Source organism: Ensifer sp. VA4 (assembly GCF_055710065.1).
This window is the reverse complement of record NZ_JBVQPO010000013.1, coordinates 1-110,140: the sequence shown is the minus strand read 5'-3', so window position 1 is coordinate 110,140 and position 110,140 is coordinate 1. Positions and strand designations below refer to the sequence as shown.

Annotated in this window: 115 protein-coding genes and 1 riboswitch (1 of these 116 cut by a window edge); of the genes, 73 read left to right on the top strand and 42 right to left on the bottom strand. The window is 63.5% G+C overall.

From position 1 onward, the window contains the following. Positions 1-149, top strand: a riboswitch (cobalamin riboswitch) (it extends 67 nt beyond the left edge of the window). A gap of 105 nt (positions 150-254) precedes the next feature. From AC0C6X_RS22810 to AC0C6X_RS22780, 7 genes are all read left to right on the top strand, one after another. Continuing rightward, positions 255-668, top strand: coding sequence for a DUF1636 family protein (locus AC0C6X_RS22810; protein ID WP_173516889.1), 414 nt, complete (start codon positions 255-257; stop codon positions 666-668). Between the two features lie 22 nt (positions 669-690). Continuing rightward, the gene (locus tag AC0C6X_RS22805; protein ID WP_472955294.1) at positions 691-1,494 is read left to right on the top strand and encodes an ABC transporter ATP-binding protein; all 804 of its coding nucleotides are present in this window, start codon (positions 691-693) and stop codon (positions 1,492-1,494) included. Then, complete coding sequence (locus AC0C6X_RS22800) at positions 1,491-2,444, top strand: ABC transporter substrate-binding protein (protein WP_173516887.1); 954 nt, start codon at positions 1,491-1,493, stop codon at positions 2,442-2,444. The genes AC0C6X_RS22805 and AC0C6X_RS22800 overlap by 4 nt, the downstream gene beginning before the upstream one ends. Positions 2,445-2,447: 3 nt before the next feature. Beyond that, complete coding sequence (locus tag AC0C6X_RS22795; protein ID WP_173516886.1) at positions 2,448-3,515, top strand: FecCD family ABC transporter permease; 1,068 nt, start codon at positions 2,448-2,450, stop codon at positions 3,513-3,515. 109 nt (positions 3,516-3,624) lie between these two features. After that, entirely contained in the window at positions 3,625-4,185 is a 561-nt protein-coding gene (locus tag AC0C6X_RS22790) for a DUF924 family protein (RefSeq protein WP_173516885.1), read from the top strand. Positions 4,186-4,311: 126 nt separating this feature from the next. Further along, positions 4,312-7,122 (top strand): mechanosensitive ion channel domain-containing protein, encoded by a 2,811-nt coding sequence (locus AC0C6X_RS22785; protein ID WP_472955291.1) that lies wholly within the window; start codon positions 4,312-4,314, stop codon positions 7,120-7,122. 273 nt (positions 7,123-7,395) lie between these two features. After that, on the top strand, positions 7,396-7,674 hold the full coding sequence (locus tag AC0C6X_RS22780) for a hypothetical protein (RefSeq protein ID WP_247960157.1): 279 nt from the start codon (positions 7,396-7,398) through the stop codon (positions 7,672-7,674). Between the two features lie 110 nt (positions 7,675-7,784). On the opposite strand, the gene AC0C6X_RS22775 is transcribed toward AC0C6X_RS22780, so the two are convergent. Continuing rightward, positions 7,785-8,537, bottom strand: a complete 753-nt coding sequence (locus AC0C6X_RS22775) for a hypothetical protein (protein ID WP_472955288.1) — start codon at positions 8,535-8,537, stop codon at positions 7,785-7,787. Positions 8,538-9,196: 659 nt separating this feature from the next. Here AC0C6X_RS22775 and AC0C6X_RS22770 point away from each other — a divergent pair. Together AC0C6X_RS22770 and AC0C6X_RS22765 are read left to right on the top strand one after the other, a co-directional pair. Continuing rightward, positions 9,197-9,697, top strand: coding sequence for a hypothetical protein (locus AC0C6X_RS22770; RefSeq protein WP_173516882.1), 501 nt, complete (start codon positions 9,197-9,199; stop codon positions 9,695-9,697). A 290-nt stretch (positions 9,698-9,987) separates the two neighbouring features. Further along, the gene (locus AC0C6X_RS22765) at positions 9,988-10,749 is read left to right on the top strand and encodes an MBL fold metallo-hydrolase (protein ID WP_472955285.1); all 762 of its coding nucleotides are present in this window, start codon (positions 9,988-9,990) and stop codon (positions 10,747-10,749) included. 34 nt (positions 10,750-10,783) lie between these two features. Here the strand turns inward: AC0C6X_RS22765 and AC0C6X_RS22760 are convergent, their stop codons facing one another. Together AC0C6X_RS22760 and AC0C6X_RS22755 are read right to left on the bottom strand one after the other, a co-directional pair. Beyond that, complete coding sequence (locus tag AC0C6X_RS22760; protein ID WP_472955283.1) at positions 10,784-12,193, bottom strand: DUF5939 domain-containing protein; 1,410 nt, start codon at positions 12,191-12,193, stop codon at positions 10,784-10,786. Positions 12,194-12,381: 188 nt separating this feature from the next. Beyond that, positions 12,382-12,795 (bottom strand): nuclear transport factor 2 family protein, encoded by a 414-nt coding sequence (locus tag AC0C6X_RS22755; protein WP_173516879.1) that lies wholly within the window; start codon positions 12,793-12,795, stop codon positions 12,382-12,384. 193 nt (positions 12,796-12,988) lie between these two features. Here AC0C6X_RS22755 and AC0C6X_RS22750 point away from each other — a divergent pair, with 193 nt between their 5' ends. From AC0C6X_RS22750 to AC0C6X_RS22730, 5 genes are all read left to right on the top strand, one after another. Further along, positions 12,989-13,363: a GFA family protein gene (locus AC0C6X_RS22750; RefSeq protein ID WP_472955280.1), complete on the top strand. Its 375-nt coding sequence runs from the start codon at positions 12,989-12,991 to the stop codon at positions 13,361-13,363. Between the two features lie 248 nt (positions 13,364-13,611). Beyond that, positions 13,612-14,685 carry a cyclic nucleotide-gated ion channel gene (locus AC0C6X_RS22745; RefSeq protein ID WP_472955278.1) on the top strand — a complete coding sequence of 358 codons (1,074 nt, stop codon included), beginning with the start codon at positions 13,612-13,614 and terminating at the stop codon, positions 14,683-14,685. A gap of 185 nt (positions 14,686-14,870) precedes the next feature. Next, a complete protein-coding gene (locus AC0C6X_RS22740) occupies positions 14,871-15,716 on the top strand; it encodes a response regulator (protein WP_247960151.1) in 846 nt (281 codons plus the stop codon). Positions 15,717-15,997: 281 nt separating this feature from the next. Further along, complete coding sequence (locus tag AC0C6X_RS22735) at positions 15,998-17,290, top strand: diguanylate cyclase (protein ID WP_247960150.1); 1,293 nt, start codon at positions 15,998-16,000, stop codon at positions 17,288-17,290. Positions 17,291-17,408: 118 nt separating this feature from the next. Beyond that, positions 17,409-17,891: a VOC family protein gene (locus tag AC0C6X_RS22730; RefSeq protein ID WP_472955275.1), complete on the top strand. Its 483-nt coding sequence runs from the start codon at positions 17,409-17,411 to the stop codon at positions 17,889-17,891. Between the two features lie 54 nt (positions 17,892-17,945). Here the strand turns inward: AC0C6X_RS22730 and AC0C6X_RS22725 are convergent, their stop codons facing one another. Beyond that, on the bottom strand, positions 17,946-18,545 hold the full coding sequence (locus tag AC0C6X_RS22725; RefSeq protein WP_472955273.1) for a YdeI/OmpD-associated family protein: 600 nt from the start codon (positions 18,543-18,545) through the stop codon (positions 17,946-17,948). Positions 18,546-18,944: 399 nt separating this feature from the next. Then, the gene (locus tag AC0C6X_RS22720) at positions 18,945-19,949 is read right to left on the bottom strand and encodes a GlxA family transcriptional regulator (RefSeq protein ID WP_173516872.1); all 1,005 of its coding nucleotides are present in this window, start codon (positions 19,947-19,949) and stop codon (positions 18,945-18,947) included. Positions 19,950-20,481: 532 nt separating this feature from the next. Between AC0C6X_RS22720 and AC0C6X_RS22715 the strand changes: the two genes are divergently transcribed. Continuing rightward, the gene (locus AC0C6X_RS22715) at positions 20,482-20,802 is read left to right on the top strand and encodes a hypothetical protein (RefSeq protein ID WP_247960148.1); all 321 of its coding nucleotides are present in this window, start codon (positions 20,482-20,484) and stop codon (positions 20,800-20,802) included. Between the two features lie 9 nt (positions 20,803-20,811). Continuing rightward, on the top strand, positions 20,812-21,222 hold the full coding sequence (locus tag AC0C6X_RS22710) for an imm11 family protein (RefSeq protein ID WP_472955271.1): 411 nt from the start codon (positions 20,812-20,814) through the stop codon (positions 21,220-21,222). 132 nt (positions 21,223-21,354) lie between these two features. Here AC0C6X_RS22710 and AC0C6X_RS22705 read toward each other — a convergent pair whose 3' ends face one another. Further along, a complete protein-coding gene (locus AC0C6X_RS22705) occupies positions 21,355-21,558 on the bottom strand; it encodes a hypothetical protein (RefSeq protein WP_173516870.1) in 204 nt (67 codons plus the stop codon). 99 nt (positions 21,559-21,657) lie between these two features. Beyond that, positions 21,658-21,936, bottom strand: a complete 279-nt coding sequence (locus tag AC0C6X_RS22700) for a hypothetical protein (protein ID WP_472955268.1) — start codon at positions 21,934-21,936, stop codon at positions 21,658-21,660. A 112-nt stretch (positions 21,937-22,048) separates the two neighbouring features. Between AC0C6X_RS22700 and AC0C6X_RS22695 the strand changes: the two genes are divergently transcribed. From AC0C6X_RS22695 to AC0C6X_RS22680, 4 genes are all read left to right on the top strand, one after another. Next, the gene (locus AC0C6X_RS22695; protein WP_173516868.1) at positions 22,049-22,939 is read left to right on the top strand and encodes a LysR substrate-binding domain-containing protein; all 891 of its coding nucleotides are present in this window, start codon (positions 22,049-22,051) and stop codon (positions 22,937-22,939) included. Positions 22,940-23,011: 72 nt separating this feature from the next. Then, the gene (locus AC0C6X_RS22690; RefSeq protein ID WP_173516867.1) at positions 23,012-23,227 is read left to right on the top strand and encodes a hypothetical protein; all 216 of its coding nucleotides are present in this window, start codon (positions 23,012-23,014) and stop codon (positions 23,225-23,227) included. A gap of 73 nt (positions 23,228-23,300) precedes the next feature. Continuing rightward, on the top strand, positions 23,301-23,762 hold the full coding sequence (locus AC0C6X_RS22685) for a VIT1/CCC1 transporter family protein (RefSeq protein ID WP_472955266.1): 462 nt from the start codon (positions 23,301-23,303) through the stop codon (positions 23,760-23,762). Positions 23,763-23,996: 234 nt separating this feature from the next. Further along, positions 23,997-24,233: a hypothetical protein gene (locus tag AC0C6X_RS22680; RefSeq protein WP_472955471.1), complete on the top strand. Its 237-nt coding sequence runs from the start codon at positions 23,997-23,999 to the stop codon at positions 24,231-24,233. A 189-nt stretch (positions 24,234-24,422) separates the two neighbouring features. On the opposite strand, the gene AC0C6X_RS22675 is transcribed toward AC0C6X_RS22680, so the two are convergent. Continuing rightward, complete coding sequence (locus AC0C6X_RS22675; protein WP_472955264.1) at positions 24,423-25,079, bottom strand: GntR family transcriptional regulator; 657 nt, start codon at positions 25,077-25,079, stop codon at positions 24,423-24,425. Positions 25,080-25,346: 267 nt separating this feature from the next. Here AC0C6X_RS22675 and AC0C6X_RS22670 point away from each other — a divergent pair, with 267 nt between their 5' ends. The 8 genes from AC0C6X_RS22670 (at position 25,347) to AC0C6X_RS22635 (ending at position 31,771) form a co-directional block, all read left to right on the top strand. Next, on the top strand, positions 25,347-26,771 hold the full coding sequence (locus tag AC0C6X_RS22670) for a M20 family metallopeptidase (protein ID WP_247960143.1): 1,425 nt from the start codon (positions 25,347-25,349) through the stop codon (positions 26,769-26,771). 29 nt (positions 26,772-26,800) lie between these two features. Further along, positions 26,801-27,520 carry an ABC transporter permease gene (locus tag AC0C6X_RS22665; RefSeq protein ID WP_472955262.1) on the top strand — a complete coding sequence of 240 codons (720 nt, stop codon included), beginning with the start codon at positions 26,801-26,803 and terminating at the stop codon, positions 27,518-27,520. Further along, the gene (locus AC0C6X_RS22660) at positions 27,520-28,242 is read left to right on the top strand and encodes an ABC transporter permease (RefSeq protein WP_173516862.1); all 723 of its coding nucleotides are present in this window, start codon (positions 27,520-27,522) and stop codon (positions 28,240-28,242) included. Before AC0C6X_RS22665 ends, AC0C6X_RS22660 begins: the two co-directional genes overlap by 1 nt. A 2-nt stretch (positions 28,243-28,244) precedes the next feature. Further along, positions 28,245-29,021, top strand: a complete 777-nt coding sequence (locus AC0C6X_RS22655) for an ABC transporter ATP-binding protein (protein WP_247960260.1) — start codon at positions 28,245-28,247, stop codon at positions 29,019-29,021. Between the two features lie 70 nt (positions 29,022-29,091). Continuing rightward, positions 29,092-29,949 carry a transporter substrate-binding domain-containing protein gene (locus tag AC0C6X_RS22650; RefSeq protein WP_173516861.1) on the top strand — a complete coding sequence of 286 codons (858 nt, stop codon included), beginning with the start codon at positions 29,092-29,094 and terminating at the stop codon, positions 29,947-29,949. A 110-nt stretch (positions 29,950-30,059) separates the two neighbouring features. Then, positions 30,060-30,398, top strand: coding sequence for an ArsR/SmtB family transcription factor (locus AC0C6X_RS22645; RefSeq protein WP_173516860.1), 339 nt, complete (start codon positions 30,060-30,062; stop codon positions 30,396-30,398). Positions 30,399-30,459: 61 nt separating this feature from the next. Next, positions 30,460-30,927, top strand: a complete 468-nt coding sequence (locus AC0C6X_RS22640) for an SRPBCC family protein (RefSeq protein ID WP_173516859.1) — start codon at positions 30,460-30,462, stop codon at positions 30,925-30,927. 373 nt (positions 30,928-31,300) lie between these two features. Beyond that, the gene (locus tag AC0C6X_RS22635; RefSeq protein ID WP_247960140.1) at positions 31,301-31,771 is read left to right on the top strand and encodes a BA14K family protein; all 471 of its coding nucleotides are present in this window, start codon (positions 31,301-31,303) and stop codon (positions 31,769-31,771) included. Between the two features lie 318 nt (positions 31,772-32,089). Here AC0C6X_RS22635 and AC0C6X_RS22630 read toward each other — a convergent pair whose 3' ends face one another. The 14 genes from AC0C6X_RS22630 to AC0C6X_RS22565 all read right to left on the bottom strand — a co-directional run bounded on the left by AC0C6X_RS22630 (position 32,090) and on the right by AC0C6X_RS22565 (position 42,550). Beyond that, positions 32,090-32,401, bottom strand: coding sequence for a hypothetical protein (locus tag AC0C6X_RS22630; protein WP_173516858.1), 312 nt, complete (start codon positions 32,399-32,401; stop codon positions 32,090-32,092). 379 nt (positions 32,402-32,780) lie between these two features. Then, a complete protein-coding gene (locus AC0C6X_RS22625) occupies positions 32,781-34,853 on the bottom strand; it encodes an ASKHA domain-containing protein (RefSeq protein ID WP_472955260.1) in 2,073 nt (690 codons plus the stop codon). 162 nt (positions 34,854-35,015) lie between these two features. Beyond that, on the bottom strand, positions 35,016-35,354 hold the full coding sequence (locus tag AC0C6X_RS22620; protein ID WP_247960138.1) for a hypothetical protein: 339 nt from the start codon (positions 35,352-35,354) through the stop codon (positions 35,016-35,018). Positions 35,355-35,401: 47 nt separating this feature from the next. After that, positions 35,402-35,710, bottom strand: a complete 309-nt coding sequence (locus AC0C6X_RS22615) for a hypothetical protein (protein ID WP_247960137.1) — start codon at positions 35,708-35,710, stop codon at positions 35,402-35,404. Positions 35,711-35,751: 41 nt separating this feature from the next. After that, positions 35,752-36,717 carry a methyltetrahydrofolate cobalamin methyltransferase gene (locus tag AC0C6X_RS22610; RefSeq protein ID WP_173516854.1) on the bottom strand — a complete coding sequence of 322 codons (966 nt, stop codon included), beginning with the start codon at positions 36,715-36,717 and terminating at the stop codon, positions 35,752-35,754. A gap of 99 nt (positions 36,718-36,816) precedes the next feature. Continuing rightward, positions 36,817-37,908, bottom strand: coding sequence for a methylenetetrahydrofolate reductase (locus tag AC0C6X_RS22605; RefSeq protein ID WP_173516853.1), 1,092 nt, complete (start codon positions 37,906-37,908; stop codon positions 36,817-36,819). Then, the gene (locus AC0C6X_RS22600; protein WP_247960136.1) at positions 37,905-38,507 is read right to left on the bottom strand and encodes a methylenetetrahydrofolate reductase C-terminal domain-containing protein; all 603 of its coding nucleotides are present in this window, start codon (positions 38,505-38,507) and stop codon (positions 37,905-37,907) included. The genes AC0C6X_RS22605 and AC0C6X_RS22600 overlap by 4 nt, the downstream gene beginning before the upstream one ends. After that, positions 38,500-38,802, bottom strand: coding sequence for a virulence factor (locus AC0C6X_RS22595; RefSeq protein ID WP_173516851.1), 303 nt, complete (start codon positions 38,800-38,802; stop codon positions 38,500-38,502). Before AC0C6X_RS22595 ends, AC0C6X_RS22600 begins: the two co-directional genes overlap by 8 nt. A gap of 341 nt (positions 38,803-39,143) precedes the next feature. After that, positions 39,144-39,947 (bottom strand): formyl transferase, encoded by an 804-nt coding sequence (locus AC0C6X_RS22590; RefSeq protein ID WP_472955258.1) that lies wholly within the window; start codon positions 39,945-39,947, stop codon positions 39,144-39,146. A gap of 149 nt (positions 39,948-40,096) precedes the next feature. After that, the gene (locus tag AC0C6X_RS22585; RefSeq protein WP_173516849.1) at positions 40,097-40,276 is read right to left on the bottom strand and encodes a hypothetical protein; all 180 of its coding nucleotides are present in this window, start codon (positions 40,274-40,276) and stop codon (positions 40,097-40,099) included. Between the two features lie 434 nt (positions 40,277-40,710). After that, positions 40,711-41,484 carry a pyrroline-5-carboxylate reductase gene (locus tag AC0C6X_RS22580; protein WP_173516848.1) on the bottom strand — a complete coding sequence of 258 codons (774 nt, stop codon included), beginning with the start codon at positions 41,482-41,484 and terminating at the stop codon, positions 40,711-40,713. A 290-nt stretch (positions 41,485-41,774) separates the two neighbouring features. Beyond that, positions 41,775-42,032, bottom strand: a complete 258-nt coding sequence (locus tag AC0C6X_RS22575; RefSeq protein WP_247960133.1) for a DUF1488 family protein — start codon at positions 42,030-42,032, stop codon at positions 41,775-41,777. 47 nt (positions 42,033-42,079) lie between these two features. Continuing rightward, positions 42,080-42,202: a hypothetical protein gene (locus AC0C6X_RS22570; protein ID WP_034788190.1), complete on the bottom strand. Its 123-nt coding sequence runs from the start codon at positions 42,200-42,202 to the stop codon at positions 42,080-42,082. A 42-nt stretch (positions 42,203-42,244) separates the two neighbouring features. After that, on the bottom strand, positions 42,245-42,550 hold the full coding sequence (locus AC0C6X_RS22565) for a hypothetical protein (protein ID WP_247960132.1): 306 nt from the start codon (positions 42,548-42,550) through the stop codon (positions 42,245-42,247). A gap of 417 nt (positions 42,551-42,967) precedes the next feature. On the opposite strand from AC0C6X_RS22565, the gene AC0C6X_RS22560 reads away from it, so the two are divergent. From AC0C6X_RS22560 to AC0C6X_RS22550, 3 genes are read left to right on the top strand one after another with little or no spacing between them, the layout of a single operon-like run. After that, the gene (locus AC0C6X_RS22560; protein ID WP_173516845.1) at positions 42,968-43,141 is read left to right on the top strand and encodes a hypothetical protein; all 174 of its coding nucleotides are present in this window, start codon (positions 42,968-42,970) and stop codon (positions 43,139-43,141) included. 43 nt (positions 43,142-43,184) lie between these two features. After that, positions 43,185-43,343 carry a hypothetical protein gene (locus AC0C6X_RS22555; RefSeq protein WP_247960131.1) on the top strand — a complete coding sequence of 53 codons (159 nt, stop codon included), beginning with the start codon at positions 43,185-43,187 and terminating at the stop codon, positions 43,341-43,343. 3 nt (positions 43,344-43,346) lie between these two features. Then, positions 43,347-43,568, top strand: a complete 222-nt coding sequence (locus tag AC0C6X_RS22550) for a hypothetical protein (protein WP_472955253.1) — start codon at positions 43,347-43,349, stop codon at positions 43,566-43,568. 116 nt (positions 43,569-43,684) lie between these two features. On the opposite strand, the gene AC0C6X_RS22545 is transcribed toward AC0C6X_RS22550, so the two are convergent. The 4 genes from AC0C6X_RS22545 to AC0C6X_RS22530 form a co-directional block, all read right to left on the bottom strand. Continuing rightward, positions 43,685-43,960 (bottom strand): metal/formaldehyde-sensitive transcriptional repressor, encoded by a 276-nt coding sequence (locus AC0C6X_RS22545; RefSeq protein WP_247960130.1) that lies wholly within the window; start codon positions 43,958-43,960, stop codon positions 43,685-43,687. A gap of 27 nt (positions 43,961-43,987) precedes the next feature. Continuing rightward, positions 43,988-44,980, bottom strand: coding sequence for a CDF family Co(II)/Ni(II) efflux transporter DmeF (dmeF, locus tag AC0C6X_RS22540; protein WP_173516841.1), 993 nt, complete (start codon positions 44,978-44,980; stop codon positions 43,988-43,990). Between the two features lie 233 nt (positions 44,981-45,213). Beyond that, positions 45,214-45,807 carry a hypothetical protein gene (locus AC0C6X_RS22535; RefSeq protein WP_472955251.1) on the bottom strand — a complete coding sequence of 198 codons (594 nt, stop codon included), beginning with the start codon at positions 45,805-45,807 and terminating at the stop codon, positions 45,214-45,216. Between the two features lie 215 nt (positions 45,808-46,022). Next, complete coding sequence (locus AC0C6X_RS22530; RefSeq protein ID WP_472955250.1) at positions 46,023-46,643, bottom strand: DUF1638 domain-containing protein; 621 nt, start codon at positions 46,641-46,643, stop codon at positions 46,023-46,025. Positions 46,644-46,725: 82 nt separating this feature from the next. On the opposite strand from AC0C6X_RS22530, the gene AC0C6X_RS22525 reads away from it, so the two are divergent. Beyond that, entirely contained in the window at positions 46,726-46,839 is a 114-nt protein-coding gene (locus AC0C6X_RS22525; RefSeq protein ID WP_246304415.1) for an entericidin domain-containing protein, read from the top strand. A 109-nt stretch (positions 46,840-46,948) separates the two neighbouring features. On the opposite strand, the gene AC0C6X_RS22520 is transcribed toward AC0C6X_RS22525, so the two are convergent. Next, the gene (locus AC0C6X_RS22520; protein WP_173516837.1) at positions 46,949-47,647 is read right to left on the bottom strand and encodes a corrinoid protein; all 699 of its coding nucleotides are present in this window, start codon (positions 47,645-47,647) and stop codon (positions 46,949-46,951) included. Positions 47,648-47,982: 335 nt separating this feature from the next. Between AC0C6X_RS22520 and AC0C6X_RS22515 the strand changes: the two genes are divergently transcribed. From AC0C6X_RS22515 to AC0C6X_RS22485, 7 genes are all read left to right on the top strand, one after another. Next, positions 47,983-49,557, top strand: a complete 1,575-nt coding sequence (locus AC0C6X_RS22515) for a trimethylamine methyltransferase family protein (protein ID WP_173516836.1) — start codon at positions 47,983-47,985, stop codon at positions 49,555-49,557. A gap of 107 nt (positions 49,558-49,664) precedes the next feature. Further along, positions 49,665-50,369 carry a ferredoxin gene (locus tag AC0C6X_RS22510; RefSeq protein WP_472955247.1) on the top strand — a complete coding sequence of 235 codons (705 nt, stop codon included), beginning with the start codon at positions 49,665-49,667 and terminating at the stop codon, positions 50,367-50,369. 284 nt (positions 50,370-50,653) lie between these two features. Next, positions 50,654-51,205 carry a hypothetical protein gene (locus tag AC0C6X_RS22505; RefSeq protein ID WP_472955244.1) on the top strand — a complete coding sequence of 184 codons (552 nt, stop codon included), beginning with the start codon at positions 50,654-50,656 and terminating at the stop codon, positions 51,203-51,205. 207 nt (positions 51,206-51,412) lie between these two features. Continuing rightward, positions 51,413-51,682, top strand: coding sequence for a hypothetical protein (locus AC0C6X_RS22500; RefSeq protein ID WP_472955242.1), 270 nt, complete (start codon positions 51,413-51,415; stop codon positions 51,680-51,682). A 137-nt stretch (positions 51,683-51,819) separates the two neighbouring features. Then, entirely contained in the window at positions 51,820-52,569 is a 750-nt protein-coding gene (locus tag AC0C6X_RS22495; RefSeq protein WP_472955240.1) for a phosphodiester glycosidase family protein, read from the top strand. Positions 52,570-52,703: 134 nt separating this feature from the next. Continuing rightward, positions 52,704-53,231: an RNA polymerase sigma factor gene (locus tag AC0C6X_RS22490; RefSeq protein ID WP_472955239.1), complete on the top strand. Its 528-nt coding sequence runs from the start codon at positions 52,704-52,706 to the stop codon at positions 53,229-53,231. A gap of 2 nt (positions 53,232-53,233) precedes the next feature. Continuing rightward, positions 53,234-55,255, top strand: coding sequence for a vWA domain-containing protein (locus AC0C6X_RS22485; RefSeq protein ID WP_472955237.1), 2,022 nt, complete (start codon positions 53,234-53,236; stop codon positions 55,253-55,255). A gap of 325 nt (positions 55,256-55,580) precedes the next feature. On the opposite strand, the gene AC0C6X_RS22480 is transcribed toward AC0C6X_RS22485, so the two are convergent. Next, entirely contained in the window at positions 55,581-55,928 is a 348-nt protein-coding gene (locus AC0C6X_RS22480) for a hypothetical protein (protein ID WP_173516830.1), read from the bottom strand. 189 nt (positions 55,929-56,117) lie between these two features. Here AC0C6X_RS22480 and AC0C6X_RS22475 point away from each other — a divergent pair, with 189 nt between their 5' ends. The 3 genes from AC0C6X_RS22475 (at position 56,118) to AC0C6X_RS22465 (ending at position 60,139) form a co-directional block, all read left to right on the top strand. Next, complete coding sequence (locus AC0C6X_RS22475) at positions 56,118-56,753, top strand: helix-turn-helix transcriptional regulator (protein ID WP_472955236.1); 636 nt, start codon at positions 56,118-56,120, stop codon at positions 56,751-56,753. 104 nt (positions 56,754-56,857) lie between these two features. Further along, positions 56,858-58,006: an aminotransferase class I/II-fold pyridoxal phosphate-dependent enzyme gene (locus tag AC0C6X_RS22470; RefSeq protein ID WP_472955235.1), complete on the top strand. Its 1,149-nt coding sequence runs from the start codon at positions 56,858-56,860 to the stop codon at positions 58,004-58,006. A gap of 162 nt (positions 58,007-58,168) precedes the next feature. After that, positions 58,169-60,139: an acyltransferase family protein gene (locus AC0C6X_RS22465; RefSeq protein WP_472955233.1), complete on the top strand. Its 1,971-nt coding sequence runs from the start codon at positions 58,169-58,171 to the stop codon at positions 60,137-60,139. Between the two features lie 303 nt (positions 60,140-60,442). Here the strand turns inward: AC0C6X_RS22465 and bmt are convergent, their stop codons facing one another. Then, the gene (gene bmt, locus AC0C6X_RS22460; protein ID WP_472955231.1) at positions 60,443-61,459 is read right to left on the bottom strand and encodes a betaine--homocysteine S-methyltransferase; all 1,017 of its coding nucleotides are present in this window, start codon (positions 61,457-61,459) and stop codon (positions 60,443-60,445) included. Positions 61,460-61,524: 65 nt separating this feature from the next. Further along, a complete protein-coding gene (locus tag AC0C6X_RS22455; RefSeq protein WP_173516825.1) occupies positions 61,525-62,931 on the bottom strand; it encodes an O-antigen ligase family protein in 1,407 nt (468 codons plus the stop codon). 332 nt (positions 62,932-63,263) lie between these two features. Between AC0C6X_RS22455 and AC0C6X_RS22450 the strand changes: the two genes are divergently transcribed. Continuing rightward, on the top strand, positions 63,264-64,127 hold the full coding sequence (locus tag AC0C6X_RS22450; protein ID WP_173516824.1) for a D-alanyl-D-alanine carboxypeptidase family protein: 864 nt from the start codon (positions 63,264-63,266) through the stop codon (positions 64,125-64,127). A gap of 344 nt (positions 64,128-64,471) precedes the next feature. On the opposite strand, the gene AC0C6X_RS22445 is transcribed toward AC0C6X_RS22450, so the two are convergent. From AC0C6X_RS22445 to AC0C6X_RS22425, 5 genes are all read right to left on the bottom strand, one after another. After that, positions 64,472-65,518 (bottom strand): quaternary amine ABC transporter ATP-binding protein, encoded by a 1,047-nt coding sequence (locus tag AC0C6X_RS22445; RefSeq protein ID WP_173516823.1) that lies wholly within the window; start codon positions 65,516-65,518, stop codon positions 64,472-64,474. Beyond that, positions 65,511-66,422, bottom strand: coding sequence for an ABC transporter permease (locus AC0C6X_RS22440; RefSeq protein WP_173516822.1), 912 nt, complete (start codon positions 66,420-66,422; stop codon positions 65,511-65,513). Before AC0C6X_RS22440 ends, AC0C6X_RS22445 begins: the two co-directional genes overlap by 8 nt. A gap of 294 nt (positions 66,423-66,716) precedes the next feature. Continuing rightward, positions 66,717-67,715: an ABC transporter substrate-binding protein gene (locus AC0C6X_RS22435; protein WP_173516821.1), complete on the bottom strand. Its 999-nt coding sequence runs from the start codon at positions 67,713-67,715 to the stop codon at positions 66,717-66,719. Positions 67,716-68,054: 339 nt separating this feature from the next. Beyond that, complete coding sequence (locus AC0C6X_RS22430; protein WP_472955226.1) at positions 68,055-68,420, bottom strand: hypothetical protein; 366 nt, start codon at positions 68,418-68,420, stop codon at positions 68,055-68,057. 81 nt (positions 68,421-68,501) lie between these two features. Further along, complete coding sequence (locus tag AC0C6X_RS22425) at positions 68,502-68,645, bottom strand: hypothetical protein (protein ID WP_173516819.1); 144 nt, start codon at positions 68,643-68,645, stop codon at positions 68,502-68,504. 250 nt (positions 68,646-68,895) lie between these two features. Here AC0C6X_RS22425 and AC0C6X_RS22420 point away from each other — a divergent pair, with 250 nt between their 5' ends. From AC0C6X_RS22420 to AC0C6X_RS22390, 7 genes are all read left to right on the top strand, one after another. Then, on the top strand, positions 68,896-70,353 hold the full coding sequence (locus tag AC0C6X_RS22420) for a cobyric acid synthase (protein ID WP_472955224.1): 1,458 nt from the start codon (positions 68,896-68,898) through the stop codon (positions 70,351-70,353). Positions 70,354-70,509: 156 nt separating this feature from the next. After that, positions 70,510-71,142 carry a class I SAM-dependent methyltransferase gene (locus AC0C6X_RS22415; protein ID WP_472955222.1) on the top strand — a complete coding sequence of 211 codons (633 nt, stop codon included), beginning with the start codon at positions 70,510-70,512 and terminating at the stop codon, positions 71,140-71,142. Positions 71,143-71,823: 681 nt separating this feature from the next. Continuing rightward, complete coding sequence (gene cobU, locus AC0C6X_RS22410; protein ID WP_173516816.1) at positions 71,824-72,348, top strand: bifunctional adenosylcobinamide kinase/adenosylcobinamide-phosphate guanylyltransferase; 525 nt, start codon at positions 71,824-71,826, stop codon at positions 72,346-72,348. Between the two features lie 3 nt (positions 72,349-72,351). Next, positions 72,352-73,416 (top strand): cobalamin biosynthesis protein CobW, encoded by a 1,065-nt coding sequence (gene cobW, locus AC0C6X_RS22405; protein ID WP_173516815.1) that lies wholly within the window; start codon positions 72,352-72,354, stop codon positions 73,414-73,416. A 103-nt stretch (positions 73,417-73,519) separates the two neighbouring features. Further along, positions 73,520-78,007, top strand: a complete 4,488-nt coding sequence (gene cobN / locus AC0C6X_RS22400) for a cobaltochelatase subunit CobN (RefSeq protein WP_472955220.1) — start codon at positions 73,520-73,522, stop codon at positions 78,005-78,007. 159 nt (positions 78,008-78,166) lie between these two features. Next, positions 78,167-78,811, top strand: coding sequence for a cob(I)yrinic acid a,c-diamide adenosyltransferase (gene cobO / locus AC0C6X_RS22395; protein ID WP_247960114.1), 645 nt, complete (start codon positions 78,167-78,169; stop codon positions 78,809-78,811). A 77-nt stretch (positions 78,812-78,888) separates the two neighbouring features. Then, a complete protein-coding gene (locus AC0C6X_RS22390; protein WP_472955218.1) occupies positions 78,889-79,338 on the top strand; it encodes an EamA family transporter in 450 nt (149 codons plus the stop codon). 511 nt (positions 79,339-79,849) lie between these two features. Here the strand turns inward: AC0C6X_RS22390 and AC0C6X_RS22385 are convergent. Further along, the gene (locus AC0C6X_RS22385) at positions 79,850-80,635 is read right to left on the bottom strand and encodes a TSUP family transporter (protein ID WP_247960112.1); all 786 of its coding nucleotides are present in this window, start codon (positions 80,633-80,635) and stop codon (positions 79,850-79,852) included. Between the two features lie 520 nt (positions 80,636-81,155). Between AC0C6X_RS22385 and AC0C6X_RS22380 the strand changes: the two genes are divergently transcribed. The 6 genes from AC0C6X_RS22380 (at position 81,156) to AC0C6X_RS22355 (ending at position 86,441) form a co-directional block, all read left to right on the top strand. Then, positions 81,156-81,620, top strand: a complete 465-nt coding sequence (locus AC0C6X_RS22380) for a cobalamin biosynthesis protein (RefSeq protein WP_246304296.1) — start codon at positions 81,156-81,158, stop codon at positions 81,618-81,620. Positions 81,621-81,750: 130 nt separating this feature from the next. Next, the gene (gene cobA, locus AC0C6X_RS22375; RefSeq protein ID WP_472955469.1) at positions 81,751-82,590 is read left to right on the top strand and encodes a uroporphyrinogen-III C-methyltransferase; all 840 of its coding nucleotides are present in this window, start codon (positions 81,751-81,753) and stop codon (positions 82,588-82,590) included. Then, on the top strand, positions 82,587-83,888 hold the full coding sequence (locus AC0C6X_RS22370) for a cobyrinate a,c-diamide synthase (protein ID WP_173516809.1): 1,302 nt from the start codon (positions 82,587-82,589) through the stop codon (positions 83,886-83,888). The genes cobA and AC0C6X_RS22370 overlap by 4 nt, the downstream gene beginning before the upstream one ends. 8 nt (positions 83,889-83,896) lie before the next feature. Beyond that, positions 83,897-84,916 (top strand): threonine-phosphate decarboxylase CobD, encoded by a 1,020-nt coding sequence (gene cobD / locus AC0C6X_RS22365; RefSeq protein WP_173516808.1) that lies wholly within the window; start codon positions 83,897-83,899, stop codon positions 84,914-84,916. Further along, the gene (cbiB, locus tag AC0C6X_RS22360; protein WP_173516807.1) at positions 84,917-85,888 is read left to right on the top strand and encodes an adenosylcobinamide-phosphate synthase CbiB; all 972 of its coding nucleotides are present in this window, start codon (positions 84,917-84,919) and stop codon (positions 85,886-85,888) included. 163 nt (positions 85,889-86,051) lie between these two features. Continuing rightward, positions 86,052-86,441, top strand: coding sequence for a L,D-transpeptidase (locus AC0C6X_RS22355; RefSeq protein WP_376741654.1), 390 nt, complete (start codon positions 86,052-86,054; stop codon positions 86,439-86,441). Between the two features lie 248 nt (positions 86,442-86,689). Here AC0C6X_RS22355 and AC0C6X_RS22350 read toward each other — a convergent pair whose 3' ends face one another. Next, positions 86,690-87,427 (bottom strand): helix-turn-helix domain-containing protein, encoded by a 738-nt coding sequence (locus tag AC0C6X_RS22350; RefSeq protein WP_173516805.1) that lies wholly within the window; start codon positions 87,425-87,427, stop codon positions 86,690-86,692. Positions 87,428-87,645: 218 nt separating this feature from the next. Between AC0C6X_RS22350 and hemN the strand changes: the two genes are divergently transcribed. The 8 genes from hemN to AC0C6X_RS22310 all read left to right on the top strand — a co-directional run bounded on the left by hemN (position 87,646) and on the right by AC0C6X_RS22310 (position 95,843). Then, on the top strand, positions 87,646-88,995 hold the full coding sequence (gene hemN / locus AC0C6X_RS22345; RefSeq protein WP_472955213.1) for an oxygen-independent coproporphyrinogen III oxidase: 1,350 nt from the start codon (positions 87,646-87,648) through the stop codon (positions 88,993-88,995). A gap of 115 nt (positions 88,996-89,110) precedes the next feature. Beyond that, a complete protein-coding gene (locus AC0C6X_RS22340; protein ID WP_089044188.1) occupies positions 89,111-89,395 on the top strand; it encodes an acyl carrier protein in 285 nt (94 codons plus the stop codon). A 130-nt stretch (positions 89,396-89,525) separates the two neighbouring features. Beyond that, positions 89,526-90,011: a 3-hydroxyacyl-ACP dehydratase FabZ family protein gene (locus tag AC0C6X_RS22335; protein ID WP_173516803.1), complete on the top strand. Its 486-nt coding sequence runs from the start codon at positions 89,526-89,528 to the stop codon at positions 90,009-90,011. Position 90,012: 1 nt separating this feature from the next. Next, positions 90,013-91,215, top strand: coding sequence for a beta-ketoacyl-ACP synthase (locus tag AC0C6X_RS22330; protein ID WP_472955211.1), 1,203 nt, complete (start codon positions 90,013-90,015; stop codon positions 91,213-91,215). 12 nt (positions 91,216-91,227) lie between these two features. Further along, on the top strand, positions 91,228-92,511 hold the full coding sequence (locus AC0C6X_RS22325) for a beta-ketoacyl-ACP synthase (protein ID WP_173516801.1): 1,284 nt from the start codon (positions 91,228-91,230) through the stop codon (positions 92,509-92,511). 281 nt (positions 92,512-92,792) lie between these two features. After that, on the top strand, positions 92,793-93,821 hold the full coding sequence (locus tag AC0C6X_RS22320; protein ID WP_247960106.1) for a zinc-binding dehydrogenase: 1,029 nt from the start codon (positions 92,793-92,795) through the stop codon (positions 93,819-93,821). An 11-nt stretch (positions 93,822-93,832) separates the two neighbouring features. Continuing rightward, entirely contained in the window at positions 93,833-94,762 is a 930-nt protein-coding gene (locus AC0C6X_RS22315) for a lipid A biosynthesis lauroyl acyltransferase (protein ID WP_173516799.1), read from the top strand. 370 nt (positions 94,763-95,132) lie between these two features. Continuing rightward, positions 95,133-95,843, top strand: coding sequence for a PAS domain-containing protein (locus AC0C6X_RS22310; RefSeq protein WP_173516798.1), 711 nt, complete (start codon positions 95,133-95,135; stop codon positions 95,841-95,843). Between the two features lie 213 nt (positions 95,844-96,056). Here the strand turns inward: AC0C6X_RS22310 and AC0C6X_RS22305 are convergent, their stop codons facing one another. Then, complete coding sequence (locus tag AC0C6X_RS22305; protein ID WP_247960105.1) at positions 96,057-96,491, bottom strand: hemerythrin domain-containing protein; 435 nt, start codon at positions 96,489-96,491, stop codon at positions 96,057-96,059. A gap of 254 nt (positions 96,492-96,745) precedes the next feature. On the opposite strand from AC0C6X_RS22305, the gene ccoN reads away from it, so the two are divergent. The 4 genes from ccoN to ccoP are packed head-to-tail and all read left to right on the top strand — an operon-like array spanning position 96,746 to position 100,150. Continuing rightward, positions 96,746-98,374: a cytochrome-c oxidase, cbb3-type subunit I gene (gene ccoN / locus AC0C6X_RS22300; protein WP_247960104.1), complete on the top strand. Its 1,629-nt coding sequence runs from the start codon at positions 96,746-96,748 to the stop codon at positions 98,372-98,374. 13 nt (positions 98,375-98,387) lie between these two features. Further along, positions 98,388-99,119, top strand: coding sequence for a cytochrome-c oxidase, cbb3-type subunit II (ccoO, locus tag AC0C6X_RS22295; protein WP_173516795.1), 732 nt, complete (start codon positions 98,388-98,390; stop codon positions 99,117-99,119). An 11-nt stretch (positions 99,120-99,130) separates the two neighbouring features. Continuing rightward, positions 99,131-99,283 carry a cbb3-type cytochrome c oxidase subunit 3 gene (locus tag AC0C6X_RS22290; protein ID WP_173516794.1) on the top strand — a complete coding sequence of 51 codons (153 nt, stop codon included), beginning with the start codon at positions 99,131-99,133 and terminating at the stop codon, positions 99,281-99,283. 3 nt (positions 99,284-99,286) lie between these two features. Then, positions 99,287-100,150, top strand: a complete 864-nt coding sequence (gene ccoP / locus AC0C6X_RS22285; RefSeq protein ID WP_247960103.1) for a cytochrome-c oxidase, cbb3-type subunit III — start codon at positions 99,287-99,289, stop codon at positions 100,148-100,150. A gap of 265 nt (positions 100,151-100,415) precedes the next feature. Here ccoP and AC0C6X_RS22280 read toward each other — a convergent pair whose 3' ends face one another. The 4 genes from AC0C6X_RS22280 to AC0C6X_RS22265 all read right to left on the bottom strand — a co-directional run bounded on the left by AC0C6X_RS22280 (position 100,416) and on the right by AC0C6X_RS22265 (position 103,502). Beyond that, positions 100,416-100,769 (bottom strand): VOC family protein, encoded by a 354-nt coding sequence (locus AC0C6X_RS22280; protein ID WP_247960102.1) that lies wholly within the window; start codon positions 100,767-100,769, stop codon positions 100,416-100,418. Positions 100,770-100,772: 3 nt separating this feature from the next. Beyond that, positions 100,773-101,183, bottom strand: a complete 411-nt coding sequence (locus tag AC0C6X_RS22275; protein ID WP_247960101.1) for an SRPBCC family protein — start codon at positions 101,181-101,183, stop codon at positions 100,773-100,775. Positions 101,184-101,247: 64 nt separating this feature from the next. Then, complete coding sequence (locus AC0C6X_RS22270; RefSeq protein ID WP_472955206.1) at positions 101,248-102,048, bottom strand: helix-turn-helix domain-containing protein; 801 nt, start codon at positions 102,046-102,048, stop codon at positions 101,248-101,250. Beyond that, on the bottom strand, positions 102,024-103,502 hold the full coding sequence (locus AC0C6X_RS22265; protein WP_472955203.1) for an alanine/glycine:cation symporter family protein: 1,479 nt from the start codon (positions 103,500-103,502) through the stop codon (positions 102,024-102,026). The genes AC0C6X_RS22270 and AC0C6X_RS22265 overlap by 25 nt, the downstream gene beginning before the upstream one ends. Positions 103,503-103,749: 247 nt before the next feature. On the opposite strand from AC0C6X_RS22265, the gene ccoG reads away from it, so the two are divergent. The 5 genes from ccoG (at position 103,750) to gndA (ending at position 109,871) form a co-directional block, all read left to right on the top strand. Further along, complete coding sequence (gene ccoG / locus AC0C6X_RS22260) at positions 103,750-105,324, top strand: cytochrome c oxidase accessory protein CcoG (protein ID WP_472955200.1); 1,575 nt, start codon at positions 103,750-103,752, stop codon at positions 105,322-105,324. Next, a complete protein-coding gene (locus AC0C6X_RS22255) occupies positions 105,321-105,818 on the top strand; it encodes a FixH family protein (RefSeq protein WP_173516787.1) in 498 nt (165 codons plus the stop codon). Before ccoG ends, AC0C6X_RS22255 begins: the two co-directional genes overlap by 4 nt. After that, entirely contained in the window at positions 105,815-108,106 is a 2,292-nt protein-coding gene (locus tag AC0C6X_RS22250; protein WP_472955199.1) for a cation-translocating P-type ATPase, read from the top strand. Before AC0C6X_RS22255 ends, AC0C6X_RS22250 begins: the two co-directional genes overlap by 4 nt. Continuing rightward, positions 108,103-108,261, top strand: coding sequence for a cbb3-type cytochrome oxidase assembly protein CcoS (ccoS, locus tag AC0C6X_RS22245; protein ID WP_034788403.1), 159 nt, complete (start codon positions 108,103-108,105; stop codon positions 108,259-108,261). The genes AC0C6X_RS22250 and ccoS overlap by 4 nt, the downstream gene beginning before the upstream one ends. A gap of 179 nt (positions 108,262-108,440) precedes the next feature. Further along, positions 108,441-109,871, top strand: coding sequence for an NADP-dependent phosphogluconate dehydrogenase (gndA, locus tag AC0C6X_RS22240; protein ID WP_472955196.1), 1,431 nt, complete (start codon positions 108,441-108,443; stop codon positions 109,869-109,871). Positions 109,872-110,140 lie beyond the last annotated feature (269 nt).

The following is a 110,140-nucleotide window of genomic DNA, read 5'->3' as shown; positions in this document are numbered from 1 at the left end:
CGGACGACCCTGACGGGACCGAAACCGTGGCTGCCCCCGCAACTGTGAGCGGAAAGCGCATTCACACCATGTCACTGGCGACAAGCCGGGAAGACGTGGATGCGCCGCGACCCGCGAGCCAGGAGACCTGCCATCGAACCGATCAACCACAACGGACGGGGTGTTCCGATGGAAAAGAACTGGCTTCCAAGCGACGGTCATCCGTCGTCCTGCCGTTTCGCCATCTCTTGCCGTCAGTCCCACGGAGAGAGAACATGGCCGAGACGAATTCCCGACAGCACAAGATAACGGTCTCTACCGACTGCCGCTTTACCGGTGGCCCGTGCATGCCCGGCGCCGAGCTCATAAAGCGTCTCAACCGCAGCATCGCCGCGCTCGGCGAGCCGCTCGATCGCGATTTCTCGATCGCCGGCACGGTCTGCATGGCGGCCTGCACGCGACCCTGCACCATCGCCTTCCAGGCGACGGGCAAGGCGACACACCTCTTTGGCGGCATTTCGCCCGAGGAGGATATCGACGACCTCGTCCGCTTTGCCGCCACCCATTCCGATCGCGGCGACGGCATGGTGCATGCCGCCACCCATGGCGAGTGCGGCGACGGCAAGACGCTTGCCCGCATCCCGGCGGCGATGCTCGTCTCCGAAGACGTTGCGGGCCACTTCCAATGACGGTGCGGGGAGGGATGAGACCATGACCTGCACCGCAACAGGAGCAACGCTTCGCGTCGAAGGGCTTTGCTGGGGGCCGCGCCCGGGGCTGAAGCTGGTCGACAGCATGGACTTCGCGGTCGAGGCCGGCAGCCGGCTTGCGATCCTCGGGCCGAACGGGGCGGGCAAGACCTCGCTCTTGCGCTGCCTTTACCGGGCGGTGCAGCCGAATGCGGGCCGCATCGAGGTCGACGGCGTCGATCTCTGGTCGATCTCGGCGCGTGAAGCGGCAAAGACGATCGCCGTCGTGCTGCAGGAAATGCCCGGCGATTTTCCCTTCAGTGTGCGCGACGTGGTGATGATGGGGCGTATCCCGCGGCGGGAAGGGCTGAACGGCTGGACGGACAAGGACCGCGAGCGCGTGCAGCACGCGCTCTCCCATCTCGATCTCGCCCATCTTGCCGGCCGCCAGTTCTCGACGCTCTCGGGCGGTGAAAAGCAGCGGGTGCTGATCGCCCGGGCGCTTGCCCAGGAGCCGCGCATCATCATCCTGGACGAGCCGACCAATCACCTCGACATCCGCCACCAGCTTGAAATCCTCGAGCTGCTGCAGACGCTGAAGCTGACGATCGTGTCGACGCTGCACGACATCAATCTCGCGGCCGACTTCGCAACCGACGTGGCGATCGTGACGGCGGGGCGCCTGACCGCCTTTGGAACACCCGAGGACGTGCTGAGCCCGCGGGCGCTTTCCTCCGCCTTCGGCGTCACCGCCACCGCCCACGGCGCCGCCGCCGGCAGCGCGCGTTTTTCCTTTTCACTTCCTCGACAGGGATCGATTTCATGAAGATCAACATTGCCTCCTCTGCCCTCCTGTTTCTCATCGCCACGGCTGCGCCCGCGCTCGCCTATCCGGTCACGGTCAAGAGCTGCAACCGCGAGGTGACCTTCGATGCCGCGCCGAAACGGGCGATCGCCAATGACGTCAATCTGGTCGAGATGATGCTGGCGCTGAAACTGCAGGACCGCATGGTCGGCTACACCGGCGTTTCCGGCTGGAAGACGCTGGATGAAAAGCTGCGTGAGGGCGTGAAGGAACTGCCGGAGCTCTCGGAGAAATATCCGACCAAGGAGGTGCTCCTCAATGCCGACGCCGATTTCTTCTTCGCCGGCTGGAACTACGGCATGAAGGTCGGCGGCGAGGTGACGCCCGAGACGTTGGCGCCCTTCAAGATCGGCGTCTACGAACTCACCGAGTCCTGCATCCATGTCATGGCCAGGGAAAAGCCCTCGATGGACGACATGTTCGTCGATATCCTCAATCTCGGCCGCATCTTCGGCGTCGAGGATCGCGCCGAAGCGCTGGTTGCGGGTTATCGCAGCCAGCTCGCGGAGATCACCAAGGCCAATGCCGGCCGCGGCAAGCCGACCCGTGTCTTCGTCTATGATTCCGGCGAGGAAAAGCCGTTCACCTCGGGCCGCTTCGGCATTCCGACGGCGATGATCGAGGCCGCCGGCGGCGCCAACATCATGGACGATGTCGACAAGAGCTGGGTGGAAGTCTCCTGGGAGCCGGTGATCGACCGCAATCCGGAGGTCGTGGTCATCGTCAACTACGGCGAGGTGAAGGCCGAGGACAAGATCGCCTTCATGAAGAACAATCCGGCCTTTGACAATATCGATGCGGTCCGGAACGACCGCTTCGTGGTGCTCGATTATGTCGAGGCGACGCCGGGGCCGCGCAACGTCGACGCCATCGCCCGGCTCGCCAAGGCCTTTCACGGCGAGGGCCTGTAACCGATGCTGGCCGAGGATACGTCGCCTGCTCCCGCCGCCGTTTCGCGGGTCGCTCCCGTTCGGGCGATCCGCGGCGGGGTCGGGCTGTTCGCGGCGCTGCTGCTGCTGGTCCTCACCGTGACCGCGGGCGTGTCGCTCGGCTCGGCGCCGATCCCTGTCACCACCGTCTGGTCGATCGTCGCAAGCAAGCTCGCGCCCGGCAGCATCGAGGCCTTCTGGTCGGCAGGCCGCGAAAGCATCGTCTGGGACGTGCGCCTGCCGCGGGTCATGCTGGCGGGGCTGGTCGGCGCCGGCCTGGCGCTGACCGGCGCCGTGCTGCAATCGGTCACGCGCAATCCGCTCGCCGATCCGCATCTGCTCGGCGTCTCCTCGGGCGGCGCGCTCGGCGCGATCGTGGCGCTGCTCCACACCGGAATGATCCTCGGTCTTCTCACCGTGCCGCTCTTCGCCTTTGGCGGCGCGCTTCTGGCAACCGTGCTGGTCGCCTTCGTTTCCCGCGCGCTCGGCGCCAGTGCCGATCGCCTGGTGCTCGCCGGGGTCGCCGTCGCCTTCGTGCTGACGTCGATCGGCAACCTCATGATCTTCCTCGGCGACCCGCGGGCGACCCACACCGTGATCTTCTGGATGCTCGGCGGCCTTGGTCTGGCGCAATGGCCGCACCTCATCTATCCGGCACTGGTGCTCGTCGTCTCGCTTGGCTGGCTGGTCGTCCGGTCGCGCGAGATCAACGCGCTTGCCATGGGCGACGAGACGGCGACGACGCTCGGCATTCCCGTGCGCCGCTTCCGCCTGACGCTCTTCGTCGTCACCGCGCTCCTGACCGGGGTGATGGTGGCCTTTTCCGGCGCAATCGGCTTCGTCGGGCTGATGGTGCCGCATTTCGTGCGGCTCCTTGCCGGCAGCGACAATGTCCGGGTCATCCCGCTCTCGGCCTTCTTCGGCGCCTTGACGCTGATCATGGCCGACCTCGCGGCCCGCGTCATCATGGCGCCGGAGGACATGCCGATCGGCGTCGTCACCGGCATTGTCGGCGGCATCGCCTTTGTTGCCATCCTCACGCGGCGCGCGTAAGGCGTGCATCGACATCGGACGTGGGTGCATGGACATGGGCCGGTTCGCGCCTATGTCTTAGCACATGCATGGCTGGCAGGAGCGGCAGCAGCGCGGCACGAGGGAGCAAATGACGAAGGAAGTTGAAATCTGCACGCCGGACGACGTTTTGAACTTCTGGTTCGGCGAGCTCACCTATGACGACTGGTTCACGGTGAGCGGGGAGCTGGACGAGGCCTGCACTCGCCGGTTCCAGGCGTCGCATCTGGCGCTCGCCCGCGGGGTCGGCGAGATCTGGCGGGCGACACCGGAGAACCGGCTGGCGGCGATCATCCTGCTCGACCAGATGCCGCGCAACATGTATCGCGGCACGCCGCTGGCCTTTGCGACCGATTGCCTGGCGCTGCACGAGGCGAAGCTCGCCGTGGGCATCGGCGCCGACATGGCGATCAAGCGGGAGGCGCGGGCCTTCGTCTATCTGCCGTTCGAGCATTCGGAAAATCTGACCGACCAGACCATGTCGGTGAAGCTTTTCACCGAACTCGGCGACCCGGACTATCTCGATTATGCCATCCGGCACCGCGAGGTGATCGAACAATTCGGCCGCTTCCCGCACCGCAACGCCTTCCTGGCCCGTGTCTCGACGGACGCCGAGCTTGCCTATCTGGCACAGCCCGGCGCCGGTTTCTGACGAAAAATCCGGCGTTGGTGCGTAATTGGCGGCGGCTTTTGCATCTTTCCGCCGTCTTTCGTATTCACATCGCATTGTGATGACCACCGACGCGATTCCGCATCACGGTCTCAACCTGCAAGGATCATGAAATTGCGTTCTGTCGGAAAATTGCCTGCCATTCTCCTCTGCCTGCTGGCGCTTGCCGCCACCGGTCCGGTCATGGCGCAAAAGCCGACGCAGCCGGCACAGGCGACGGCTCAGAACGCAGCACAGCCGGCGCAGAAGACGGCACCCGCTCAGTCGGGCCAGACGGCAACGCAACCGGCCGGCAAGACGGCGCCCGCGCAGGAAGGTGCGCAACCCGCTGACGATGGCGCGACACCGGGCACTGCCACCGAGCCCGCCACGGCCGCCCAGCCGGCGCAGACGGCAACGCCGCCGGCCGAGCAGACGGTACCGGCCGATGCCACGCCACCGGCTCAAACCCAGGCGATCGAGCAGCTCGCCAAGGCCGGCGAGGAGCTCAAGCGGCTGACCGACCTCGTCGACAAGGCGAAAGACGACGATACCGCGCTTGCCGAGCTGAAGGTCCAGGTCGATGCGCTCTCGAAACAGATCATCGGCGTATCGGTCTCGACCCGTCCGCGCCTCGAGGAGATCAAGGCGCGGCTCACCGAACTCGGCGACCCGCCGGGCGAGGGACAGCCGCCGGAGGCGGACATCGTGTCCGCCGAGCGCAAGCGGCTCGTTGCCGAGCGCGGCGCCATCAACGCGCTGACCGGCGAGGCCGAGGGCCTCTCGGTACAGTCGACCAAGCTTTCCAACGCGATTACGGCGACGCGCCGCGCGCTGTTTTCGAACACGCTGCTGAAGAACACCGAAGTCTCCGGCGCGATGTTCAACGACGCCCTGTCGGCGACGGCCGACGAGACCCGCGTGCTGACCCGCAGCGTCACGAGCTGGCTGAGCTTTGCCTGGAACTACAAGCGCGTGCAGCTTCTCTCGGCGCTGTTCCTGTCGCTGCTGGCGGCGCTGGTTTTCCTCGCCGGCAGCCGCAGGCTCTTCCGCCCCTGGATCCAGCACGATATCACCGACGAGGAGCCGAGCTATTTCCGGCGACTGTCGGTGGCCTTCTGGTCGACCATGATACCGACGCTGGCTTCCGCCGCCTTCGCCGTGTCGAGCTTCTTCTTCCTGCACTCGTTCAACGTGCTGCGCTCCGACATCGCGCCGATCGTCGCCATCACGCTCGGCGTCAGCGTGGTGGTGTTCTTCATCACCCGCCTTGCCCAGGCGGTGCTTTCGCCGCGCGATGCGCGCTGGCGGCTGGTCCGGGTTTCCGACCGCGGCGCCCGGATGTTGATGGTCGCGATCTTCGCCATGGCGCTGGTCAACGGCCTCGACTACCTCTTCGGCGGCGTCAGCGAAGCGCTCGGTTCGCCGGTCGTCTTGACCGTGGTCAAGAGCTTCGTCGCCTCCATCGTCATCGGCCTGATCATCATCGCTTCGGCCTGGATTCGGCCGACGCTTCGCAAGGACGACGACTTCGACGCGCATGGCCGGTCCTGGCCGCGCTTGGTTTCGATCGGGCTTGTGCTGATCGGTCTCTCGCTGATCGTCGCTGCGGCCTCCGGCTATGTCGGCCTCGCGCGCTTCATCGCCACGCAGATCATCATCACCGGCGCGATCCTGGTGACGATGTATATCGGCATCCTCACCGGCCGGGCCGTGGCGAAGCAGGGCGCATTCGGCGAGACGGCTGCGGGACGCTATCTCGAGCGGCGCTACAATCTCGAGCAGGTGGCGCTCGATCAGATCGGCCTTGTCGCGGGCTTGAGCATCTATGCGCTCGTCGTCCTGTTCTTCATTCCGCTGATCCTCCTGCAATGGGGCTTCCAGATCGCCGATATCGAGGCCTGGGCCTATCGCGCGGTCACCGACATCAAGATCGGCTCGATCACCATTTCGCTGGTCGGCATCCTCGCGGGCGTCCTGTTCTTCGCGCTCGGCTATGCCGTTACCCGCTTCGTGCAGCGCTGGATCGACGGCAACATCATGGCGCGCAGCCGCGTCGATGCGGGCGTGCGCAACTCCATCCGCACCGGCATCGGCTATACCGGCGTCGGCCTTGCCGGCCTGATCGGCCTGTCGGCGGCGGGCATCGATCTCTCCAACCTCGCGCTCGTCGCCGGTGCCCTCTCGCTCGGCGTCGGTTTCGGCCTGCAGAACATCGTCTCGAACTTCGTCTCGGGCCTGATCCTCTTGGTCGAGCGGCCGTTCAAGGTGGGCGACTGGATCGTCAGCGGCACGACGGAAGGTTTCGTCAAGCGCATCTCCGTGCGCGCCACCGAGATCGAGACGTTTCAGCACCAATCGATCATGATGCCGAACTCGCTGCTGATCAACGCGTCGGTCGGCAACTGGACCCACCGGAACAAGCTCGGCCGCTCCGAAATCGCTGTTACCGTGAGCTATGCCAGCGATCCGCGCCGGATCATGGAGCTGCTTTCCGAGATCGCCGCCGCCCATCCGATGGTGCTGAAGAACCCGTCGCCGAGCGTCGGCTTCACCGCCTTCGGCGACGAGCGCATGACCTTCGAGCTCAGGATCTACGTCGCCGACGTGTTGACCGGCGGCGGCGTGCGCAACGACCTGCGCATCTCGATCTACGAGCGCTTCCGCGACGAAGGCATCGGCGAGCCGTTCCCCGTGAAGATCGAGGACGTGCCGGTCGAGGACCAGACCGGCATCGAAAGCGACGAGCCGGAGAAGGTGGGCGAGCCGAAGGGTGCCACGTCGGCCGAGGCAAGAGCGTCGGCCGAGGCAAGGGCGCCGGCCAGGACGACCGCTTCCGGCAGGAAGACCGCTTCCGCAGCGCCGCTCGACGAGGAAGAGGAGGTGGAAGAAGCGCGCAAGCGCCGAACCGCCAGCCGCCGCGCGAATCCAAACCGCTGATAAACGGCCCATTCAGCGCCTATTCAGCCGGCCTGCCATAAAAAGCAGGCAATTCTTCTGGTGAGCGCCTGCAGCGCCGCGCGTCTGACCGGACGCGTAAAAGGTCGCTGTAGCACTTTGATTTGCTGCATAATTCCAATTCTTAAATCGATTTCGATTTAAGAAATTATGCAGTAGGCTGGCACCGGCTGAAGAGGGTGGCCGGCGCAGCGTCGCGAAACCGACGGGGCGGCCGGCTCGGCGAGAGGGCGGCGCGTCGGGCGCCGATGGGCGATGAAGAAATTTGTGATTGCCTTGCTTTCCGGCATGCTCGTGGCCGGCGCGCTGGCTGCTGAGGCGGCATCGGCCGCGACCGTCACGAACAAGGATGGCGAGACCGCCGTCCTGGTCGTCGTCGAGGGCGAAAGCCGCATGGAAGTGGCGATCGCATCCGGAGCGACGGAAATGATCTGCCCGAGCGGCTGTTTCGTGACGGCGCCGAGCGGCGACCGCATCGGCCTGCAGGGCGACGAGAATGTCGAGATCGTCAACGGCAACGTCGTCGTGAAGTAATCCTCCATTCTACGGCAACGGCGCAAGGACCTCGCGCCGTTGCCGGGCAGATTCCAAGCTTCGAGCGTGCGGCTCTGTGGTACGAACTGTCGGCGTTCAGCCGCAGCGCGTCACCGCTGCAGCCCCAAGATTTTTCGAACTCGGGTCACGAAGCCCGATGCGCCGGTCGGTCTACCCGTTTGATCACGGCTCCTCAGAGCGAGGTGAACGGAGGCGGCCGCGAAGACAGCCAGTGGGACGCTTGGATAGAACGTCAGCAGGCGAAGCAATGTGTCGACGGTTCGCAGCAGCTTTAAAAGGCCGATCCCTCCAATTCCAAAAAACAGCGGCCAGAAATGAAACATAAAGCCGATGAGCCCGATCGCCGTGAGAAGGATCAATAACGAAACCCAAAAGCTGTAGGCGGCGGCATAAGGCACGGTCATCGGCCCAGCAGACTCGTGCACGAAGCCGAGCGCAACGAGAGCGATGACGGCTGCCAAAAGCGAAACGGGTGGCGATTCCATGTATAGGCCAGTAGCAAAGGAGACACCCCAGTGACTGCCGAACACCATGCCAAAGGGAAGGTCGGCCAGAACCAGCAGTGCGATGCAGACTCCAACCTTGCGGGGCATCCCGACTGACCTCGCCCGCGCCGTCGCAATTGCTGCGATCGCGGCCGCAAAGATTAAGTAGGCGACTGGTTTCAGGTAGATGGCGAGGACGATCGCGAGAGCAGGGCCGGCAGGCGTGCCCGCAGCGCCTGAGACATTAACGAGCCCGTGGACCAGATAGGGGAAGGCTAAAAAGAAACCAATGAATAATCCAAGGCACAGCCCCCATGCTCGTACATAGCGCTGGCCGCTTGCAGTGTTTCCCATCAAAATTATTACTCCCCTTGTTTGCTCTGCGCCGGCAGAATTGGCAGAGGAATGTAAAGATGCGGCTCAAACTATGGTTGCAATTTTATCCAACTTAATTTCGTCACTACAGAAGCTCCTTGCCAGGTGCTCTTGCCGTTGTACGCTGTAGTTCAGGGCTTGCTTTCGCCGTGCCAATCGCAATGATCGTCACGGCTGCGTGTCTCCTAAATCGATCCGATTTAGGGACGAAGACATGCAGCAAATCAAAGTGCTACAGCGCCCTTTGCGCGTCTCATAAGACGCGCGGCGCTGTAGGGCCTCGCGCCGTTGCCGGGCAGCGTCCGGGCTTCGAGCGCGCGGCCTAATTCCATGATGATTGCATCCGCAGCTACGGAACCAGTCGCTGCAATGGCGGTTTGAAGATGGTCGATGATCCATTACCGGGGTCGTGGGCACGGGCCCCGAGTCTTCCTGTGAGCTGGGCCCAATTTGAGAAGCACACTCTTTCCCTAGGCCCCACGTGACGGCGGGGCCATTTCTTTGCGGCTCTCCTTCAAAACTCCTCGCGGTTGGTTGCCTTATCGTCGGATCGGCTCATACTGTAATTACCTCCGGGCGGTGATACGGGCCCCGGTGGCTGGAAGACTGATCGCTTTCGCCCCAATCCAGGAGGTCGCGCGATGTTTTCCACGGCCAATCCAAAGGCGCTTCTCCCTCACGAAATGAACCAGATCGAGCAGATCTTCACCGACATTCTGCGCGCGCGCGGTCTACCACGCGATTGCGAGACAGCACGCTCGATCGCAAGACAGCTGATCAGTGGCTACCAGAGGGGCATCCGCGACAGCGTCGCCCTGAAATACATGATCGGTTTCGACAAGAGCTCGGTGTCAGGCACAGACGCCGATATACCCGACCAGGGCGGCCAAGAGGTTTCAGCGCAGGAGATTGCCAGTGGAATGAACTCTCCGATCGGCCCCGACGACCTCGATATGCTTCAGCGCGTTATCGACCGTGTGTGCACATGTTGCAGCATTCCGCGTCGTGGAAAGCGGGCCGATCGCCTGGCTCGGCATCTGACGGATCAATTCCGCAGAGGAATGTCCGATGAGGGCGCGCTGTTCGAGGCCGCCATGCGGCTGGAGTTGCACGCTTTGGATCAACACCGCTCGGACGCCTGAATGCGGAGCGCCCATTCGGGGCGGTTCGTGCCTGATTTACACACTCTGAAGCGGCGGGACTCGCTTGCGCGACATTGGCGACCGTGGGGGGAGCCTCTACTGGAGGCAGAGGCTCCTGGGGCTGTGCGCGACTACAATGGATGAGGCATCTGCAGTCGCTCTTCGCATGCTACACTCGAGCGATTGGAGCACAACTCATCCATTTTGGGTAAGGATCGGCCCCATCGGATCGGGGCCGATGCGGGACCGTCACCCAGGCTGGGTACGAGGTCGAGGAAGGAAGGACCGCCATGAAACTCCAGCTTATCCGCAACGCGACGCTCAAGCTCGACTATGGCGGCCACACCGTGCTCGTCGATCCGTTCCTTGGACCGAAGCACAGCCTGCCGTCCTTTGCCGGGCGCTCCCCCAATCCGACGGTCGAGCTTCCGATCGATATCGACACCATCCTCGCCGGAGTGGAACTCGTCATCATCTCGCATCTGCATGAGGATCACTTGGACGATACCGCCAAGGAGCGGGTACCGAAGAGCGTGCCGATCTTCTGCCAGCCGGGCGACGAGGAGACGATACGCGCAGCCGGCTTTAGCGACGTCACGCCGCTCTCCGGCAAAGCCAGTTGGCAGGGCCTGACGCTGACCCGACGCGATGGCAGCCATGGGCTTGGTCCTGTCGTCCAGGACATGGGGCCCGTCATCGGTTTCAGCCTCGAGGCAAAGGGCGAACCGACGCTCTACTGGGCGGGCGATACGGTCTTCTATCCGCCCGTCGAGACGACGATCCGCGAAACCAGGCCGGACATCATCGTCACCCATTCCTGCGCCGCGCGCTGGAACGGCGATCTCATCGTCATGGATGCCGAGCAGACGATCAAGGTCTGCGAGATGGCCAAGATCGGCATCGTCATCGCCGCGCACATGGAGGCGCTCGATCACGCGACGCTCAGCCGCAGCGAGCTCAGGGCAGCCGCCGATGCCCATGGCATACCCTTGACGAAACTGGTGATCCCTGATGACGGCGAGGTGCTGACGCTGATCCCGCCGGTGGTGTGAAGCGCGGCGCGATCTTTCAGTTCGTGCGTAGGCTTCACGGAATCGAAAATATGCTGATCTCGTTGGTGATGCCGCGCAGCGCTACATTGTGCGCCTGCGGATTGAGGCCGCGGTCACTGAGGAGGTTGGAGGCGCGCGGGTCGTCGAGCACGGAACTGGTGGCGAAGATCTCGCGCGAGGTGGCAAGGTGCTGGACGCGCGAGGCGATGTTGACCGTCTGGCCGAAATAGTCCTGGCGCTCGTTGAGGCTGACGGCGATGCACGGTCCCTCGTGAATGCCGATCTTCAAGAGCAGATCCTCGGAGCCGCGATCCTCGTTCAACTTGCGCATCGCCTCGCGCATGCGCATGGCCGCCGCAACTGCCCGGTCCGGCGTCGGGAAGGTCGCCATGACCGCATCGCCGATCGTCTTGACCACGGCGCCGGCTTCGGCGGCAACGATCTCGTTGACGACGCTGAAATGGGTCTTCACCAGATCGAAGGCCGCGAGATCGCCGACCCGTTCGTAGAGTTCGGTGGAGCCGCGCAGATCGGAAAAGAGAAAGGTGAGGCTGGTGATCTTCAGCCTTTGATCAACATCGATCGTGTCGGTGCGGTAGATATCGCGGAAGGTCTGGTTGGAAAGCAGCCGTTTGGCCGTCAGGAACGGGCGGCGGCGGCCGAGAATGTCGTGCAGCGCGTCATTGGCGATGCAGACCGAGGGCAGGGTGCGGACATCCGTATGGTTTTCCACCTGGATGCGCAGCGGTCCCGGCTGCATGGTCAGCGCCTCGTCGTGGCGATGGCCGCGATCGAAGACGAGCGACAGGGTGCGCCGCTCCTTGGTCGGCTCGCCCTTGACGTCGATGAACTGTGCGGCATGCGTTACCGGTTCGAAGACGATGATGAACTCCGCCGGCAGTTGCAGCGAGATGACGGCCTTTTCGCCGGGCGGCAGTTCCAGCGCCTCCAGCACGAAATCATCGATCCTGGCCTCGTAGTCCTCTTCCGGCAGCTCGATACCGGAGCCCCAGTAGATTTGGCGGAAATACTCGAAGGGCGACAGCTCGTGCGGGCTGTGGGCTTCGATGTGGCGCACCCGCGGGTTCACGGTGAAGGTGACCTCGACCATTTCGTCGAGCGTCGGCTCATAGCCGGCGGCGCAGAGCGAGCAGGTATAGGTGTCGCTCTGCACCGTCTTCAGCGAGGTGTTGGCGTCGAGCACGCCGCCACAACCGGGGCAGAGCACGTTCCAGGAGAGTTCGAAGAGCCCGAGGCGGGACGCGTGCAGGAAAGCCGCGATCGTCTTTTCCTCGTTCAGCCCGTGCTCTGCGGCAAACGCCAGCGCATTGACGCGGCAAAGCTTGCGGTCCGGCGCTTCCCGGACAAAGCGCTCCAACACGTCGGCGATCTCAGGCTGCACGGTTTGGCGCAGCATGTCGAAGAGAGGCTGAGCTTCACTCATGGTGCCATCTTATACTGAAAAGAGACGGCGCGGCAGCCGGTTTGTCGCGGTAGGGGCGAGTGCCGGAGATGGCGCGCAGTCCGCCGACTGCATGTCTCCTCAAATCGACCCCGACTTGAGGGGACATGCAGCAAATCAAAGTGCTGCAGCGACCCTTGCGCGTCGAGGTCGCTTCAAGGAGACGTGCTCTACGCCGCCTTCCGGTCGCGGCCGAAGGGATCGCCGCGCAGCGATTCCGTGTGCAACGCGGCCACCCATCCGCCGTTCTCGCGGATCCAGGTCGTGGCGTCGGCGGCCTTCAATGTCAGGGGTTGCCCGTCGACCTCCATCTCTTCGGTCACCGTGTAGGCGATGACGGCCACGTCCTCCCGCGGAAAGATGACGCTGACGTCGTCGAGCCGGAACGATCTGAGGCTCCAGGAGCCCTCCGCCTGCTCGGCCATCCGGCGGTAGTCGTCGCGGGTGAGCACGGACGCACCTTGTGCCCCGACGACGATCGACCGTTCCGGCAGCATTGCCACGGACGCCTCGGTATCCTTGTCCATAATGGTTCGCCAGAATTCCTGTTCGAGGTCGATGATCTCCTGTCTTTCGGCATGCATGGTTCGTGTCCTCCATCCGGAATACCCGCAGAAGACGTGGAAAGGCGAAAAGTTCCCTGCCGACGCTAGTCCTGCGCGATGAAGCACGGCATCGCGCATTCTGACCGCGTTAAAGTTCGCCGTTGCGGGAACCCAACGCCCGCGTGTATCGTTTCCCGGCCTGACATCAACCATTGCGCGACAGGATAAAGTCATGACGATGCTCTCGGGAAAGTGCCTTTGCGGCCAGGTGCAGGTTTCGGTGCGCGGTGAGCCGACGCGGGTCGGTATCTGCCACTGCACCGACTGCCGGCAGGAAAGCGGCTCGGCCTTCACCTTCTATGGTATCTGGCCTGCCGATCGCTTCGAACACACCGGCGAGACCTCGGCGTTCCAGGGGCGCCGCTTCTGTCCCCGTTGCGGTTCGCGGGTCTTCTCGGTCGACGACCAGGAGGCGGAAGTCAAGCTTGGCATCCTGTCCGAAGCGCCGACACCGCTTGTGCCGAGCTACGAGCTCTGGATCAAGCGCCGCGAGCCGTGGCTGAAGCCGGTGGACGGGGCAGCGCAGTTCGAAGAAGACCGCATATGAGGGCAAGTGCCTGCCAATATTCGCCGCAGAAATCGGCGCGGGGCTTGTCTGCGTGATCTGCCGGAAATGGAACTGCATCTCGTCGACGGCGGACACGGCATCTCGACCAAGCGGCCGAACGGATACGCGTGTTCCTATTTTTCACTTCCCTTAAATGAGCATCGATTCAAGAGTAGGATTGTGCTTTAGATCAAGGCGTTGCTGGGTGCCGCGCTGCGTGTGAAGTCGGCGGGCCGCTGGGGGAGTGTATGTCGGCACGGCCTTTGTTGAGGATATCGGATGCTGCCAATGGCCTTTTGGCGGCGGCGGGTCTCATCGTGGTTGCCGCGCTGACGGCGCCAAACTTCGGCGCCGGAGTGCGGCTTGCCCTGGAGGGGGTGCTTGTCGGCATCTGGGGCGTCTATGCGCTGCAACTCACCGACACGCTGGTCGCGCTTCGGACGAAGGCGGGTCCTGCGCCGATGTCCGAAATCACGATCGACCTCCTGGCCGTCGTCGTTCCGCTTGCCGGCTTCCTCCTCGCCGACCCGCAGGATCAGAGCCTTTTTTGCGGCATCTGGCTGTTGAAGCCGCTGCGTCATTCCACCTTCTTCCGGCTGCTGGGCCGGGTCGTGTCACGGGCTGCGCCCAATCTCATCGGCGTCACCTCGCTCTTCGGCATCGTCCTCTTCGGCGCATCGCTGATCGCCTATCTCATCGAGCGCGATGTCCAGCCGGACAAGTTCGGCAGCATTCCCCAGGCCATGTGGTGGGCGGTGGTGACGCTTTCCACCACCGGCTATGGCGACGAGATCCCGCAGACGCTCGCGGGCCGGGTGCTGGCGGGGCTGGTGATGATGAGCGGCATCGGTATCTTTGCGCTCTGGGCCGGCATCCTCGCCACCGGCTTCTTCGAGGAGGTGCGCCGCCAGGATTTCGTGCGCAATTGGCAACTGGTGGCCGCGGTGCCGCTGTTCCAGAAGCTCGGCTCGGCCGCCTTCGTCGAGATCGTGCGGTCGCTGCGCCCGCGGGTGGTGCCGGCCGGCGCCGTCATCTGCCGCAAGGGCGAGGTCGGCGACCAGATGTTCTTCATCGTCGAGGGGCGCGTGAGCATCGCGACCCCATCGCCGACACCGGTCGAGCTCGGCCCCGGCAGCTTCTTCGGCGAGATGGCGCTGATTTCGGGCGAGCCGCGATCGGCGACCGTCAGTGCCGCGACCGAGGTCTCGCTGCTGTCGCTTTATTCGGAGGATTTCCAGATGCTGTCGAGCAGCAATCCGGAGATCGCCGAAATCATCCGCAAGACGGCGGAGGCGCGGCGCGGCCAGGCCCCCAAGGGCTGATCGCAGCGTTGCGTCGGAAGTGACGGCGAGTCCCGCGCCGGCACGTGCCTCGTCATTTCGCCGGCTGCCATTAACACCAGGGAAAGCCTTTCTCCTCTAGCATGGCGGCTGCAAGTTGCAGTGACTTTGCGGGCATGAGGAACGCTTGGGCGCTGTAGGGGGACACTCTTTCACATAGGCGTTCAATGTCGTTTTTTGGCATTTCCGGAATGTACTATTCCGGCGAATCCCTTGGCGAGCACCGCATCGTGCTGGCCGAGGACTCCAACCTCTTCTCGTCGATGGTGTCGAAGCGGCTGAAGGAGCTGTTCGACATCGATGTCATCGTCTGCCGTGACTATGACGACCTGCAGTTTGCCGTCGAAAACGCGACATTTCCGGCGTCGCTCGCCATCTCCAATATCAATCTCCCGGGGGCGGAGAACGGCGAGGCGCTCAACTACCTGATCGACATGAGCGTGCCGACCATCGTCTTCACCGGCTCCTTCCAGGAATCGACGCGCGAGAAGATCCTCGCCAAGGAGATCGTCGATTACGTCATCAAGGACAGCGTCTTTGCCGTCGACATGCTGGCGGAGTCCGTCTGCCGCTTCCTCACCAACCACAAGCATCACGTGCTGATCGTCGACGACAGCCCGACGGCGCGGGCGCTCTTGACGACGCAGCTCAAGCGCTACAACTTCCGCACCAGCTCGGCCGACAGCGGCGCGGCGGCGCTCGAACTTCTGAAGAACAACCCCGATATCGGCCTCGTCATCACCGACTACAACATGCCCGATATCGACGGCTTCGAGCTGACGCGGCGCATCCGCGGCTCCTATGGGCCGCATCAGTTGCGCATCATCGGCGTATCCTCGTCTACCAACCGGCTGCTGTCGGCGCGCTTCCTGAAGGCGGGCGGCAACGACTTCGTCGTTCGTCCCTTCGTCAACGAGGAGTTCTATTGCCGCGTCAACCAGAATCTGGACACGCTGACGAAAATCCGCACGCTCAGTGAAAAGGTACGGGTTCCGGCGCAGGTATCGGCCTGATACGAGAAATAATCCCCAAAATATTATGGCAAGGGGCGCGAACTCCCGCGCTCAGGTTGCCGCATTAACGAAATTGCAATCCGTTCGGTCTTCAATCCGCCGCAACAGGAGCGGGGAGCCCGGTCACGCCAGATCACGCCGGCCAAAGGGCCGGTGCGGTCAGTGACGGGGTTTGTTCACATATTCGGAGCCAGCGTCACCCCTCGAGGGAAGCACGCCTGCGGCTCGAGAGGGGTTGCAGGGACGTGAGATTGCGCCGCACGCCGGGCCGGGTGAACTCTGTGCAAAAGCACAGCGACAAGCGCATGCTGCTCGTCGAAGATTCCCGGATGTTCGCGACGGCGCTGAAATACGGGCTCGAATCCGTCCACGGCATCCGCGTCACCCATTGCAACTCGCTCGCGACGCTCAAGAAAACACTGGAGCAGGCGCCGGAAAGCTTCTCGCTCGCGGTGCTCGATCTCAACCTGCCGGATGCGCCCAATTGCGAGGCGCTCGAATTCGTCCTCGAAAATCAGGTGCCGGCCGTCGTCTTTACCGCGGCCTTCAACGACCATACGCGCGAAGAGATCCTGTCTCGCGGCGTGCTCGATTGCGTCATCAAGCACCAGCCGGAATCGATCAACCTGTTGATCGGCGCCGTCGACCGGGCGCTCACCAACGGCAAGACGACGGTGCTGCTTGCCGATTCCGATGCCGCCTCGCGCAGCGAACTTGCGGGCATCCTGAGAAGGCAGCGGATCGCCGTCTGCGAGGTGGCATCCGCGGCCGATGCGCTGCAGGTGCTCGACAGCGGCGAGGCGGTCGATCTCCTCGTCACCGATCTCGATCTCGCCGACATGTCCGGTGCGGCACTGCTTGCCGAAGTGGAGCGCCGGCAGGGCGACGGCGCGCTGCCGGTGATCGGCCTTTCCGACAGCGGCGATCGAAGGGCGGGTGCTCGTTTCCTGGAGGCGGGCGGCACCGACTTCATCCAGAAGCCGTTCCTCGAAGCGGAATTCAACGGCCGCATCGCGCAGGCCGCCGGCGTGCAGAAGCGCCTGCAGACCCTGCAGCGGCAGGCGGCGAGCGACTACCTCACCGACCTCTACAACCGCCGCCACTTCTTCCTCGCCGGTCCGCGCCTGGTGGAACAGTGCCTGAGGCGCGGCGAGCCGACCGCGATCGCCGTGCTCGACATCGACCATTTCAAGCGGCTCAACGACACCTACGGCCACGAGATCGGCGACATCGTGCTGAAGCACGTGGCCAAGCGGCTTTCGGCGCTGGTGGGCGAGGAACACCTGCTCGCCCGTCTCGGCGGCGAGGAGTTCGGCATCCTCTTCAACGGCTGCGACGTGCGGCGCGCCTTCGCCTTTTGCGATGCGCTGAGGCTGGAACTGGCGAAATCGCGGATCGTTGCCGATGACGAGGAACTGACGATCACCGTCTCGATCGGGCTGGCCACCATCGAGACGGCGGAAGCCTTTGAAAACTACCTGCACGCCGCCGATCAGTTTCTCTACATGGCGAAACATGCGGGCCGAAACCGGGTGATCTCCGAACTCGCGCTGCTCGACGCGCTGGCGTCCTGAAGCCTGTCGCGGGCCGACCGTCACGAAAAATTCACCGCCCAATCTGTCGGCTTGGAACGAAGTCGAACGTCCTTCGGTTATCCGCCCATGATCAAGCGGGACGAAGAGGAGCCGACGGATGAAGAATGTTGTTTCAAATCTCTGGTTCGAGAAGGAGGCGCGCGAGGCGGTCGAATTCTACGTTTCGCTCGTTCCCAATTCGGCGATCACCCGCATCGCCACATTGCCGGCCGAGAGCCCGAGCGGACCGCCCGACAGCGTCAAGATCATCGAGTTCACGCTCGGCAAGCAGGAATTCCTGGCGCTCGAAGCCGGGCCGCTCGATCCGTTCAATCACTCCTTCTCGATCATGATCCAGTGCGACACCCAGGAGGAGATCGACCGGCTGTGGAGCGCGATCCTCGATAACGGTGGAGAACCCGAGCAATGCGGCTGGATCCAGGACCGCTGGGGCCTGTGCTGGCAGATTGCCCCGCGTGTGATGGGTGACATGATCGCCCATTCCGACCGTGTGCGCGCCAAGCGTGCGGCGGAGGCCATGCTCGGCATGATCAAGCCCGACATCGCCGAACTGGAACGGGCCTTTCACGGGCAGGTTTAGGAACCGGGAGTGGCTGTCCCGACCGTCATGACGGCGCGCGATGGCGGGGCCGCCTCACTTCCGTCCCTGCGGATAGATCGTCTCGCCGCGCTTCAGCATCTCGACGAAGGTCTCGATCTTCTTCCTTCGCCCTGCCTCCGTCTTCATGTTGTGGGTGCGGAAGGCAAGCGCGAAGCGGTTCTGCTCGCTGAGCCTGGCGAGCATCGCCTTTGCCAATGGCTCGGCGTCGATCGCCGCCTGCAGGTCGTCGGGGATCTTCAGGTCCTTGCCGCTGGCATAGGCGCGGTCCCAGCGTCCATCCGCCTTGGCGGCGTCCACCTGTTTCAGGCCGTGCTCGGTCATGCGGCCTTCCTTGACCAGCCGCGCGACATTATCGACGTTGATCTTGCTCCAGACGCTTTTCCTGCCGCGCGGCGAATAGCGCTGCAGGAAGCTCTTGTCGTCCAGCCCCTTGCGCACGCCGTCGATCCAGCCCCAGCAAAGCACCACGTCGATCGCCTCCTTGGGGGTGATCGAGGGTAGGCCGGAGCTTACCTTGTGGATCTTGATCCAGACTTCGTTTTCGCTTTGATGATGGGCGCCGAGCCAGTCGTAGAAGCTGTCGAAGTCCTTGAACTCGTGGACCTTGGCGGGATTGATGTGGACGGGGGGCATCCGACGGCGTTGCTCCTGATGGTGGCGGTGGGGCGGCAACGGAGCCATGATCCTCCCGCCCGTGCGTGATTCGCAGATGCCGCAAACATTCATAGCTCAGCGGTGCGCGTGCAAGTCTTGCCACGTACAGCGGCCTGGTTGAGGCGCGGCGCCAAACGGCGTGAAACGACAAAACAAGCGCTGAGCGCAAGAGCATAACGGGACCAGCGCATGCCGACCTCACCATTCGTCATCCTCGGGCTTGACCCGAGGATCCATACCGAGTGGCGCTGGAGCATGGATGCTCGGGTCAAGCCCGAGCATGACGGAAGGAGGAGGCGTTGTCGGCCAACGCTGCCTATGCGCGGGCCGGAGCAAAAAGGGCGGAAAACCCCGCCCGTCCGTGTCTCTATCGGGCTGTTACCGCGCCATCTGCAGCGTCAGCTTGCGGTCGGCGCGCTCCTGTTGGGGCGAGCGGTTGTAGAGTTCGCGATAACACTTGGAGAAGTGCGAGGCGGAGACGAAGCCGCAGGCGACGGCCACTTCGACCACCGGCATCGACGACTGGATGAGCAAGTGCCGGGCACGGTCGAGGCGGATCTCCAGGTAGTAGCGGGCGGGCGACCGGCCCATCTCCTGGCGGAAAAGCCGCTCGATCTGGCGGCGCGAAAGATCTGCGCCCTCGGCGATTTCCAGAAGCGACAGCGGCTCGGCGAGGTTTGCTTCCATCAGCTCGATGATCGACAGAACCTTGGCGTTCTGGACGCCGAGGCGGGCGCGCAGCGGCAGGCGCTGGCGGTCATGCGGGCCGCGCACGCGGTCGGTCAGCGCCTGCTCGCAGACGCGGTTGACGAGGTTCTCGCCGAAGTCCTGGTCGATCAGGTTCAGCATCATGTCGAGCGAGGCGGTGCCGCCGGCACAGGTGTAGATGTTGCTGTCGATCTCGTAGAGGTCGGCATAGACCTCCGCCTGCGGGAAGCTCTCGGAAAAGCCCGGCAGGTTTTCCCAGTGGATGGCGCAGCGCTTGCCGGTCAACAGGCCGGCGGAGGCCAGCACATGGGCGCCGGTACAGAGGCTGCCGACGGCAACGCCGCGGTTATAGACCTCGCGCAGCCAGGCGTTCACCGACTTGTTGTTGAAGTCCTCGACATAGATGCCGGAACAGACCAGCACCATCGACGGGCGATTTTCGCCGCCCAGGAACTTGCGTTCATCGGCGAGCGACGAATTGACCTCGAGCGCGATGCCGCTCGAGGAGAAGACCTTTTCGCCGTCGGTCGAAGCGAGGCGCCAGGTATAGGCCTCGTAGCCGAGCATGCGGTTGGCGATGCGGAGCGTTTCGATCGCCGCCGAAAAGGGCAGCATGGAAAAGTTCGGCACCAGGAAGAAGACGAGAGAACGCTTTTTGGTCAGTGGCTTGTTCATGAGGCTTCCCATGCTTGGCGATGCGGGTATATTCGTCGCTTGGAAGATACTCTTCGGCTTGTCTATTTGCGACATTGACATGGAAAGCCGCGACCGCAAAGTGATTTCGCATTGCGACATCGGGCGGCAAAGGGCGGTTCAGTGGATCTTTCAGGCTTCTGTAAGGAAAGCGACAGTTTCTCCAGCGTCGCTGACGTTATCTGACAAGAACTGCCACAGATACGCAATAATCACAAAGTGAGCGCAAAAGTTGTGTTTGCCGATTGCGACGTTTTCGATGCGAGAACGAGGTGTCGGTATGAGGCAAGTCGCGCGCCGCTGCTCATGCTTTGGACTTGCTGCAATGACAACCCGGACCCGCGCCAGCGGATCAGCCAAAAACGCTCTCAGCCTGTCCTTGGGGCTCCGGCGGGCGGATCGAAAGCAAATCGCCGACTTGGGATTCTCAGCTCTTCAATCAAACCGGGTCCTGCGTGGGCGAGACAGGCACTGCTTGTATTAGCAAATGTTGAATGGTAGTGATTGCTGTCGCATGCAATCAACGGTCGGTGGCGCTGCCTTAGAGCACTTCACGGCGCGGTGCCGCACCTCGTCCGGAGGGTTGCTCCTGACGTCTCTGAAACATTCGGGCGGGGGCATTGCCGGTATGGCGCAATCGAAAAACGCCCGGGTCTGGGCCAGCCGCGCTTTCATGGACTCAACACGGATCAAGGGGTTTACCGCCGATCCGCTGCCGACGGGGATGAGCCTCGGCCAGATGGCCAAATTGAACGAAACGGGCGAACGGATGTCCGCCGAGCATTTTCCGAAAGAGATCTTCGCCAAATATCCGGACAAGAAGGAAAAGAAGTAGGCGGATCTCGTGCTTGCCGCAGGCGCGGTGGTGGTTTCGGCGGCCTGCGCCGATATCCTGCGACAATTCGATCTCGGCCATTCCTCGCTCTATCCGATCAAGCTTTTCCAGCATGACCGCGGAACGCCGGTGGAGGGCGAGTATTTCTGCCTCAATATCGGCGAGCGTAAGGATGCGTTCCTTCCTGAATTGTCGCGGGGGGTCACGACCCTCGGCTCCGGGAAACTGCTCGTCCGATCCTATCTGCCTGATGATGACGTTGCCGTCAGTCCTGCCGCACTCGAGGGCCCCGACCTGTGGGTGAGTCCGCCCTTGATCGAAATTTTTTTTCTGAGCGACCGCCTGACGCAGGCCCTGCGGGCAGCAAAAATGGGCAGGGTCTTTGGTTTCCGCGCCTGCCGCATTGTCGAAGTGGACTAAACCACCCGAGGGGCAACTCTCGCTGGGGTGAAAGGTGGGAGCACAAAGAAGAAGGGCACCGCCTTCTTGGCGATGCCCTTCATGGGTATCAAGGATTTCGTCTCGCCCTTCGAGGGCAGCTGACGCCATCCTTCATTGTTCCGTCTTATGCACCGCATCATCAACCGACGGGAAGCCGATGTCCTTCAGCGTGTCATAGGACAGGTTTTCGAGCGCCCGTTCCTGGCGGTGACGCTTCCACGCCGCCCAGGCGCGGACGCGTAGGTTGAAGAGACCCGGAAGGGACGAGTGGGAGGATGCCCGTTCCGAGGCCGATGAAAAATGAGTGTTGGACATTTCATGGCTCCTTCTGAGTTTCTCAGCAGGTCGCGACCATGACGCTATCTATGGCGCAACCTGATCTATCATTCCAACGAATATGTTTGATGCTTTTCATCAAACATGGTGATTGATCGAAGGGTCTGCAAACATCACGTCGTCGCGTACTCTCCTCGGCAGTTTGGCCAGTTCGCGCTCGGTTTCCACCCGATTCCTGGCAATTTGCTTCCGGCGCCGGCGGCTCGCGATACCTTCGAGCATGGCGATCACGTGATTGAGGGCGGCAAGCACCATGTCCGTGCTACGTCGCTCTTGATATTCTGCCACCATCCGCGAGCCGGCGGTGTTACGCAGGGAACGGTTGGGCGTGACGATAACAAGCTGGGCGGCGGACATGGGTTTCTCCTTCCTTCGTCGTCCTTGAGCTTGACTATCGGCCATTGGTGATGTTCAATCAAACGAAATGAAGTGAACTAATCTTTCAGTTTTTCTGATCGAGGATGCCGCCATGAACATGATGATGCGCCACGCGCTTCCGCTTCTTGAAATGGACGTGCTGAAGACCTTCGTCGCCATTGCCGAGACCGGCAATTTCACCACCGCCGCCGAGACCGTCTACCGCACGCCGTCTGCTGTCTCGATGCAGATCAAGAAGCTCGAGGAGATGCTGAGCTGCACGCTCTTCCTGCGTGACGCCCGCTCGGTGACGCTGACGCCGAAGGGGGAAACGCTGCTCGGCTATGCCCGTCGGCTGCTGTCGCTCAACAATGAAACGGTGTCGCGCTTCCTGCTGCCGGACATGAACGGCGTCGTGCGCGTTGGTGCGCCCGAAGATGTCGGCGAGCGCATCCTGCCGGAAGTGCTGAAGCGTTTCGCAGAGTCCTATCCCAACGTGACGATCGATGTGTCGATCGGCATGAGCAACGCCATGCGCAAGAAGGTCGACGAGCATCGGCTCGACATCGCGATCTTCAACAGCCTGACCGAGGGAACGCCGAAAAACGGTGAAATCCTGATGCAGGAGAAGCTGGTCTGGGCCGGCGCCAAGTGCGGCAACGCCCATCTCAAGGATCCGCTGCCGGTCTCGATGTGGGAGGATGGCTGCGTCTGGCGCGCCGATGCGGTGGAGAAACTGTCGCGCGCGGGCCGCAAGTTCCGCATAGCCTTTCTCAGTGCCTACACGACCGGCCAGCGCGCCGCCGTCCTCGCCGGCCTCGCCATCGCGCCGCTGCCGCGTTACCTCGTCCAGGGCGAAATGGTGCAGCTCGGCGAGCGCGACGGCCTGCCGGATCTCGGCCACTACAATATCGGCCTGCAGGTGATCAATGATGCGCCGGCGCCGGTGCTGGCGGTGGCAGACCATGTGCGTGACGCTTTCGCCGAACTGCAGATGCAATAGCGAGGCCGCATGCGGATTGTGGTCTCCCGAGCGCTGCCGGCAGCCCTTCCGCCTCCTGGGAGACGTTGATCCTTGAGCGACCAGCCGCGCCCCGTTCTCGATCCGATCGATCGCCTCTCGGAGATCATCTTCGGGCTGCTGATGGCGCTTTCCTTCACGGGAACGATGAGCACGGTCACGGGCGGCGAGGGCGGGGTCAATGCGGTGCTCGCCGCCGCTCTCGGCTGCAACATCGCCTACAGCGCCGCGCGTCTTATCGGACGCGCAAAGGTCGCTGTAGTGCTTTGAAGTGCTGCATGTTTTTGTCCTTTAATCGGCTACGATTAAAGGAAACATGCAGTAGGGCATCGTCGATGGCGTCATGTATGTGCTGACGACGGCGGTCGAGCGTGTGCGGCGCCGTGGCTTTCTCGATGCTCTCCGGCGCGAGCCGGTTGACCGTGCCCGCGAGATGTTCCTGGAAAGCCTGCCCGACGACGTGCGCCGCGTCGCCTCGCCGAAGGAGACCGAGGCACTGCTTATCCGGGTGAGGGCGCTTTCTTCCGACCCCAGGCACCGGGCGGTCACCGGGCATGACGTCAAGGCGGCTTTCGCTATCTTCCTGCTCGTCGTCACCTCGACGCTGCCGCCCAGCATCCCATTCCTTTTGATCGACGATGTCGCCTTGGCGATGCGCATCTCCAACGGGGTCGCGCTCGTCATGCTGTTCGCCGTCGGCGCGCGGCTCGGGCAATATATGGGCCGCAGCCCCTGGCCGATGGCCTTTGCGATGACGGCGATCGGCGCCGTTCTGGTGGCGGTGACCATCCTGTTTGGCGGTTAGCTTTCGCGGCAGGGCCGCGCGCGAGGCGATCGCAAGAGGCGTTCCAATTCATGGAGTCCTCGCCGCCGGTCCATGGCGAAAGGGGCTTGTTCCCGATCTGCTTCCGGAGCCCGCATATCGAAAGCGGGCGCGATGCTCCAATCCATCGTCACCCATTGACGTTGGCATTTTTCTTCACAATAGGGTCAAGCCGACGAATTTGGCGAGCGCCAGCCACACAGCAACAGGAGTGTAATCGTGAGCGAACCGACCGTAGCCGATGCAACAAACCGCATTTATGAATCGCTGCAGGCGGACAATGCCGACATCGACTTGCATATTGCGACTCTCAAGGCAGCGTTGATGCGGGCGGGTTTGAAGGAAGCCGTATTCGACCCGGCCAGGCTCGTGCAGAACAACCGTTCTGGCAGGAAGCTGATGCAGGCATATTTTCGCCAGCGCGGCGTGACGGTGAAATTCGCGGCTTCGTGAAATCTTCCCATGACGCCAAAGGCGGCCCAGTATGACGGCTGACCTGATTGCCCTCGTTGAGGCCTGACAGCGAGCTTGGCTTCGCACTCGAACTGAAGTGCCGCATCCGCCGTCGCCTGCGACGGACTAGATGTGGTTGGGCTAGCCCGCCGGTGCGCCTGACCGGCGAAGCGCCGAAAAGCTAGAGGCTCAGGCTTTGATCGGCGCCTGGCGGATGTGGATTTCGATCAGCCGCTTCAGTTCGGGGAGGTCCCTCGCTTCCAGCGCGTCGACCATCAGATGGTGCTCGCGCGCCGATTGCTCGATGCGTGCCCGTGTGCGCCATTGCGAGACCGGGGCTGACACCGTTCGCTGGCGGATTTCGGCGACGACCTCGACGAGTTCGGAATTGCCGGCAAGCATGAGAAGGGCGCGGTGGAAGGCGAGGTTGGCGTCGTAGTGCTCCATGATGGAGCCGCGGAACGACATTTCGTCGAAATGACGCGCGAGCCCGCGCAGTTCGCTGATGGCTGCCGGCGTGACATTGGCGATCATCCGGTCCGCAACGCCCGTCTCCAGGATCACGCGGATATCGCTGATCTCCCGCGTGCGCTGGTCGTCGAGCTCATAGACCTGATAGCCGCGGTTCGGATTGTGCTGCACCAGTCGGCGCTGCGACAGGCGGTCGAGCGCCCGGCGCACCTCCGGCCGCGTGCAATCGTAGCGGCGCTCCAGGTCGATCTGCTTGAGCCAGGTGCCGGCCGGCAAGGTCCCGGTCAGGATGTCGTGCAGCAACAGGTCGGTGACGTCCTTCTTCTCCTCGGGTTTCTCCTCGGGCGCCAGCATTTCCGTCAGATCGTCGCTCATTTCTGCCTTGCACTCTCTTTCCGTCTGTCGCCGCCGCCCGTTGCCGAAGCGTCTCGCACCGCGCGTTGCCGCGGCGGAATTGGCTCCATTTTTGGAGAAACTATGATGCTGTCCTGAACAATTCAATGCGGGAGAACGGTGTTCCACGCCAGCCTTTCGCCCTTGTGCACATCGGTCGAATTGTTTCAGGAGCCTCTTGTGTATCCAAAAATGTTATCGTAAATTGGCGCCAATTCTGGTTACTATTGTTGCGGAAGTCAAGAAACGATGAAAAATGCCGATGCCGTCTGGGACCTCCTCGAAGCCAAGCGCGAGCGGTTTTTCGCGCTCAGCGACCGGGTCTGGGATACGCCGGAAACCAACTACGAGGAATTTCGCTCGTCGGCGGAACATGCGGCGGTGCTGGAGGCCGAGGGTTTCCGCGTGTCGCGCGGCATCGCCGGCATGCCGACGGCGCTCATGGGCGAGGCAGGCGAGGGCGGACCGGTCATCGCCATCCTCGGCGAGTTCGATGCCCTGCCGGGCTTGAGCCAGGAGGCCGGCCTTGCCGAGGAGCGGCCGCTCTCCGACGGCGGCAACGGTCACGGCTGCGGACACAATCTGCTCGGCGCCGGCTCGATGATGGCGGCAACCGCGGTCAAGGACTATCTCGCCGCCCATGGCATCAAGGGGCGGGTGCGCTATTACGGCTGCCCGGCGGAAGAGGGCGGCTCGTCCAAGGGGTTCATGGTGCGCGCCGGCGTGTTCGACGACGTCGATATCGCCATTTCCTGGCATCCGGCACCCTTTGCCGGCGTCAATAACCCGATCTCGCTTGCCTGCAACGAGCTCGACTTCCGCTTCAGCGGCCGCGCGTCGCATGCTTCGGCTGCACCCCATCTTGGCCGCAGTGCGCTCGACGCGCTCGAGCTGATGAATGTCGGCGTCAACTATCTTCGCGAGCACATGCCGTCGTCGGCGCGGATCCATTATGCGGTTACGGATACGGGCGGCAGCGCGCCGAACGTGGTGCAGGCCCGGGCAAAGGCGCGTTATCTCGTCCGCGCCCGCAGCCTGCCGGAACTCTTGGATCTTGTCGAGCGGGTCCGCAGCGTCGCGAAGGGCGCTGCCCTGATGACCGGCACCACGGTCACGGACGCGATCGTCAGCGGCGACGCCAACCTGATCGGCAATACACCGCTGGAAGCGCTGATGCATCGTCAGCTCGAGCAGCTGGGGCCGCCGCAGTTCGACGAGGACGACCGCAGGATTGCGGCAAGATTTCAGGAGACCTTTACCAACGAGGATATCGCCTCCGCCTTCGAACGGTTCGGGCTGAAACTGCGCCGCGGCATTTCCCTCTGCGACACGATCTTTCCGCCCGGAAACGGCGCCGGCACCCTTGTCGGCTCCACCGATGTCGGAACGGTGAGCTGGGTGGTGCCGACGGTGCAGATGCGCGGAGCAACTTACGCGATCGGCACGCCCGGCCATTCCTGGCAGCTCGTCGCGCAAGGCAAGCTGCCGGCAGCCCACAAGGGCATGGAGCATGCGGCCAAGGTAATGGCGAGCACGGCGGTCGAGCTGATCCTCGACCCCTCGCTCATCGCCGCCGCCAAGGCCGACCATGCGGCGAGACTGGACGGCACGCCCTTCGTCAATCCCATTCCTGATGACGTCGATCCGCCGATTCCCGGGGTGAGCCATGGTTAGTCAGTCGACAAGCGAAGGGAGGCGCTGCGATGACTGAGCCCGGTTTCCTTGACATCATCAGCTTCGGGCGGGACGGCTGGGGGCCGGCGCTGGCCGCCGGCGCGTGGATGACGATCCTGATCGCGATCGCCGGTTTTGCGATCGGCGGCGTCATCGGCGTCTTCGGCGCCTGGGCGAAGATCTCCGGCGGTCCGGTCGTCCGCGGCTGCGCGGAGGCCTATACCACCGTCCTTCGCGGCATTCCCGACCTCTTGGTGATCTATCTCTTCTATTTCGGCGGCAGCGCCGTGGTGACGGCGGTCGGCCAGTTCTTCGGCCAGGAGGGCTTCGTCAGCTTTCCGGGCTTCCTTGCCGGCGCACTAGCCGTCGGCATCACCTCCGGTGCCCAGCAGACCGAGGTCTATCGCGGCGCCTTCCGCGCCGTGCATCCGGGCGAGCTGGAGGCGGCAACCGCCTGTGGCATGGGACGGCTCCTCAAATTCCGCCGCATCACCGCGCCGCTGACGCTGCGCCATGCGCTGCCGGGCCTCGGTAACGTCTGGCAGGTGGTGCTGAAGGAATCGGCGCTGGTCTCGGTCACCGGTGTCGTCGAACTCTTGCGCCAGGCGCAGATCGGTGCCGGGTCGACCAGCCGCCCGTTCGATTTCTTCTTCATCGCAGCAATGATCTATCTCGCCATTTCCACCGTCTCGGGCCTGGTTCTCCAGGTCACCGAACGACGGTTCTCGCGCGGCGTCAGGAGGGGCTGATGGACATCCAGTTCGCTCTCGAAACCTTCTGGAGCCTGCTTTCGGCCCTGCCGCTGACGCTGAAGCTCGCGGCGACGTCAATTGCGCTTGGCTCAGTGCTGGCCCTTGGACTGGCGCTTGCGCGTCTCTCCGGCAATCTCGCGCTCGATCTCTTTGCCCGAGCCTATGTGTTCCTGTTTCGCGGAACGCCACTGCTCGTGCAGATCTTCCTGATCTATTACGGCCTCAGCCAGTTTCCGGCGGTGCGTCACAGCATCTTCTGGCCGCTGCTGCGGGAACCCTACTGGTGCGCGGTGCTGGCGCTGATGCTGAACACGGCCGCCTATGCCAGCGAGATCATCCGCGGCGGGCTGCTTTCCGTGCCGCACGGCCAGGTCGAGGCGGCACGGGCCTGCGGCATGGGGCGTTTCATGATCTTCCGCCGCATCGTCATGCCGCAGGCGCTTCGCCAGGCACTGCCCGGCTACGGCAACGAGATGATCTCCATGGTCAAGGCGACCTCTCTCGCCTCGATCATCACGCTGATGGAGATCACGGGCGTTGCCGCCAAGATCATTTCGGAGAGCTACCGGGTGATCGAGGTCTTCGTCGTCGCAGGCGTCATCTATCTCGCCATAAACTTCGCGCTGACCCGGCTCGTCGCCTTCGCCGAACACCGGCTGAACCCGCAACTGCGCCCGCCGCTGCCGATCTCCGCCGAACTCAAGGGAGAAGCCCATTGAACATGTCCGCCGCCGTCACCGCACCGGTCGCCATCCGCGTGCACGACCTTCACAAGAGCTTCGGTCCCGTCGAGGTCCTGAAAGGCGTGTCGCTCGACGCGCGCGAGGGGGAAGTGATTTCCATCCTCGGATCCTCCGGCTCCGGCAAGTCGACGCTGCTTCGCTGCATCAACATGCTGGAAGTGCCGAATTCGGGCACGATCGAGGTCGCCGGCGAGGCGATCCGGCTGAAGACGCTGAGTGACGGTCGCAGTCGCCCGGCCGACCAGAAGCAGGTGGATCGCATCCGCTCCGAACTCGGCATGGTGTTCCAGAGCTTCAATCTCTGGTCCCACAAGACGGTGCTTGAAAACGTCATCGAGGCGCCGGTGCATGTGCTGAAGCGACCCCGGGCGGAAGCGATCGAGGAGGCGGAAGCGCTGCTTGCCAAGGTCGGCATCGCCGACAAGCGCAATCACTATCCCTCGCACCTCTCCGGCGGCCAGCAGCAGCGCGCCGCGATCGCCCGCGCGCTCGCCATGCGCCCGAAGGCGATGCTCTTCGACGAGCCGACTTCGGCGCTGGACCCGGAGCTGGTCGGCGAGGTGCTGCGTGTCATGCGCGGGCTCGCGGAGGAGGGGCGGACCATGCTGGTCGTCACCCACGAGATGGGCTTTGCCCGCGACGTCTCGAGCCGCGTCGTGTTCGTGCACAAGGGAACGATCGAGGAGGAGGGCCCGCCGGACGAGGTCTTCACCCGCTCCAGGTCCGAGCGGTTCCGCCAGTTCATCAAGAGTTGAAGTCTGCCGTCAACGGCAGGCGGGCTCCGACAATCAAAGCAATCAACATCCACAAAAGGGGAATGCTGTAATGAAGAAAACGACCGCAATCATCGCTTCGGCGCTTGCCGTGGCCGCGGGACTGATGTCCATGCCGGCGAAGGCCGAGGACAAGAAGTGGACGAAGGTGACGATCGCCACCGAAGGTGCTTTTCCGCCCTATAACCTCACCAAGGCCGATGGCACGCTCGACGGTTACGAGATAGAGCTCAGCAAGTATCTCTGCGATCACATGAAGGTCGAGTGCACCATCATCGCTCAGTCCTTCGACGGTCTGATCCCGGCGCTCAACGCCGGCAAGTTCGATGCGATCATGGCCGGCATGTCGGCGACGGAGAAGCGCAAGGAAGTCATCGACTTCTCGATGTCCTACGGCAGCACCGGCCAGGCATTCGCGACGCTGAAGGGCGGCGAGCTCGAAACCCTGCCGATGAAGGGCGAACTCTTCTCGCTCGCCTCCAACGAGGCGGGCGCCCGCAAGGCGGTCGACGAGTTGAAGCCGCTCGTCGAAGGCAAGACCATCGGCGTCCAGACAGCCTCGATCGCTGCCCGTTTCATCGACGAATATCTGAAGGACGTCGTCGAGGTGCGTGAATACAAGACGACCGAGCAGCACGACCTCGATCTCGTCGCCGGCCGCGTCGATTTCGTCATGGCATCGATGGGCTATCTGAAGACCGCGGTCGAAAAGCCGGCCAACAGCGACATGGTCATCGTCGGCCCTCGCTTCCAAGGCGGCTTCCTCGGCGCCGGCAGCTCCGTCGGGCTGCGCAAGAGCGATCCCGAGTTGAAGGCGCTGTTCGACGACGCCATCGCCGCGGCGAAGGCCGACGGCACCATCAAGCGCCTCTCCGAAAAGTGGTTCGGCTTCGACCTGACGCCGCAATAGGGCCTGCCCCCACCCTCGGATCCGGGCGCCGCGCATTCCGCCGAATGCGCGGCGCTTTCCCGTTGGGGGCATCGAGCTTGACTTTCATAAGTCTGCCCTTATGATAAGCCATGACTTATGAAGGAAAAGTACTGGCTGCGCTGGCGGATCCGACGCGAAGGGCGATCTTCGAGAAGCTTGCCAAAGGGCGCTCCTCCGTCGCCGACGTCGCCCGCTCCTTGCCGGTCTCGCAGCCGGCGATTTCTCAGCATCTGAAGGTGCTGAAGGAGGCGGGGCTGGTCAGCGACGAGCCGCTGGGCCAAAGGCGCATCTATTCGATCGATCCGGCGGGGCTCGGCCCGCTTCGGCAATGGCTGGATCGTTTCTGGGAAGATCAGCTTGCCGCCTTCAAGGTGCTGGCCGACAGCGACGAGGCTTCGGGAGCAGGGCCGAGGAAACCGGAACGATAGGGGCGGAAGCGATATGGTCGGCGCACATCCGCTGACATCGTGAGCAATGGGAGGAAAGCACATGCATAGGATCGAGCCGGCGCCGGTGGTGAAATCCGTAACCGTCGGCGCGCCGCCGGAGCGCGCCTTCGAGATCTTCACGGCGCGCATGGGCGACTGGTGGCTGAAGACCCATAGCCTGACGGCGAGCGGCCAGAAAACGGTCGTCGTCGAGCGTGCCGACGGCGGACGCTGGTACGAGATCGGCACCTCGGGCGAGGTGAAGGAATGGGGGCGGGTGCTCGCTTACGATCCGCCGAAACGCATCCTCTTCGCCTGGCAGCTCAATGCCGATTGGACCTTCGATCCGGATTTCGAGACGGAGGTGGAGGTGACCTTCGAACCGACGGCGGAGGGCGGCACGACCGTGCGGCTCGAACACCGCGACCTCGCCAACTACGGCGCGAAGGCGGAGGTGGCCCGTGCGTCGCTCGATTCCGAAGGCGGCTGGGCAGGGCTGCTCGGAGCCTTTGCGGCGAAGGCGGCTTGAGGCTCCGGCCGATTGGTTTTGGCGCCGCCCCGATGCGATTCGCGACTGAACTTGTTTCGGACACAATCGCTCCCTATATAGCCGCCATCGGCATTGCTGATGAGCGCTGAGTTTCTCGCCGCTCGCAATTGCCGCGTCGCTTTAGACTTTTGACCACGGATGTACTGGCACTGGTGTAAGAGCGATGATGAGGAAGGTCGGTGCGGTTTCGCCCCGGCCTTTTTTGTTGAGCCCACTACGCAATGACAGATCGTCATCTGGCCATGCGCTTCCGCCGCTTTAACGCTCGACGCTGTGCCAAGCCGCGCACGTTCATCTGAGGTTCATGGCGGATTTCGGAAAATGGCCCGACGAAAAACAGTTGGATGATATCATGAAAAGAATAGGTGCAGTCCTCGTAGCCGCCGCTACGGCACTGTCGGCGGTCTCGGCTGAGGCCGTGCCCATGTCTCCCGTTTCGGTGGGGCAGTCCGCTTCCAAGCCGGTCGAGCTGGTCCACCACAAGCCCGGTCATTACGGCGGCCCGCCGCACAAGCGCGGCTACAACGGCTATCGCTACGATGCAGGTCCTCGATACGGCTATTACAATGGCTACCAGGGTTACCGTTACCGTCGCGACGGATACCGTCGGCACAGTGACGGCTGGTGGTATCCCCTGGCCGCATTCGGGGCAGGCGTAGTCATCGGTGGCGCTATCGCGTCGCCACCCCGCAGGGTCTATTCCAACGCGCCGTCAGCGCATGTCGAATGGTGCTACGACCGCTATCGTTCATACAGAGCCTACGACAACACTTTCCAGCCGCATTATGGGCCACGCCAGGAATGCGTGTCGCCGTATTATTGAGCCGCACGCCCGATTGACGGCGGCCCACAGCGCCGCGCATCTTATGAGACGCGCAAAGGTCGCTGTAGAACTTTGATTTGCGGCATGTCTTTGTCCTTAAATCGAGGTCGAGGAGACATGCAGTACGTTCGAAGCCTTGACGGCCGTCGACGCGGCACTGGGACCGCCTTCATCCGCCGTCACCGCCCCCTTGGCAGTGACGGCGGTTCAAAAGTTTCGGGAAGGCATGGACATTGGTGGGCGCCGTCCGCTGACGCGGATCAATCCGACGGCATGCTCCCACGAGGAGCGGGGGCCGAAGAGCGTTGCGGCGAGCCGCTACTTCGTCGGCGTCGGCCGCACCAGCGTGACCACGCGCGGCTTCGAGGGCGCATCCAGCCATTCGATCCACTTGTCCCGTTCCTCGATAGTGTCGAAGAACCGCCAGAGCTTGTAATCTTCCTCGGTGGTCTGCAGCATCTCGCCGATCGAGACGAGTTCCATCGGCAGCTCCACCTCGTTGCCGTCGAAGCGGATGAAATAGATACCTTCGGCGGCGGGACGAATGACCTGCCCGGTGCCGTAGGTGCCATCGGGATCGTCGACGGTGAAGTACATGCCGGTCAGAGTGTCGAAAATTTTGTCGCTCATGGGTCTTGGGTGCCAGTTCAAAAGATGCGGTTCATCAGACCGTCGCTTGCTGCCGGAATTAAGGCAAGCTGAAATCTCCAGTATCCACGTCTGCTGAAGGGTATGCGGCCCATACGTCGGCCCCTCATCCCGCTGCCGCGACCTTCTCCCCGCAGGCGGGGAGAAGGGGCGTGCCGTGCCCGCCCGTATCTTTCTTATCCGTTTGTGATGACCGCCATCTCGATAGTTGCAGTCGTTATGGCAAGCGTGCTGCGGTCTCGTTCCCTCTCCCCGCCTGCGGGGACAGGGTTAGTCCTCGGGTTGAACCCGAGGAGAGGGGCAGATTCTCGATGTCATCCCATGAGGCAAAAAAGCGACTGCGTCCCGAACGGTGCCGGTCCTACTCCCGGCTCCGCCGCCGCCGTCTGCCGCCGCCGTCACCTTCATCGCTGCTCACCTTGCGCTCCGGCAAAGTTACCACCGTCGAAAGCTTCGGGAAGGCGTCGACCTTGTTCGGCAGTGCCATGGCGTTGACGAAATGCTCCTGAAATTTCGATTCAAGCGCCGTCTCTATCTTCTCGATTCTGCTGACAGTTTGCTCGATCTCGCGGCGGTGGCCGCGGTTGAGGAGCGCCATCAGCGCACCGGTGCCGGCGGCGTTGCCGACGGCCTTTACTTCGTCGAGGTCGCAGTCCGGGATGAGGCCCAGCACCATCGCGTATTTCGGGTCGATGAAGGAGCCGAAGGCGCCGGCGAAGCGGATGGTGTCGACATGGTCGACGCCCTGCTTTTCCATGAGCAGCTTGATGCCGGCGTAAAGCGCGGCCTTGGCGAGCTGGATCGCGCGGATGTCGTTCTGGGTCACGGTGATGCGTTGTTCGCCGTCATGCAGCAGGTAGGAGAAGGTGCGGCCGTTCGGGATGATGCGCGGGCTTCTTGCAGCCATGGCGCCATCGACGACGCCGTCCTGCGAGATGATGCCGGAGAGATACATCTCGGCGACGATCTCGATGATCGCCGAGCCGCAGATGCCGGTGACGCCGACACTGGCGGCAGCCTCGGCAAAGCCTTCCTCGTCCGACCACTTGTCGACGCCGATCACGCGGAAGCGCGGCTCCAGCGTTACGGGGTCGATGCGCACGCGCTCGATCGCGCCCGGCGCGGCGCGCTGGCCGGAGGAGATTTCCGCACCTTCGAAGGCGGGGCCCGTGGGCGAGGAGGCAGCGACGACGCGGTTCCTGTTGCCGAGCACGATTTCGGCATTGGTGCCGACATCGACGAGCAGCATCATCTTGTCCTGGCGGTAGGGGCCTTCCGAGAGCGTGGCGCCGGCTGCATCGGCGCCGACATGGCCGGCGATGCAGGGCAGCATATAGAGCCGGGCGCCGCGGTTGACGTCGATCTCGAGCTCATGCGCCCAGTATTGCAACGCGCCGGAGACGGCGAGCGCGAAGGGCGCCTGGCCGAGTTCCGTCGGATCGATGCCGAGGAACAGGTGGTGCATGATCGGGTTGGCGACGAAGACCATGTCGAGAATGTCGTGACGGTCGACCTCGCCTTCGGCGCAGACCTTGCCGATGAGGCCGTTGACCGCCTCGCGCACGGCCTTGGTCATCGCCTCGCGCCCATCCGGGTTCATCATCACATAGGAGACGCGGCTCATCAGGTCTTCGCCGAAGCGGATCTGCGGGTTGGAAGCGCCCGAGGAGGCGGCGATGCGGCCCGAAAGCAGCGACACAAGATGCATGGCGATCGTCGTCGAGCCGATGTCGCAGGCCACGCCATAGGCCTCGTTCTTCAGGCCCGGCCAGAGGCCGACGATGAAGGGGCGGGAGGAGTCCATGTCGCGGTGGATGGCGGCGGTGACGGCCCAGTTGCCCTTGCGCAGGATGGTCTGCACCTGCGGGATCAGGTGCGGCGCGATCAGGAGATCCTTCCAGCCCCAGTCCTTCTCCAGCATCACCTTCAGCCGGTCGAGGTCGCCGAGCGGCTTGTGCATGTCGGGCTCGTCCACCTCGACATAGCAGAGCTGGACGGCGGCATTGCGCTCGATCACCCGGTCGGTGGCGGCCTTGCGCACAACCTGGGCGTTGATGACGGTGTCCTGCGGCACGTCGACGACGAGATCGCCGAGGATCTGGGCGGAGCAGGAGAGGCGGCGGCCCTCCGGCAGGCCGCGGATCTTCTCGTAACGCTCTTCCTTGGCGCCCTTTTCCGAAATGTGTTCGAGAGAGGAGACGATCTTGTGCTTGGCGAAGTTGCCTTCCTGCACCTCGATCTGACAGCGGCCGCAGGTGGCGCGCCCACCACAGACGCTTTCGACATAGACGCCGAGCTTGCGCGCGGCATCGAGAACCGGCGTACCAACCGGGAAGCGGCCGCGCTTGCCCGAAGGCATGAACAGCACCAGAGGTTCCTTTTGCGCGGCTTCGGTCATGTTGGTCTCGATCTCGGAAGTGCCTTCGATGCGCATGCTTTAAGATCTTTCGTCAGGTCCGCTTCATTTGAGGAGCGAAGCACGGGTAAACGGTTTCAGACTGCACCGGAACGCAGCCCGATAGTTGTCCAATCCCGACATGGAAAGATCTGCAAGCATCATTTCGGCAGAGGTGCGTTTTGCGGGTACAGCGAAGGATCAGATATTTTTGCGCGACAGACGCCGAGCGTTGCTGCGCACCCGCTTGCCATAGGGCCTCAGCGCCGCGGATGCAATCGCCGTTCCGTGGCCGGAGGCCGTGCCGCCGGTCATCAGCCGCATCGTGTTGTCGAAGGCGGCTCTCCAGAGCGCGAGGTTGACGGCGACGACACTCTCGGCCGTGGCGGCGATCTTTTCGGAGACCATGCGGTGAAGCTCGGCCACGTCATGCGACTTGCCTGATAGCGCGGCGATATGCATCTCCTGCAGCCGAAGAGCGATCACGAAGGGGGCATCGAACCAGAGCGTGGCGGCATCGAGGCGAAGGCGGCGTGTCATGGTGATCTCCACTTTGCGTTGGCAGATGGATGGACCGACGCCCGTTGCTACGGCGCTCCGGCAAGTTTCGCGACTGCGATCGACCAGGCGAAAGCGGCCGCCATTGAGCTACAGGCTACCCAGGAGAAGGTCTTGTAGACCCGCCCCTGGGGGTCGAGTTTTCCTATGCCGCACGCCAGGGCCAGGATCGCAAAAACTGCGACGGAGACCGACATGACAGGTATGAAGGAAGTGTTGATGGCAACGGTAAACCTGTCGAACTCGGCCGCATCGTCAAGGATGAGATTTCTAGTGACAAAGATCACGAGCGCAAAGATGAGAAAATAGCGCAGAGCATAAGCATAACCATATCCCATACCCTTATCCTACTATCCCTTCAGATTGGCCCGACGGCGGCCTATTCGCGCGCGCCGCCGGCGCCTGCACGGGCCGCACGGCCGCCACGGCGGCCGCCGCCACCGCCAGCCGGAGCGGCTGCAGCAACGACGTGGCCGCCTTCGGCGGGCTTGTGGTCGCGGTAGGTCATGATCCAGTTGGTGCAGTTCGGGTCGGTGCCGTTCAAGACGTTTGCGGCGCGCACGGCTTCCATTTCCTGCGGGCGGCAGGGGTTCATGATCGCCGAGGTCATGCCGGCGCCGATGACCATCGGGATGAAGCCGGCATTGATGCCGTGGCGGTGCGGCAGGCCGAAGGAGATGTTGGAGAGGCCGCAGGTGGTGTTGACCTTCAGCTCTTCGCGCAGGCGCCGGAGCAGCGCGAAGACCTGCTGGCCGGCGGTGCCCATGGCGCCGATCGGCATGACCAGCGGGTCGACGACGATGTCATGCGGCTTGATGCCGTAGTCGGCGGCGCGCTCGACGATCTTCTTGGCGACGGCGAAACGCACGTCCGGGTCCTCGGAAATGCCGGTTTCGTCGTTGGAGATCGCGACGACCGGCACGTCGTACTTCTTGCAGAGCGGCAGGATCGCCTCGAGCTTCTCTTCCTCGCCGGTGACGGAGTTGACGAGCGGACGACCCTTGGCGACACGCAGGCCCGCTTCGATCGCGGCGGTGACGGAACTGTCGATCGACAGCGGCACGTCGACGAGACCCTGGACGATTTCCAGCGTCTTGACCAGCAGCGGCGGCTCGGTCTCGTTCGGGTTGACCGCGGTGACGCCGGCATTGACGTCGAGCATCGTGGCACCCGCGGCGACCTGCTCCAGCGCATCCTTGATGACGGTGTCGAAGTTGCCCTCGATCATCTCGGCGGCGAGCTTCTTGCGGCCGGTCGGGTTGATGCGTTCGCCGATGACGCAGAACGGCTGATCGAAGCCGATGATGATCTCGCGGGTGGCGGAAGCGACGATGGTGCGGGTCATGCAGGGTCCTTTGTCTTAAAAGCGTCGGGCTATGTAATCATGCCCTTGAAATCGATGATAGGCGCCGAATGGCCGGCGCCGGTTTTGTCTGCAATCTGGTCAGTGCGGATGATGGGCCGCGGCTTCGGCCATCTGCTGCTGGTTTTCTTCCTTGCCCTCGCGGATCTGTTCCAGGCGCTCGGCAACCAGCGCGTCGGCCGGCAGCGTCTCGCGCTTCCAGGGCTTGCGGCCCTTCAGCACGCCCGATTCATGCACGATCTCCGCGACATATTCTTCCTGGCGGTAGGCCATCACGTGGATGCCGGAGACGCCTTCGATCTCCTTCACCTCGTTGATGATGTCGATGCAGAGCTGCTTGCCTTCCTTCTTCTGGTCCTGCGCGCCTTCGAGGCGGGTGATCACGCTGTCCGGAATATGGATGCCCGGCACGTTGGAGCGGATCCAGCGGGCGGTCTTGGCCGACGCCATCGGCCCGACGCCAACGAGAATGAAGCATTTTTCGTGCAGGCCGAGGTCGCGTACCTTCTTCATGTATTCACGGAACATCGGCACGTCGAAGCAATACTGGCTCTGGACGAACTGGGCGCCGGCCTCGATCTTCTTGGCCAGGCGATAGGGGCGGAAGTCGTAGGGCGGGGCGAAGGGGTTGATCGCGGCCCCCAGGAACACGTGCGGCGGCGTCGTCAGCTTGCGGCCCGAGAGGAACTTCGAGTTGTCGCGCATGATGCGCACGGTTTCGAGCAGCGACATGCAGTCGAGGTCGAAGACGGGCTTGGCGCCCGGCTGGTCGCCCGCCTGTACGCCGTCGCCGGTGAGGCACATGATGTTCTGCACGCCCATGGCGGATGCGCCGAGCACGTCGCCCTGGATGGCGATGCGGTTCTTGTCGCGGCAGGCGATCTGCATGATCGGCGCGTAGCCCATGCGGGTCAAAAGCGCGCAGATGCCGACGGAGGACATGTGGCAGTTGGCGCCGGAGGCGTCGACCGCGTTGATGCCGTCGACCCAGCCGTCGAAGATCGCCGCGCGCTCGTAGACGTCCTGCGGGTTGGCGCTGTCGGGCGGGTTGAGCTCGGCGGTGACGGCGAATTCGCCGCGGCGCAGCACGCGCTCGAGACGGCCGCGCGAGGAATGGCCGGGCAAGGGATCCAGCGGCGCGCCGGGATCATGGGGATTGATGTCGGGGCTCATGCCTGGCCTTCCTTTGATGCCGCTTCACGGCGCGCTGCGGCTTCTGCCGTCACGCGCAGCCAGGACGAGGTTTCGCGCAGCGACTGGTTGACCGGCTTCTGCACATTCATGATCGCGTTGCCCTTCACCATGTTCTGCGAGCCCTTCCAGGCCTGCACCCAAACGCAGGGCATGTCCGGCTCGACCTCGCAATTGCCGTTGGCGCGAACGCCGCCGCAGGGGCCGTTGCGCAGCTGCTTCGGACAGTTCATCGGGCAGGACATGCCAGTCGAAGACAGCGCGCACTGGCCGCACATGCGACAGTCGAACAGGAAGCCCTTCACGTGGCGCTCGACGAAAGTCACGGGACGCTCGACCCGGCCGTAGCCGATGGCGTTCCACAGCGGGTGAAGCAGCAGGAACAGGTCGGCGAAGCGGTTGTAGAACCATTCGAGGAAACGGGAGTGCCGCACCGCCCAGAGGCGGACCGTATATTTGTGGCGCGAGCGGCGGCTCGGCGAGACGCCTTGGGGGGTGTAGGCGCCGGTCGCGGCCTTGGCGGCGGGCGCGGCATTGCCCTTCATGATCTTCGGCTCGCCCGTGGGCTTGGCGTCAGCCATTGTCCCGGCCTCCGGCTTTGACGAGCGCGACGAGGCGCTCGCGGTCATAGGCGGCTTCGAGCTCGGCAACGGCGCTGTCGGCCTCGGCGTCGAGATCGTCGGAGACCGGCACCGGATCGGCCTTGCGCCACTCGGCGAGATAGTCGTCGGTTTCGGCAGCGCCGGTGCGCATGGCACACATGTCGATCGCTTCGGTGAAGCGCAGCGAGAGCTCGCGCTTCGCCGTCGTGCGGCCCTTCTTGATGATGACCTGGGCCGGAATGTCGCGCCAGTAGACGATAATGCGATCTGCCATCGGGTGTCGTTCTCCTCCCCCTGCATGTTTCCTTTGATCGGAGCCGATTAAAGATCAAAACCATGCAGCACTCTAAAGCGCTACAGCGACCTTTGTGCGTCTGATGAGACGCGCGGCGCTGTAGGTGCGACAATGCGCATGTACAGGCTTCCGGGCTCATCTCGCCACGACGTCGGATATGTCCAAAAACGACGCTGACGCAGAAGCCATATCAGACGCCTTGGGAGCGATCCGCAAGTGCTGCTTGACGCTTGGCAAGGCGACCTCCGCGATCAGGGCGGATTGTCCGCAGTTTCAGGCTTTTAGGTCGCAGCCGGCCGACAGGATCGCAGGGATTCCGCCTACCAGATGCGACGCGTCAGGCCATTCCACACCCAGGTCCAGATCGGCGGGTGAAACCATTGCCGTGACGGACCTGCGACATCGACGGTTCTCAGGTTTCCGGCAAGCGCATCCTCGATGGCGGCAATCGCGATACCGGTGGAGGCGGCGGTCTGCAGCAGCGGATAGGTGTGCATCGTATCTTCAGGCGCCGGTTTCTGGCGCGACTGATAGAGCACGCCGCCGGTATCGACGCCCGCATCGACCAGATGCACGGTGGCGCCGAAATTCCCCGCGTCGCCGTTGACCAGCGCCCAGTAGCCGCCCATCAACCCGCGATAGGCGGGGTTGATGCCGGCGTGGAAATTGATCACCGGGCAGGGGATCGCCGCAAGCGTTGCGGCCTTCAGCATGCGGCAACTGATGAGGAAGACGACATCCGGTTCGAGCGCGCGAAGCTGCCGGACGGCTTCGGCGTCGTTGATCGAGGCGACGGGTTTGACCGGGATCGACGGATCGGGCGTGCCCGAGACCTTATAGGTGGCGATGATCTCTTCCGCCCGTTTGCGGGTGAAACGCTTGCCGAAGCGCGAGGCGATCATGGTGGCAAGCTGCCCGAGCGCGGTCATCCAGCCGAGCTTGCGGGCGCGTCGGCGCAGGAACAGGCCCTTCGATTCCGGCTGTTCCCCGATGACGGTGACATCGGCAAAGCGCGCAGCCAGCGCATTGATCATGATCCACGGATTTTCGCCACCCGCCGTCACCACGACGATGCGGCCCGCACGTTTGCCCGCGGCTTGATCCTGGCTGGCGATTTCGGTCATGGCGGCCCCGCGGATGACTACAGCGCCGCGCGTTCTGTCAGACGCGCAAAAGGTCGCTGTAGCACTTTGAAGTGCTGCATGTTTTTGTCCTTTAATCGGCTACGATTAAAGGAACATGCAGTAGAGCCACAGATATGAAGGCTTGCCCGTTACCGCCGGCTTAACTGGTTCCAGTACCACTCGGCCACACCGCCGCCGAGCACGACCAGAGCCACGGACTCGACCATCTTTATGTCGTCGGTCAGCTTACAGACCTCGCCGATCAGTAGCGCCAGGATGAGGCCGCCGGCGCATCCAAGCGCGTAAGGCAGGTATTCGAGGAATTTCACCGGTTTCCTCCACGTGGATGCAAAGAGGGGCAGCTTCGGTCTCAAAACCGGCCCCGCGGTTGCGCGCGAGCAATGTACAAGTTAGCGCAGAATCGCAATCGAGGAAGAGCTGATTTTTCCGCCTGTGCCGCGTGATCGGTGAGGGCCTGTTGGTCGGGCCTTTGCGCATTTCAACGACGGCGAGGAGATTGCCCCTCTCCTCGGGTTTAACCCGAGGACTAACCCTCTCCCCGCAGGCGCGGAGAGGGGACGTGGGCAGATCTAAGCGTTGTCAGGTGGAGTTGCTGGGATTGGGGAGGCGAGGGCGAAGCGCCTGGAAATCGAGGACGGCTGTTGTCGAGACAAGCGGACGCAACCAGTCTCCTCCTCCCCGTCATGCCGGGGAGAAGGTCGCGGCAGCGGGATGAGGGGGCTTGTTCCGCTGCACCATAGCCTCACGACGCCGCGGTAATTCGCCGGTGAATACCCCCGAGACTTTCCGCGAACCGCTCGAACGTCCCGTGCTCCGTCAGTTCGCGCAACACCTGCTCGTTGATGCCGCCGCGGGTCGCATAGTCGGCGGCCAAGTGTGCGAAGCTGGCATCCGGCGTCGCCGCCGGCGCCTGGCCCAGAGCCCCAAACAGGGAGGCGACATAGTCGCGGCCCTTCGCGTCTTCGACGCCGTGGTCCTTCAGCCAGCTATGGATCGTTTCGAGATATTTGAAGTAGCTGGCATAGGTGGCGGTCGCGACGCTCAGCGCATCGAATTCGCTCTCGCTCGCAACCTCGATCGCCTTGCCGAGCCTGCCGAAGAACGCGGCGATTTCCGGGTCCGGCGGAAAGATGATCGTCGGCCCCTGGCGGATCGCGATCATCGGCATCGGCAGGGCCTTGGTCACCCGCTTCACCGGACCGACCATCGCGGCGATCTCGTCGCAGGAAAAGGTGGCAATCAGGCTGAGGACGTGATGATCCGGCCGAAAGCGCAAGCCAGGCAGCACGTCGCGGGCGATCTGCGGCCGGACGCCGAGCATCACCATGTCTGAGGCGTCGAGCACGGCCTGATTGTTGGCGGCAACGGTCACGCCAGGAAAGCGGGCAGCCAGGCCGGCTGCGATCTCTTCGTTGCGCGGTGAGAGGATGACGGTGGTGGTGTCGCGGGGAAGCGTCTTGAGGCCGGTGACGATCGCCGAGGAGAGTGCGCCGGTGCCGATGAATCCGAGTTTCATGAAAATTCTGTCGCCTGGTGATTTCAGCCGATCCGTGAAACTGCCGGGGTTGGCATGCACGGGTACGGGTTTGTGGTTCGGGGAATAATAATACCAAAGGCGCCGGCGACAAGCGATCGCGACAGCGTCGCCCATGGGATAAGGAGGCATTTCAACAGTGCCGTTGAGGTCGCCACGCCCTGTCGTCTGCTGCGGGGAGAAGGGACGTGGACGGGGTGATATTGCAGAGCAGGGCGGCGATCCTGCGAGACCAAGGGGGGCGAGCGCGTGCGGCGCGTTTTGGCCGAGATCTAGCGAAAATCAGCGGCCGTGAGGACATAGATCGTCCGGTGCCCCTTGGCATAGGCTGCCGTCGCGACCTCGTGGATTGTGTTGCGCGCGGCGTCGAATGCCAGCAGGCAGGCTGCCTCGGTCGTCCGGGTGCCAGCGGAGAGGGCCGCCGCCTCGACATAGAAGGGCACTTCGAACATGCCGTCGTGGCCAAGGAAACGGACGGCGTTCCTCGCTCCATCGAAGCTTCGGCATGGGTTTGGGAAGGTCAGTGGCATGGTCGTGATCCTTTTGGCCGCAAGCCAGGCCGGCCAGCGGCGGGCCGTCACAAGATCCGCCCGAAGAGGATCGTCGTCACGACGACAGCGACCGCCAGCGAAAGGGCGATCCAGGCAAGCAGGCCGCGGTAGTCGAAGAGATAGATCTGAGCCGGTATGTGGTACTTCATGATCGCCTCCTGCGGCTAACCTGTTGGAAGGATGGTTTGGATCTAAAGGGCGTGTCTGGTCTTGAAGGCCCGTTCGGCCAGCGCCATTCCGTGATCGTCGGCACGGATCAGTTCGAGATCGCCTTCATCGGTCACGCGCTCATGGCATTCGCCGCTGCTGCGAATGCGGTACTGGAGTGCATTGTCGCGGATCGGCAGCGTTGCGGTAATGCGGTAGGCTTCTCCGCTGATCGACTCTCTTGTCAGCGCCCTCTTGGAGCGAACAAGCTGGCCGACGTGGAAGCGGTGCACCGGCGACTGGTCGCGGGGGCCGCGGATGATGCGTTTCGTAAAAGAGAGAGTGTTCATGGCGGTCTCGGTCCTTCTGGGCTGCGGGCAGACACGGTCGGTCGGGCAGGCGCGATGGGCCGGTTATCGACCGATCAATCAAGGTTCGGGGACCAATAGGCGTCTCGAGGCGAGACGTGCTTCGAGGAGAAGCATGGATCAAGCACTGGATCCGAAGCTTGCCTGTCGTTCGAAAATTTAGGAGATAGGTGCGGTTCGAATTTCTGATACCGCGAAAGCCACATCGGCCAAATTTACTTGGATATACTATTGCGCGCCGATTGAGTTTCAATTGAGGCGCGTGTGGCTTCCGGCGCAGATTTAAAGTGTTTTTGGCGTGCCGCTGGTGTTTCTCCCGAGTTTCTCGTTGCCCGCGCGATAAAACTCAGGTGCCAATTGCGGATGTGTTAAGCTCGTCGTTTCGAACTGGAGACTGTCATGTCCGAGCCGAACAAACTTTACCAGAGCGACATCATCACCCTGCACAAGGCGCCGCTGATCGGCACGCTCTGCCTGGAATGCGACGATGGCCCGATCGAGGTCGCCCTGAACCGAACGGCTGCCGAGGCCCTGCAGAAGGCGATTGTGCGCTTCCTTTCCGAGGCCGCGTGACTCTCCCGGCCACGATGGCCCCATTCGACGAAGGAGAGGCGCGATGTCCTCCCGTTTGGTCTTCTCACTGTTTCTGGTCGCCCTGTCGGTTGTTCTCGTCTGGGCCTTCAGGCCACCTCAGGGCAATGCGGGTGGTCGCCCCGCCATGCCGCATGTGGTTGAGCAAGGGCAGGTGGTGAACCCCGATTGTGGGCTGGGCTGAACCATGGCCACTCTCAGATATGGCCTCAAGGTCGAAGCCAACAATGTCTGGGCGGTGATCGATGTCTTCACCGGGCAAACGGTTGTTCTTGGCGGTTGCCTGATGTCGAACCTGCCGCGCGATGAAGCGGACGATCTTCTTGATCTTCTCAATCTCAAGGACGGCATCCGCAGGGGCACGATCAAGGTTCCGCGCCGGCCGCCGGAAGATGAAGACAAGGGCTAGATTGTTCGGACTGGACATCCGCGATGGTTGGCTCAACCGGACAGGGTAGCCCTCTCGCCATGCCGCCTGGTTCCTGGCGGCGAGGGTGGCCTCGACAAAGTGCGCGGCAGGCGACGCTATTTCATGTAGGCGCGCACCACGTCGACCAGCTCTGCCGCCGCTTCGTCGCGATCCTTCTGCGACAGGTCGGCCGCGGCCAGATGCATGTGGATGTGGTCTTCGACGACTTCCGCCATCAGCCCGTTGACCGCACCGCGGATGCCGGCAATCACCTGCATGACCTCGGTGCAGCCCTTTTCCTCTTCCAGCATCCGTTCGACCGCCTCCATCTGGCCCCGCAGCCGCCGGACCCGGTTGATGAGCTTCTGCTTTTCACGGATGGTATGGGTCATCGGATACTCCGGTTTCGGGCGCCGTCACTACGCGGCCCGTGGTTCCACCTCCACCGTCACATGCGACAAATCGTGAATGGCGGCAAGCTTCTCGCGATAATAGGAGGGCGCGCGCGGGTTATCGGCGACAATCGAGACGATGGCGCCGTGGTGGCCCGGCCCGAGCTGCCAGACGTGCAGATCGACGATCTCGGCATCCTCCTTCGCGACGATCTCTCCGATTTCCTCCGGCAGGTCTTCGCCTTCGGGGATGTAGTCCAGCAAGGTTGCGCCGGTGTCGCGGATGAGACCGAAGGACCAGCGGGCAATGATGATGGCGCCGACGATGCCCATCGCGGGATCGAGCCACAGCCAGCCGTAGATCGCGCCCAGGCCGAGAGCGGCAATCGCGAGAACCGAGGTCAGGGCGTCGGCAAGCACGTGCAGATAGGCGGCGCGCAGGTTTCGATCCTGTCCGCCATGGTGTCCATGGTGATGCCCGTGGCGATCGTGGTGGTGATGGCTGTGATCGTCCTTCAGCAGCCAGGCGCAGATGAGGTTGACGATGAGGCCGGCGACGGCGACGAGAGTCGCTTCGCTGAAATCGATCGTGACCGGAGCGTTGAGGCGACGAAGGCTTTCCCAGCCGATCAGCAGCGCGATGAGCGCGAGGACGATGGCACTCGAAAAACCAGCGAGCTCGCCGAGCTTTCCGGTGCCGAAGGTGAAGCGGCGATTGTTCGAGTGCTTGCGGGCATAGAGATAGGCGAGGGCTGCGATCAGCATTGCCGCCGCATGGGTCGACATGTGCCAGCCGTCGGCAACGAGCGCCATCGACCCGAAGACCTGACCGGCCGCGATCTCGATCACCATCATCGTCGCGGTGACGGCGATGACGATCCAGGTCCGCCGCTCGTTGCGCTCGTGATTGCCACCGAGGAAGACATGGTCATGGCGCGCGGCGAGCACGCGCGCCTCGTCGTGCGAATGCGCGTGGTGACTGTGATGGTGGCGATGATGATCGTGCTGGTGGTTGCTCATGCCGATGTCTCCGATATGATATAGGGGGGTACCCTATTTTAAGCCTGGCGTAAAGCGCTCGTTTTCTCTACCGTTCCTCGGCGCTCGTCGTCGGCGAGGAGAGTGTGCCGGCACTTTTGGAGCCGTGGCCGGCTCTAGCGGGATGCGCTCACATGCATTCCGCAGCCGCTCTAACCCTTTGTTTTTGCCGCACTTGTGCGACGTCAGGTGTTTCCACCTGACTGCCAAATGCTCTAGCCGGCTCCGCCGAGAGCGATGGCCGAACCGGTAAACGGCAGGACCCGCTTGTAGCCCATGGGCGTCGGCTCGATCTGCGTGGCGGCGGACGTGCCGAATTGCGTGATGCCCGCGCCAAGATACGCCGCCAGATCGTGGCGACGCCGGCCGAAATCGAACGAAGCGCTTGCGATCAGGCGGGCCGAAAACACATTGGTGCCAAACAAGGCTGCCGACGTCCCGCCAATGGTGTCCGAGAGCGTGGTGCCGACCACAAGGCTGGTCCGCCGGAATGTCGCGATGCATTCGCCTTCTGCGAACGAGGCGGGGTCGTCGAAAGTTCCTCGCGGCTTGCGCTGCAGGTAGACGGAGAACTCGCCGACGGGGTCGAGCCCGAGAGACAGCGCGCCGTTTGCCATCCCCTGCGCCTTGAAGGGCTTGGCCGCGAAGGTGAAATGCGCCGTCGTTTCGCCCGGTTCACCGTCGAAGATCTCGGCATCAGGAAAAGGCAGGTGCAGGAAATAACCATAGTCGGCCAGCGTACCGTCGTTCGCCTCGTAGAAGCGACCCGTGGCATACCAGGCGAGTTCGGCAGGAAGCAGTGCACTCATGGCGGGCAGTCCTGTGGTCAGCGGTAAGTTGCAGCCAGTACGTTGTGCAGCTTTCTCACCGGGGCGGGAAGGGTCCGCCGCGGCCCGCGTGCCGCTGGAAGGCGCTATTCAGCCGATAGCGTAAACACGCGCCGGCATGGTCGGTGAATATTGGTTCTCTTTGCTACACGGTGCGCCATGGAATGACACGGCGCAGGTGATCGCGCACCTTCGCCTCACGCCCTCAGAAGTGACGTCGCGAGATCCCCATAGCCGGTGAAGCGGTACTCGTATTCGAGCCCCAGATAATCGGCGGCCTTCTTCGCCTTTTCCTGCAGGGCCGGATCCTCCTGCTGCGAGAGATAGACCAGCTTGCGGTAATGGCCGAAATACATGTCCCTCAGCTCCGGATGGCGGTTGAGGCCGAGTGGTTCGATGACGAAGGCCTCGAATTGGCGGGCGAGGAAGTCGGTCAGGAAGAAGGCGGTGATGTCGTCATCCCAGCGGCGGGCGAAATCCTCGTTGCCGACGAAGAAGGAATAGCAGTGCGGGCCGGGGATGCGCTCGACCTTTTCCTCCTCGCATAACCGGTCGAGATGGCCGCCGGTGCCGCAATCGGCGTAGGCGATGAAAATGCGCTCGAAGCCTTCGGCGCGCGCCTTGGCGATCGCCTCACGAATGCCCGGCGTGATCTTTTCCGGCGTGTTGTGCCAGATGGCCGGCAGACAGTTGAGATCGATATGAGAAAGACCGTTCGCCTCGCAGATCGCCAGGATTTCGCGCGCGATGGCGCCACAACCGATCACGTGAACTTTTTTCGGTTGTGCGGGTTCTATCGGACGCGATATTTTTTCCATCTTGATTCCACTTGGCTATGCGGGAAGGAACCTGACCATGAAAGTAAAAAATCTCGCCATCGTCGGCGCCGTTCTCGTTGCCATGGCAACGCTGAGCGCTTGCGGCAACACCATCCGCGGCATCGGCAGGGACACCGCAAATGTGGTCAACGCGACGCAGGACGCCGGCCGCAGCGTGGCGAAGGCCGCCAACTAAAGGGTGCCCGTCACCTGACGGCGCGCCGTCGACGCGTCATTACATATAAGAAAGCCGGCCGCAGATTTCACTTCTGCGGCCGGCTTTTTCATTTCGGATCGCCCGAAGCTCAGCTGGCCGCCAGGCGGTTGTGCTTGCGCTTCATGAAGTCCTTGGCGGTTTCGACGGCGATCGCCGCGTCGCGGCAATAGGCGTCGGCGCCGACGGCCTTGCCGAATTCCTCGTTCAGCGGCGCGCCGCCGACGAGAACGACGTAGTCGTCGCGCATGCCCTTTTCCTTCATCGTGTCGATCACGACCTTCATATAGGGCATGGTGGTGGTCAGCAGCGCCGACATGCCGAGAATATCCGGCTGCTCGCGCTCGATCGCTTCGAGGTAGTTCTCGACCGGGTTGTTGATGCCGAGGTCGACGACATCGAAGCCGGCGCCTTCCATCATCATGCCGACGAGGTTCTTGCCAATGTCGTGAATGTCGCCCTTGACGGTGCCGATCACCATCTTGCCGAGCTTCGGCGCGCCGGTTTCGGCGAGAAGCGGCCGCAGGATCGTCATGCCGGCCTTCATCGCGTTGGCCGACAGCAGCACTTCGGGCACGAACAGGATGCCGTCGCGGAAGTCGATACCGACGATGCGCATGCCTTCGACCAGTGCCTGGGTCAGGACGTCATAAGGCGTCCAGCCGCGTTCGAGCAGGATGCGGGTCCCGTCCTCGATTTCCTCCTTCAGACCGTCATAGAGGTCGTCATGCATCTGCTGCACGAGTTCTTCGTCGGAAAGGTCCTCGAGAATGATTTCATCGTCTGCCATATTGGGGTTCCTCGGTTCCTGGCACGGCCGCGCGAAAATTTCGGGCGCGTCCACCAATCCATAGCGTTCGATTTCTAAAAATCTGTTTTCGAAAGCGACGTCGCATATGACAAAAAGCGACGGGAGAGCAGCTTCTTTTGACGCCTGCATATTCTTAACAAAAACAATATATTCGCGCCACGCGGTTTTTGGCGTCGTGGGATCGCTTCTCGGTAGTGTTCGAGTTGCGCCACTCCTTGGCGCATTGAGACCCGCAAGGACCCCGATGCTTGGTAGCATTAGGGCCAATCCATGCTTGAAGGCGCAAGAAGTGATGCGCGGGAGAGGAAAAGCGAATGAGCGACGTAACAGATCAGGGCGCGGGTGAAGGCGGCGGCCGCCGCGCGCGTGGCGAGGGACGGGGAGCGGCAGCGCGGCGTGCGTCGCGCACCGGCGGCGGTCCGGGGCCGTCTCTGCCCTATATCCAGCGCAAGATTCGCGAATACGAGGTCCTCGACGAGGAAGGCCTGCAGCTCATCGAGCGCAATGCCGACACGATCCTGGAGGAAATCGGTATCGAGTTCCGCGACGACGCCGAGGCGCTCGAACTGTGGAAAGAAGCCGGCGCCGATGTGCGCGGCCAGCGCGTTCATTTCCCCAAGGGGCTCTGCCGCGAACTGTTGAAGACCGCGCCCTCGGAATTCACCTGGCACGCCCGCAACCCTGAACGCAGCGCCCAGGTCGGCGGCAAGGCGACGATCTTCGCGCCGGTCTACGGCCCACCCTTCGTGCGCGACCTCGATGGTGTCAGGCGCTATGCGACGATCGAGGATTTCCGCAATTTCGTGAAGCTCGCCTATATGGCGCCGTCGGTGCATTCGTCCGGCGGCACGGTCTGCGAGCCGGTCGATATCCCGGTGAACAAGCGCCACCTCGATATGGTCTACAGCCATATCAAATATTCCGACAAACCCTTCATGGGCTCGGTGACGGCGCCGGAGCGGGCGGAAGACACGATCGCCATGGCAAAGATCGTCTTCGGCGACGACTTCGTTGAAAACAACTGCGTCACGCTGAACCTCATCAACGCCAACTCGCCGATGGTCTTCGACGAGACCATGGTGGGGGCGCTGAAGGTCTATGCCCGCCACAACCAGGCCTGCGTGCTTTCGCCCTTCATCCTCTCCGGCGCCATGAGCCCGGTGACGGTTGCCGGCACGCTGACGCAGATCCTCGCCGAAGTTCTCGCCGGCGCCTCGTTCACCCAGCTCATCCGCAAGGGTGCGCCGGTGCTCTTCGGCACTTTTGCCGCCTCGATCTCGATGCAGTCGGGTGCGCCGACCTTCGGCACGCCGGAGCCGTCGCTCGTCTCCTACGGCGCGGCCCAGCTCGCCCGTCGCCTGAAGCTTCCCTTCCGTACCGGCGGCTCGCTCTGCGGCTCCAAGGTTCCGGATGCGCAGGCAGCGCACGAATCGGCCAATACGCTGAACATGACGCTGCTTGCCGGCACCAATTTCGTGCTGCATGCGGCCGGCTGGCTCGAAGGCGGTCTCGTCTCGTCCTACGAGAAGTTCATGATCGACCAGGACCAGCTCGGCATGATGCAGAAGATGGCCGAAGGCGTGGATCTCTCGGAAAACGCCCAGGCGCTCGACGCGATCCGCGAAGTGGGCCCGGGCAGCCACTATCTCGGCTGCGCCCATACCCAGGCAAACTTCCAGACCGCCTTCTACCGTTCGCCGCTTGCCGACAACAACTCCTTCGAACAGTGGGAAGTGGAAGGCGAAAAGCGCATCGAGCAGCGCGCCAATGCGCTCGCCCGCACCTGGCTAGAACATTACGAGGCGCCTTACCTCGATCCGGAGATCGACGAAAAGCTCAAGGCCTATATCGCGAGCCGCAAGGACTCGATGCCGGACGCCTTCACCTGAAAGGCTCCCGAGCGCGCCAGGGAGCAAGGCGGAGCGGCGCAGGTGGCTGACATGATCCAGAAGGAGGTCTGGCGCCCGCACTACGAACACCAGGGGCCGAAACCGAAATGACGGCGCCTTCCGCGACAGCGGACAAGCTTATCGAGATGGTCCGTGCGGCGCTGGCGCCGCACGGACTTTTTGTGCGTGGAGCGGTGAACTTCTCTTCCGCAGAGGCAGCGCCGCTGCTTTCCGATGGGCGGCGGGCGGCAAGTGTAGTGCTCATTGGCAATATCGGCGGCTCGCTCTGGCCCGCCTTCAGCGCCTGGCGGGACAGCCTGCCGGATCGCGGCGGTGCCGATCCGCTCGATACCTGGTCGAAGGCGGTGATCGGGCCGATTGCCGAAGCGTGCGGGGCGAGCGCCTATTTCCCGTCGGATCCGCCCTGGCAGCCGTTCCAGCAATGGGCGATGCGGGCCGAGGGCCTGAAGGCGTCGCCGCTCGGCATCCTCATCCATCCGCGCTACGGGCTCTGGCACGGCTATCGCGGCGCGCTCGGGCTCGAAATGGCACTGAGCGACACGGGCGAGCGCATGGAGGCGCACCCTTGCGATCGCTGCCTCGAGAAGCCCTGCATCTCGGCCTGTCCGGCAAACGCGCTTGCCGATGAGCGCTTCGATGTCGGCCTCTGTCGCGGCCATCTGCGCAACGAAGCGGGCAGGGCGGGCTGCCTCGCGACAGGCTGTCTCTCGCGTGATGCCTGTCCTGTTGGGGACGCCTATCGCTATCCCTTGGAGCAGCTCCGTTTCCATATGGCGGCGCTCGAGCTTTGAGCGGAAACCATGTGCGGTTTTCAGAGCAATTCCAGGAAAAGTGTGAAACGGTTTTCCGTCCGGAATTGCGTAATTTCAAAAGGCTAGATCCTTTCACTGTTTCCATGAAACAGTGAAAGGACCTAGCCTGCGTCTCGATTTCACGCATGAGACGCGACCGCATTGCCGTCTTTGCCCGCAAAGATGGTGGAAATCTCCAAAATGACTAAAATTGGAGATGTCCTGGAAAGATAATATTATCGAATTTACACCGATCTGGACGGCGTGGCGTTGGAGTCCATCGTATGAGAGGCAGCCCAGTCGTATCCGTGAGCAACTATCCTCCGCACCTCTCGCGCGAGGAAGTGGAAGCGCAGATCTCCCGTCTCGACAGTATCCACGCCGCAAACAGCCAGATCCTGGAGGAAGCGTTCAAGCGCCTGCTGGCGATCGGCGCCGGCCACGCGGCCGTCATCGCCGCCTGCATCGCGGGCTTCGACGCGCTGGTGGACCGTTCGGTGCTGGCAAGCGATCTCCTTCCCGATGCGATCAATTTGCTCCGGAAGTTCGCGTTGACCGTCAGCGCCCTTGGCCTGTTCTTCACCTTCCTGGCGATTGGCAACAATTTCAGCGAGGTGCAGAAGGAGGCGAAGCGTCATGCGTTCAAGCTTGCGACGACGCTCAGGGAAAAGCGGCTCTTGCTCTCTCTGTCGCAGGACGTGCTCAACCGCGATCCCGGCTCCTACGTGCTGATGGGCGTCGGCGGGCTTGCCTGCCTGTGCGTCATCTTCGGGATTGCCGCCGCCGCCGGATGCTTCGGCCTCGTCATGGCCATGGGGCTGCTCGCGGGCGGCTGACGGCGGACGGTGATTACCTTAGTCAACTCGCATCAATCGTTTCTGATCTGAGCGCTGACGGTAGTTTCTATAGGAAAGCGAAAGGACCGAAGTTTGCAAGTAAACCGGAGGACAGCGGTTACTGTTGTTGTGTGTATAGCATTCGCGACCTTCCTTCTTTGGCTTGAGCGCACGAGTCAGTTCGCAATAGACAATTGTGACATGCAAATGAGCGAGGAGGAGATCAAGGGAGGTGCCGCTCAAGAACTACTTTCCTTTCCCTCATTTGCTGCGCGGGCGAAGGTGAATTCAGTCGAAGATTTTGTCGAACGGGCGGCGTGGGTGATCATCGAACGCAATCCGAAGGCACGTCTGGAAGCTGATTCAGAATATGATATGGTCAAGTATGAGGCTATCGCCAATTTAAACGAAAGAAAATTCAGCGTTCTTTATGGCGCATGCCGGAATGTTATTAATGTGGGTCAAGATAATCTTTGACTTGTCTGTGGCCCTTTTGTGAATATCTCTTCTGAAGGCAGCGATGGTGGCGGTCGCCGTATATCGTTTCCGGTCCTGCGCCAGAACCGCCGCAATCTCGGGCATGCTTGACGGCTGATTCGATTGGACCTTTTGCCATGCCGCTTTTTCCCAAACCTTTTCTCGTCGGCGCCGTTCTCTCCGCCGGTCTTGCCGGGCCCGCGCTCGGCGCCTGCCGCGACGTCAGCCATCTCGGCCAGGACTATGTCGCCTGCAGCTTCGATCCGGCGGCAAGCGATATCCGCCTTTACAACAAGGACCAGGCCGGCGTTCCCTTCCGCTCCTTCCGGGCGCTATCGCTCGAATTGCGCCACCGTGACGAATACATGGCCTTTGCGATGAATGGCGGCATGTTTCACGAGGATCTGTCGCCGGTCGGCCTGCACATCGAGGAGGGGCGCGAGCAGGCGCCGCTCAACACCAATACCGGCTGGGGCAATTTCCACCTGCTGCCGAACGGGGTCTTCTATGTCGGTGACGGCAAGGCGGGGGTGATGGCGGCGGATGCCTATCGCGACGCCGGGATTGCCCCACGCTTCGCCACCCAATCCGGGCCGATGCTGGTGATCGACGGCAAGCTGCATCCGCGTTTCCTGCCCGATAGCACCAGCTTCAAGACCCGCAACGGCGTCGGCGTGACGGCCAAGGGAGAGGTGGTCTTCGTTGTGTCGAAACGCCCGGTGCGGTTCCACGATTTCGCGACGCTCTTTCGTGACACATTGGATTGCCCCAATGCGCTGTTTCTCGACGGCACGATTTCCAGCGTCTATGCGCCCGAGATCAACCGCCATGATCGGCTCTTTCCGCTGGGGCCGATGATCGCCGTCGTCGGGAAATTTCCACGCTGATTTTCCTTGGACGCGGGATGCGGCCGGAAAACCGCAGGCACTTTCCTGATCCCGATAAAAAAATCTTCGTTCCACCCAAGGAATGGTTTGCCTGCAACGTCTAAGGTTCAAATGAGGTGAGGGCGGGCACGGATTTGGACGCTGAACTCGTCGAGAAGGCGGTGAATGGAGATCGGCAGGCCTTTGGCCAGCTCGTCGAGCGGCACTATGATTTTGTCCATGCGGTCGCCTGGCGCTGGTCCGGCAATGTCTCGGATGCGGAGGATATCGCCCAGGAGGTGTGCCTGCGTCTCGGCAGCGCGATCCGCGGCTTTCGCGGCAGCAGCCGGTTTCGTACCTGGCTCTATACGCTGACGCTGAATGCCGCGCGCGACCACAGGCGACGGCAGGCGCGCGACGACCGGCGGCTGCAAGCCTATGCCAGCGAGCAGGCGGCGATCGCGCAGCCCCAGGATCCCGACGAGGAGCAGCGCGAGGCGCTCTGGGCGGCAGTGCGCGAACTGCCGGAAAAGCAGTGCGACGCGGTGCTGCTCGTCTATGCTGAGGGGCTGAGCCATGCGGCTGCTGCCGACGTGCTCGGCTGTTCGGAGGCAACCATATCCTGGCATGTGCACGAGGCGCGCAAGCGCCTCAAGACAGTGCTTGGCAAGGAGGCAGTGTGACCATGAGCGACGATTTCGAAAAGCTTGGCGGGCTCAACCCGCCGAAGGCTTCTCGCCAGGCGCGCGCCCGCGCGCTCGCCGCCGCCATGCAGGCCTTCGACGAGCAGCAAGAAAATGCAACCGCAACCCAAGGATCGGCCCCGCCGGTTCGTCAAAGCTCCATCTTCAACCGGATATGGAGCCCCATCATGAACCGGAAACTGCTTGCCGGATCGGCACTGGCAACCCTCTTGGTCGTGCCCGCCGCCGCCTTTCTGACGCTCGAACTGACGCGCAACGGTGCACCCCTCGGCGAGAGCGTGCAGGAGATTGCGCTGAAGGAAAAGCCGAAGCAGGAGGCGGAACCGCAGGCGGCTGCGAAGAAAGCGGCCGCCGAACTCGCGCGCCAACAGGAAGTGAAAACCGTGGAGGCGCCGGCCGCCGTACAAGCCGAGAGCCAGGCAGCAGCGTCCGCGGAAGCCGACGCGCTCGCCAACCGTATGGCGAGCGACAGCGCCGCCCCGCTCTCTGCCGTCGGTGCCGTGCAGCCGCAGATGACCTTTCTGTCGGCGCCGGTCGCTCGGGACGAAATGCTCGCCGCACCTGAGGAAAACCGCGAGCGCTTCGGCAAGGCCGAGAGCAATCCGGTGAAAAGCGTTGCCACCGATCCGGTCTCGACCTTCTCGATCGACGTCGACACGGCATCCTATGCCTTCGTGCGCCGCTCGCTGATGGAAGGACAGATGCCGGAGCCCGACGCCGTGCGCGTCGAGGAGATGGTCAACTACTTCCCCTATGACTGGCCGCGGTCGGCAACCGCTGCCAAACCCTTCAAGGCGACGGTGACAGTAACGCCGACGCCGTGGAACGGCGGCACGCGGCTGATGCACGTGGCGATCAAGGGTTATGACGTCGTGCCGGCGGAGGCGCCGAAGGCAAACCTCGTCTTCCTGATCGACGTTTCCGGCTCCATGGACGAGCCGGACAAGCTGCTGCTGTTAAAGGGCGCCTTCCGGCTGTTGGTCGAGAAGCTGAGGCCCGAGGATACGGTCTCGATCGTCACCTATGCCGGTAATGCCGGAACGGTGCTGGAGCCGACCACGGTCAAGGACAAGGCGAAGATCCTTGCGGCCATCGATACCTTGCAGCCCGGCGGCTCGACCGCCGGTGCCGAGGGCATCGATGCCGCCTACGCGCTCGCCGAGAAGGCTTTCGTCAAGGGCGGGGTCAACCGCGTCATGCTGGCGACCGATGGCGACTTCAACGTCGGCCCGTCGAGCGACGAGGACCTGAAGCGGCTGATCGAGGAGAAGCGCAGGAGCGGCATCTTCCTTTCGGTGCTCGGCTTCGGCCGTGGCAATTACAACGACGCGCTGATGCAGACGATCGCCCAGAACGGCAATGGCACCGCCGCCTATATCGATACGCTTGCCGAGGCGCAGAAGACGCTGGTGGAGGAGGCGGGCTCGTCGCTCTTTGCGATCGCCAAGGATGTCAAGCTGCAGGTGGAGTTCAACCCGGCGGCGATCGCCGAATACCGCCTGATCGGCTACGAGACCCGCGCCTTGAAGCGTGAAGACTTCAACAACGACAAGGTGGATGCCGGCGACATCGGCTCCGGCCACAGCGTGACGGCGATCTACGAGGTGACGCCGAAGGGCAGCCCGGCGGTGCTGAACGACGACCTGCGCTATGCGACGGCCGAGAAGCCGGGGGCAGAAGCAAGCCCGAACAGCGGCGAGCTCGCCTTCCTGAAGATCCGCTACAAGAAGCCGGACGGCGACAGGAGCGAGTTGATCACCACGCCGGTGACCGAGGCCAATGCGGTGCCGTCGCTCGCCGAGGCGCCCACCGACGTCCGCTTCTCCGTCGCGGTTGCGGCCTTTGGGCAGAAGCTCTCGGGCGTGACGGCCCTGGCCGACTATTCCTACGACTCGATCATCGACCTTGCCGCTGCTTCAAAGGGCGCCGATCCGTTCGGCTATCGCGGCGAGTTCGTCAATCTTGTGCGGCTGGCGAAGGGGTTCGGCGGTTCCAGGAATTGAGGGCGCCGGATCTGCCCCTCATCCACGCGGTGAGGGAAGCCCCTCATCCATGCGGTGAGGGAAGCCCCTCATCCGCCTGCCGGCACCTTCTCCCCGTCATGACGGGGAGAAGGAACCAAGCGGTGACGGTCTCGCCCAGACTGTGATCGGGCAATGGAACGCCGAGGTCGGGCGCGGAGGGTGCGCCCAGCGGTTCTCTCCCCGCATGCGGGGAGAGATGTCCGGCAGGACAGTGAGGGGCATTTGTCAGGTTGCGCGAGGTGAGGGGCAACCACCCTTTCCGTCATCAAGTCAATTTGATTCGGCAACGAGCGTGCGCCTTATATCAAGCCTTCGGAAAGGCGCGCTCCAATCCGCCGGACTTAGAAAGACCCGCCTTGAAGGCCTGGTAGGCGGCGTGCTGGCTGGAGCGGCCGGCTTCCGTCAGGCGCATTTGCAGGCGCGCCGGCGCTTCGCTGCCCAGCCACTGGCCGAGCCTTTCCAGCTTCAGCGAGTTGAGGAACCTAGCCTCGGAGGCGAGGTCGAGGTGACGGTAGAGGCCGTCCATCAACCGCTCGTCCTGCTCCGGGTTTTCCATCAGCAGGCGCAGGAAGGACTGGTCCGCTTCACCGAATGCATGGAGCTTTTCGGCAACGGTGTCGCGGTCGGGAAAGGAAGCTGGGCCGGCGTTCATGTCAGTGTCACCCCGTCTGCGTTTCCGACCGCGCGGCGCGTTCTGTGGGGCGCACACGGTCGCTGAACGAATCTCTTTGCCATCGGGGATAGGCCAGCGGCCATCGGTGCGCAAGCTGTGGCGCAAGGGCTGCAATTGAACAATTTGTCCAATGTTGACAATAAAGCCAAATCCGGCAATAAGCGGCCCATGACCGTTGCACCCGCCTTCGCCTCCATCCTCGCCACGCATGCGCCGACGGCGGCTGCGATCAGCGCCTTGCTCTATCCGCATGGAGAGGTCGTGCTGCATGACCTGAAGACCGGTACGATCGCGGGGATCTGGAACTGCTTTTCCGGGCGCACGGTCGGCGAAGATTCGCTGATCGAGGAAGAGTTCGCCGCGGTCGGCAGTGCTGACGCCGTGCTCGGCCCCTATGAAAAGACCGGCGCCGATGGCCGGCGCTTCAAGTCGATCTCCGCCGTGCTGCGCGATGGGACGGGCGAAGCGGTCGGCCTGCTTTGCATCAATCTGGATATGTCGATGATCGATACGGCGGTGAAGCTGCTTTCGGCTTTCGCCGGCGCCGAGCAGCCAAGGCCGCAGGCGCTCTTTGCGCGGGATTGGCGCGAGGAGATCAATGCGACGCTGCATGGCTGGCTGAAGGAGAGGGGGCTGGCGCTCTCAGCCTTGAAGCGCGGCGATCGCGTCGCGCTGGTGGCGGCGCTCGACGCGCGCGGACTGTTCCAGACACGCAACGCCGTCGACCATCTTGCAAGCCTCATCGGCGCCTCGCGCGCCTCGATCTACAATTACCTCGCTGCGGCGCGCGGCGAGGCACCCTGAATGAAACGCGCGCATTCCGGACGGAGACGCGCTCCGCGTCCCGCCGTAATTGCATGATCCGCAAACCGTTTCGCGCGCCGTCGGCGCCCGAGGAGGAGACTTCCATGACGACCTTGCCCGATTTCCGGCTCGAAACCCATTTTTCGCGCTGGGAGTTCAATGCGCGCCACCACATGACCGCGAGCGACAGCCAGACGATCAGCATGCGCGAACTGCTGGCGCTTGCCGACGACGAGGATCGCGCCGCCTGGGAAAACATCGCGCTCGGCTATACCGAGACCTATGGCGCGCCGGCGCTCCGGGCGGCGATCGCCGCCACCTATGAGGGGCTTTCGGCCGCCGACATCCTTTGCTTCGCCGGCGCCGAGGAGGGGCTCTATTGCGCCATGCTGGCGCTGCTCGGGCCGGATGACCACGCGATCGTGACGGTACCCAACTACCAGTCGATGGAAACTTTGCCGGTAACGATCGCCGGCGCCGTCACCGGTGTGCCGCTCCGGCCGGAAAACAATTGGCGGCTCGATATCGCCGATGTGCGCGCCGCGCTGAAGCCCAACACCCGGCTGATCTGCGTCAACTTCCCCAACAACCCGACCGGCGCCATTGCCGACCAGGAAACGTTCCGGGCGCTGGCGAGCCTCTGCGCCGAGCGCGGCATCCATCTCTTCAGCGACGAGGTCTATCGTGGGCTGGAGCGCGACCCGTCGCTGCGCCTGCCGCAGGCGGCAGAACTCTTCGAGCGCGGCATTTCGCTGAATGTCATGTCCAAGGCCTATGGGCTTCCGGGCCTCAGGATCGGCTGGATCGCCTGCCGCGATCACGCATTGCTGGAGCGCATGGAAAAGATGAAGCACTACCTGTCGATCTGCAATTCGCGCCCATCGGAAGTGCTGGCGACCATCGCGCTCAAGGCCCGCGCGACGATCCTCGACCGCAACCGGGCGCTGGTTGCCACCAATCTGGACAAGCTCTCGGCTTTCTTCGCCGAATATCCCGATCTCTATGAATGGCGGGCACCGGACGGCGGCTGCGTCGGTTTTGCCCGCTATCGCGGCGCCGACGGCGTCGAGACCCATTGCCGGCGGCTGGTGGAGGAATCGGGCGTTCTGCTCCTGCCGTCCAGCCTCTTCGTTTCGGATCTCCTGCCGGTCGCGACCGATCGCTTCCGTGTCGGCTTCGGCCGCAAGGATATCGAGATCGGGCTCGATGCCTGGCGCCGGCATCTCCTCGATGAACACCGCGCGCCCGCGTAGGAGCGCAAGGCTGCCGATCGGCGGCGGACGGCACGCCCGCGGGCTCCGTCGGCCGTCCGTGCCCTAGAAAGCGCACAAATGTGGATATACACGGCGCTGCTGTGGCTCTGATGGTGGGGCCCGTGTTAACGAGCGGCACATGCCGCCGAGTATTTCCTATTGATGCACTACAGACCCGAAATCGATGGACTGCGCGCGCTTGCCGTCGTGCCGGTGCTCCTGTTCCACGCCGGTTTCGGCCTTGTGGCCGGCGGTTTTGCCGGCGTCGATGTCTTCTTCGTCATCAGCGGCTTTCTGATCACCTCGATCATTCACCGAGAAATCCGCGACGGCAGCTTCAGCGTCGTCCGCTTCTACGAGCGGCGAGCCCGCCGGATCGCGCCCGCGTTGCTGCTGGTTTGCGCGGTCTCTATTCCCTTCGCGCTGATGTGGATGCTGCCGGAGGAGCTCAACAATTTCGGCAAGAGCCTCTATGCGGTGAATTTCTTCGCCTCGAATTTCCTGTTTTGGGGTCAGACGGGCTATTTCGCGCCGAGCACCGAGCTGATGCCGCTGCTGCACACCTGGTCTCTGGCGGTCGAGGAGCAGTTCTATGTCGTCTTTCCGCTGCTCCTGCTTGGCCTGCGCCGCGCGTCTGCGGCAACGGCCCTGAAGGTCGTGCTGGCTCTCGTGGTCTTGAGTTTCGCCATGACGCAGCTTCTGGCACGCGCCGATCCGGCCGCGAATTTCTATCTCCTGCCCAGCCGCTTCTGGGAGCTCGGCGTGGGTGCGGGTCTGGCGCTTGTCAGCGCCGAGAGGCTCGATCTGGCAAGGGGGCGCCGCGAAATGCTTTCGGCGCTTGGCCTGGCGGCGATCGTCGCGAGCTATCTCTTCGTTCCGGAATCCGCCTTCTTTCCCGGCTGGACGACGGTGCCCGTGGTGCTCGGTACGGCGCTCGTCCTTGCCTTTGCCCGCGGCGATACCGCCGTCGGCCGGTTGCTGTCGCTGAAGCCGCTGGTGGCGATCGGCCTCGTCAGCTACAGCCTTTATCTGTGGCACCAGCCGGTCTTCGCCTTCGCGCGGCTGAGGGCGATCGATGGCATCCCGGCCGGAGGCTATGCGCTGCTGATCGTGTTGTGCTTCGCGCTGGCCTATCTCAGCTGGCGCTTCGTCGAGCAGCCCTTCCGCAAACCCAAGCGTTTCGGGCGCGCCGCCGTCTTCGGCGCGACGCTGGCCGCCGGGTCGGCGGCGATCGCACTCGGCTTCGGCTTCGATGGCTCGGACGGACTGGTTGCCCGCAACCGCGAGTTGGCGGCCTTGACGCGGCCGAGCGTCGGCCTTGGCAAGAAATGCGATGCCGTCGCCGATCTCAGATGTGCCACCAGCCCGAAGCCCGAGGTCGCAGTCTGGGGGGATTCCTTTGCCCGCCACCTCGTCGACGGCGTCATCGCCTCGAAGCCGGACGTGCGGCTGGTGCAGCTTGCCAAGAACAATTGCGGCCCCTTCCTCAATCTGGCGCCCGTCGTTCCCCGGCTCGGCCGCGACTGGCCGCAGGATTGCGTGCGTTACAACGACGACGTTCGCCGCTTCCTGCTCGCCAACCGCTCGATCCGCTACGTCGTTCTCTCCTCGCAGCTCAGCCAGTATCTGCAGGAGGAAACCGTGCTCGTCGACGGTCACAAGGAGGTGCCGTCGGGAACGAGCGTCCTCAGCGAGGGCCTGCGAGAGACGCTTGCCTGGCTGAAAGCCAACGGCTTCGAAGCCGTCTTCGTGGCACCGACACCGCATGACGGGCGCGATACGGGCCTCTGCATTGCCAGGGCACGGCTGCTCGGCCAACCGGATCGGCGCTGCGAACCGGCGCTGAAGGACGTGCGCAAATACGACCGCGACGTGCTGAAGGTCGTCGCCGATATCGCCGACGAGTATCCGGTCGTCAGTTTCATGAACTATCTCTGCGATGCGGATAGCTGCAAGGTCGAGGACAAGGGCGTGCCGCTCTTCGAGGACTTCGGACATTTCTCCGAGCAAGGGTCTCGCCAGATGGGGCGTGCCTTCGACTTCTACCGTTCCTTCGTCGCCGCCGCGGAGAGCGATGTCTTTTCGTGGCGCCGGCCGGTCGGCCCGCCGGCTTTCGAGGGCGCCCGCCTCTGACGACGCGCCGTCGCCGGGCGCTCTCCACCGACCCCCAAAAGCAAACGCCCCGGATCATGCGATGCCGGGGCGTTTGCTTGTTGATCTGCCTTGCTACTGCATGTGTCCTTTAATCGTAGCCGATTAAAGGACAAAAACATGCAGCAATTCTAGATCCTTTCACTGTTTCATGGAAACAGTGAAAGAATCTAACCTTTTGAAATTACGCAATTCCGGACGGAAAACCGTTTCACACTTTTCCTGGAATTGCTCTAAGTGCTACAGCGACCTTCGCGCGTCCGATAAGACGCGCGGCGCTGTAGGTCAGGCGCGGCGGCTGCGGCGCTCGCGGCTCGGGGCAGCGGCGGCTTCATTGGCCGTCTTGTTGCGCAAGGGGCCGATCTTTTCGATGATCAGATCCAGCGTCGGGCGTTCGCGGCGCACATGCTCGTCGAGTGCGACGCGCATGGCGGCGAGGTGACCGCAGGTGGTGCCGCAGCAGCCGCCGATGATCCTGGCGCCGGCATCGGCCGCCAGGCGCACATATTCGGCCATCAGCGGCGGCGTGCCGGAATAGTGGATCTCGGAACCGCGGAATTCCGGAATGCCGCAATTGCCCTTGACGATGACGGTCGCCTCGGGGGCGGCTTCGGTCATGTCGAGCAGCGAGGAAAGGATGTCGGAAGCGCCGACGCCGCAATTGGCGCCAACGGCGACCGGGCCGTTGCCGAGATCGCTGGCGACACCGTGGATATCCTTGGGATGCAGGCCCATCATCGTCTTGCCGGCGGTATCGAAGGAGCCGGTGTAGACGTAGGGGAGGCCGACCTTGGCGGCTGCTTCCGCGGCGGCGCGGATTTCGTCCGGCGAGGACATGGTCTCGATCCAGGCGACTTCGGCACCGCCGGCCTTCAGGCCCTCGATCTGCTCGACGAAGGCGGCAACGGCATCCTCATAGGAAAGCGCGCCAAGCGGGATCAGCAGTTCGCCGGTCGGGCCGACGGAGCCGGCGGTGATGACCTTGCGCGGTGCCTTGTCGGCAACGGCGCGGGCGATCTCGGCGGCGCGCTTGTTCAGCGCATGCACGCGGTCGTCCGCCTGGTGCAGTTTCAGGCGATGGCGGGTGCCGCCGAAGGTGTTGGTAAGGATGATGTCGGCGCCGGCGTCGACGAAGTCCTGGTGCAGCTTGGTGATGTTCTCCGGCTTCGTCTCGTTCCAGAGTTCCGGCGCTTCGCCGGCTTCGAGCCCCATGGCGAAGAGCGAGGTGCCGGTGGCGCCATCGGCGAGAAGAATGCCTTTTTCGGCAAGCAGGGCGGAGAGGACATTGGATGCTGCGGTCATCGGTTTTTCCCGGCTAGAATGAACAGTAGTAAGATATAAAGATATGTTTATGTCTTGGCAAGCGGTCAGCGTTGGGCGGTTGCCGCTTCGGCGCGCATGCTCATGCGCCCGGCAAGGCCAAGCCCGAAGACGGCGAGCGCCGTCAAAAGCCACATCGGGTCGGCGCGGTTGAGGAAGAAGCTTTCGAGCATGGCGTTATAGGTCATGAAGATGACCACCATGACGCAGAAATCGGCGAAGATCCGCGCCTGCGGGCGGCGATAGGCGCGCATGTAATCGAAAAGCGGCTTGATGAAGAGGAGCGCCGTCATGAGGATGCCGCCCGGCACGCCGAACATCAGCACCGCGTCGAGATAGCTGTTGTGTCCGGTGACGATGCCGCGCACGTCCCAGCTCGCCTCGAAATTCGCTTCCATGCCCATGATGACCGGCGACAGCCAGAAGCTTGCATAGCCCTGGCCGAGCCAGGGGCGCTCGGCGATGCTGGTGCTGGCGAATTTCCAGATGTCGTCGCGGCCGGTGAAGGTCGCATCGTCGATCAGCGCCTTGGTGATCGAAAGCAGCGTGTCGGAATAGATGGTGCCGAGGGTCAGGCCGAAGACCAGAGCCGACATGGCGAGGTGGGCGAGGATCATCAGGCCGGGGCTGCGCACCGCGCGGCCGGCAAAGACCAGGCCGATCGCGATCGGCAGGAAGCCGATCGTCGTCTTCGACCCGGTGTGCAGCACGAAATTGGCCGCGAGCAGGGTGATTGCCCAACCGCGCAGCGGCGCGCCCGCGCGCAGGCAATAGATACCGAACATGCAGAGGACGGAGAAAACCGGCGCCGAGACGTTCTTGTGCAACAGATGCCCGCGCCAGAAGCCCGCATGCCAGGGTTCGTCGCCGAAGGCCGAATGAACGGCGCGATCCGGCGCCACGAAGAGTGCGGCATAGTCGATCAGGATCAAAAGCAGAATGGCGTTGGCGCCGGCATTGACGAAATCCCGTTCGCTGCGCGGCAACACCAGCACGCCCGCCACCATGATCATCGCGATGAGGCTCAGCGTCAGGCCGCGGGCAGATGCGGCGGGATCATAGGATTGCAGGCAGGAAAGATAGGCGACCGCGAAGATCGCGATCCAGCTTGGCGAGACCAGACGGGCCAATATCCGCCTGTCGACCGTAAGCAGCATGGCGAAAAGATAGACCGCGCCAAGCACCAGGTAGCCGACCTGGTTGACGATGTTGCCTTCGTTGGCCGCGTTCGGATCGGTCTCGACCGCGCCCTGGAACGGGATCAGCGTGAAGACGATGAGGAACAGGCCAAGGCCCGAGAGCAGCGCGGCAAGACCCTGGACGAGCTCCGCCAATCCGGCGTCGAAGGCCGCCGGCACCCGCTGGCGCGTGGTGGAATGGTCTGCCGTGGCTGAGTTCGAGTGCATGGCGGCGCCGAAACGGGTGAAGCTCAGATGCCGCAACGCGGGCGGCATCGTCGAATGCGGCTCCCTGTTCGACGCCGCCGGTCGGGGTTGGTCGGGCAGGGGGGCGCCGTCACCTTGGCGCAATCAGGTTAAACCTCGGTGAAACGCCTGTGTGCGTCTCGGTCTCCGGAGCTTGAGGATCCGATATTTGCGCGCCGATTGCCGCAGGTGCTTGCCGCCTGGGTCTCATACCCGTAGAAGGGTGGGGCCCGTAAAGAGGTCGGGAATGTCTCGGCCGTGGAAAACGCGGCCGTTGCCGTGTTCTGCGGCATGCCTTCCATAATTCGATCACGATTTTCGTCCCGAGGTCGTTCGATAGCGTCGAAACGAGAAAACACGATATGCAGTCCCTTATCCGTATGGTCGCGTCTGCCGCGGTCTCCGTGAGCCTGCTGCTTGGCAGCGTTTCCTTTGCTGCCGCCGGACAGGCGCATTTTGTCGTCAATGCCGAGACCGGCTCGATCCTCGAGGCCGACAATGCGGACGAACTGAACTTTCCGGCGTCGCTGACGAAGATGATGACGATCTATCTCGCCTTCGAGGCGCTGAAGAACGGCACGCTCAAGTGGGACCAGAAACTGACGGTATCGGAACATGCCAACGGCCTGGAGCCGTTCAAGCTGGCGGTCGGCGCCGGGCGCCAGATCACCGTGCGCGAAGCGGTCATGGGCATGGTCGTGCTTTCGGCCAATGATGCCGCGGTCGTCATCGGCGAGACGCTTGCCGGGAACGAGCCCGCCTTCGGCGAGATGATGACCCGCAAGGCCAAGGCGCTCGGCATGAGCCGCACGGTCTTCAAGAATGCCAACGGCCTGCCGGACCCGGCCCAGGTGACGACGGCGCGCGACATGGCGACGCTGGGTCTGGCGCTGATGCGCGACTTTCCCGAGGAGTTCCAGCTCTTCGCCAACAAGACGATCGAATTTCGCGGCATGAAGCTGCGCGGCCATAACAACGTGATGAAGCGTTACGAGGGCGTCGACGGTATCAAGACCGGCTATACGGACGCGTCCGGCTACAATCTCGTCACCTCGGCCAAGCGCGGTGGCACCCGCCTCGTCGCCGTCGTCATGGGCGGCAAGACGGCGCAATCGCGCGACGACGACATGATCGCGCTGCTCGACAAGTTTCTGCCGCCGAAGGAGGCCGCAAAAGCCGCAAGCGCTGTCGAACCGGTTGCGGCGGCCACCATGACGACGAATTGACGAAAGCTTCGTCTGAGGGTGTTGCGGGCTCTGACAGCTTCCAATCGGCTGAAAGCTTGCCCCTCTCCTCGGGTTTAACCCGAGGACTAACCCTCTCCCCGCAGGCGGGGCGAGGGGACGAGGGCGACGGGAACCGCCAGTGACAAGAGGCCAGTGATAGAGCGAACGCAGGAAACGGCCGCGCTCATTGCCTTTGTAGCGATTAGAAGCGGCTGTCCCGTCATGGGTGGGCGTGTTGAGTTGAAACGCGGCGTCACCGCGAGTCCCTTCTCCCCGTCGGGACGGGGAGAAGGTGCCGGCAGGCGGATGAGGGGCAGTTTGCTGCTCCAAGCCGCGCTATCGCATCACGCCGCTGCGCGATCCTCGTGGCTCACCGGCGTGACCATGGCGGCGATGACCGTGGAAAGGTCGAGCGCACCGATCGGGCGGCCATTGCTATCGACGACATGGGCGCTCGCGACGCGGGCGGCGGTCATCGTCCGCGCCGCCGCTTCCAGCACCGTGCCGGCCGCAAGCGGCACGCCGTCGGCATTGCCGGAAAGCGGACGCATGATCGTCTCGACATTGATCACCCGGCCGCGGTTCACTTCCTTGACGAAAGCGGTGATGTAGTCGTCGGCCGGCGAAAGCACGATCTCCTGGCCGGTGCCCTGCTGCACCACCCGGCCATCGCGCAGGATGGCAATCTTGTCGCCGAGGCGCAGCGCCTCGTCGAGGTCGTGGGTGATGAAGACCACGGTCTTCTTCAGCTCCTTCTGCAGGTCGAGAAGCACGGTCTGCATGTCGACGCGAATCAGCGGATCGAGCGCCGAATAGGCTTCGTCCATCAGCAGGATGTCGGCATCGTTGGTGAGTGCGCGGGCGAGGCCGACGCGCTGCTGCATGCCGCCTGAAAGCTGGTTCGGATAGTGGTTCTCGAAGCCCTTGAGACCGACGCGCTCGATCCAGCGTCGGGCGCGCTTTTCGCTCTCCTTGCGCTCGATGCCCTGGATTTCCAGGCCATAGACCGTGTTGTCGAGCACGGTGCGGTGCGGCAGCAGCGCGAACTTCTGGAATACCATCGCCGTCTTGTGGCGGCGAAATTGCCGGAGGTCGGCGTCGTTCATCTTGCAGACGTCGACGCCGTCATAGAGCACTTCGCCTGCGGTCGGGTCGATCAGCCGGTTGATGTGGCGAATCAGCGTCGACTTGCCGGAGCCCGAGAGACCCATGACCACCATGACGCCGCCGGCGGGCATGTAGATGTTGATGTCCTGCAGGCCGAGCACGTGGCCGTGCTTCTCGTTGAGCTCGGCCTTGCCCATGCCTTTCTTGACGGCGTCGACGAAGTCGCCGCCGCGGGGGCCGAAGATCTTGTAGAGGTTCTTCACCTCGATTGCATGACTAGCCATGGATAACCTCCGAGTGCTTCTGCAGCCGCTTGCCGAAGGCCTGGCTGGTACGGTCGAAAATGATGGCGATACCGACGAGGGCAAAACCGTTGAGGAAGCCGACGGTGAAGAACTGGTTGGCGATTGCCTGCAGCACGTTCTTGCCGAGGCCGCCGACGCCGATCATCGAAGCGACGACAACCATCGCCAGAGACATCATGATGGTCTGGTTGATGCCGGCCATGATGGTCGGCAGAGCCAGCGGCATCTGCACGTTCTTCAGTTTCTGCCAGCCGGACGAGCCGAAGGCGTCGGCCGCTTCCAGCACTTCCTTGTCGACGAGGCGAATGCCGAGATTGGTCAGCCGGATCATCGGCGGCACGGCGTAGATGACGACGGCGATCAGGCCCGGCACCTTGCCGATGCCGAAAACCATGACGACGGGGATCAGATAGACGAAGCTCGGCATCGTCTGCATGACGTCGAGGATGGGATTGACGAAGGCCTGCACCCGGTCCGACCGCGCCATGAGGATGCCGATCGGAATGCCGATCAGGATCGAAATCAGCGTGCAGACCGTGACCATCGCCAGCGTGATCATCGTGTCGTTCCAAAGCCCGACAAGGCCGATGACGATCATCGACAGCGCCGTTCCGATGGTGACGGCCATGTTGCGGCTGCCGAAATAGACGATCGCGACCATGGCGGCCAGGATCACGATCCAGGGCGAACCGACGAACAGGCTTTCGAGATAATTCAGGAACCATTGAAGCGGTTGCACCACCGTATCGATGGCGTTTCCGTAGGATCGAACGAAGCTCTTGAAACCGTCGTCGACGGTCTTGCGTGCCAGGCGGATCGTGCTGTCGTCAATGGCAGGGAACTTGCAGAGCAAAGCTGGCAAGACACTGCAGATGGATGCCATATGTTTCCCCTTCTTGGCCGGAAGTCTTTTATCGAGCCGGCTGCGTCCCGACATCGACTGGCGTCGAGTCCTGCGCACACTGCGAGTGGCCTCTTTGGGCCCGGCCTTTAGACTGTGTCAGCGAAATGTGGCGCCCGCTTTACTGTTTGCGACGCGGACGGCCATGCTTCGCCGCCTCTGGAACGATGCGCCCCCGAAGGGAACCCGCAAGGGCGCTGCATTGTTCCGTTCCGCAGGATCATGCCGGAACGGAAAGGCGGCCGTCATCGACGGCGCGCCTGCCATCATGACGTATCAGAGCGCCGCCTTGACCTTCTCGGCCACTTCCGGGCTCACCCACTGCGTCCACATGTCAGGGAATTCTTCGAGGAAGTGCTTGGCCGCATCCTCGTTGGTGCCCTGGTTCTGATCCATCCAGGCAAGAACCTTGTTGACCGTGCCGTTGTCCCACTTGCGCGCCTTGACGTAATCCATGGCGACGCTGGCCTTTTCGGCGAAGGACTTGGTCACGACCGTGAAGACATCCGAGACCGGGTAAGAGTTGACCTTCGGGGCCGGGCAGTCCGGAACGGCCGTGCAGGAGTCCCATTCGGCCTTGTCGTGGTCGACGCCGAAGGAGAGGCGGGTCATGTCGTATTTGCCGAGGATCGCGGTCGGCGCCCAGTAGTAGCCGAGCCAGCCGGTCTTCTTTTCGAAGGCGTTGGCAATCGAGCCGTCGAGGCCGGCGGCCGAACCGGTGTCGACCAGGACGAATCCGGCCTTTTCCGCATCCAGCGCCTTATAGAGATTGGCGGTCGAAACCTGGCAGTTCCAGCCGGACGGGCAATTGTGCACCGCGGCCTTCGTCGGGTCTTCCGGCGCCGGGAAGAGCTCGGGATGTTTCAACGCGTCCTGTACGGTCTTGATGTCCGGGTGCGCGTCGGAGAGGAACTTCGGGATCCACCAGCCTTCGACGCCGCCTTCGCTGAGGATCTTTGCGGCCTCGATCAGCCGGCCTTCCTTGATCGCCGCGTCGAGCGGCGTGCGCACGGCGTTGACCCAGAGCTCCGGCGCCATGTCGGGCTGCGCCTTTTCATTCATCGAGGCGAAGGTCGGCATGGTGTCGCCGGTGACCAGCGTCACGGTGCAGCCGTAACCGTTTTCGAGAATGAACTTGTCCACCTGGGCGGCAACGCCGGCAGAAGCCCAGTTCATTTCGGCAATGCTGACTTCACCGCATTCCGCGGCCTGCGCGGAACCCGCCAGGGCATAGAGGCCCGCCGCGAGAATGGTGGAAGCGAGGAGTTTCTTCATGTTGCAAGACCTCCCAGTCTTTTTTGCAGCCAATATCCAAACGGGAATCCACGGCGGATGCAGGACATCCTCCGCCACCCGGAGCAACTGTGCAGCCTGAGGGTTCGGCATCAAACAAGCCAAGGTTCACCCTTGCTGCGGACGGTGTGGGAGTTCGTTTTCAGCCCTGGCCGCGGAACCCTGTCGCCAGCCAATCTCCTCTTATACCGCCAGCCAAGCCTAAGTATTCTCGCTGGGAAATCAACCTCTTCAATCGGAAGGTCGGGTCGCGATCATTTCTCGCGCGTTCTGTCTGCGACATGGTCGAAGGGCGTTTTATGAGCGTGGGAAGGGTCGAATTTAAGCAATAGCGACAATTCCTGCCGCAAAAGACGGCGCTATGCGCCGCGCGATCGGGAAGCCTGTCGAGATCCTGACTTTTCCTATCGTGATTGCGCCACGGAGATTGGCGCGCATGTCGCGAAAAAAAATCGAAAAATGCCGGAATTCATCTTTGATTAAATCCTCAATAACCATCCGGTAACGATGTCCAGCTAATTGTTCTCTCGCGGCGGGGGAACTGCCGCGGGTCCGGATCAGGTAGAGCGTCCCGGGCTTCGAGCGAACCTTCGGTGCGTTACTCCGAAGTGACCAGGTGTTTTTTGGCGGCCGCATCCCTCTGTCGAGGTTGATGCGGCCTTCGCATTTCTGGGCCATCGTCGGCATAAAAAAACCGCCCCTGATGGGGCGGTGGGAGGAAGCTCTGGGAGGGGAGCCCGAGGGGCGAAGAATGCCCCGGTCGCGGGGTCAGCCGACGTTCGACGTGCGGATGACGCCGAGCGGGCCGAAGGGTGCGTCGGCCACGAGGTTGCGCACGCGCGACTGGCTGTTCGGAACCTTGGAGTTCCAGGCGATCTGAACGAAATTGGGTTTGCTGAAAATGTACAGCATGGACGTGAACCTTGAGAGGCCGGAGGCCTATCCTCCGGGGCTTGTTGTGCTGGCGGTGATATAGGTGTGCGCCGCAAAAAAATGAATGCCAAACTCGCCATGCCATGTCGCATTTTGGCCATCCGCCGCGGCGTTTTCGACAAGCCCTGCGACGGCGCGAAACATTGCGTGAGCGCCCTAGCTCGATTGCGGCGAAATCGTGTCGAAACAGACCTTTGCCACTGAGCGTTTCAGTGTTACCGATCGCCCCATGACACGCAGGATCATGTTGCAGGGAACCGGCTCGGATGTCGGAAAATCGGTACTGGTGGCGGGGCTCTGCCGGCTCGCTGCCAACCAGGGCTTGAAGGTCCGTCCGTTCAAGCCGCAGAACATGTCGAACAACGCCGCCGTTTCCGACGATGGTGGCGAGATCGGCCGGGCGCAATGGCTGCAGGCGCTGGCTGCGCGCGTGCCGTCGTCCGTGCACATGAATCCGGTGCTCCTGAAGCCGCAGTCCGACGTCGGCAGCCAGATCGTCGTCCAGGGCAAGGTGGCCGGCCAGGCGAAAGGTCGGGAATACCAGGCGCTCAAGCCCAGGCTGCTTGGCGCGGTGATGGAGAGCTTCGAGCAGATTTCGGCCGGCGCCGATCTCGTGGTGGTGGAAGGCGCGGGCTCGCCGGCGGAAATCAACCTCAGGGCCGGCGACATCGCCAATATGGGCTTTGCGACCCGCGCCGGCGTGCCGGTCGTGCTCGTCGGCGATATCGACCGCGGCGGGGTGATCGCCTCGCTCGTCGGCACGCATGCGATCCTGCCGGAGGAAGACCGGCGCATGGTCGCCGGCTATCTCATCAACAAGTTCCGCGGCGACGTGACGCTGTTCGACGACGGGATTGCCGCCGTGAACCGCTTCACCGGCTGGCCCTGCTTCGGCGTCGTACCCTGGCTCAAGGCAGCGGCACGGCTACCGGCGGAAGATTCGGTCGTGCTGGAGAAACTGACGCGGGGCGAGGGACGGGCATTGAAGGTTGCGGTGCCGGTGCTGTCGCGCATCGCCAATTTCGACGATCTCGATCCGCTTTCGGCCGAACCCGAGATCGATCTCGTCTTCGTTCGGTCGGGCCATCCGATCCCTGACGACGCCGGCCTCGTCGTCATTCCCGGGTCGAAATCGACGATCGGCGATCTCATCGATTTCCGGGCGCAGGGCTGGGACCGCGATCTTCAACGCCATGTGCGCCGCGGCGGCCGGGTCATCGGCATCTGCGGCGGCTACCAGATGCTCGGCCGGCGCGTGACCGATCCGCTCGGCATCGAAGGCGGCGAGCGGGAGGTCGAGGGCCTGGGACTGCTCGACGTCGAAACCGAGATGGCGCCGGAAAAGACCGTGCGCAACAGCCGTGCCTGGTCGCTGGAGCACGACGTGGCGCTCGAGGGCTACGAGATCCATCTGGGTAAGACGCAAGGCGCGGATTGCGACCGGCCTTCCGTGCGCATCGACGACCGCGCCGACGGGGCGCTTTCGACCGATGGCCGGGTGATGGGCACCTATCTGCACGGCCTGTTTTCGAGCGACGCCTATCGCGCAGCACTCCTGAAAAGCTTCGGCATCGAAGGCGGCGCCAGCAACTACCGCCAGTCGGTGGATGCCGCGCTGGACGATGTGGCGGGCGAACTGGAGGCGGTGCTTGACCGGCGCTGGCTCGCCGGGTTGCTCGGACGCTAACCGAATGCCTTGCCTCAGTCGTGCCGAGCGGTCGACTGGGTGAGCGGCGCATCGGCGGAAAGCCATACAGCTTTCGCTTTTCCGCTCTAGAATCGTCGAGAAGGGTCGAGAAGGAAGAGAGTTCGGCAGCCGCCGTGCAGGGAGGCAGGTGTTTCAATGCAGGACGAAAACACGCGGGCGCACTGGGATAATGCCTACCAGACGAAGGGCGAGGCGGGGGTTAGTTGGTTCGAGGATACGCCGGCGATTTCCCTCGATCTCATCCGCAGGCATACGGCAATTGCTTCTGCTTCGTCGTCGCTGATCGATATCGGTGGCGGCGCCTCGCGGCTGGTGGACGCATTGCTTGACGAGGGCATGAAGACGATCACCGTGCTCGACCTGTCACCAGCGGCCCTGGAGACGGCCAAGGCAAGGCTTGGGTTGCGGGCTGATGACGTGCAATGGGTTGCCGCCGATGTGACCGAGTGGGAACCGGATCGAAGCTACGACATCTGGCACGATCGCGCCGCTTTTCACTTCCTGACCGAACCGGAAGACAGGGCCGCCTATATCGAGCGGCTGACGGCGGCCGTGGCGCCCGGCGGGCACGCGATCATCGCCACCTTCGCCCCCGACGGGCCGGAGCGCTGCAGCGGCCTGCCGGTGGTGCGCTACGACCCGGCGGCACTGGCAGAGGTCATCGGGCCGTCGTTCCGTCTGGTCGAGCATGTGATGCACCAGCACAGGACACCGTGGAACTCGACCCAGGCCTTCCAGTTCAGCGTGCTCCAGCGGGTGGGCGGCTAGTTCATCGCTGCGCCGACAAATCGTCACGCGGCGCAACTCGGTGGCCAAGGTGTCGCAAGCGTCGATTGACTTTGCGCTGCCCGCTTCCTAATCATCTGACGTTGGATGGTTTCCCCGTGTCGTGGCGACATGGGGGAATAATTGGGAATGTGACGGATGGACCCAAATCGGGCATCCTTATCGCAGCCGACCCCGCGACTGTAGAACGGTCAGGGTTCGCCATCGGGCTCGAAGCTTAGATGTGCCGGCGATTGCATGGGGCAATCGCGGCAAATCGGAAACGAGCCGGAAAAGCCACTGGCGTGGCATCGTGATCAGCCGGGTTGGACGCCTCTTCTTCTACGAATCGTCCGCCCTTCACGATACCGCCCACAGCGCCGCGCGTCGGAGACGACGCGCAAAGGTTCGCTGTGGCACTGGAAAACGCCGGGAAGGTGAGGCGGGCCGCTCGGGTCCTGACATCGGAACCTCGCCCTCACGGGCGAGGCGATGCGGGAAGCCGTGACGCCGTGAGCCAGGAGACCTGCCATCCGGCATGGGCATTCCGCCCGAGGAGACCCGTGGTCTCCAACGCCATCACGGAGGTTGTTTTGGCTCTCAGATATTTTCCCGACCGCGCCGCCGGCGCGCCGAACGATCGTTGCCATCTGCCGCTGACCTTGGCGTGTTGAGGCGGCGGCGATGAGCAATTCCAGCGCCGGACCCGTTCTTGTCCTCGGCGGCGCCCGTTCCGGCAAATCCAGCTTTTCCGAGAGGCTCGTCGAAGCGTCCGGGCTCACCATGCATTATGTCGCGACCGGTCGCGCCTGGGACGACGAAATGCGCGAGCGGATCGACCATCACAAGGCACGCCGCGGCGAAGGCTGGACGACGCACGAAGAGCCGCTCGATCTCGTCGGCACCCTCAGGCGCATCGATGACCCCAATCATGTCGTGCTGATCGACTGCCTGACGCTCTGGGTCACCAATCTCATGCTCGAAGAGCGCGACATGGCGGCGGAGTTCGCTGCCCTTGCCGCATATCTCCCCGAGGCGCGGGCGCGCCTCGTTTTCGTTTCCAACGAGGTCGGCCTCGGCATCGTGCCCGAGAACCGCATGGCGCGCGATTTTCGCGACCATGCCGGCCGGCTTCACCAGATCGTTGCGGAGAAATCCGCTGAAGTTTACTTTGTCGCGGCCGGTTTGCCGCTGAAAATGAAGGGTTAATCCATGACCACTGCGAGAGCCAGCCACGGCAAGATTCCGGCGACCGTCATCACCGGCTTCCTCGGCGCCGGCAAGACGACGATGATCCGCAACCTGCTGCAGAACGCCGACGGCAAGCGCATCGCGCTGATCATCAACGAGTTCGGCGATCTCGGTGTCGACGGCGACGTCTTGAAGGGCTGCGGTGCCGAGGCCTGCTCCGAGGACGACATCATCGAGCTCACCAATGGCTGCATCTGCTGCACCGTCGCCGACGATTTCATCCCGACCATGACGAAGCTGCTCGAGCGCGAGAAGCGCCCGGACCACATCATCATCGAAACCTCGGGCCTCGCTTTGCCGCAGCCGCTGGTCGCCGCCTTCAACTGGCCGGATATCCGCAGCGAAGTGACCGTCGATGGCGTCGTGACGGTGGTCGACAGCGCCGCCGTTGCCGCCGGCCGCTTTGCCGACGATCACGACAAGGTCGATGCGCTGCGCGTCGAGGATGACAATCTCGACCACGAAAGCCCGATCGAGGAGCTCTTCGAGGACCAGCTTACCGCCGCCGACCTCATCGTTCTCAACAAGACCGACCTGATCGACGCCTCGGGCCTGAACTCGGTGCGCGAGGAAGTGGCCTCCCGCATCAGCCGCAAGCCGACGATGATCGAGGCGAAGAACGGCGAAGTTGCCGCCGCCATCCTGCTCGGCCTCGGCGTCGGCACGGAAGGCGAAATCGCCAACCGCAAGTCGCACCACGAGATGGAACATGAGGCGGGCGAGGAGCACGACCATGACGAATTCGACAGCTTCGTCGTCGAGCTTGCTTCGGTCGCGGATCCGGCTGCCTTCATCGACCGCCTGAAGGGCGTGATCGCCGAACACGACGTTCTGCGCCTCAAGGGCTTTGCCGACGTGCCCGGCAAGCCGATGCGCCTTCTGATCCAGGCGGTGGGCGCCCGCATCGATCAATATTACGACCGCGCCTGGGCGGCCGGCGAAAAGCGCGGCACGCGCCTCGTCGTCATCGGCCTGCACGACATGGATGAGGCGGCGGTGCGCGCTGCGATCACCGCGCTCGTCTAGATCATTGCTTGAGTGAAATGATCTAACGTATTGAAATGATGCAGTTCCGGACGGAAGTCGCTATCGGCGTTTTCGTTCGGGATTGCCCGAACGGACAAAACGAATGCATCTGCTTCTCGCCCAGAAAGGAACGATTGCCGACGGCAACGAGGCTATCGACCTGGGGCAAACGCCGGCCGACATCCTGTTTCTCTCGGCCGCCGACACCGAGCTTTCCTCGATCGCCGCCGCCCACGGCCGCCGCGACGGCGGCCTTAGCCTGCGCATCGCCAGCCTCATGAGCCTGATGCACCCGATGTCGGTCGACACCTATGTCGAGCGCACGGCGCGCCACGCGAAGCTCATCGTCGTTAGGCCGCTCGGTGGGGCCAGCTATTTCCGCTATCTGCTCGAAGCGTTGCATGCCGCTGCGGTCACGCACCGTTTTCAGATCGCCGTGCTGCCCGGCGACGACAAGCCGGATCCGGGACTCGAACCTTTCTCGACGGTTGCGGCCGACGATCGCCAGCGGCTCTGGGCCTATTTCACCGAGGGCGGCGCCGACAATGCGGGCCTGTTCCTCGATTATGCCGAGGCGCTGGTCATAGGTGCGGAGAAGCCGCAGCCGGCGAAGCCGCTCTTGAAGGCTGGCATCTGGTGGCCGGGCAGGGGTGTGATCGGGGTTTCGGAGTGGTTGCAGGCCGTTGGTGGGGATCTACCCCCCTCTGTCCTGCCGGACATCTCCCCCACAAGGGGGGAGATCGGGGATGCGAGCGCTCGCTCCGAGGTGGGCGCGAATCCTGAGGCTCGCACTGGGCAGACCGATTTGCCCGTTGCCGCCAAGTTGAGCGGTGCGACTGCTGCTGTTACATTAACCGCCGAGCTCAGTCTTGGGTCGAGCGCTCACCCCCAGCCAATCTCCCCCCCTGTGGGGGAGATGTCCGGCAGGACAGAGGGGGGTAGTTCCACCACAAACGCGACGCCCACCGCTAAAATCTCTGCCGATCTGAATTCTGCACCGAGCGCTCACCCCCAGCCAATCTCCCCCCTTGTGGGGGAGATGCCCGGCAGGGCTGAGGGGGGTGACGCCTCCACAAACGCGACGCCCAAGAATACGCTTCCCACCATCGCCATCTGCTTCTACCGCGCCCTCGTCCAGAGCGGCGAGACGCGGCCGGTGGAGGCGCTGATCGATGCGTTGGCGCAAGAAGGTGTGCGCGCGCTGCCGGTCTTCGTGTCGAGCCTCAAGGATGCCGTCTCTGTCGGCACGCTGCAGGCGATCTTCGCCGAGGCAGCACCCGACGTGGTGATGAACGCCACCGGTTTCGCCGTCTCGTCGCCCGGCGCTGACCGGCAGCCGACGGTACTGGAATCGACGGGCGCGCCGGTGTTGCAGGTGATCTTCTCCGGTTCGTCGCGGGCGCAATGGGAAGCCTCGCCGCAAGGGCTGATGGCGCGCGATCTCGCGATGAATGTCGCGCTGCCGGAAGTGGACGGCCGCATTCTTGCGCGGGCCGTCTCCTTCAAGGCGACGTCGATCTATGACGCCAAAGTCGAGGCCAACATCGTCGGGCATGAGCCGCTCGAAGACCGTGTGCGCTTTGCCGCCGGCCTTGCCGTCAATTGGGCGAAGCTTCGCCGCGCTAGGCCTGCCGAACGCCGCATCGCCATCGTTATGGCCAACTATCCGAACCGCGACGGCCGCCTCGGCAATGGCGTCGGGCTCGACACCCCCGCCGGTACCGTCGAGGTGCTTCGCGCCATGGCGCGCGAGGGATATGCGGTCGGGGAGATTCCTGCCGATGGCGACGCGCTGATGCGCTACCTGATGGCCGGGCCGACCAATGCGGCGAGCCATGATCGCGAAATCCGCGAGCGAATTTCGTCAAGCGATTACAAGGTTTTCTTCGATTCGCTTCCGAAACGGATTCAGGATGAAGTGACCGATCGCTGGGGTGCGCCCGAGGCCGATCCCTTCTTCCTCGACGGCGGCTTCGCGCTGCCGCTCGCCCGCTGCGGCGCGGTTGTCGTCGGCATCCAGCCGGCGCGCGGCTACAACATCGATCCGAAGGAAAGCTACCACTCGCCGGACCTCGTGCCGCCGCACGGCTATCTCGCCTTTTATGCCTTCCTGCGCCAGCAGTTCGGTGCGCAGGCGATCGTGCACATGGGCAAGCACGGCAATCTCGAATGGTTGCCGGGCAAGGCCTTAGCGTTGTCGGAGACCTGCTATCCCGAGGCGATCTTCGGGCCGCTGCCGCATATCTATCCCTTCATCGTCAATGATCCGGGCGAAGGCACCCAGGCGAAACGCCGCACCAGCGCCGTCATCATCGACCACCTGACGCCGCCGCTGACGCGGGCCGAATCCTACGGGCCGCTCAAGGATCTCGAGGCCCTGGTCGACGAATATTACGACGCCGCCGGCGGCGACCCGCGGCGGTTGCGGCTCTTGAGCCGCCAGATCCTCGATCTCGTGCGCGACATCGGTCTCGACAGCGACGCCGGCATCGACAAGGGCGACAGCGACGACAAGGCCTTGGAAAAGCTCGACGCCTATCTCTGCGACCTCAAGGAGATGCAGATCCGCGATGGCCTGCACGTCTTCGGCGTGGCGCCGGAGGGGCGGTTGCTGACCGACCTGACAGTCGCTTTGGCCCGCGTGCCGCGCGGCCTCGGCGAGGGCGGTGACCGGAGCCTGCAGCGGGCGATTGCGGCGGATGCGGGGCTGAGTGGGGTGGCCGCGTCCGTTCGGGCATCCTCGGCGGGTGGTGCACCCCCCTCTGTCCTGCCGGACATCTCCCCCATAAGGGGGGAGATCACGGATGCGGGCGCTCGTTCCGCAGCAAACGGTGTTGAAGGAGGCCCTGAGGACGGCCAAAGTAGAACTGCTGTTTCTCAGGGCACAACAGGCGTTGACGTTGGCTTGGGAACGAGCGGCAGCCCCACGCCGATCTCCCCCCTTGTGGGGGAGATGCCCGGCAGGGCAGAGGGGGGTAGCCTCACGGAAATAGAGGGGGACAACGCCACAGGAGCAGACGGAGGTATCCCGCCCCACGCTCACCCCTTCGATCCGCTCGATTGCGTCATGTCGGACCCCTGGACCGGTCCGAAGCCAACAATCCTCGCCAACCTCTCCGACGCTCCCTGGCGCACCGCAGGCGATACGGTCGAACGCATCGAGCTGCTCGCCGCAAAACTCGTCTCGGGCGAACAGATCTGCCCGCAGGACTGGGCCAACACCCGCGCGGTGCTCGACGAAATCGACACACGCCTGAAACCCTCGATCTCCGGTTCCGGCGCGGCCGAAATGACCGGGTTCCTCACCGGTCTCGACGGCCGCTTCGTCGCTCCCGGTCCTTCCGGCGCGCCGACTCGCGGCCGGCCGGACGTGCTGCCGACGGGGCGCAATTTCTATTCCGTCGACAGCCGCGCCGTACCGACGCCGGCGGCCTATGAGCTCGGCAAGAAATCGGCCGAACTCCTGATCCGCCGCTATCTGCAGGATCATGGCGAATGGCCGTCGTCCTTTGGGCTGACCGCCTGGGGCACGGCGAACATGCGCACCGGCGGCGACGATATCGCCCAGGCGCTTGCGCTGATCGGCGCGAAACCCACCTGGGACATGGTCTCGCGCCGGGTGATGGGCTATGAGATCGTGCCGCTCGCCGTGCTCGGGCGGCCGCGCGTCGACGTCACGCTGCGTATCTCCGGTTTCTTCCGCGATGCCTTCCCGGACCAGATCGCGCTCTTCGACAAGGCGATCCGCGCCGTCGGCGCACTGGAAGAGGACGATGCCGACAACATGATCGCCGCGCGCATGCGGGTAGAAGCCCGGCGGCTGGAGGCGGAAGGTGTGGAAACCGCAGAGGCTGCCCGTCGCGCCTCCTACCGCGTCTTCGGCGCCAAGCCCGGTGCCTATGGCGCCGGGCTGCAGGCGCTGATCGAGGAGAAGGGCTGGGACAGCCGCGCCGATCTCGCCGAAGCCTATCTCACCTGGGGTGCCTATGCCTATGGCGCCGGCGAGGAGGGCAAGGCGGAGCGCGACCTCTTCGAGGAACGCCTGCGCACCATCGAGGCGGTGGTGCAGAACCAGGACAATCGCGAGCACGACTTGCTCGACAGTGACGACTACTACCAGTTCGAGGGCGGCATGAGTGCCGCTGCCGAACACTTGGGCGGCTCTCGGCCGGCGATCTACCACAACGACCATTCGCGGCCGGAAAAGCCCGTCATCCGCTCGCTGGAGGAGGAGATCGGCCGCGTGGTCCGGGCCCGCGTCGTCAATCCCAAGTGGATCGATGGCGTCATGCGCCACGGCTACAAGGGCGCGTTCGAGATCGCCGCAACGGTCGATTACATGTTCGCCTTTGCCGCGACCACGGGGGCCGTGCGCGATCATCATTTCGAGGCCGCCTATCAGGCCTTCATCGTCGACGAACGGGTGGCCGACTTCCTGCGCGACAAGAACCCGGCCGCCTTTGCCGAGCTTGCCGAACGCTTCCTCGAAGCAATCGACCGCAATCTTTGGACCCCGCGCTCGAACTCGGCGCGATTTGAACTTGCCGATATCGGCAACGCCGCGATCCGGCTTCGGGCCGGCAACGAATAGAGCGGTTCCGGGCAGCGGTTTTCCGTCCGGAATTGCTTGGAAGCAAAGACCTGGTTCCGTTTCGCTGTTCAGTGCAACGCGGAACTGAACGAAGGCGGGATGAGGAAAAGCGCGTGCGGTTTTCCGCCCGCATCCCGTTGATTTGGTAAGGGAGTTATCATGAGCGACGAGACGACGAACAGCGGCGAAGCCCCGGCCGAGAAGGATGATGCCCGCCACGCCATGAAGATGGCGAAGAAGAAGGCGGCGCGCGAAAAGATCATGGCGACGAAGACGGATGAGAAGGGCCTGATCATCGTCAACACCGGCAAGGGCAAGGGCAAGTCGACCGCCGGCTTCGGCATGATCTTCCGCCATATCGCCCACGGCATGCCCTGCGCCGTCGTGCAGTTCATCAAGGGTGCAATGGTGACCGGCGAACGCGAGCTGATCGAGAAGCATTTCGGCGACATCTGCCAGTTCTATACGCTCGGCGAGGGCTTCACCTGGGAAACGCAGGACCGCGCCCGCGACGTGGCGATGGCCGAAAAGGCCTGGGAGAAGGCGAAGGAGCTGATCCGCGACGAGCGCAATTCGATGGTGCTGCTCGACGAGATCAACATCGCGCTGCGTTACGACTATATCGACGTCGCCGAGGTCGTTCGCTTCCTCAAGGAAGAAAAGCCGCACATGACCCATGTGGTGCTCACCGGCCGCAACGCCAAGGAAGACCTGATCGAGATCGCCGACCTCGTCACCGAAATGGAGCTGGTCAAGCATCCGTTCCGCTCCGGCATCAAGGCGCAGCAGGGCGTGGAGTTCTGATGAGCCAGAGCTGGCAGCCCTACAGCGCCGCGCGTCCGCAGGACGCGCAAAGGTCGCTGTAGCACTTTGAGTGCTGCATGATTTCGCCCTTAAATCGGCTTGCCGATTTAAGGAACCATGCAGGGGCATTGCTATCGGCCGTGTTCGCTGCCCTGACGGCGATTTTCGCCAAGGTCGGCGTCGCGCAGATCAATTCCGATTTCGCGACGCTGATCCGCACCGTCGTCATTCTTTTCGTGCTCGCCGGCATCGTGGTGGCCACCGGTCAGTGGCAAAAGCCCTCGGAGATCCCGGGCCGCACGTGGCTGTTCCTGGCCCTGTCAGGCCTTGCCACCGGCGCCTCCTGGCTTGCCTATTTCCGCGCGCTGAAGCTCGGCGACGCCGCACGCGTGGCGCCGATCGACAAGCTCTCGATCGTCATGGTCGCGATCTTCGGCGTGCTCTTCCTCGGCGAGAAGCTCAACCTGATGAACTGGCTGGGCGTCGTGTTCATTGCTGCGGGAGCGTTGCTGCTGGCGGTGTTTTGAACTTGAACGCGCCTGCCGTCCGCGAATTTGTTCACCGAATGCCCGCCTCAATGCAACCGGCCCTTGAAGGGGCTCTTGGAAGCACGCATATAGTTGCTCCACATAGTTTAGATTGCGGGTGAAGCTTGAAAACCGTTGCTAGAGTTGCGTTTGCTGTCGCATCGCTGTTCCTGATCGCATCATGCAGTGAAACCGGCTCATCCCAAACGACCAGGAGCAGCGCATCCGCAGTCGAGAAGGTAGAAAAAGCAAAGGCGGCTCCCACGCCAAAGATGAGCCGAAAGCAACGAGCCGAGGCCGAAGCCGAGGCAAAGGCGCGCGCCGAAGCGCGCAGCCCTCGGCAATGCAAGACCCCCAAACAGATTTGTGGCTACGGCGCGGGGCCAGCAGGCGAAGAATGCTCATGCTGGTCAACCACAGGCGCGCCCGACGTTGGCCTGACGGTCAAGTGACGTTCGCATAAGTCGCGGCCCCGTTCTAATCTCGGCGAGCCGGGAACGCGCGCCTGGCCTCAAAGCCCCAGCCAGATCCTCAGGGGATGCGACGGATCGGCCAGCAGCCGGGTCGCAAGCGCAATCGAGACGACGATGAGCAGCGGCTTGATGATCTTGGCGCCCTTGGCCATGGCGTAGCGTGAGCCCACCTGGGCGCCGAGGAATTGGCCGACGCCCATCAGCAGACCCACTTTCCAGAGGATGGCGCCGAAGGACAGGAAGACGGCGAAGGCGCCGATATTGGAGCCGAAGTTCAGGAACTTCGTGTGCGCCGTGGCCTTGAGCACGCCGAAGCCGGCGAGCGTCACGAAGCCGAGCATGAAGAAGGAGCCGGTGCCGGGGCCAAAGACGCCGTCGTAGAAGCCGATCAGCGGCACGAGGGTGAGCGTGAACACGAAGGGCGTGATGCGGCGATGCTGGTCGACATCGCCCATGTTCGGCTTCAGGCCGAAATAGAGCGCAATGGCGATCAGCAGGAATGGCAGCACAGCCTTCAGGACGTCGCCGGGAACGACGGTTGCGAGCAGCGCGCCGAACACCGAGCCCAGCGCCGACATCAGCGCCATCGGCAATTGCTCCCTGAGGTTGACGTGACCGCGCCGCGCATAGGAGAGGCTTGCCGAGCCGGAGCCGAATAGCGACTGCAGCTTGTTGGTGCCAAGCGTCTGCAGCGGCGGGATGCCGGCGATCAGCATGGCGGGAATGGTGATCATGCCGCCGCCGCCGGCAATCGAATCGATGAAACCGGCAATGAAGGCGGCAGCGAACAGGAAGACGAGCAGGTGGAAGGCGAGATCTTGCACGGGAGGGACTCGGGGAGGAGCTGTCAGGAGGGCTTTTCCGCCTTGTGTCAGAGCCGGGCGCGATTTGCAAAGCCTTCTGTTGTGGCGGCGCCGTGGCTGCAGCTTGCAAAAGAGCAAAACGCCCAAGGATTCAAAACCTTGTTCTGAGTCGCTGCGTTTTCGGATGGGGTGCCGGCGATAGAGCGGCGGCCGGAAGAGGCTGTCATCGCGATAGGTGTGCGGGTAGCCGTCTCCTCCAATCGCGACATGACGATGGCGCAATCCGGTTTGACCGGTCTCACGCGCTCCGGTAAAAATGACGGATATGCGACGGCGTCCGCTTTGGCGGACTGAAAGAGCATCCGGTGCGGCCGACCCAAGCAGGGGGCCTTCAGCCGGTGCTGTCCAGATCGGTTCGGAACAGTCTGTTCCAGCCGGCGCTTCGTTAAGGAGAACCGACGAAGGGAGCCGGCCACCGATGCCATCGGCTAGGGGATCAAAGCAATTCCAGCAAAAGTGTGCAGCGGTTTTGCGTCCGGAATTGCGTGAAAATAACGCGCTGGTCGAGACGACGAAAGCAGGGGCCGGGCTGGTGCTCGGGCTCGGCTGCGAGCGGCGAACGCCAGCCGACGAAGTGATCGCGCTTGCTGAGCGCGCCTTGGCTGCCGCCGGTGCGGCGCCTGCGGATCTCCGGCTTGTCGCCTCGCTCGATGCCCGCGCCGAGGAGCCGGCGATCCTGGCGGCGGCGAAACATTTCTCCGTTCCGGCGGCTTTTTACGACGCGGCCACCCTCGAAGCCGAGCTTCATCGGCTCGCCAACCCCTCCGAGATCGTTTTTGCCCATACGGGCTGTCATGGCGTTGCCGAAGGTGCCGCGCTCGTCGGCGCCGGGGAAGAGGCCGTGCTGATCGTGCCGAAGATCGTCTCCGCGCATGCGACGGCGGCGCTTGCCGGCCCATCGAGAGATGCGGCAGCGCGCGTGCCGGCGGCGGCCGAGGTCGCCTGATGCGCGCTTATGTTGTTGAATTGAATCAATCTTTTGTCCGGGTTTGTTCTAAAATGGAATCCGGTTCTTCGCAGATCGAGTTAGGGGCACCGGCAAGCGGTGCCGGTATACAGGGTGGGCAGCACGAATGATCGACGACCTCTTTGCCGGATTGCCGGCGCTCGAGAAAGGTTCGGTCTGGCTCGTTGGTGCCGGTCCCGGTGATCCCGGTCTCCTGACCTTGCATGCGGCCAATGCGCTGCGCCAGGCGGATGTGATCGTGCATGATGCGCTGGTCAACGAGGATTGCCTCAAGCTCGCGCGGCCGGGCGCCGTGCTCGAGTTCGCGGGCAAACGCGGCGGCAAACCGTCGCCGAAACAGCGCGACATCTCGCTGCGGTTGGTCGAACTGGCGCGTGCCGGCAACCGGGTGTTGCGCCTCAAGGGCGGCGACCCCTTCGTCTTCGGCCGTGGCGGCGAAGAGGCGCTGACGCTTGTTGAACATCGGATCCCATTCCGCATCGTGCCGGGCATCACCGCGGGCATCGGCGGGCTTGCCTATGCCGGCATTCCCGTCACCCATCGCGAGGTCAATCACGCGGTCACCTTCCTCACCGGCCACGATTCTTCCGGCCTGGTGCCGGATCGCATCAACTGGCAGGGGATTGCCAGCGGCTCGCCCGTCATCGTCATGTACATGGCGATGAAACATATCGGCGCGATCACCGCCAACCTCATTGCCGGCGGGCGCTCGCCGGACGAGCCGGTCGCCTTCGTCTGCAATGCCGCAACGCCGGAACAGGCGGTGCTCGAAACGACGCTTTCGCGCGCCGAGGCCGATGTCGATGCGGCCGGGCTGGAGCCGCCGGCGATCGTCGTCGTCGGCGAGGTCGTGCGGCTTCGGGCGGCACTCGACTGGATCGGCGCGCTCGACGGGCGCCAGCTTGCCGCCGATCCCTTTGACAATCGCATGCGCAGGAACCCGGCATGAGCGGGCTGCTGATCGCAGCACCCTCGTCAGGCTCGGGCAAGACGACGGTAACGCTTGGGCTGATGCGCGCGCTGAAGAAGCGCGGTGTCGCGATCGCGCCGGGCAAGGCCGGTCCCGACTATATCGATCCCGCCTTCCATGCGGCGGCAACGGGCGAACCCTGTTTCAACTACGATCCCTGGGCGATGCGCCCGGAACTGCTGCTTGCCAATGCCTCACAGGCGGCCGCGGGCGGCCGCACGCTGATCGTCGAGGCGATGATGGGTCTGCATGACGGTGCCGCTGACGGCTCGGGAACGCCTGCGGATCTCGCGGCGACGCTCAATCTTGCCGTCATTCTCGTTGTCGATTGCGCCCGCATGTCGCATTCGGTCGCCGCACTCGTGCGCGGCTACGCGGATCACCGCAGCGATATCAGGGTGGTTGGCGTCATCCTCAACAAGGTCGGCAGCGATCGGCACGAGAAGATGCTCTGCGATGCCCTGGAGCGGGTGCGAATGCCCGTGTTCGGCGTGCTCAGGCAGGACAATGCGCTCAAGCTGCCGGAGCGTCATCTCGGCCTCGTGCAGGCGGGCGAGCATGGCGCGCTCGAAGGCTTCATCGAGGCCGCCGCAGCGCGGGTCGAGGCGGCATGCGACCTCGATGCCATCAGCCGCGCTGCAGCGATCTCTCCACGTGGATCGGCCGCGAATATCGAGCGGCTTCGCCCGCTCGGTCAGCGCATCGCCGTGGCGCGCGATATCGCCTTTGCCTTCTGCTACGAGCACCTGCTGTTCGACTGGCGGAGCGCCGGCGCCGAAATCTCGTTCTTCTCGCCTTTGGCCGACGAAGCGCCGGCTCCGGCCGCCGACGCCGTCTATCTGCCGGGCGGCTATCCGGAGCTGCATGCGGGGCAGTTAAGTGCAGCTTCAACCTTCCGTTCCGGCATGCATTCCGCTACCGGGCGAGGAGCCCGGATCTTCGGCGAATGCGGAGGCTATATGGTGCTCGGCGAAGGGCTTGTCGCCGCCGATGGCGTACGCTACGACATGCTCGCCCTGCTGCCGCTGGTAACCAGTTTTGCCGAGCGCAGGCGGCACCTCGGCTATCGCCGGGTCGTGCCTGTCGACAACGCCTTCTTCGATGGACCCATGACGGCGCACGAATTCCACTATGCGACCATCGTCGCCGAAGGTGCTGCCGACCGGCTGTTTTCGGTGAGCGACGCGGCCGGCGACGATCTCGGCCATGCCGGCCTGAAACGCGGCAACGTCGCCGGGTCCTTCATGCACCTCATCGATATCGCGGGTGCGCCATGAGCGCCGGAATGAGCGCACCGATCGTTCACGGCGGCGGCATCACCGAAGCCGCAGCGCGCTTCGGCGGCCGGCTCGAGGACTGGCTCGATCTTTCGACCGGCATCAATCCATGCCCCGTTGCCTTGCCCGAGGTACCCGAGCGCGCCTGGCATCGGCTGCCCGACCGGCAGACGGTCGATGCGGCGCGGCTGGCGGCCCAGGAATATTACCGCACCAATGGCGTGCTGCCGTTGCCCGTGCCCGGCACGCAGTCGGTGATCCAGCTTTTGCCGCGTCTCCTGCATGAAAACGGGAAGACGCCGGCAAACAGCCGCGTCGCGATCTTCGGGCCGACCTATGGCGAATATGCCCGCGTGCTGTCGGCGTCCGGCTTTGCCGTCGATCGCGTCGACAATGCCGATGCCCTCGGCGCCGAGCATGGCCTGGTCATCGTGGTGAACCCCAACAATCCGACCGGCCGTGCCTTCGTCCCAGCTGATCTCCTGGAACTGGCCGCGCGGCAGCGCGCGAGCGGCGGACTGCTGCTGGTCGACGAGGCCTTCGGCGATCTGGAGCCGGACCTGAGCGTCGCCGACCATGTGCGCGGTGAGGGCAACCTCATCGTCTTCCGCTCCTTTGGCAAGTTCTTCGGGCTTGCCGGTTTACGCCTTGGTTTCGTCATCGGCAGCGAGCCGGTCCTTGCTGCGTTTGGCGATTGGCTCGGCCCCTGGGCCGTGTCCGGTCCGGCGCTGATCATTTCCCGCGCGCTGATGCAGGGCGATACGACAGCGATTGCGGCCGGCATTCGCGAGCGGCGCGCCGGCCTCGATGCGGCCCTGGATGGGGCAGGGCTCAAGCGGATCGGCGGCACCGGGCTTTTCGTGCTGGTTGAGCACCCGAGGGCGGCTCTGCTGCACGAGCGGCTCTGCGGAGCACATATTCTGACCCGCAAGTTCGACTATGCGCCAACCTGGCTCAGGATCGGTCTTGCGCCGGATATGGCGGGTGACCGGCGGCTGGCGGATGCGCTTGCCCGGATGGAACTCTGAATGTCCAGCACCATCCTTCTCGTGCTCGCGCTGGCGCTGGTGATCGACCGGCTCGTCGGCGATCCGGACTGGCTGTGGGCGCGCCTGCCACATCCCGTCGTCTTCTTCGGCAAGGCGATCGCCTTCTTCGATGATAGGCTGAACCGCGAGGATCTGGCGGACGGCGCGCGCAAGTTTCGCGGCGTCGTCACGATCGTGCTGCTGCTCGCGGTCAGCGCCTGGCTCGGCCATCTGCTGCACCGCCTGTTCGCCGCCTTCGGCCCGTTCGGTTTCCTGCTGGAGGCGATGCTGGTCGCCGTCTTTCTGGCGCAGAAGAGCCTGGCCGATCATGTCCGCCGCGTCGCCGAGGGCTTGCGGCAAGGCGGGCTCGAAGGCGGGCGGAGTGCCGTTTCGATGATCGTCGGCCGCGATCCGAAGACACTGGACGAGCCGGCGGTCTGCCGCGCGGCGATCGAAAGCCTCGCCGAGAACTTCTCCGACGGTGTGGTGGCGCCCGCCTTCTGGTATGCGGTCGCCGGATTGCCCGGTCTCATCGCCTACAAGATGCTGAACACGGCCGATTCTATGATCGGCCACAAATCGCCGAGATATCTGCACTTCGGCTGGGCTTCGGCGCGGCTCGACGATCTCGCCAACCTGCCGGCAGCAAGGCTCTCGGTCCTGCTGATCGCCGCCGGCGCGCTGATCCACCGTGGCGCGCGCGCCGCCAAGGATGCGCTCGTTGTAGCCCTTCGCGACCACGGCCTGCACCGCTCGCCGAATTCCGGCTGGCCGGAAGCGGCGATGGCCGGCGCGCTCGATCTGCAGCTTGCCGGCCCGCGTATCTATGGCGGCGTCAAGGTCAGCGAGCCGATGATCAACGGTCCGGGTCGCGCTGTCGCGCGAAGCGAAGATATCGATGCCGGCATCGCCGTATTCGATGGCGCCTGCACGGTGATGACTGTTGTCGTCCTGGCCGTCGCGATGATTTGATCGTTTCGGCGGAACCCGTCCCGCGAAAACGAGTTCCGCGTTAGGATTGTTTGATACTCGGCCGGTTATTCTCTTCGGACGTCTGGTTCCGCCGGTTAGCGTTCGTCATCCCGGAGAGAGAAGCATGCGGAATGCATTATTGACCGTGCTCGTCGCCGTTCTGATGCAGTTTCCCGTTCAGCCCCTGAACGCCGCCAATCTCATTGCCGACATCAGCCTGTCCTCGCAGACCATGGTCGTCAGGCAATACGGCATCGTCATGTATCGCTGGAAGGTCTCGACCGCCCGCAAGGGCTATGTCACGCCGCGCGGCAGCTGGAAGGCAAAATGGCTCTCGCGTTACCATCGCTCGAGCAAATACGACGATGCGCCCATGCCCTATGCGGTGTTCTTCAAAGGGGGGTATGCGGTCCATGCCACCTACGACATCAAGCGGCTCGGCCGCCCGGCGTCGCATGGCTGCGTGCGGCTGCATCCGAACAATGCTGCCGAGTTTTTCGCCCTGACGCGCCAGCATGGGTTGGCGAATACGCGTATCGTCATCACGCGCTGACGGCACTGCCCATGCTGTCTCGTCCAGTTCGCTGACGGGATTTGCCCCTCATCCGGCTGCCGCCACCTTCTCCCCGCAGGCGGGGAGAAGGGACGCATGGCGCCGCCTTGCACCACGCTACTGTGGAGAAGGTGAGGCCAACAGCGAGCTCGTTCCCTCTCCCCGCCTGCGGGGAGAGGGTTAGGGTGAGGGGCAATCCCGCTCAAAAAGACATGAGGAGCAGCGTCGCAACGACGCCGAGCGCCGCATCAGTCGATGCCGGCTACATCCATCAGCCGGTCGAGGCTCGGCACGGTGACGTGGCGGCTGTTTTCGATGCGGATGACGTTGTCCTTGCGCAGCTTGGTGATCTGCCGGCTGACGGTTTCGATCGTCAGGCCCAGATAGTCGGCGATGTCGGAGCGGGAGAGCGGCAGGTCGAATTCCTTCGCGGCTCCCTGTTCCGGATCGATATGGGTGGCGATGATATAGAGGAAGCTCGCCACCTTCTCCTGGGCGGTCTTGCGCCCGAGCGTCAGCATCCAGTCGCGCGCCTCGTCGAGTTCCTTCAGCGCCTGCTCGTGCAGCCGGTGTTCGAGACCCGGCGCCTCGGAAACGAGCCGCTCGATGACGGTGCGCGGGAAGCAACAGATGTCGGTGTCGACGGCCGCTTCCGCCGTCAGGGCGCTTTCGCGGGTGAAGGGGCGGCCCATGAAGTCGGGCGCAAACTGCAGGCCGACGATCTGCTGCCGGCCATCGGCCAGAACCTTGCTGAGCTTGACGACGCCGCTGATGATGTTGGCATAGCTGTCGGTCGTTTCGCCCTGGCCGACGACTTCGCGGCCGGGCTCGATGCTGCGGCGGGTCGAGTGGCGGCTGAGGTCGAGCAACTGGTCCGGGGTGAGCGTTCCGCAAACGCCGCCGTGACGCGCCTCGCAGGCCACGCAGACGGTCGGAATGTCCGAGTTATGGATATCCTTGCGGCGATGTTCGTTCACGATCTGCAATTCTTTCTACCTGCATGTCGTTGCTCTCTGGAATGGACCAAAGAGGATGCAGGTCGTTAAATCAAGAGTTGACAGGTGCCAATTCCGAAAGCGCGAAACAATGTCTCATGCTGACTTGCGTATTGTCAATTTTAACGTGTTAATTCGGCGACTTGATCAAAATCAAAGGCGTCTTCGCGTATCCGCCCTATGCCATCGTCATGACAGCGGAGAGACCGATGGAAGACGCGCTTATCCTCAAATATGCGGGCCCGGTGCCGCGCTACACCAGTTACCCGACCGCCCCGCATTTTTCCGAGGCGGTGGGCCTTGCGGATTATGAAAGCTGGCTCGATCAGATCGGCCCGGGCGAGGCGATTTCGCTTTATGCCCATGTGCCCTATTGCGACCGGCTCTGTTGGTTCTGTGCCTGCCACACCAAGCAGACGCTGCGCTACGATCCCGTCGCAACCTATTTGCAGGGCCTGCATCGCGAGGTTGCATCGGTCGGCGGGCGGGTGAACCGCGAAGCCAGGGTAACGGCGCTGCATTTCGGCGGCGGTTCGCCGACGCTCGTCCGGCCGGAGGACATGATCGCGCTCAAGCGCAGCTTCACCGATCATTTCACTATCGCGCCGGATTGCGAGATCAGCGTCGAGATGGATCCCAACGACCTCGACGAGGCGCGTCACGATGCGCTGGCGGCGATCGGGATGACACGGGCGAGCTTCGGCATCCAGGATTTCGACCCGGTGGTGCAGAAGGCGATCAACCGCATCCAGACCTATGAGCAGACCCGCGATGCGATCGAGGCATCGCGGGCGCGGGGTGTCCGTTCGGTCAATTGCGACGTCCTTTACGGGCTTCCGTATCAGAGCCTTTCGTCACTGGAGCGGACGATGGCGGCGGTGCTGACGCTCGCGCCCGATCGCGTCGCGCTCTTCGGTTACGCGCATGTGCCCTGGATGAAAACGCACCAGAAGATGATCCCGGACGAGAGCCTGCCCGGCGTGGTCGAGCGCTTCGCCCAGATGAGCCGGGCGGCGGAAATGCTGCTGTCGGCCGGCTACGAGGCGATCGGCATCGACCATTTCGCAAAGCCCGAAGACAGCCTGGCGCGCGCCAATCGGGAAGGGCGCCTCCGCCGCAATTTCCAAGGCTATACGGACGATGAGGCGGAAACGCTCATTGGCCTCGGTGCCTCGGCGATCGGCCAGTTCCGTCAGGGCTATGTCCAGAACATGCCGGCAACCGGCGAATATCTGCGTCATGTGGAGCAGGCAGGCATGGCGGCAGTTCGCGGCTACCGCTTCACGCCGGACGACCGGTTGAGAGCAAAAGTGATCGCCGACATCATGTGCCGTTTCGCCTTCTCCTTTGACGGGGTCGAACGGGCATTTCCGGGGCTGGCCGCCGCGGTGGTCGAGGAGGCGCGGCTTTTCCGGGCGCGCGACGCCGACGGGCTGACGACGATCGAAAACGGTGTCTTCCGCCTGACCGAACGCGGACGGCCCTTTGCGCGATCGGTGGCGGCGAACTTCGACGCCTATCTCGGCAATGGTCGCGGTCGGCATTCGGTCGCCGTTTGAGGCGTAAGCCTGCAACACCGGTTTTCAATTCGCCAACGGTTGCAATCAAGGCCATTGGCTTTTGCGGCGCATTTACCTATAGGATCGCCGAGACTCGACTTAAGTTACTAGAGGTATGCGCGTGACAGCTACATTCGACAAGGTTGCCGACATCATTGCGGAGACGAGCGAGATCGATCGCGAGACGATCACGCCCGAAAGCCACACGATCGACGATCTCGGCATCGACAGCCTGGACTTCCTCGACATCGTCTTTGCGATCGACAAGGAATTCGGCATCAAGATCCCGCTCGAGCAGTGGACGCAGGAAGTCAACGAAGGCAAGGTCTCGACCGAAGAGTACTTCGTTCTGAAGAACCTCTGCGCCAAGATCGACGAACTGCGGGCTGCCAAGGGCTGATCGGGCTTTCGCCCAAGCCTTGCCGCACCAATTCCAATGCCGCCCGTCGCGCCTCGCGCTTGACAGGCGGCATTGGCGTTTTTACTTGAGCCCGAAACGAACGGCCCGAAAACGAACAGGGTGAGCCTCAATGCTCCTTGAATACTTCCAGATGATCGATCGTGTCGAAACGGTCGATCTTTCGGCTGGCCGGCTGACGGCGCGGTCCGTCGTTCCCGAGAAGAGCCCGGTGTTCGAAGGCCATTTTCCAGGCTACCCGCTGGTGCCGGGCGTGCTCCTGATCGAGACCATGGCGCAGGCCTCCGGTTTCCTGGTGCTGGCCGCCACCAATTTTGCGGCCATGCCCTTCCTGATGTCGGTCGACGGCGCCAAGATGCGTACCTTCGTCGAGCCCTCGGCCGAACTCGAGATCGAAGCCTTCCTCGAGCATGAAGGTTCGGGCTTTGCCGTTACCAAGGCGAAGATCACCTCGGCCGGCAAGAAGGTCTGTGACGCCCAGCTGAAACTGAGGACGATGCCGTTCGATCAGGTTCCGCTCGGCGATATCGTTCGCAAGCGGGCCGAGGAACTCGGCCTGATGGCGGCTCTTTCGGCGACAGCCGGTTCGGAGAAGTAAGATGACCAAATCCGCAAACGACGTTGTCATTACCGGCGTCGGCATCGTCACCAGCCAGGGCGTCGGCGTCGAGCCGCATCTGGCCCTCTTGAGCGCCGACGCTTCGCCGGCCGTGCGCGTCGAGACCGAGAAGTTCAGCCCCTATCCGGTGCATCCGCTGCCGGAAATCGACTGGTCGCAGCAGATCGCCAAGCGCGGCGACCAGCGCCAGATGGAAAACTGGCAGCGCCTCGGCGTCTTCGCTGCCGGCCTGGCGCTCGATGATGCCGGTCTCAAGGACAATCTCGAAGCCTGCGGCAGCATGGACATGATCGTCGCTGCCGGCGGCGGCGAGCGCGACATCAACGTCGACTCGCTGATCGTCGACGAAGCGCTGAAGCGCAACGATCGCGAACAGCTCCTCAACGAAAAGCTGACCACCGAACTGCGCCCGACGCTGTTCCTGGCGCAGCTTTCCAACCTGCTCGCCGGCAACATTTCGATCGTGCACAAGGTCACCGGCTCGTCGCGCACCTTCATGGGCGAGGAAGCGGCCGGCATCTCGGCGATCGAAACCGCCTTTGCCCGCATCAAGGCCGGCCAGTCGAGCCATACGCTCGTCGGCGGCGCCTTCTCGGCCGAACGTCTCGACATCATTCTCCTGATCGAAGCCATCCAGGGCCATGCGCTCGGCGACTGGCACCCGATCTGGTCGCGCAGCAAGGATAATGGCGGCGGCATGATCCTCGGTTCGGTCGGCGCCTTCCTAGTGCTGGAATCGCGTGAATATGCCGAAGCCCGCGGCGCCCGCATCTATGCCACGATCGAGGCGATCGGCGGCGACCGCGGCTCGCGTGAAAGCGGCAAGCTCGAAGCCCGGCTTGCCGATCTCGCCAAGCCGGCGGAGAAACTTGACCCGACATCGACCGTCGTGTTCTCCGGTACGTCCGGTTTCCATGACCTGGTGGCGCGCGAGAAGGCGTTCCTCGAGGCGAAGTTGGCCGGGGCGCCGGTGCGCGCCTATGGCGGCCTCGTCGGCCACAGCATCGAAGCGCAATTCCCGCTGGGCCTGGCGCTTGCGGCTTTGTCGCTGGGCGAGGGCGCCAGGGTGCCGGCCTTCGATGCCGGCGCCGAGAAGCCGATGACGGCGGCGGCGAAGAGCGCCGTGGTCACCACCATCGGCCATTCGCGCGGCGAAGGCGTCGCCGTCCTTTCGGCGGAATAACAGGAGCGGACCATGAGCAACGCTTACAAGGACCATCTCGGCCGCCCGATCATCGCCGTCACCGGCATGGGCGTCATCACCTCGCTCGGCCAGGGTGTCGAAGACAACTGGGCAGCGCTTTCGGGCGGTGTCTCGGGCATCCACAAGATCACCCGGTTCCCGACCGAAGGCCTGAACACCCGCATTTCCGGTACGGTCGATTTCATCGACATCCCCGCGGACAATGCCGTCGAGCGTTCCTATGCCATGGCGCGCGAGACGACGCTGGAAGCGCTGGCGCAGGCCGGCATTTCCGGCGATTTCAACGGCCCGCTGTTCCTGGCCGCCCCGCCGGTCGAGCCGGAATGGAGCGCGCGCTTCGAGCTTGCCGATCGTTCGCCGCCGTCGGAGCGGCCGGGCGACGCCTATAACCGTTTCCTCGCCGCCATGCGCCAGAAGGCCGATCCGGTGTTCCATGAGGCCGTGCTCTTCGGCTCGATCTCGGAACGCCTTGCCGATCGCTTCGGCACGCGCGGCCTGCCGGTGACGCTGTCGACCGCTTGTGCCTCGGGCGCCACGGCGATCCAGCTCGGCGTCGAGGCGATCCGCCAGGGCCGCACCGATCGCGCGCTGACGGTCGCGACCGATGGCTCGGTCAGCGCCGAGGCACTGATCCGCTTCGCGCTGCTTTCGGCGCTTTCCACCCAGAACGATCCGCCGGAAAAGGCGTCGAAGCCCTTCACCAAGGACCGTGACGGCTTCGTCATCGCCGAAGGTGCAGCGACCCTCGTGCTCGAATCTCTGGAAGCGGCGGTCGCCCGCGGCGCCCGCGTCTACGGCATCCTGAAGGGCTGCGGCGAGAAGGCCGACCTCTTCCACCGCACGCGCTCCTCGCCGGATGGTGGCCCGGCGATCGCGACGATCCGCGCGGCCCTTGCCGACGCCGGCATCGACGAAAACGGTATCGGCTACATCAACGCCCATGGCACCTCGACGCCCGAGAACGACAAGATGGAATACCTGTCGATGTCGAACGTCTTCGGCGATCGCCTGCCGTCGATCCCGGTCTCGTCCAACAAGTCGATGATCGGTCATACGCTGACGGCGGCCGGTGCGGTCGAGGCGGTATTCTCGATCCAGACGATGCTGACCGGCACGCTGCCGCCGACGATCAACTACCAGAACCCCGATCCGGCGATCGTGCTCGACGTTGTGCCGAACGTGAAGCGCAGCCAGCAGGTGACTGCGGTGCTGTCGAACTCCTTCGGCTTCGGCGGCCAGAACGCCAGCCTCGTCATGACTGCCGAGCCGGCTTGAGCCTTTACGAGGACAAGGCGCATTAGGCGTTACCCCCCTCTGCCCTGCCGGGCATCTCCCCCACAAGGGGGGAGATTGGATGTGGCACCGTCTTGCTCATCAAGGGACGCTGAGCGCGGATCCCTCTATTAATGCGATTGGCTTGCCGCGGGTCGATCTCCCCCTTGTGGGGGAGATGGCCGGCAGGCCAGAGGGGGGTGCAGCGCCGTTGCCCCAATGTGTATATATGCCAGTCAGCACGGCCCAGCCGCTCGACTATCTAAAGATCTAAAGGAAGAACCATGCGCGCCCTGCAACTGCTCGATGACCGCAAGCTCGAAATCACCGACATTCCGGAACCGGAAGCGCCCGGCCCGGGTGAGGTGACGCTGCGCGTCAAGGCGGTGGCACTCAACCATATCGACGTCTGGGGCTGGCGCGGCATGGCCTTTGCCAAGCGCAAGATGCCGCTCGTCATCGGGGCGGAAGCATCCGGCGTCGTCGACGCGATCGGTCCGGGCGTTTCGAGCGTGCTGCCGGGCCAGCTCGTGTCGATCTACGGCGCGCGCACCTGCGGTCTCTGCCGCCCGTGCAAGGAAGGCCGCGACAATCTCTGCGAACATGTCGGTGGCGTGCACGGCTTCCACCTCGACGGCTTCGCGCAGGAGAAGATCAACCTGCCGGCGCGCCTCTTGGTGCCGGCACCTCCGGGTGTCGACGCGGTCGGCGCAGCGCTTGCTCCGGTCACCTTCGGTACCGTCGAACACATGCTGTTCGACAACGCCAAGCTCGAGCCCGGCGAAACGATCCTCGTCCATGCCGGCGGCTCCGGCATCGGCTCGGCGGCGATCCAGCTCGCCAAGAAGATCGGCTGCACCGTCATCACGACGGTGGGCTCTGACGACAAGATCGAGAAGGCGAAGGCGCTCGGCGCCGATCACGTCATCAACTATCGCAAGGACCGCTTCGAAGGCGTGGTGCGCAAGCTCACCAAGAAGAAGGGTGTCGACGTCGTATTCGAACACGTCGGCAAGGACACCTGGGCGGGCTCGATGCTCTCGATGAAGCGCGGCGGCCGTCTGGTCACCTGCGGTTCCACCTCGGGCGTTTCCACCGACATGAACCTGATGATGCTGTTCCAGCAGCAGCTGAAGCTGCTCGGCTCCTTCGGCTGCCGCATGGAGAACATGGCGAACGCCATGCAGAAGATGGCCCGCGGCCTCGTGCATCCGGTCATCGATACCGAGGTCGGCCTCGACGAGATCGACCGGGCACTGGAGCGCATGGAATCGCGCCAGATCTTCGGCAAGATCATCCTGAAGATGGATTGATCGACGTGCGCATGCTGATCACACGGCTGGTGCTGGCGGCGGATCGTACGCGGCAGTGGCTGATTGCGCAGTTCGTCTTCCTGCTGCTGACGATCCTGAAGATGTTTCCCGCCGACGGCGCGATCAACTTCATGGATCGCGCGGTGCGCTTCATCGGCCCGAAGACCAGCCGGCACAAGCTGACGCTGACCAATCTGCGCAATGCCTTTCCGGAGAAAAGCGAAGCGGAGATCGAGGAGATCGCGCTTGAAAGCTGGGGCAACATGGGCCGCATGGCGGCCGAATACGTGTTCCTCGACCGTCTCTTCGATTTCGATCCGGAGCGCACGACGCCGGGTCGGGTCGAAGTGTCGGGCATTCCGCTATTCCTGGAGCTTCGCGACAATCCGCGCCCCTTCATCGTCTTCACCGCGCACAGCGGCAATTTCGAGATGCTGCCGGTTGCCGGCTCCGCCTTCGGTCTCGACGTGACCGTGCTCTTCCGCCCGCCGAACAACCCCTATGTGGCAGAGAAGGTGTTCAAGTTCCGCGAGGAGCGCATGGGCAACCTCGTGCCGTCGCATGCCGGTTCGTCCTTCGCGCTCGCCCGCCAGCTCGAACGGGGCCTGGGCGTCGGCGTTCTCGTCGACCAGAAGTTCCGCAAGGGGCTTAAGACCAAGTTCTTCGGCCAGGACGTGCAGACCAATCCGCTGCTTGCCAAGCTCGTCCGCCAGTTCAACTGCGAGGTCTATCCCGCCCGCTGCATCCGGTTGCCCGGCGGCCGTTTCCGGCTGGAACTGGAGCCGGCGATCGCGATCCCGCGCAAGGCAGACGGCAATGTCGACGTCACCGCCACGGCGCAGGTGCTGAACGACAAGGTGGAAAGCTGGGTAAGGGAATATCCCGGCCAGTGGCTCTGGTATCACGACCGCTGGCACATCAAGCGCTACCTCAAGGACTGATTCCCTTCCGCACGAACAAGCGCGCTTGAGGCTGCTTCAGCGCGGCATCTAAAATTTTGGCGCGCCCGGACATGAAGCTCGGCGGTCGGCACATTCGCCGGCTCGCCTGCGGCGGCGCGGGCCGGTTTTGCCCTGAAAATACTTCAAAAGGTTAAGTTTTTCTTTCTGCTGTTGAACGCTAACGCAATGAGTGTAAACTCGACGTTGTCTCGCGAGGGGAAGACTGCAAGCGCTTTGGATGGCCGGAGTGGTGCGGTTTTACGCGGAAGTGGTGGGGGAAGCATCAAAACTAGATCAGTGTCTGCAGCATCAACGCCTGTCTTGTAAGTGCATCGAAGCGGCTCTGCCGTGGGGGAATTGGGGTTTCGAATTGAACGCACTGATTGAGCTGTTCTGGTTCAAGTATTCGCAGATGCAGTATGCCGTACGTACGGCAGACGAGCATTTGATCGGCATCCTGGATCGCGAACTCGATCCGATCCTCAGATCCGTCTACGACGAGAAGGCGGTGAGCGTCGAAGACGCCCGACTTCAGTTCCAGTTCCTGATCGACATCCTGCGGGTCGAGGCCGACGACATCTCCTGCGTACTCCGGCATTCGCAACTGCTGCAATCGCTGATCAACCGCTATTTCGCGGCGACGGGCGCGGAGAAATTCGCCGACCTGCAGCTCGAGCGGCTGCCGGCCCAGCCGAGCAAAGGCAGGGCCGATGAAGGCCTGCTCAACGAGGCGATCCTCGACAGTTTCCCGGATCGCATCGCGGTGATTACGCCGGATTACCGCTACCTCTACACCAACCCGCGCAATGCCGAGCATCTGGAGAGCCGTCCGATGGACCTGATCGGCCGGCATATCGTCGAGTTCATCGGCATCCGGCGCTTCGAGCAGCGCGTGAAATCCTATCTCGATCGCTGTTTTGCGGGCGAGGTGGTCGACTATACCTTCGCCAAGACGGTCGATGCGCGCACCGTCGTCGTACGCTGCCGGCTGACGCCGTGCATGTCCAGCACCGGCAAGCTCATCGGCGCGATCCTGGTGATCCAGGAACATGCCGACCGTCGCCGCGCGATCGCGGCCTGACGCTACAGCGCCGCGCGTCTCATGAGACGCGCAAAGGTCGCTGTAGCACTTTGATTTGCTGCATGTCTTCGTCCTTAAATCGAGGTCGATTCAAGGAGACATGCAGTAGACCCTTAGGCAAGATCAAGCGAGACGATGTCCGGATTGAAGAAGCGCGACCGCAGCACGGCCGCGCTCAATTCTGCTCTCGAATATGAGCTTGTCCTTGGGCGTTCACTCGGCGGGCGCGGTGATGGCGCGCAGACATTCCCGCTCGAAGCCGACATGCCGCCTAAGGCTCGTAAAGAAGCCGCGCAGCATGTAGCCGGCGGTTTCGGCATTGACCGTTTCGTCTGCGGCGCCGAGACGCTCCAGCATTTCCGTCAGCTCCTCGGCGAAGCATTCGTCCTCGCAGTGCTCGTATTTCAGCCGCTCCAGCGTCGCGCCGATCGTCGAGTCGCTGCGGAAGGTGCGCTCGATCCACGGGAACACCAGGTTTTCCTCGCCGGAATGCATTTCGCGGATCATAGGTCCGAGCACCTTGGCGGCGTAGACGCATTTCTGCCGGTCGATTTCGGCGGGCAGGCTGTCGGCGATTTCCTCGAGGCTGTTGCAGAGCGCGAGTTGTTCTTCATGCGCACGGGCGAGCCACGCGAAGGGCTCGGCCATCGGGACGGGGCGGGGAGGCGACTCGGGGCGGCTCCGGATTCGTCCATCCTCAAACGTCTTTTTCATCGGCTTCAAACGCCAGCTCCCATGGCGCTCCCTATTGTCTGCCGAGGATGATGCATTCGAGGCGTTCCAACCTTGATCTGAATCAAGGTCGGATCGCCCCGATTCTGACACTTTCCGCCAAGCTGCAGTGACGTGCCTCGTTCAGGGCGTGTCTCCGCGTGCGATCGGACCAAGTTGGGGACCCAACCATGAAATACACATTCGAGATGATCCTGCTCGGGGTCGGTGCATTCCTGGCGCTCGTCGGCGCCGGCTTTGCGCAGGACCGGCACTTTGAAGCCCATATGTGGGTATTGTTCTTCGTGCTCCTCGCCGGCACCATCATGCTGATGCGACGCATCGAGTTCAGCCCGGTTTCCGCGGGCAGGGCGCCGCCACCGCCACCGCAGTCGGAATATTTCGACGAGGTGGTCAAGTATGGCGTGATCGCCACCGTCTTCTGGGGCGTCGTCGGCTTTCTCGTGGGCGTCGTGGTTGCGCTCCAGCTCGCCTTTCCGGACCTCAACATCGAGCCCTGGTTCAACTTCGGCCGCATGCGGCCGCTGCACACCTCGGCGGTGATCTTCGCCTTCGGCGGCAACGCGCTGATCGCGACGTCCTTCTACATCGTCCAGCGCACCAGCCGCGCGCGCCTCTTCGGCGGCAATCTCGGCTGGTTCGTGTTCTGGGGCTACCAGCTCTTCATCGTCATGGCCGCTACCGGCTACCTGCTGGGGATCACCCAGTCCAAGGAATATGCGGAGCCGGAATGGTACGTCGACCTCTGGCTGACGATCGTCTGGGTCGCCTATCTCGTCGCCTTCCTTGGCACGCTGCTGACGCGCAGGGAGCCGCATATCTATGTGGCCAACTGGTTCTACCTCGCCTTCATCGTCACGATCGCGATGCTGCACATCGTCAACAACCTGGCGGTGCCGGTCTCCTTCGTCGGCTCGAAGAGCTACTCGGCCTTCGCCGGCGTGCAGGATGCGCTGACGCAATGGTGGTACGGGCATAACGCCGTCGGCTTCTTCCTGACGGCCGGCTTCCTCGGCATGATGTACTACTTCATTCCGAAGCAGGCCAACCGCCCCGTCTATTCCTACCGCCTGTCGATCATCCACTTCTGGTCGCTGATCTTCATGTACATCTGGGCGGGTCCGCACCACCTGCACTATACGGCGCTGCCCGACTGGGCGCAGACGCTCGGCATGGTCTTCTCGGTCATGCTGTGGATGCCCTCCTGGGGCGGCATGATCAACGGCCTGATGACGCTCTCGGGCGCCTGGGACAAGATCCGCACCGATCCGATCATCCGCATGATGGTGATGGCCGTCGCCTTCTACGGCATGGCGACCTTCGAAGGTCCGATGATGTCGATCAAGACGGTCAACTCGCTCAGCCACTACACCGACTGGACCATCGGTCACGTGCATTCCGGCGCGCTCGGCTGGAATGGCCTCATCACCTTCGGCGCGATCTACTATCTCGTTCCGAAGCTGTGGAACCGCGAGCGCCTCTACAGCGTGCGCATGGTCAACTGGCACTTCTGGCTCGCCACCCTCGGCATCGTCGTCTACGCGGCGGTCATGTGGGTCGCCGGCATCCAGCAGGGCCTGATGTGGCGCGAGTACGACGACCAGGGCTTCCTCGTCTATTCCTTCGCGGAATCGGTCGCGGCCATGGTTCCCTACTATGTGCTGCGTGCCCTTGGCGGCGCACTGTTCCTCTCCGGGGCTCTGCTCATGGCCTTCAACGTAACAATGACCATCCTCGGCCGCCAGCGCGACGAAGCTCCGATCTTCGGTGCGACGCCCGCGCTGAAAGCTGCGGAATAGGAGGGCATAGACCATGTCCATTCTCGACAAACACGCTTCGCTGGAGCGTAACGCCACCCTGCTGCTCGTCGGCTCGCTGCTCGTCGTCTCCGTCGGCGGCATCGTGGAAATCGCGCCGCTCTTCTATCTCGAAAACACCATCGAGAAGGTGGAAGGCATGCGGCCCTATTCGCCGCTGGAGCTTGCCGGCCGCGACATCTATATCCGCGAAGGCTGCTATGTCTGTCACAGCCAGATGATCCGCCCGTTCCGCGACGAAGTGGAGCGCTACGGCCATTACTCGCTGGCGGCGGAATCGATGTATGACCATCCGTTCCAGTGGGGCTCCAAGCGCACCGGGCCGGATCTCGCCCGCGTCGGCGACCGCTACTCCAACGAGTGGCACGTGCAGCACATGACCGAGCCGCGCTCGGTGGTGCCGGAATCGGTGATGCCGGGCTACGCCTTCCTCAAGGAGACGACGCTCGAGGTGGAGAACGTCGCCATGAACCTGAAGGCCAACAAGGCGGTCGGCGTTCCCTATACGGACGAGATGATCGACAACGCGCTGGCCGACATGAAGGCCCAGGCTGATCCGAATGCCGACACCTCGGGCGTCGAGGCGCGCTATCCAAAGGCCAAGCTCGGCGACTTCGACGGCAACCCGCAGAAGCTGACGGAGATGGATGCGCTCATCGCCTATCTGCAGATGCTCGGCACGCTGGTCGACTTCTCCACCTACGACGACACCACCGGCTATCGCTAAGGAGAACGCAGATGGAAACCTACACGGCCATGCGCCAGTTCGCCGATAGCTGGGCGCTGCTTGCCATGACGCTCTTCTTCCTCGGCGTCGTCGCCTTCATCTTCCGGCCCGGCGCCAAGAAGGCCGCCGACCAGGCCGCAGCCATCCCTCTGAAGGAGGATTGATCCATGGCGGAAAAACACGTCGACGAAATCAGCGGCGTCGAGACCACCGGCCACGAATGGGACGGTATCCGCGAACTCAACAACCCGATGCCGCGCTGGTGGGTCTATACCTTCTACGCAACCATCGTCTGGGCGGTCGGCTACATGATCGTCTATCCGGCGGTACCGCTCCTGACGGATGCCACCAAGGGCGTGCTCGGCTATTCGAGCCGCGCCGAGGTGAGCGCAGAACTCGCCAGCGCCAAGGCTGCCCAGGCCGGCAACCTCGAAAAGATCGCCTCGAGCTCGATCACCGATATCATGGCCGATCCGCAGCTCCAGCAGTTCGCCGTTTCCGGCGGCGCCTCGGCCTTCAAGGTCAACTGCGCCCAGTGCCACGGCTCGGGTGCGGCCGGTTCCGCCGGCTTCCCGAACCTGAACGACGACGACTGGCTCTGGGGCGGCAAGCCCGAAGAGATCTACCAGACGATCGCCCACGGCATCCGCTATGATGGCGACGGCGAGACCCGCGTTTCGGAAATGCCGTCGTTTACCGAAATCCTTCAGCCGGAAGAGATCAAGCAGACGGCAGCCTACGTCGTCAGCCTCACCGGCACGCCGTCGGACGTCTCGATGGTCGAGCCGGGCAAGGCATTGTTCGAAGCCAACTGTGCGTCGTGCCATGGCGCCGACGCCAAGGGCAACCGCGAGTTAGGCGCCCCGAACCTGGCTGACGCACTGTGGCTGAAGGGCGAGGGCGAGCAGGCGATCATCGCGCAGATGAAGGTGCCGAAGCACGGCGTCATGCCCGCCTGGCTGCCGCGCCTCGGCGACACCACCGTCAAGCAGCTTGCCGTCTTCGTGCATTCGTTGGGTGGCGGCGAGTAGGGCTCGCCGGCACTCAGTGCCAGGGGGCCCCTCACTGTCCTGCCGGACATCTCTCCCCGCTTGCGGGGAGAGAGTCGCTGGGGGTGACGTTCTCGCAAACATCAGATCCTGTGAATGGCGAACGGTCAGGCTTGCTGCCTTCTCCCCGCTTGCGGGGAGAAGGTGCCGGCAGGCGGATGAGGGGCAGCGCTGATCGTTAACCAAGAAGCGGCCGCGTCGAAAGACGCGGCCCTTCTCATTCCAGCGCGGCGGGGCGTTGTCAGCTTTACTGCTGCGACCACACCGCCAGTTCATAACCATCTGGGTCGGCGAAGTGGAAGCGGCGGCCGCCGGGGAACGAAAAGATCGGCTTGGCGATCTTGCCGCCTGCCTTTTCGATACGGGCCTGTGTTTGCTCGAGATCGTCGGCATAGATGATGACCAGCGGCCCGCCGCTGCCGACAGGGCCCGTGGTCGTGAAGCCGCCGGTTAGCCGGCCGTCCTGGAACTCGCAATATTCGGGGCCATAGTCGGTGAAGGTCCAGCCGAAGGCGTCGCCGTAGAATGCCTTGCTCGCAGCGATGTCGGCGACGTTGAACTCGACATAGTCGATGCGGCCGTCGTTGCCCTTGTTACCCATTTTTCACCTGTCTTTTCCGGATTCCATGAGAGCTTTCAAAGCGGCGAGATCCTTCGCCACCCAACCGGTGTCGCCGGCAAATTGTTCCGCGCTCATGCCCGGCTGGCGCAGAAGCGTGAACATCACCTCCGCCCCGTCGCCGTTCGGCACGACGCGCAGCGCATTGTGAACCTTGGTGCCATCGGCAAGCGTGACGAGATGATCGACGACGCCGAAGTCGTTGTCGGGGGCAAAGCGCACGCGCGCATCGCCGAGCGGTCCCGGCGCCAGCCAGTCCTCGCCGTTACGCGTCAGGCCTGACGACAGGCCGGAGGCCCAGCGGTGCATGTTCTCGTGCTTCGCCATGAAGGCGTAGACCTCGCGCCAATCGCGGTTGATGGTGGTGTGAACGATCTTCGCTTCAAGTGTTGCCATGCCTGGTTCTCCTGGACGCGGAATTAGCACGGGCGACCGCGCCGGTCTTGAACGAAACGGCCAGTCAGGCGGCCTGCCGATGGCCGCCAAGCTGGCGGCGGATCTCCGCAGGCGAGAGCGATGCCAGCTCCTTTGTCTCGCGCGAAAGATGCGCCTGGTCGGCGTAACCGGCATCGAGGGCAAGGATGCCGAGGCTCGCGGACGGTTCGCGGCGGCAGGCTGCGAGGAAGCGTTGCAGGCGGAGAATGCGGTCGAGCGTCTTGGCGCCATAGCCGAAATGCTGGTGGCAGCGGCGGCGCAGCGTCCGTTCGCTGGTGCCGGTGGCTGCGGCCAGCGACCGGATAGGATTGTCCGAGAAATCATGCTTCTGCTGCAGGTAGGCGAGGCAGGCGGCGGCGTCGCTTGATGGCGGCGCAACCGCTGGCAGACGCTGCAGCACGGCCTCTGCCAGGATTTCGGCGCGGCGTGCGCAATCCGGCGCGTCCTGAAGCTTTGCGTCGAGTTCGCGCCCGGCCTTGCCCCAGAAGGCGTCTAGCGGGACGATTTCGCCGGTGATGTCGGAGAGCGATGTGCGCAGGAAGGACGCGGCGACGCCTGGCCGGAAGCGCAGGCCGACGACCTTGGCGCCGGCGGCGATCACCGGAAAGGCGGCAACCCGGTCGGGGCCGGCGACCACGAGGCCGCGATCCGACCAGAGGATATCGACGCAGCCGTCAGGCACGACCGCGATTGGCGCGGGCGGTCCCGACGGCATCTGGTGCCTCCAGAGGCATTCGACATGGCCGGCAAGCGCGTCAGGCGCGGCGCGCTCGCGATAGATGCCGTGCTGCTTTGCAAGCGTCAGCGGCCCGTGGGAGCCGTCCATGCCGTGTCCTCCACGCGTCGGCCCGCGCCGATCGCCTCTTCGCGCGACCAGATCTCGTCATCGATCTGGCCCTGCAGCTCCGGATAGTCGGCGGCGTGGAACACCGGATCGAGACCCTGCCGCCGCTGGGCGAAATAGTCCTTGGTCAGTTTGGCGATGGTACCGGAGAGGGGCAGGATGGCAATGAGGTTGATCGTCGCCATCAGGCCCATCGAGGCATCCGCCGCGTCGAATACGGTGGTGATGCTCTCCGACGCGCCCCATACGACCATGGCAAGCACGGCTGAGCGCATGATCGTGACGCCGAGGCGATTGGCGCCGCCGAGATAGGTCAGCGCGTTCTCGGCGTAGGAATAGTTGCCGATGATCGAGGTGAAAGCGAAAAAGAAGATCGCGATCGCGATGAAGTAGCTGCCGGTCCAGCCGATATGCACGTTCATCGCGGCTTGGGTGAGTTGCGTGCCGGTGACGCCGGAGCCCGGTTCCAGCGTGCCCGAGAGCAGAATCATGACCGATGTCGCGGTGCAGATCAGAATGGTATCGATGAAGACGCCGAGCGACTGCACGAAACCTTGTGACGCCGGGTGATGCGGCACGGGCGTGGCGACGGCTGCGATGTTCGGGGCCGAACCCATGCCGGCCTCGTTGGAAAAGAGACCGCGCTTGACACCGTTCATCATCGCGGCTGCGACACCGCCGGCAACGCCGCCTGCCGCCTCCTGCAGGCCGAAGGCGCTGGAGATGATGGTCCACAGCACGTTCGGCACGATCGCCGCATTGGCGACCAGTACATAGATCGCCGTCAGCAGATAGGCGATCGCCATGAAGGGCACCACGATTTCGGCGACGCGGGCGATCTGGCGGATGCCGCCGAAGATGACAATGCCGGAGATTGCTGCGACCGCGAGGCCGACAACGAATTTCGGAACGCCGAAGGCGCCTTGAACGGCATCCGCGATGGAATTGGCCTGGACCGCATTGAAGACGAGGCCGAAAGAGAGAATGAGGCAAACGGAGAAGATCGTCGCCGCCCAGGGCGCGTTGAGGCCGCGGGCGATGTAGAAGGCCGGGCCGCCGCGATATTGTCCGTTCTCGTTGCGTACCTTGTAGAGCTGCGCCAGCGCGCTTTCCGCATAGGCCGTCGCCATGCCGACCAGCGCCACCATCCACATCCAGAATGTCGCACCCGGTCCACCGAGATAGAGCGCGACGGCGACACCGGCGAGATTGCCGGTGCCGACGCGTGAGGCGAGGCTGACCGTCAGCGCCTGGAACGGGCTGATGCCAGCTGCGTCCTTCGAACCGCCGCTGCTCAACACGCGGAACATCTCGCCGAAATGCACGATCTGCGGGAAGCCGAGGCGGAGCGTGAAGTAGATGCCGACGGCGAGCAGGCCGTAGATCAGCACGTAACCCCAAAAGATCGTGTTCAGAAAGCCGATGATCGTGTCCATGCGGTTCCTCGTTGATATTGCAAGACAGTGATGTGGCGAACCGCGGTGCGGGTCGGATGGGAAAGGCCGGGCATCTTTTCCGGGAGCCTGGGCATTTTGCGAAAGCCTGGGCATTTCCTACGGAGGCCCGGACCTTTCGCCGCATGCTCGCGCTTTAGCCCGCAAACTTGACACAGATCAACGTTTTCGGAGGCCAAATCGGGCAAAAGGTGGTGCAATACACGACATATCCGGGGATTTCCCACAAATGAGCCTTCACTCAGCCGCAAATCCTGCCTCTGTCGAACGTCACGAGGCCGAGCCGGTCAATGCGGCGCATGTGCGCAAGCCGCTTTATGAAAAACGCAGGAAGATCTTCCCGAAGCGCGCCGAGGGCAGTTTCCGCCGCTTCAAGTGGGTGGTGATGCTGGTGACGCTCGGCATCTATTATCTGACGCCGTGGATCCGCTGGGATCGCGGCGCGCATGCGCCCGACCAGGCGGTGCTCGTCGATCTCGCCGCCCGCCGCTTCTATTTCTTCTTCATCGAGATCTGGCCGCAGGAGTTCTTCTTCGTTGCCGGTCTGCTCGTCATGGCCGGCTTCGGCCTGTTCCTGGTGACGTCGGCCGTCGGGCGCGCCTGGTGCGGCTATACCTGTCCGCAGACCGTCTGGGTCGATCTCTTCCTGGTGGTCGAGCGCTACATCGAAGGCGACCGCAACGCCCGCATGAAGCTCGATGCCGGCTCTTGGACGTTCGACAAGATCGTCAAGCGGGTGTCGAAGCATTCGATCTGGATCCTGATCGGCATCGCCACCGGCGGCGCCTGGATCTTCTATTTCGCCGATGCGCCGACGCTGTTGAAGAGCTTCGTTTCGCTCGAAGCGCCTGCTGTCGCTTACATGACCGTCGGCATCCTGACGGCGACGACCTATGTCTTCGGCGGCCTGATGCGCGAGCAGGTTTGCACCTATATGTGCCCGTGGCCGCGCATCCAGGCGGCCATGCTCGACGAGAATTCGCTGGTCGTCACCTATAACGACTGGCGCGGCGAGCCGCGCTCGCGCCACCAGAAGAAGGCGGTGGCGGCAGGCGAGGCCGTCGGCGACTGCGTCGACTGTAATGCCTGTGTCGTCGTCTGTCCGATGGGCATCGACATCCGCGAAGGCCAGCAGCTCGAATGCATCACCTGCGCGCTCTGCATCGACGCCTGCGACGGTGTCATGGACAAGCTCGGCCGCGAGCGTGGACTGATCTCCTATGCGACGCTCAACGATTATGCCGCCAATATGGCGCTCGCCACCAATGGCGGCACGACGACGATCGACCCGAGCCGTGTTCGCAACGCGGACGGCGGCTTCTCCGACAAGGTTCGCCATTTCAACTGGAAGATCGTCTTCCGCCCGCGCGTGCTGCTCTATCTCGGCGTCTGGACACTCGTCGGCATCGGTCTGCTCTATGCGCTCTTGTCTCGCGACCGGCTGGAACTCAACGTGCTGCACGACCGCAATCCGCAATTCGTCGTCGAATCCGATGGCTCGGTGCGCAACGGCTACATGGTCAAGCTCTTGAACATGATCCCGGAACAACGCACCATCACGCTCGCGATCGAGGGCATGCCTTCGGCGACGATGCGCCTTGCCGGCCATGCTCCGGGCGACGGCCGCACCTTTGCCGTCGGGGTCGATCCGGACAAGGTGACGGCGGTGAAGGTGTTCGTGACGCTGCCGGAGGACAAGCTTGGCGAGGCGGCCGATGGTTTCAGCCTGATCGTCGAGGATCCGTCGAGCCACGAGCGCGACGCCTACGAGGCCAACTTCAACAGCCCGGGAGCCGCGAAATGACGACCAGACAGGCAAAGGCGCCGCGCCCCTTCACCGGCTGGCACATGCTGGGCGTCATGGTGCTGTTCTTCGGCACGATCATCACCGTCAACGTGATCATGGCCTGGAACGCCAGCCATAGCTGGAGCGGGCTGGTGGTGCAGAATACCTATGTCGCGAGCCAGCAGTTCAACGGCAAGGTGAAGGAGGCGAAGGCCTTCGCCGCCAGCGGTCTCGACGGCAAGCTCAGCGTTGAGAAAGAGGCGTTGCGCTATACGCTGACGCGCCAGGGCAAGCCAGAACTGACCGCCGACAAGGTGGTCGCCATGCTGAAACGCCCGGTCGAGGAGCATGAGGATGTGACCGTCGAGATGGTGCATCAGGGCGAGGGCGTCTTCGTCGCCCCCGCGGCTCTCAAGCGCGGCCAGTGGATCGCCGACATCACCGCGACCAAGGGCGATGTCGTCGTCTATCGCCAGGCGATCCGCTTCATGGTGCCGGGAGAGACCCCATGAGCTGCTGTGCACCCGGGACCGAGATGGCTCTGGAGATCGACAGGGCCGGGCAGGGGCTGCCAAGCTCGGAAGAGCTGTGGCTGACGAGCCGGTCGCTTGGCGGCGGGCTCCGCCAGACGGATCTCAGCGTGCCCGGCGTGCATTGCGGCGCCTGCATCACCACACTTGAGGGCGCCTTGAAAGCGCGGCCCGAGGTCGAGCGGGCGCGTGTGAACCTTTCGTCGCGGCGCGTGTCCATTGTCTGGAAGGAAGAGCTCGACGGAGCCCGTACCGATCCTCGGGAATTGGCGCGGACCATCCGCGCGCGCGGCTACGAGACCCATCTGTTTGCGCCGGGCGAGGAGGACGGCGACCAGACGCTGAAGAAACTGGTGCGCGCCGTTGCCGTCTCGGGTTTCGCTTCCGCCAACATCATGCTGCTTTCGGTCTCCGTGTGGTCGGGCGCGGAGGCTGCCACGCGCGATCTGTTCCACTGGATCTCGGCACTGATTGCCGCGCCGACGCTGATCTATGCCGGGCGCTTCTTCTATGCCTCCGCCTGGAACGCGCTGAAGCACGGCCGCACCAACATGGACGTGCCGATCGCGCTGGCGATCACGCTCTCCTTCTCCATCTCGCTCTACGAGACAATCACCCACGGCACCCATGCCTGGTTCGACGGCACGGTGATGCTTCTGTTCTTCCTGCTGATCGGCCGCACGCTCGACCACATGATGCGCGGCCGCGCCCGCTCGGCGATCAGCAGTCTGGCCCGGCTGTCGCCGCGCGGCGCCATGGTGCTGGATGCGCAAGGGGGACGGGAATACCGCCCGGTCGACGAGATCAAGCCGGGCGAAAGGCTGGCGATTGCCGCCGGCGAGCGCATCCCGGTCGATGGCCGCATTCTCATGGGCGCCAGCGATCTCGATCGCTCGATCGTCAATGGCGAGAGCGCACCCGCACCGGTCAAGACCGGCGACACCGTCGAGGCGGGCACGCTGAACCTCACCGGACCGCTGACCATCGAGGCGACGGCTGCGGCGCGCGACTCGTTGCTTGCGGAAATCATGGGGCTGATGGAGGCCGCCGAAGGGGGCAGGGCGCGCTATCACCGCATCGCCGACCGCGCAGCGCAATATTATTCGCCGGCGGTGCACCTGCTTGCGCTTTTGAGCTTCATCGGCTGGATGTTCGTCAATGGCGATTTCCACCACGCGATGCTGGTCGCGGTCGCGGTGCTGATCATCACCTGCCCCTGCGCGCTCGGCCTTGCGGTTCCTGTCGTGCAGGTCATTGCCGCCGGGCGGCTGTTCCAGAATGGCGTCATGGTCAAGGACGGTTCCGCCATGGAGCGGCTCGCCGAGATCGATACGGTGCTGCTCGACAAGACCGGCACGCTGACGGTGGGCGAGCCGCGCCTCGTCAACGGCCAGGATATTCAGCCCTCCGTGCTGGCGACGGCGGCCGGCCTTGCCGCCCAGTCGCGCCATCCGCTGGCGATGGCCATCCATGATGCGGCGAAGCTTGCGCCCGTCATTGCCGGGGAGGTCCGCGAAATTCCCGGTGCCGGCATCGAGGCCCGCACGGAGGCCGGCATCTACCGGCTCGGCAGCCGTGCCTTTGCCTGCGGCGATGCCGGCGAGGCGAGCGGGCAGTCCGAGGCGATCCTGTCGCTGGACGGCCGCGAACTCGCCTGCTTCCGCTTCGAGGACCGGTTGCGGCCCTTCGCCCGTGAAAGCATCGAGGAACTCGGTCGGCTCGGTTTGGCGACAGGTATCCTCTCCGGCGACCGCGCGCCCGTTGTCGCAGCCCTTGCCCGGCGGGTCGGCATCGAGCGCTTCCAGGCGGAACTGACGCCGCGCGGCAAGGTCGATGAATGCGCGGCTGCGGCCGAGGGCGGTCACCGCGTGCTGATGCTCGGCGACGGCATCAACGACGCCCCGGCGCTGCGGGCGGCCCACGTCTCGATGGCGCCGGCAACGGCGGCGGATGTCGGACGCCAGGCGGCGGACTTCGTCTTCCTGCACCAGGGGCTCAATGCCGTGCCGATGGCGATCGACACGTCGCGCCGGGCGGGGCGGCTCATCCGCCAGAATTTCGCGCTGGCGATCGGCTACAACGTGATCGCCGTTCCGATCGCAATCCTCGGCTATGCGACACCGCTGATCGCAGCCGTTGCCATGTCGACCTCGTCGGTGATCGTCGTTGCCAATGCCTTGCGTCTGCGTGCTGCCACGGGCAATGTCGCCGAGGCGGCACCGGACGGCCGAGCGCCCGCCACCCTGCGACCGGTCGGGAATGCCTCATGAACACGCTGATCTATCTCATCCCCATCGCGCTGTTTCTGGGCGGCATCGGCCTTGCCGCCTTCCTCTGGGCCCTGAAGAGCGGCCAATACGAAGACCTCGAAGGTGCGTCCTGGCGGGTGCTGGACGATGGCGACGGCAAGCCCGAAAAGAAGTGATTTTGTCAGGAATCGCTTGTCGTTAATCGATTTGAATGCCAAAACACCCTCCGCCGTCGCTTCTCGCGCCAGGGCCTTCGACAGAGCCCGCCACGAGAGGGCGAGGTTCAATTCGAAGGGCCGGCTCTGACGCGCTTATCCCGATCGCGCCCGGCACTTCTGTCCAAGGAGGCAATCACGTGTCACAGGCGGAAATCGGCCTAATCGGTCTCGGCGTCATGGGCTCGAACCTGGCGCTCAACATCGCTGAAAAGGGCAACAAGATCGCGGTGTTCAACCGCACCGTCGAGGCGACGCACAAATTCTACGCGGAAGCCGGCGAACTCCAGGGCCAGATCGTGCCCTGCGACACCATCGAAGCGTTTGTCGCCGCCATCCGCCCGCCGCGCCCGATCATCATCATGATCAAGGCCGGCGAGCCGGTCGACCAGCAGATGGAGATCCTCAAGCCCTATCTCGCCAAGGGCGACATCATGATCGATGCCGGCAACGCCAATTTCCGCGACACGATGCGCCGCTTCGAGGCGCTGAAGGATTCGGGCCTCACCTTCATCGGCATGGGCGTTTCCGGCGGTGAGGAAGGCGCTCGCCACGGCCCGTCGATCATGGTCGGCGGCACGGAAGAGTCCTGGAAGCGGGTCGAAAGCGTGCTGACCTCGATCGCCGCGAAGTACGACAACGACCCCTGCGTTGCCTGGCTCGGTGAAAACGGCGCCGGCCACTTCGTCAAGACGATCCACAACGGCATCGAATATGCCGACATGCAGATGATCGCCGAAATCTACGGCATCCTGCGTGACGGCCTGAAGATGTCGGCGACCGAGATCGGCGAGGTCTTCGGCGCCTGGAACAAGGGCCGCCTCAACTCCTACCTGATCGAGATCACCGAGAAGGTGCTGAAGGCCGCCGACCCGCTGACCGGCAAGCCGATCGTCGATATGATCCTCGACAAGGCCGGCCAGAAGGGCACCGGCAAGTGGTCGGTGATCGAGGCGCAGAACATGGGCGTGCCGGCCACCGGCATCGAGGCGGCAGTTGCCGCGCGCAGCATCTCCTCGATGAAGGACGAGCGCGAGGCGGCCGAAAAGATCCTCGGCCTGCCGCAGGTCGGCGAGTTCCAGATCGCCGACCGGGCCACCTTCATCAAGGATCTCGAAAGCGCGCTGCTCGCCGCCAAGATCGGCGCCTATGCGCAAGGGTTTGCGGTGATGTCGGCCGCGTCGAAGGAGTTCGACTGGAACCTGCCTATGCCGACGATCGCCAAGATCTGGCGCGCCGGATGCATCATCCGCTCGCAGTTCCTCGACGAGATCACCACCGCGTTCACCAAGGCGCCGGATGTCGCCAACCTGATCGTGACGCCGGCCTTTGCCGCCATGGTCAAGGAGACCGACGGTGCACTGCGGCGCGTCGTCTCGGCCGCCGTGCTCGGCGGTCTGCCGGTGCCGGCGCTCGCCTCGGCGCTTGGCTATTTCGACAGCTACCGCCGCGGCCGCGGCACGGCCAACGTCATCCAGGCGCAGCGCGACTTCTTCGGCGCCCACGGCTTCGACCGCGTCGACGGCGCCGACAGCCACCACGGCCCCTGGGGCAGTGGCCTCAACGGCTAAGTCTGACGATAAAGTAGTCTGAAGACGGGGTGGCCTTGGCCGCCCCGTTTGCTATTTGGCCCTGCGTGGCAGTCCCTTCGGCCACACGACAAGCTGCCTAGTGCTGGAGCGTCCTTTGTGCGTTCATATGAACGCACGGCGCTCTAGTGTCCTGATTCAGAAGTTTCTGCCGATTTGTTTTGCACATCGGCGATTTGCAGGGTTGCCAGGCAAAAGCGTTTGATGGTGGCGAGGATATCGTCTGCCGATTTGGTCCATCGGAACGGTTT

Coding starts and splice junctions, on each gene's coding strand:
- ccoS (WP_034788403.1), top strand. CDS start 108,103: ATGAACACGCTGATCTATCTCATCCCCATCGCGCTGTTTCTGGGCGGC.
- AC0C6X_RS22370 (WP_173516809.1), top strand. CDS start 82,587: ATGAGCGGGCTGCTGATCGCAGCACCCTCGTCAGGCTCGGGCAAGACG.
- AC0C6X_RS22650 (WP_173516861.1), top strand. CDS start 29,092: ATGAAGAAAACGACCGCAATCATCGCTTCGGCGCTTGCCGTGGCCGCG.
- AC0C6X_RS22730 (WP_472955275.1), top strand. CDS start 17,409: ATGAAGAATGTTGTTTCAAATCTCTGGTTCGAGAAGGAGGCGCGCGAG.
- AC0C6X_RS22545 (WP_247960130.1), bottom strand. CDS start 43,960: ATGACCCATACCATCCGTGAAAAGCAGAAGCTCATCAACCGGGTCCGG.
- AC0C6X_RS22535 (WP_472955251.1), bottom strand. CDS start 45,807: ATGAGTGCACTGCTTCCTGCCGAACTCGCCTGGTATGCCACGGGTCGC.
- AC0C6X_RS22505 (WP_472955244.1), top strand. CDS start 50,654: ATGAGAGGCAGCCCAGTCGTATCCGTGAGCAACTATCCTCCGCACCTC.
- AC0C6X_RS22785 (WP_472955291.1), top strand. CDS start 4,312: ATGAAATTGCGTTCTGTCGGAAAATTGCCTGCCATTCTCCTCTGCCTG.
- cobO (WP_247960114.1), top strand. CDS start 78,167: ATGAGCGACGAGACGACGAACAGCGGCGAAGCCCCGGCCGAGAAGGAT.
- AC0C6X_RS22600 (WP_247960136.1), bottom strand. CDS start 38,507: ATGGCTGACGCCAAGCCCACGGGCGAGCCGAAGATCATGAAGGGCAAT.
- AC0C6X_RS22325 (WP_173516801.1), top strand. CDS start 91,228: ATGAGCAACGCTTACAAGGACCATCTCGGCCGCCCGATCATCGCCGTC.
- AC0C6X_RS22435 (WP_173516821.1), bottom strand. CDS start 67,715: ATGAAGAAACTCCTCGCTTCCACCATTCTCGCGGCGGGCCTCTATGCC.
- AC0C6X_RS22780 (WP_247960157.1), top strand. CDS start 7,396: ATGAAGAAATTTGTGATTGCCTTGCTTTCCGGCATGCTCGTGGCCGGC.
- AC0C6X_RS22355 (WP_376741654.1), top strand. CDS start 86,052: ATGCAGTTTCCCGTTCAGCCCCTGAACGCCGCCAATCTCATTGCCGAC.
- AC0C6X_RS22315 (WP_173516799.1), top strand. CDS start 93,833: ATGCTGATCACACGGCTGGTGCTGGCGGCGGATCGTACGCGGCAGTGG.
- ccoN (WP_247960104.1), top strand. CDS start 96,746: ATGAAATACACATTCGAGATGATCCTGCTCGGGGTCGGTGCATTCCTG.
- AC0C6X_RS22615 (WP_247960137.1), bottom strand. CDS start 35,710: ATGGGATATGGTTATGCTTATGCTCTGCGCTATTTTCTCATCTTTGCG.
- AC0C6X_RS22470 (WP_472955235.1), top strand. CDS start 56,858: ATGACGACCTTGCCCGATTTCCGGCTCGAAACCCATTTTTCGCGCTGG.
- AC0C6X_RS22670 (WP_247960143.1), top strand. CDS start 25,347: ATGAAAAATGCCGATGCCGTCTGGGACCTCCTCGAAGCCAAGCGCGAG.
- AC0C6X_RS22635 (WP_247960140.1), top strand. CDS start 31,301: ATGAAAAGAATAGGTGCAGTCCTCGTAGCCGCCGCTACGGCACTGTCG.
- AC0C6X_RS22465 (WP_472955233.1), top strand. CDS start 58,169: ATGCACTACAGACCCGAAATCGATGGACTGCGCGCGCTTGCCGTCGTG.
- AC0C6X_RS22705 (WP_173516870.1), bottom strand. CDS start 21,558: ATGTCCAACACTCATTTTTCATCGGCCTCGGAACGGGCATCCTCCCAC.
- AC0C6X_RS22685 (WP_472955266.1), top strand. CDS start 23,301: ATGTATGTGCTGACGACGGCGGTCGAGCGTGTGCGGCGCCGTGGCTTT.
- AC0C6X_RS22675 (WP_472955264.1), bottom strand. CDS start 25,079: ATGAGCGACGATCTGACGGAAATGCTGGCGCCCGAGGAGAAACCCGAG.
- AC0C6X_RS22665 (WP_472955262.1), top strand. CDS start 26,801: ATGACTGAGCCCGGTTTCCTTGACATCATCAGCTTCGGGCGGGACGGC.
- AC0C6X_RS22250 (WP_472955199.1), top strand. CDS start 105,815: ATGAGCTGCTGTGCACCCGGGACCGAGATGGCTCTGGAGATCGACAGG.
- AC0C6X_RS22645 (WP_173516860.1), top strand. CDS start 30,060: ATGACTTATGAAGGAAAAGTACTGGCTGCGCTGGCGGATCCGACGCGA.
- AC0C6X_RS22655 (WP_247960260.1), top strand. CDS start 28,245: ATGTCCGCCGCCGTCACCGCACCGGTCGCCATCCGCGTGCACGACCTT.
- AC0C6X_RS22640 (WP_173516859.1), top strand. CDS start 30,460: ATGCATAGGATCGAGCCGGCGCCGGTGGTGAAATCCGTAACCGTCGGC.
- AC0C6X_RS22725 (WP_472955273.1), bottom strand. CDS start 18,545: ATGCCCCCCGTCCACATCAATCCCGCCAAGGTCCACGAGTTCAAGGAC.
- AC0C6X_RS22720 (WP_173516872.1), bottom strand. CDS start 19,949: ATGAACAAGCCACTGACCAAAAAGCGTTCTCTCGTCTTCTTCCTGGTG.
- AC0C6X_RS22715 (WP_247960148.1), top strand. CDS start 20,482: ATGCAATCAACGGTCGGTGGCGCTGCCTTAGAGCACTTCACGGCGCGG.
- AC0C6X_RS22445 (WP_173516823.1), bottom strand. CDS start 65,518: ATGGCTAGTCATGCAATCGAGGTGAAGAACCTCTACAAGATCTTCGGC.
- AC0C6X_RS22500 (WP_472955242.1), top strand. CDS start 51,413: ATGAGCGAGGAGGAGATCAAGGGAGGTGCCGCTCAAGAACTACTTTCC.
- AC0C6X_RS22570 (WP_034788190.1), bottom strand. CDS start 42,202: ATGAAGTACCACATACCGGCTCAGATCTATCTCTTCGACTACCGCGGC.
- AC0C6X_RS22695 (WP_173516868.1), top strand. CDS start 22,049: ATGAACATGATGATGCGCCACGCGCTTCCGCTTCTTGAAATGGACGTG.
- AC0C6X_RS22565 (WP_247960132.1), bottom strand. CDS start 42,550: ATGAACACTCTCTCTTTTACGAAACGCATCATCCGCGGCCCCCGCGAC.
- cobW (WP_173516815.1), top strand. CDS start 72,352: ATGACCACTGCGAGAGCCAGCCACGGCAAGATTCCGGCGACCGTCATC.
- AC0C6X_RS22530 (WP_472955250.1), bottom strand. CDS start 46,643: ATGGAAAAAATATCGCGTCCGATAGAACCCGCACAACCGAAAAAAGTT.
- AC0C6X_RS22550 (WP_472955253.1), top strand. CDS start 43,347: ATGGCCACTCTCAGATATGGCCTCAAGGTCGAAGCCAACAATGTCTGG.
- AC0C6X_RS22425 (WP_173516819.1), bottom strand. CDS start 68,645: ATGCTGTACATTTTCAGCAAACCCAATTTCGTTCAGATCGCCTGGAAC.
- AC0C6X_RS22330 (WP_472955211.1), top strand. CDS start 90,013: ATGACCAAATCCGCAAACGACGTTGTCATTACCGGCGTCGGCATCGTC.
- AC0C6X_RS22660 (WP_173516862.1), top strand. CDS start 27,520: ATGGACATCCAGTTCGCTCTCGAAACCTTCTGGAGCCTGCTTTCGGCC.
- AC0C6X_RS22765 (WP_472955285.1), top strand. CDS start 9,988: ATGAAACTCCAGCTTATCCGCAACGCGACGCTCAAGCTCGACTATGGC.
- AC0C6X_RS22430 (WP_472955226.1), bottom strand. CDS start 68,420: ATGCCGACGATGGCCCAGAAATGCGAAGGCCGCATCAACCTCGACAGA.
- AC0C6X_RS22475 (WP_472955236.1), top strand. CDS start 56,118: ATGACCGTTGCACCCGCCTTCGCCTCCATCCTCGCCACGCATGCGCCG.
- AC0C6X_RS22590 (WP_472955258.1), bottom strand. CDS start 39,947: ATGACCGAAATCGCCAGCCAGGATCAAGCCGCGGGCAAACGTGCGGGC.
- AC0C6X_RS22280 (WP_247960102.1), bottom strand. CDS start 100,769: ATGGGTAACAAGGGCAACGACGGCCGCATCGACTATGTCGAGTTCAAC.
- AC0C6X_RS22795 (WP_173516886.1), top strand. CDS start 2,448: ATGCTGGCCGAGGATACGTCGCCTGCTCCCGCCGCCGTTTCGCGGGTC.
- AC0C6X_RS22320 (WP_247960106.1), top strand. CDS start 92,793: ATGCGCGCCCTGCAACTGCTCGATGACCGCAAGCTCGAAATCACCGAC.
- ccoG (WP_472955200.1), top strand. CDS start 103,750: ATGAGCCTTCACTCAGCCGCAAATCCTGCCTCTGTCGAACGTCACGAG.
- cobD (WP_173516808.1), top strand. CDS start 83,897: ATGAGCGCACCGATCGTTCACGGCGGCGGCATCACCGAAGCCGCAGCG.
- AC0C6X_RS22510 (WP_472955247.1), top strand. CDS start 49,665: ATGACGGCGCCTTCCGCGACAGCGGACAAGCTTATCGAGATGGTCCGT.
- AC0C6X_RS22455 (WP_173516825.1), bottom strand. CDS start 62,931: ATGCCGCCCGCGTTGCGGCATCTGAGCTTCACCCGTTTCGGCGCCGCC.
- AC0C6X_RS22760 (WP_472955283.1), bottom strand. CDS start 12,193: ATGAGTGAAGCTCAGCCTCTCTTCGACATGCTGCGCCAAACCGTGCAG.
- AC0C6X_RS22515 (WP_173516836.1), top strand. CDS start 47,983: ATGAGCGACGTAACAGATCAGGGCGCGGGTGAAGGCGGCGGCCGCCGC.
- AC0C6X_RS22525 (WP_246304415.1), top strand. CDS start 46,726: ATGGCAACGCTGAGCGCTTGCGGCAACACCATCCGCGGCATCGGCAGG.
- AC0C6X_RS22480 (WP_173516830.1), bottom strand. CDS start 55,928: ATGAACGCCGGCCCAGCTTCCTTTCCCGACCGCGACACCGTTGCCGAA.
- AC0C6X_RS22770 (WP_173516882.1), top strand. CDS start 9,197: ATGTTTTCCACGGCCAATCCAAAGGCGCTTCTCCCTCACGAAATGAAC.
- AC0C6X_RS22595 (WP_173516851.1), bottom strand. CDS start 38,802: ATGGCAGATCGCATTATCGTCTACTGGCGCGACATTCCGGCCCAGGTC.
- AC0C6X_RS22450 (WP_173516824.1), top strand. CDS start 63,264: ATGCAGTCCCTTATCCGTATGGTCGCGTCTGCCGCGGTCTCCGTGAGC.
- AC0C6X_RS22340 (WP_089044188.1), top strand. CDS start 89,111: ATGCGCGTGACAGCTACATTCGACAAGGTTGCCGACATCATTGCGGAG.
- AC0C6X_RS22630 (WP_173516858.1), bottom strand. CDS start 32,401: ATGAGCGACAAAATTTTCGACACTCTGACCGGCATGTACTTCACCGTC.
- AC0C6X_RS22605 (WP_173516853.1), bottom strand. CDS start 37,908: ATGAGCCCCGACATCAATCCCCATGATCCCGGCGCGCCGCTGGATCCC.
- AC0C6X_RS22740 (WP_247960151.1), top strand. CDS start 14,871: ATGTCGTTTTTTGGCATTTCCGGAATGTACTATTCCGGCGAATCCCTT.
- AC0C6X_RS22415 (WP_472955222.1), top strand. CDS start 70,510: ATGCAGGACGAAAACACGCGGGCGCACTGGGATAATGCCTACCAGACG.
- AC0C6X_RS22575 (WP_247960133.1), bottom strand. CDS start 42,032: ATGCCACTGACCTTCCCAAACCCATGCCGAAGCTTCGATGGAGCGAGG.
- AC0C6X_RS22805 (WP_472955294.1), top strand. CDS start 691: ATGACCTGCACCGCAACAGGAGCAACGCTTCGCGTCGAAGGGCTTTGC.
- AC0C6X_RS22555 (WP_247960131.1), top strand. CDS start 43,185: ATGTCCTCCCGTTTGGTCTTCTCACTGTTTCTGGTCGCCCTGTCGGTT.
- AC0C6X_RS22750 (WP_472955280.1), top strand. CDS start 12,989: ATGACGATGCTCTCGGGAAAGTGCCTTTGCGGCCAGGTGCAGGTTTCG.
- AC0C6X_RS22800 (WP_173516887.1), top strand. CDS start 1,491: ATGAAGATCAACATTGCCTCCTCTGCCCTCCTGTTTCTCATCGCCACG.
- AC0C6X_RS22610 (WP_173516854.1), bottom strand. CDS start 36,717: ATGACCCGCACCATCGTCGCTTCCGCCACCCGCGAGATCATCATCGGC.
- AC0C6X_RS22745 (WP_472955278.1), top strand. CDS start 13,612: ATGTCGGCACGGCCTTTGTTGAGGATATCGGATGCTGCCAATGGCCTT.
- AC0C6X_RS22420 (WP_472955224.1), top strand. CDS start 68,896: ATGACACGCAGGATCATGTTGCAGGGAACCGGCTCGGATGTCGGAAAA.
- AC0C6X_RS22485 (WP_472955237.1), top strand. CDS start 53,234: ATGAGCGACGATTTCGAAAAGCTTGGCGGGCTCAACCCGCCGAAGGCT.
- hemN (WP_472955213.1), top strand. CDS start 87,646: ATGGAAGACGCGCTTATCCTCAAATATGCGGGCCCGGTGCCGCGCTAC.
- cbiB (WP_173516807.1), top strand. CDS start 84,917: ATGTCCAGCACCATCCTTCTCGTGCTCGCGCTGGCGCTGGTGATCGAC.
- AC0C6X_RS22790 (WP_173516885.1), top strand. CDS start 3,625: ATGACGAAGGAAGTTGAAATCTGCACGCCGGACGACGTTTTGAACTTC.
- AC0C6X_RS22520 (WP_173516837.1), bottom strand. CDS start 47,647: ATGGCAGACGATGAAATCATTCTCGAGGACCTTTCCGACGAAGAACTC.
- AC0C6X_RS22255 (WP_173516787.1), top strand. CDS start 105,321: ATGACGACCAGACAGGCAAAGGCGCCGCGCCCCTTCACCGGCTGGCAC.
- AC0C6X_RS22700 (WP_472955268.1), bottom strand. CDS start 21,936: ATGTCCGCCGCCCAGCTTGTTATCGTCACGCCCAACCGTTCCCTGCGT.
- AC0C6X_RS22335 (WP_173516803.1), top strand. CDS start 89,526: ATGCTCCTTGAATACTTCCAGATGATCGATCGTGTCGAAACGGTCGAT.
- AC0C6X_RS22390 (WP_472955218.1), top strand. CDS start 78,889: ATGATTTCGCCCTTAAATCGGCTTGCCGATTTAAGGAACCATGCAGGG.
- AC0C6X_RS22440 (WP_173516822.1), bottom strand. CDS start 66,422: ATGGCATCCATCTGCAGTGTCTTGCCAGCTTTGCTCTGCAAGTTCCCT.
- ccoP (WP_247960103.1), top strand. CDS start 99,287: ATGGCGGAAAAACACGTCGACGAAATCAGCGGCGTCGAGACCACCGGC.
- cobU (WP_173516816.1), top strand. CDS start 71,824: ATGAGCAATTCCAGCGCCGGACCCGTTCTTGTCCTCGGCGGCGCCCGT.
- AC0C6X_RS22265 (WP_472955203.1), bottom strand. CDS start 103,502: ATGGACACGATCATCGGCTTTCTGAACACGATCTTTTGGGGTTACGTG.
- bmt (WP_472955231.1), bottom strand. CDS start 61,459: ATGACCGCAGCATCCAATGTCCTCTCCGCCCTGCTTGCCGAAAAAGGC.
- AC0C6X_RS22810 (WP_173516889.1), top strand. CDS start 255: ATGGCCGAGACGAATTCCCGACAGCACAAGATAACGGTCTCTACCGAC.
- AC0C6X_RS22275 (WP_247960101.1), bottom strand. CDS start 101,183: ATGGCAACACTTGAAGCGAAGATCGTTCACACCACCATCAACCGCGAT.
- AC0C6X_RS22620 (WP_247960138.1), bottom strand. CDS start 35,354: ATGACACGCCGCCTTCGCCTCGATGCCGCCACGCTCTGGTTCGATGCC.
- AC0C6X_RS22580 (WP_173516848.1), bottom strand. CDS start 41,484: ATGAAACTCGGATTCATCGGCACCGGCGCACTCTCCTCGGCGATCGTC.
- AC0C6X_RS22495 (WP_472955240.1), top strand. CDS start 51,820: ATGCCGCTTTTTCCCAAACCTTTTCTCGTCGGCGCCGTTCTCTCCGCC.
- ccoO (WP_173516795.1), top strand. CDS start 98,388: ATGTCCATTCTCGACAAACACGCTTCGCTGGAGCGTAACGCCACCCTG.
- dmeF (WP_173516841.1), bottom strand. CDS start 44,980: ATGAGCAACCACCAGCACGATCATCATCGCCACCATCACAGTCACCAC.
- AC0C6X_RS22290 (WP_173516794.1), top strand. CDS start 99,131: ATGGAAACCTACACGGCCATGCGCCAGTTCGCCGATAGCTGGGCGCTG.
- AC0C6X_RS22270 (WP_472955206.1), bottom strand. CDS start 102,048: ATGGACGGCTCCCACGGGCCGCTGACGCTTGCAAAGCAGCACGGCATC.
- AC0C6X_RS22625 (WP_472955260.1), bottom strand. CDS start 34,853: ATGCGCATCGAAGGCACTTCCGAGATCGAGACCAACATGACCGAAGCC.
- cobN (WP_472955220.1), top strand. CDS start 73,520: ATGCATCTGCTTCTCGCCCAGAAAGGAACGATTGCCGACGGCAACGAG.
- AC0C6X_RS22305 (WP_247960105.1), bottom strand. CDS start 96,491: ATGGCCGAGCCCTTCGCGTGGCTCGCCCGTGCGCATGAAGAACAACTC.
- AC0C6X_RS22755 (WP_173516879.1), bottom strand. CDS start 12,795: ATGCATGCCGAAAGACAGGAGATCATCGACCTCGAACAGGAATTCTGG.
- AC0C6X_RS22560 (WP_173516845.1), top strand. CDS start 42,968: ATGTCCGAGCCGAACAAACTTTACCAGAGCGACATCATCACCCTGCAC.